The sequence below is a fragment of the Sphingomonas sp. BL-S-28 genome, assembly GCF_055521515.1.
The window spans coordinates 1-113650 of sequence record NZ_CM145483.1 but is presented as its reverse complement, the minus strand read 5'-3'; the positions used below and the strand labels follow the sequence as shown (position 1 = coordinate 113650).

108 protein-coding genes, 3 tRNA genes and 1 pseudogene (1 of these 112 cut by a window edge) are annotated in these 113650 nt (G+C 63.5%); 53 read left to right on the top strand and 59 right to left on the bottom strand.

All coding sequences use genetic code 11. The features are described 5' to 3' along the window. On the top strand, positions 1-806 hold the 3' portion of the coding sequence (locus tag ACZ1JC_RS00560) for a 2-hydroxyacid dehydrogenase (protein ID WP_465139850.1). 124 nt of this gene lie to the left of the window's left edge; 806 of the gene's 930 nt are visible here — the last part of the coding sequence; its start codon lies beyond the left edge, outside the window; its stop codon occupies positions 804-806. Positions 807-851: 45 nt separating this feature from the next. On the opposite strand, the gene ACZ1JC_RS00555 is transcribed toward ACZ1JC_RS00560, so the two are convergent. Further along, positions 852-3377 carry a PAS domain S-box protein gene (locus ACZ1JC_RS00555; protein WP_465139851.1) on the bottom strand — a complete coding sequence of 842 codons (2526 nt, stop codon included), beginning with the start codon at positions 3375-3377 and terminating at the stop codon, positions 852-854. A gap of 212 nt (positions 3378-3589) precedes the next feature. Here ACZ1JC_RS00555 and ACZ1JC_RS00550 point away from each other — a divergent pair, with 212 nt between their 5' ends. Further along, entirely contained in the window at positions 3590-5740 is a 2151-nt protein-coding gene (locus ACZ1JC_RS00550) for a catalase (protein WP_465139852.1), read from the top strand. Further along, positions 5737-6969, top strand: a complete 1233-nt coding sequence (locus ACZ1JC_RS00545; RefSeq protein ID WP_465169054.1) for an NAD(P)/FAD-dependent oxidoreductase — start codon at positions 5737-5739, stop codon at positions 6967-6969. The genes ACZ1JC_RS00550 and ACZ1JC_RS00545 overlap by 4 nt, the downstream gene beginning before the upstream one ends. A gap of 131 nt (positions 6970-7100) precedes the next feature. Here ACZ1JC_RS00545 and ACZ1JC_RS00540 read toward each other — a convergent pair whose 3' ends face one another. Both ACZ1JC_RS00540 and ACZ1JC_RS00535 read right to left on the bottom strand, forming a co-directional pair. Further along, positions 7101-7280, bottom strand: coding sequence for a hypothetical protein (locus ACZ1JC_RS00540; RefSeq protein WP_465139853.1), 180 nt, complete (start codon positions 7278-7280; stop codon positions 7101-7103). 205 nt (positions 7281-7485) lie between these two features. Next, complete coding sequence (locus ACZ1JC_RS00535) at positions 7486-7695, bottom strand: hypothetical protein (protein WP_465139854.1); 210 nt, start codon at positions 7693-7695, stop codon at positions 7486-7488. A gap of 280 nt (positions 7696-7975) precedes the next feature. Here ACZ1JC_RS00535 and ACZ1JC_RS00530 point away from each other — a divergent pair, with 280 nt between their 5' ends. Then, positions 7976-8812, top strand: coding sequence for an alpha/beta fold hydrolase (locus ACZ1JC_RS00530; RefSeq protein ID WP_465139855.1), 837 nt, complete (start codon positions 7976-7978; stop codon positions 8810-8812). A 97-nt stretch (positions 8813-8909) separates the two neighbouring features. Here ACZ1JC_RS00530 and ACZ1JC_RS00525 read toward each other — a convergent pair whose 3' ends face one another. From ACZ1JC_RS00525 to ACZ1JC_RS00495, 7 genes are all read right to left on the bottom strand, one after another. After that, positions 8910-9185 carry a hypothetical protein gene (locus ACZ1JC_RS00525; RefSeq protein ID WP_465139856.1) on the bottom strand — a complete coding sequence of 92 codons (276 nt, stop codon included), beginning with the start codon at positions 9183-9185 and terminating at the stop codon, positions 8910-8912. Between the two features lie 80 nt (positions 9186-9265). Beyond that, the gene (locus ACZ1JC_RS00520; protein ID WP_465139857.1) at positions 9266-9817 is read right to left on the bottom strand and encodes a hypothetical protein; all 552 of its coding nucleotides are present in this window, start codon (positions 9815-9817) and stop codon (positions 9266-9268) included. 226 nt (positions 9818-10043) lie between these two features. After that, positions 10044-11291, bottom strand: coding sequence for a hypothetical protein (locus tag ACZ1JC_RS00515; protein ID WP_465139858.1), 1248 nt, complete (start codon positions 11289-11291; stop codon positions 10044-10046). Positions 11292-11482: 191 nt separating this feature from the next. Further along, positions 11483-12454 carry a copper resistance protein B gene (locus ACZ1JC_RS00510; RefSeq protein ID WP_465139859.1) on the bottom strand — a complete coding sequence of 324 codons (972 nt, stop codon included), beginning with the start codon at positions 12452-12454 and terminating at the stop codon, positions 11483-11485. Then, positions 12454-14226: a copper resistance system multicopper oxidase gene (locus ACZ1JC_RS00505; protein ID WP_465139860.1), complete on the bottom strand. Its 1773-nt coding sequence runs from the start codon at positions 14224-14226 to the stop codon at positions 12454-12456. The genes ACZ1JC_RS00510 and ACZ1JC_RS00505 overlap by 1 nt, the downstream gene beginning before the upstream one ends. Before the next feature lie 156 nt (positions 14227-14382). Beyond that, entirely contained in the window at positions 14383-15594 is a 1212-nt protein-coding gene (locus ACZ1JC_RS00500) for a glycosyl transferase (RefSeq protein WP_465139861.1), read from the bottom strand. Between the two features lie 304 nt (positions 15595-15898). Continuing rightward, the gene (locus ACZ1JC_RS00495) at positions 15899-16585 is read right to left on the bottom strand and encodes a substrate binding domain-containing protein (protein WP_465139862.1); all 687 of its coding nucleotides are present in this window, start codon (positions 16583-16585) and stop codon (positions 15899-15901) included. Positions 16586-16990: 405 nt separating this feature from the next. Here ACZ1JC_RS00495 and ACZ1JC_RS00490 point away from each other — a divergent pair, with 405 nt between their 5' ends. The 5 genes from ACZ1JC_RS00490 (at position 16991) to ACZ1JC_RS00470 (ending at position 23438) form a co-directional block, all read left to right on the top strand. After that, a complete protein-coding gene (locus ACZ1JC_RS00490; RefSeq protein WP_465139863.1) occupies positions 16991-17737 on the top strand; it encodes an SDR family oxidoreductase in 747 nt (248 codons plus the stop codon). A gap of 60 nt (positions 17738-17797) precedes the next feature. Next, positions 17798-18259 carry a carboxymuconolactone decarboxylase family protein gene (locus tag ACZ1JC_RS00485; RefSeq protein ID WP_465139864.1) on the top strand — a complete coding sequence of 154 codons (462 nt, stop codon included), beginning with the start codon at positions 17798-17800 and terminating at the stop codon, positions 18257-18259. A 172-nt stretch (positions 18260-18431) separates the two neighbouring features. Next, the gene (gene dxs, locus ACZ1JC_RS00480; RefSeq protein ID WP_465139865.1) at positions 18432-20360 is read left to right on the top strand and encodes a 1-deoxy-D-xylulose-5-phosphate synthase; all 1929 of its coding nucleotides are present in this window, start codon (positions 18432-18434) and stop codon (positions 20358-20360) included. Positions 20361-20421: 61 nt separating this feature from the next. Continuing rightward, complete coding sequence (locus ACZ1JC_RS00475; RefSeq protein ID WP_465139866.1) at positions 20422-20844, top strand: DUF2141 domain-containing protein; 423 nt, start codon at positions 20422-20424, stop codon at positions 20842-20844. Next, complete coding sequence (locus ACZ1JC_RS00470; RefSeq protein WP_465139867.1) at positions 20841-23438, top strand: MMPL family transporter; 2598 nt, start codon at positions 20841-20843, stop codon at positions 23436-23438. The genes ACZ1JC_RS00475 and ACZ1JC_RS00470 overlap by 4 nt, the downstream gene beginning before the upstream one ends. Here ACZ1JC_RS00470 and ACZ1JC_RS00465 read toward each other — a convergent pair. Together ACZ1JC_RS00465 and ACZ1JC_RS00460 are read right to left on the bottom strand one after the other, a co-directional pair. Next, entirely contained in the window at positions 23435-24454 is a 1020-nt protein-coding gene (locus tag ACZ1JC_RS00465; protein WP_465139868.1) for an MlaA family lipoprotein, read from the bottom strand. The two genes, ACZ1JC_RS00470 and ACZ1JC_RS00465, sit on opposite strands and share 4 nt — an antisense overlap. Then, the gene (locus ACZ1JC_RS00460; protein WP_465139869.1) at positions 24451-25050 is read right to left on the bottom strand and encodes an ABC transporter substrate-binding protein; all 600 of its coding nucleotides are present in this window, start codon (positions 25048-25050) and stop codon (positions 24451-24453) included. Before ACZ1JC_RS00460 ends, ACZ1JC_RS00465 begins: the two co-directional genes overlap by 4 nt. Before the next feature lie 231 nt (positions 25051-25281). Here ACZ1JC_RS00460 and ispH point away from each other — a divergent pair, with 231 nt between their 5' ends. Both ispH and hpnH read left to right on the top strand, forming a co-directional pair. Continuing rightward, positions 25282-26235 (top strand): 4-hydroxy-3-methylbut-2-enyl diphosphate reductase, encoded by a 954-nt coding sequence (ispH, locus tag ACZ1JC_RS00455; protein ID WP_465139870.1) that lies wholly within the window; start codon positions 25282-25284, stop codon positions 26233-26235. Between the two features lie 10 nt (positions 26236-26245). After that, positions 26246-27391 carry an adenosyl-hopene transferase HpnH gene (hpnH, locus tag ACZ1JC_RS00450; RefSeq protein ID WP_465139871.1) on the top strand — a complete coding sequence of 382 codons (1146 nt, stop codon included), beginning with the start codon at positions 26246-26248 and terminating at the stop codon, positions 27389-27391. 5 nt (positions 27392-27396) lie between these two features. Here hpnH and ACZ1JC_RS00445 read toward each other — a convergent pair whose 3' ends face one another. From ACZ1JC_RS00445 to hpnA, 7 genes are read right to left on the bottom strand one after another with little or no spacing between them, the layout of a single operon-like run. After that, the gene (locus tag ACZ1JC_RS00445) at positions 27397-28053 is read right to left on the bottom strand and encodes a phosphorylase family protein (RefSeq protein WP_465139872.1); all 657 of its coding nucleotides are present in this window, start codon (positions 28051-28053) and stop codon (positions 27397-27399) included. Then, positions 28050-29993, bottom strand: coding sequence for a squalene--hopene cyclase (gene shc / locus ACZ1JC_RS00440; protein WP_465139873.1), 1944 nt, complete (start codon positions 29991-29993; stop codon positions 28050-28052). The genes ACZ1JC_RS00445 and shc overlap by 4 nt, the downstream gene beginning before the upstream one ends. Continuing rightward, positions 29990-31264, bottom strand: coding sequence for a hydroxysqualene dehydroxylase HpnE (gene hpnE, locus ACZ1JC_RS00435; protein WP_465139874.1), 1275 nt, complete (start codon positions 31262-31264; stop codon positions 29990-29992). Before hpnE ends, shc begins: the two co-directional genes overlap by 4 nt. Continuing rightward, positions 31261-32088, bottom strand: a complete 828-nt coding sequence (gene hpnD / locus ACZ1JC_RS00430) for a presqualene diphosphate synthase HpnD (protein WP_465139875.1) — start codon at positions 32086-32088, stop codon at positions 31261-31263. Before hpnD ends, hpnE begins: the two co-directional genes overlap by 4 nt. Next, positions 32085-32906 (bottom strand): squalene synthase HpnC, encoded by an 822-nt coding sequence (gene hpnC / locus ACZ1JC_RS00425; RefSeq protein WP_465139876.1) that lies wholly within the window; start codon positions 32904-32906, stop codon positions 32085-32087. Before hpnC ends, hpnD begins: the two co-directional genes overlap by 4 nt. Beyond that, positions 32906-34036 (bottom strand): glycosyltransferase, encoded by a 1131-nt coding sequence (locus ACZ1JC_RS00420; RefSeq protein WP_465139877.1) that lies wholly within the window; start codon positions 34034-34036, stop codon positions 32906-32908. Before ACZ1JC_RS00420 ends, hpnC begins: the two co-directional genes overlap by 1 nt. Next, the gene (gene hpnA, locus ACZ1JC_RS00415; protein WP_465139878.1) at positions 34033-35037 is read right to left on the bottom strand and encodes a hopanoid-associated sugar epimerase; all 1005 of its coding nucleotides are present in this window, start codon (positions 35035-35037) and stop codon (positions 34033-34035) included. Before hpnA ends, ACZ1JC_RS00420 begins: the two co-directional genes overlap by 4 nt. A gap of 133 nt (positions 35038-35170) precedes the next feature. Between hpnA and hpnI the strand changes: the two genes are divergently transcribed. From hpnI to ACZ1JC_RS00390, 5 genes are read left to right on the top strand one after another with little or no spacing between them, the layout of a single operon-like run. Next, entirely contained in the window at positions 35171-36331 is a 1161-nt protein-coding gene (hpnI, locus tag ACZ1JC_RS00410) for a bacteriohopanetetrol glucosamine biosynthesis glycosyltransferase HpnI (RefSeq protein WP_465139879.1), read from the top strand. Then, a complete protein-coding gene (hpnJ, locus tag ACZ1JC_RS00405; RefSeq protein ID WP_465139880.1) occupies positions 36328-37773 on the top strand; it encodes a hopanoid biosynthesis associated radical SAM protein HpnJ in 1446 nt (481 codons plus the stop codon). The genes hpnI and hpnJ overlap by 4 nt, the downstream gene beginning before the upstream one ends. 37 nt (positions 37774-37810) lie before the next feature. After that, positions 37811-38656 (top strand): hopanoid biosynthesis-associated protein HpnK, encoded by an 846-nt coding sequence (hpnK, locus tag ACZ1JC_RS00400; RefSeq protein ID WP_465139881.1) that lies wholly within the window; start codon positions 37811-37813, stop codon positions 38654-38656. Continuing rightward, positions 38653-39561, top strand: a complete 909-nt coding sequence (locus tag ACZ1JC_RS00395) for a ferritin-like domain-containing protein (protein WP_465139882.1) — start codon at positions 38653-38655, stop codon at positions 39559-39561. Before hpnK ends, ACZ1JC_RS00395 begins: the two co-directional genes overlap by 4 nt. 23 nt (positions 39562-39584) lie before the next feature. Beyond that, positions 39585-40556: a lysylphosphatidylglycerol synthase domain-containing protein gene (locus ACZ1JC_RS00390; RefSeq protein ID WP_465139883.1), complete on the top strand. Its 972-nt coding sequence runs from the start codon at positions 39585-39587 to the stop codon at positions 40554-40556. A gap of 2 nt (positions 40557-40558) precedes the next feature. On the opposite strand, the gene ACZ1JC_RS00385 is transcribed toward ACZ1JC_RS00390, so the two are convergent. Beyond that, positions 40559-41479 carry a LysR family transcriptional regulator gene (locus ACZ1JC_RS00385; RefSeq protein ID WP_465139884.1) on the bottom strand — a complete coding sequence of 307 codons (921 nt, stop codon included), beginning with the start codon at positions 41477-41479 and terminating at the stop codon, positions 40559-40561. A 115-nt stretch (positions 41480-41594) separates the two neighbouring features. Here ACZ1JC_RS00385 and ACZ1JC_RS00380 point away from each other — a divergent pair, with 115 nt between their 5' ends. The 3 genes from ACZ1JC_RS00380 to ACZ1JC_RS00370 all read left to right on the top strand — a co-directional run bounded on the left by ACZ1JC_RS00380 (position 41595) and on the right by ACZ1JC_RS00370 (position 43782). Continuing rightward, a complete protein-coding gene (locus ACZ1JC_RS00380) occupies positions 41595-42386 on the top strand; it encodes a type 1 glutamine amidotransferase domain-containing protein (protein ID WP_465139885.1) in 792 nt (263 codons plus the stop codon). Positions 42387-42464: 78 nt separating this feature from the next. After that, the gene (locus tag ACZ1JC_RS00375) at positions 42465-42758 is read left to right on the top strand and encodes a putative quinol monooxygenase (RefSeq protein ID WP_465139886.1); all 294 of its coding nucleotides are present in this window, start codon (positions 42465-42467) and stop codon (positions 42756-42758) included. A 16-nt stretch (positions 42759-42774) separates the two neighbouring features. After that, positions 42775-43782, top strand: coding sequence for an aldo/keto reductase (locus ACZ1JC_RS00370; RefSeq protein WP_465139887.1), 1008 nt, complete (start codon positions 42775-42777; stop codon positions 43780-43782). Between the two features lie 108 nt (positions 43783-43890). Here ACZ1JC_RS00370 and ACZ1JC_RS00365 read toward each other — a convergent pair whose 3' ends face one another. The 3 genes from ACZ1JC_RS00365 to grxC are packed head-to-tail and all read right to left on the bottom strand — an operon-like array spanning position 43891 to position 45528. Continuing rightward, positions 43891-44400 (bottom strand): DUF1178 family protein, encoded by a 510-nt coding sequence (locus tag ACZ1JC_RS00365; RefSeq protein WP_465139888.1) that lies wholly within the window; start codon positions 44398-44400, stop codon positions 43891-43893. 38 nt (positions 44401-44438) lie between these two features. Next, positions 44439-45260, bottom strand: a complete 822-nt coding sequence (locus tag ACZ1JC_RS00360) for a carbon-nitrogen hydrolase family protein (protein WP_465139889.1) — start codon at positions 45258-45260, stop codon at positions 44439-44441. A 4-nt stretch (positions 45261-45264) separates the two neighbouring features. Further along, positions 45265-45528, bottom strand: a complete 264-nt coding sequence (gene grxC, locus ACZ1JC_RS00355; RefSeq protein WP_465139890.1) for a glutaredoxin 3 — start codon at positions 45526-45528, stop codon at positions 45265-45267. A gap of 160 nt (positions 45529-45688) precedes the next feature. On the opposite strand from grxC, the gene ACZ1JC_RS00350 reads away from it, so the two are divergent. After that, complete coding sequence (locus ACZ1JC_RS00350; protein ID WP_465139891.1) at positions 45689-46156, top strand: Hsp20 family protein; 468 nt, start codon at positions 45689-45691, stop codon at positions 46154-46156. A 158-nt stretch (positions 46157-46314) separates the two neighbouring features. Beyond that, a complete protein-coding gene (locus ACZ1JC_RS00345) occupies positions 46315-47250 on the top strand; it encodes an AEC family transporter (RefSeq protein ID WP_465139892.1) in 936 nt (311 codons plus the stop codon). Between the two features lie 70 nt (positions 47251-47320). Here the strand turns inward: ACZ1JC_RS00345 and ACZ1JC_RS00340 are convergent, their stop codons facing one another. The 3 genes from ACZ1JC_RS00340 to tpiA form a co-directional block, all read right to left on the bottom strand. Beyond that, positions 47321-48949 carry a CTP synthase gene (locus tag ACZ1JC_RS00340; protein ID WP_465139893.1) on the bottom strand — a complete coding sequence of 543 codons (1629 nt, stop codon included), beginning with the start codon at positions 48947-48949 and terminating at the stop codon, positions 47321-47323. A gap of 142 nt (positions 48950-49091) precedes the next feature. Further along, on the bottom strand, positions 49092-49523 hold the full coding sequence (gene secG, locus ACZ1JC_RS00335; RefSeq protein ID WP_395395740.1) for a preprotein translocase subunit SecG: 432 nt from the start codon (positions 49521-49523) through the stop codon (positions 49092-49094). A 154-nt stretch (positions 49524-49677) separates the two neighbouring features. Beyond that, the gene (tpiA, locus tag ACZ1JC_RS00330) at positions 49678-50436 is read right to left on the bottom strand and encodes a triose-phosphate isomerase (protein ID WP_465139894.1); all 759 of its coding nucleotides are present in this window, start codon (positions 50434-50436) and stop codon (positions 49678-49680) included. A 337-nt stretch (positions 50437-50773) separates the two neighbouring features. On the opposite strand from tpiA, the gene ACZ1JC_RS00325 reads away from it, so the two are divergent. The 6 genes from ACZ1JC_RS00325 to trpC are packed head-to-tail and all read left to right on the top strand — an operon-like array spanning position 50774 to position 57507. Further along, positions 50774-52747, top strand: coding sequence for a peptidylprolyl isomerase (locus ACZ1JC_RS00325; RefSeq protein ID WP_465148484.1), 1974 nt, complete (start codon positions 50774-50776; stop codon positions 52745-52747). A 34-nt stretch (positions 52748-52781) separates the two neighbouring features. Next, the gene (locus ACZ1JC_RS00320; protein WP_465139896.1) at positions 52782-54293 is read left to right on the top strand and encodes an anthranilate synthase component I family protein; all 1512 of its coding nucleotides are present in this window, start codon (positions 52782-52784) and stop codon (positions 54291-54293) included. Beyond that, positions 54290-55090, top strand: coding sequence for a phosphodiester glycosidase family protein (locus ACZ1JC_RS00315; RefSeq protein ID WP_465139897.1), 801 nt, complete (start codon positions 54290-54292; stop codon positions 55088-55090). Before ACZ1JC_RS00320 ends, ACZ1JC_RS00315 begins: the two co-directional genes overlap by 4 nt. Further along, on the top strand, positions 55087-55698 hold the full coding sequence (locus tag ACZ1JC_RS00310; protein WP_465139898.1) for an anthranilate synthase component II: 612 nt from the start codon (positions 55087-55089) through the stop codon (positions 55696-55698). The genes ACZ1JC_RS00315 and ACZ1JC_RS00310 overlap by 4 nt, the downstream gene beginning before the upstream one ends. Positions 55699-55703: 5 nt before the next feature. Then, complete coding sequence (gene trpD, locus ACZ1JC_RS00305) at positions 55704-56696, top strand: anthranilate phosphoribosyltransferase (RefSeq protein ID WP_465140256.1); 993 nt, start codon at positions 55704-55706, stop codon at positions 56694-56696. A gap of 19 nt (positions 56697-56715) precedes the next feature. Continuing rightward, positions 56716-57507: an indole-3-glycerol phosphate synthase TrpC gene (gene trpC / locus ACZ1JC_RS00300; protein ID WP_465139899.1), complete on the top strand. Its 792-nt coding sequence runs from the start codon at positions 56716-56718 to the stop codon at positions 57505-57507. A gap of 3 nt (positions 57508-57510) precedes the next feature. On the opposite strand, the gene ACZ1JC_RS00295 is transcribed toward trpC, so the two are convergent. After that, positions 57511-58353, bottom strand: a complete 843-nt coding sequence (locus ACZ1JC_RS00295; RefSeq protein ID WP_465139900.1) for an AraC family transcriptional regulator — start codon at positions 58351-58353, stop codon at positions 57511-57513. A 52-nt stretch (positions 58354-58405) separates the two neighbouring features. On the opposite strand from ACZ1JC_RS00295, the gene ACZ1JC_RS00290 reads away from it, so the two are divergent. The 4 genes from ACZ1JC_RS00290 (at position 58406) to lexA (ending at position 61155) form a co-directional block, all read left to right on the top strand. Then, the gene (locus ACZ1JC_RS00290) at positions 58406-58645 is read left to right on the top strand and encodes a hypothetical protein (protein WP_465139901.1); all 240 of its coding nucleotides are present in this window, start codon (positions 58406-58408) and stop codon (positions 58643-58645) included. Beyond that, positions 58642-59124 carry a cyclic pyranopterin monophosphate synthase MoaC gene (gene moaC / locus ACZ1JC_RS00285; RefSeq protein ID WP_465139902.1) on the top strand — a complete coding sequence of 161 codons (483 nt, stop codon included), beginning with the start codon at positions 58642-58644 and terminating at the stop codon, positions 59122-59124. Before ACZ1JC_RS00290 ends, moaC begins: the two co-directional genes overlap by 4 nt. Further along, a complete protein-coding gene (locus ACZ1JC_RS00280) occupies positions 59124-60344 on the top strand; it encodes a molybdopterin molybdotransferase MoeA (RefSeq protein WP_465139903.1) in 1221 nt (406 codons plus the stop codon). The genes moaC and ACZ1JC_RS00280 overlap by 1 nt, the downstream gene beginning before the upstream one ends. A 112-nt stretch (positions 60345-60456) precedes the next feature. Continuing rightward, the gene (lexA, locus tag ACZ1JC_RS00275; protein WP_465139904.1) at positions 60457-61155 is read left to right on the top strand and encodes a transcriptional repressor LexA; all 699 of its coding nucleotides are present in this window, start codon (positions 60457-60459) and stop codon (positions 61153-61155) included. A gap of 163 nt (positions 61156-61318) precedes the next feature. Here the strand turns inward: lexA and ACZ1JC_RS00270 are convergent, their stop codons facing one another. Then, positions 61319-63478, bottom strand: coding sequence for a ComEC/Rec2 family competence protein (locus tag ACZ1JC_RS00270; protein ID WP_465139905.1), 2160 nt, complete (start codon positions 63476-63478; stop codon positions 61319-61321). A gap of 47 nt (positions 63479-63525) precedes the next feature. Here ACZ1JC_RS00270 and gltX point away from each other — a divergent pair, with 47 nt between their 5' ends. The 3 genes from gltX (at position 63526) to ACZ1JC_RS00255 (ending at position 66675) form a co-directional block, all read left to right on the top strand. Beyond that, complete coding sequence (gene gltX, locus ACZ1JC_RS00265; protein WP_465139906.1) at positions 63526-64980, top strand: glutamate--tRNA ligase; 1455 nt, start codon at positions 63526-63528, stop codon at positions 64978-64980. A 13-nt stretch (positions 64981-64993) separates the two neighbouring features. Next, the gene (locus ACZ1JC_RS00260; RefSeq protein WP_465139907.1) at positions 64994-66277 is read left to right on the top strand and encodes a citrate synthase; all 1284 of its coding nucleotides are present in this window, start codon (positions 64994-64996) and stop codon (positions 66275-66277) included. A gap of 173 nt (positions 66278-66450) precedes the next feature. Beyond that, entirely contained in the window at positions 66451-66675 is a 225-nt protein-coding gene (locus ACZ1JC_RS00255) for a hypothetical protein (protein WP_465139908.1), read from the top strand. Between the two features lie 72 nt (positions 66676-66747). Here ACZ1JC_RS00255 and ACZ1JC_RS00250 read toward each other — a convergent pair whose 3' ends face one another. From ACZ1JC_RS00250 to ACZ1JC_RS00235, 4 genes are all read right to left on the bottom strand, one after another. After that, entirely contained in the window at positions 66748-68139 is a 1392-nt protein-coding gene (locus ACZ1JC_RS00250; protein WP_465139909.1) for a sensor histidine kinase, read from the bottom strand. Next, positions 68139-69089, bottom strand: coding sequence for a hypothetical protein (locus ACZ1JC_RS00245; protein WP_465139910.1), 951 nt, complete (start codon positions 69087-69089; stop codon positions 68139-68141). Before ACZ1JC_RS00245 ends, ACZ1JC_RS00250 begins: the two co-directional genes overlap by 1 nt. 35 nt (positions 69090-69124) lie before the next feature. Next, positions 69125-70306, bottom strand: coding sequence for a hypothetical protein (locus tag ACZ1JC_RS00240; protein ID WP_465139911.1), 1182 nt, complete (start codon positions 70304-70306; stop codon positions 69125-69127). 90 nt (positions 70307-70396) lie between these two features. Beyond that, a complete protein-coding gene (locus ACZ1JC_RS00235; RefSeq protein ID WP_465139912.1) occupies positions 70397-70699 on the bottom strand; it encodes an Hpt domain-containing protein in 303 nt (100 codons plus the stop codon). Between the two features lie 69 nt (positions 70700-70768). Between ACZ1JC_RS00235 and ACZ1JC_RS00230 the strand changes: the two genes are divergently transcribed. Next, positions 70769-73399 carry a coiled-coil domain-containing protein gene (locus tag ACZ1JC_RS00230; RefSeq protein WP_465139913.1) on the top strand — a complete coding sequence of 877 codons (2631 nt, stop codon included), beginning with the start codon at positions 70769-70771 and terminating at the stop codon, positions 73397-73399. Between the two features lie 59 nt (positions 73400-73458). On the opposite strand, the gene ACZ1JC_RS00225 is transcribed toward ACZ1JC_RS00230, so the two are convergent. From ACZ1JC_RS00225 to ACZ1JC_RS00130, 20 genes and pseudogenes are all read right to left on the bottom strand, one after another. Continuing rightward, positions 73459-73749 carry a DUF1467 family protein gene (locus ACZ1JC_RS00225; protein WP_465140257.1) on the bottom strand — a complete coding sequence of 97 codons (291 nt, stop codon included), beginning with the start codon at positions 73747-73749 and terminating at the stop codon, positions 73459-73461. Between the two features lie 9 nt (positions 73750-73758). Then, positions 73759-75384, bottom strand: a complete 1626-nt coding sequence (locus ACZ1JC_RS00220; protein ID WP_465139914.1) for a ribonuclease J — start codon at positions 75382-75384, stop codon at positions 73759-73761. After that, positions 75381-76160, bottom strand: a complete 780-nt coding sequence (locus ACZ1JC_RS00215; RefSeq protein WP_465139915.1) for a type III pantothenate kinase — start codon at positions 76158-76160, stop codon at positions 75381-75383. The genes ACZ1JC_RS00220 and ACZ1JC_RS00215 overlap by 4 nt, the downstream gene beginning before the upstream one ends. A 10-nt stretch (positions 76161-76170) precedes the next feature. Next, entirely contained in the window at positions 76171-76884 is a 714-nt protein-coding gene (locus ACZ1JC_RS00210; protein WP_465139916.1) for a biotin--[acetyl-CoA-carboxylase] ligase, read from the bottom strand. Next, the gene (gene nuoN, locus ACZ1JC_RS00205) at positions 76881-78344 is read right to left on the bottom strand and encodes an NADH-quinone oxidoreductase subunit NuoN (RefSeq protein WP_465139917.1); all 1464 of its coding nucleotides are present in this window, start codon (positions 78342-78344) and stop codon (positions 76881-76883) included. The genes ACZ1JC_RS00210 and nuoN overlap by 4 nt, the downstream gene beginning before the upstream one ends. Then, on the bottom strand, positions 78344-79879 hold the full coding sequence (locus ACZ1JC_RS00200; RefSeq protein ID WP_465140258.1) for an NADH-quinone oxidoreductase subunit M: 1536 nt from the start codon (positions 79877-79879) through the stop codon (positions 78344-78346). Before ACZ1JC_RS00200 ends, nuoN begins: the two co-directional genes overlap by 1 nt. Positions 79880-79883: 4 nt before the next feature. Continuing rightward, positions 79884-81986, bottom strand: a complete 2103-nt coding sequence (nuoL, locus tag ACZ1JC_RS00195) for an NADH-quinone oxidoreductase subunit L (RefSeq protein WP_465139918.1) — start codon at positions 81984-81986, stop codon at positions 79884-79886. 4 nt (positions 81987-81990) lie between these two features. After that, positions 81991-82296 (bottom strand): NADH-quinone oxidoreductase subunit NuoK, encoded by a 306-nt coding sequence (nuoK, locus tag ACZ1JC_RS00190; protein ID WP_465139919.1) that lies wholly within the window; start codon positions 82294-82296, stop codon positions 81991-81993. Further along, complete coding sequence (locus tag ACZ1JC_RS00185) at positions 82293-82910, bottom strand: NADH-quinone oxidoreductase subunit J (protein WP_465139920.1); 618 nt, start codon at positions 82908-82910, stop codon at positions 82293-82295. The genes nuoK and ACZ1JC_RS00185 overlap by 4 nt, the downstream gene beginning before the upstream one ends. A 12-nt stretch (positions 82911-82922) precedes the next feature. Further along, the gene (nuoI, locus tag ACZ1JC_RS00180; RefSeq protein WP_142633994.1) at positions 82923-83408 is read right to left on the bottom strand and encodes an NADH-quinone oxidoreductase subunit NuoI; all 486 of its coding nucleotides are present in this window, start codon (positions 83406-83408) and stop codon (positions 82923-82925) included. Then, on the bottom strand, positions 83405-84448 hold the full coding sequence (nuoH, locus tag ACZ1JC_RS00175; RefSeq protein WP_465139921.1) for an NADH-quinone oxidoreductase subunit NuoH: 1044 nt from the start codon (positions 84446-84448) through the stop codon (positions 83405-83407). Before nuoH ends, nuoI begins: the two co-directional genes overlap by 4 nt. Beyond that, on the bottom strand, positions 84445-86463 hold the full coding sequence (gene nuoG, locus ACZ1JC_RS00170) for an NADH-quinone oxidoreductase subunit NuoG (RefSeq protein ID WP_465139922.1): 2019 nt from the start codon (positions 86461-86463) through the stop codon (positions 84445-84447). Before nuoG ends, nuoH begins: the two co-directional genes overlap by 4 nt. Beyond that, positions 86463-87764 (bottom strand): NADH-quinone oxidoreductase subunit NuoF, encoded by a 1302-nt coding sequence (nuoF, locus tag ACZ1JC_RS00165; RefSeq protein ID WP_465139923.1) that lies wholly within the window; start codon positions 87762-87764, stop codon positions 86463-86465. Before nuoF ends, nuoG begins: the two co-directional genes overlap by 1 nt. Beyond that, positions 87764-88432, bottom strand: coding sequence for a complex I 24 kDa subunit family protein (locus tag ACZ1JC_RS00160; protein WP_465139924.1), 669 nt, complete (start codon positions 88430-88432; stop codon positions 87764-87766). The genes nuoF and ACZ1JC_RS00160 overlap by 1 nt, the downstream gene beginning before the upstream one ends. Further along, positions 88425-88625: a hypothetical protein gene (locus tag ACZ1JC_RS00155; protein WP_465139925.1), complete on the bottom strand. Its 201-nt coding sequence runs from the start codon at positions 88623-88625 to the stop codon at positions 88425-88427. Before ACZ1JC_RS00155 ends, ACZ1JC_RS00160 begins: the two co-directional genes overlap by 8 nt. A 13-nt stretch (positions 88626-88638) precedes the next feature. Beyond that, positions 88639-88989, bottom strand: coding sequence for a nuclear transport factor 2 family protein (locus tag ACZ1JC_RS00150; RefSeq protein WP_465139926.1), 351 nt, complete (start codon positions 88987-88989; stop codon positions 88639-88641). Continuing rightward, positions 88986-90191 (bottom strand): NADH-quinone oxidoreductase subunit D, encoded by a 1206-nt coding sequence (locus tag ACZ1JC_RS00145; RefSeq protein WP_395334057.1) that lies wholly within the window; start codon positions 90189-90191, stop codon positions 88986-88988. Before ACZ1JC_RS00145 ends, ACZ1JC_RS00150 begins: the two co-directional genes overlap by 4 nt. Positions 90192-90211: 20 nt before the next feature. Further along, a pseudogene (locus ACZ1JC_RS00140) lies at positions 90212-90823 on the bottom strand (NADH-quinone oxidoreductase subunit C); the annotation flags it as partial. Between the two features lie 8 nt (positions 90824-90831). Continuing rightward, entirely contained in the window at positions 90832-91401 is a 570-nt protein-coding gene (locus ACZ1JC_RS00135) for a NuoB/complex I 20 kDa subunit family protein (RefSeq protein WP_395332955.1), read from the bottom strand. Next, positions 91398-91772 carry an NADH-quinone oxidoreductase subunit A gene (locus tag ACZ1JC_RS00130; RefSeq protein WP_142634012.1) on the bottom strand — a complete coding sequence of 125 codons (375 nt, stop codon included), beginning with the start codon at positions 91770-91772 and terminating at the stop codon, positions 91398-91400. Before ACZ1JC_RS00130 ends, ACZ1JC_RS00135 begins: the two co-directional genes overlap by 4 nt. Positions 91773-92208: 436 nt before the next feature. On the opposite strand from ACZ1JC_RS00130, the gene ACZ1JC_RS00125 reads away from it, so the two are divergent. After that, on the top strand, positions 92209-93402 hold the full coding sequence (locus ACZ1JC_RS00125) for an acetyl-CoA C-acyltransferase (RefSeq protein ID WP_465139927.1): 1194 nt from the start codon (positions 92209-92211) through the stop codon (positions 93400-93402). 85 nt (positions 93403-93487) lie between these two features. Here the strand turns inward: ACZ1JC_RS00125 and ACZ1JC_RS00120 are convergent, their stop codons facing one another. After that, positions 93488-94102, bottom strand: coding sequence for an SH3 domain-containing protein (locus tag ACZ1JC_RS00120; protein WP_465148485.1), 615 nt, complete (start codon positions 94100-94102; stop codon positions 93488-93490). On the opposite strand from ACZ1JC_RS00120, the gene ACZ1JC_RS00115 reads away from it, so the two are divergent. The 3 genes from ACZ1JC_RS00115 to ACZ1JC_RS00105 all read left to right on the top strand — a co-directional run bounded on the left by ACZ1JC_RS00115 (position 94070) and on the right by ACZ1JC_RS00105 (position 97004). Continuing rightward, entirely contained in the window at positions 94070-95089 is a 1020-nt protein-coding gene (locus tag ACZ1JC_RS00115) for a 2-hydroxyacid dehydrogenase (RefSeq protein ID WP_465139929.1), read from the top strand. The two genes, ACZ1JC_RS00120 and ACZ1JC_RS00115, sit on opposite strands and share 33 nt — an antisense overlap. A gap of 104 nt (positions 95090-95193) precedes the next feature. Then, entirely contained in the window at positions 95194-96495 is a 1302-nt protein-coding gene (locus tag ACZ1JC_RS00110; RefSeq protein WP_465139930.1) for an ammonium transporter, read from the top strand. Next, positions 96492-97004, top strand: a complete 513-nt coding sequence (locus ACZ1JC_RS00105) for a DUF805 domain-containing protein (RefSeq protein ID WP_465139931.1) — start codon at positions 96492-96494, stop codon at positions 97002-97004. Before ACZ1JC_RS00110 ends, ACZ1JC_RS00105 begins: the two co-directional genes overlap by 4 nt. 4 nt (positions 97005-97008) lie before the next feature. On the opposite strand, the gene ACZ1JC_RS00100 is transcribed toward ACZ1JC_RS00105, so the two are convergent. After that, complete coding sequence (locus ACZ1JC_RS00100; protein ID WP_465139932.1) at positions 97009-98184, bottom strand: FAS1-like dehydratase domain-containing protein; 1176 nt, start codon at positions 98182-98184, stop codon at positions 97009-97011. A 197-nt stretch (positions 98185-98381) separates the two neighbouring features. Here ACZ1JC_RS00100 and ACZ1JC_RS00095 point away from each other — a divergent pair, with 197 nt between their 5' ends. Next, the gene (locus ACZ1JC_RS00095) at positions 98382-99332 is read left to right on the top strand and encodes an NAD(P)H-dependent flavin oxidoreductase (protein ID WP_465139933.1); all 951 of its coding nucleotides are present in this window, start codon (positions 98382-98384) and stop codon (positions 99330-99332) included. Here the strand turns inward: ACZ1JC_RS00095 and ACZ1JC_RS00090 are convergent. The 3 genes from ACZ1JC_RS00090 to ACZ1JC_RS00080 form a co-directional block, all read right to left on the bottom strand. Next, on the bottom strand, positions 99287-99835 hold the full coding sequence (locus ACZ1JC_RS00090; protein ID WP_465140259.1) for an AHH domain-containing protein: 549 nt from the start codon (positions 99833-99835) through the stop codon (positions 99287-99289). The two genes, ACZ1JC_RS00095 and ACZ1JC_RS00090, sit on opposite strands and share 46 nt — an antisense overlap. Before the next feature lie 43 nt (positions 99836-99878). Then, positions 99879-100658: a hypothetical protein gene (locus tag ACZ1JC_RS00085; protein WP_465140260.1), complete on the bottom strand. Its 780-nt coding sequence runs from the start codon at positions 100656-100658 to the stop codon at positions 99879-99881. Between the two features lie 94 nt (positions 100659-100752). Continuing rightward, positions 100753-101226, bottom strand: a complete 474-nt coding sequence (locus ACZ1JC_RS00080) for a flavodoxin family protein (RefSeq protein ID WP_465139934.1) — start codon at positions 101224-101226, stop codon at positions 100753-100755. A gap of 193 nt (positions 101227-101419) precedes the next feature. Between ACZ1JC_RS00080 and recJ the strand changes: the two genes are divergently transcribed. The 7 genes from recJ to ACZ1JC_RS00045 all read left to right on the top strand — a co-directional run bounded on the left by recJ (position 101420) and on the right by ACZ1JC_RS00045 (position 107523). Next, on the top strand, positions 101420-103219 hold the full coding sequence (gene recJ, locus ACZ1JC_RS00075; protein ID WP_465139935.1) for a single-stranded-DNA-specific exonuclease RecJ: 1800 nt from the start codon (positions 101420-101422) through the stop codon (positions 103217-103219). A gap of 104 nt (positions 103220-103323) precedes the next feature. Continuing rightward, positions 103324-103398: transfer RNA gene (locus ACZ1JC_RS00070), tRNA-Glu, on the top strand. A gap of 36 nt (positions 103399-103434) precedes the next feature. After that, a tRNA-Glu gene (locus tag ACZ1JC_RS00065) sits at positions 103435-103509 on the top strand. A gap of 37 nt (positions 103510-103546) precedes the next feature. After that, a tRNA-Glu gene (locus ACZ1JC_RS00060) sits at positions 103547-103621 on the top strand. Between the two features lie 600 nt (positions 103622-104221). Then, complete coding sequence (locus ACZ1JC_RS00055) at positions 104222-105424, top strand: IS256 family transposase (protein WP_465135341.1); 1203 nt, start codon at positions 104222-104224, stop codon at positions 105422-105424. A 258-nt stretch (positions 105425-105682) separates the two neighbouring features. Next, positions 105683-106786, top strand: coding sequence for a DUF3182 family protein (locus tag ACZ1JC_RS00050; RefSeq protein WP_465139936.1), 1104 nt, complete (start codon positions 105683-105685; stop codon positions 106784-106786). After that, positions 106783-107523: an alpha/beta hydrolase family protein gene (locus ACZ1JC_RS00045; RefSeq protein WP_465139937.1), complete on the top strand. Its 741-nt coding sequence runs from the start codon at positions 106783-106785 to the stop codon at positions 107521-107523. Before ACZ1JC_RS00050 ends, ACZ1JC_RS00045 begins: the two co-directional genes overlap by 4 nt. A gap of 27 nt (positions 107524-107550) precedes the next feature. Here ACZ1JC_RS00045 and ACZ1JC_RS00040 read toward each other — a convergent pair whose 3' ends face one another. Further along, positions 107551-108210, bottom strand: a complete 660-nt coding sequence (locus ACZ1JC_RS00040) for a UdgX family uracil-DNA binding protein (RefSeq protein ID WP_465138070.1) — start codon at positions 108208-108210, stop codon at positions 107551-107553. Positions 108211-108488: 278 nt separating this feature from the next. After that, entirely contained in the window at positions 108489-108785 is a 297-nt protein-coding gene (locus ACZ1JC_RS00035; RefSeq protein ID WP_465138069.1) for a plasmid stabilization protein, read from the bottom strand. Positions 108786-108927: 142 nt separating this feature from the next. On the opposite strand from ACZ1JC_RS00035, the gene ACZ1JC_RS00030 reads away from it, so the two are divergent. The 6 genes from ACZ1JC_RS00030 (at position 108928) to ACZ1JC_RS00005 (ending at position 113636) form a co-directional block, all read left to right on the top strand. Beyond that, on the top strand, positions 108928-109728 hold the full coding sequence (locus ACZ1JC_RS00030; protein WP_443478419.1) for a nucleotidyltransferase family protein: 801 nt from the start codon (positions 108928-108930) through the stop codon (positions 109726-109728). Then, entirely contained in the window at positions 109712-110449 is a 738-nt protein-coding gene (locus ACZ1JC_RS00025) for a metallophosphoesterase family protein (RefSeq protein WP_465138068.1), read from the top strand. Before ACZ1JC_RS00030 ends, ACZ1JC_RS00025 begins: the two co-directional genes overlap by 17 nt. 346 nt (positions 110450-110795) lie before the next feature. Continuing rightward, entirely contained in the window at positions 110796-111338 is a 543-nt protein-coding gene (locus ACZ1JC_RS00020) for an MgtC/SapB family protein (protein WP_465138067.1), read from the top strand. 381 nt (positions 111339-111719) lie between these two features. Further along, complete coding sequence (locus ACZ1JC_RS00015) at positions 111720-112547, top strand: PPK2 family polyphosphate kinase (protein WP_465138066.1); 828 nt, start codon at positions 111720-111722, stop codon at positions 112545-112547. Between the two features lie 589 nt (positions 112548-113136). After that, the gene (locus tag ACZ1JC_RS00010; RefSeq protein WP_465138065.1) at positions 113137-113319 is read left to right on the top strand and encodes a hypothetical protein; all 183 of its coding nucleotides are present in this window, start codon (positions 113137-113139) and stop codon (positions 113317-113319) included. 59 nt (positions 113320-113378) lie between these two features. Then, positions 113379-113636 (top strand): hypothetical protein, encoded by a 258-nt coding sequence (locus ACZ1JC_RS00005; RefSeq protein ID WP_465138064.1) that lies wholly within the window; start codon positions 113379-113381, stop codon positions 113634-113636. Positions 113637-113650: the final 14 nt, after the last annotated feature.

Here is a 113650-nt window from a genome sequence, read left to right as displayed (position 1 = left end):
GCTATCTTGTAGCATGGCAACTGACCGACGATCTGATCGCCGCCCTGCCCGCTTTGGAAATTCTGTTCAGCATTGGCGCAGGCGTAGACCAGTTGGACCTTTCACGTGTCCCCGACCATGTGCGCATCGTGCGCATGATCGAACCGGGCATCACCACGACCATGGCGCAATATATCGCCACCGCCGCCCTCGCCCTTCACCGGGACCTGCCGTTCTATCGCCAGGCGCAATTGCATGGCGAATGGACCCAATTGCCAACGATGCTCTGCGAAGAACGCCGGGTGGGCGTCATGGGCCTGGGCGAACTTGGCAAGGCATCGCTGCGTATGCTGGCTCCGCTAGGCTTTCGCCTGCGCGGCTGGAACCGCAGTGCGCGCACGATCGAGGGTGTCGAGTGCTTCGCGGGAGAAGAAGCACTCGATGCCTTCCTGGCAGATACCGATATTCTCGTCTGCCTGCTGCCGCTGACCCCCGAAACACGCGGCATTCTTTCGGCCGACCTTTTCGCCAAGCTGCCGCGCGGGGCGCGCCTTATCAACGCGGCGCGGGGCGGGCATCTGGTCGAACAGGACCTTCTCACCGCACTGGAATCCGGCCAGATCGGCGCCGCCATGCTCGACGTCGCAGAGGTCGAACCGCTGCCGGGCGATCATCCCTTTCGCAGCGATCCGCGCATAATCGTCACCCCCCATGTCGCCGGCGTCACCCGGATCGAGACGGCCGTGCATTCATTGATCGAAAACTTGCGCGGGCATCTCGCCGGAAAGGGGCTTTCCGGCGAGATCGACCGTGCCCGGGGTTATTGAACCCGGTCCACCGGCCCCTCGATCTTTCCAGCGCGGGCGCGAAAGTCAGACTTTGGCGTTTATCGCCAGGTCCACCGCTTGCTTGAGATCAAGCTGGCCAAAGGGTTTGCCCAGCTTGATCATGCGCGGCGGCGCTCCCGCCGGCAGTTCCCCATAACCGCTGGCAAGAATGATCGGCAGATCGGGCTTCAGGTCGATTGCTCGGTCGGCGAGCTGTGTGCCGGTCATGTTCGGCATGGCCTGATCGGTGATCAGAAGGTCGACATCCGGATTCTTTTCCAAAAATTCAATGGCCCGCTGGCCCGAATGCGCCTCGAACACCTCATGCCCCAGATCCTCGAGCATGGCGGCGGTATTCATCAGGATCAGACCGTCGTCGTCGACTGCAAGAATTTTCAACTTTCGCATCTCTATTGGGCCGGTCTTACGCGGAATGATGGGCGCGGAGGCGTTCGCGATCGGAGCGGCTACCGGCACCCAGAGCGTGGCAACCGTCCCCAGGCCGGGTGAACTCTCGATAACGAAGCCGCCGCCAAGCTGCTTGGCAAATCCGTGGATCATCGAAAGGCCAAGGCCGGTCCCCTTGCCCACGCCCTTGGTCGTAAAGAACGGCTCGGTCGCCCGGGCAAGTGTCTTGGCGTCCATGCCATGCCCGGTGTCGGCAACGGCAAGGGTAACGAATGCTCCGCCCGCTATCTCGTCCTGCTCTCCCTCGGCCACCTGTTCATGTTTGGCCTCAATCCTCACCATTCCGCCCGCCGGCATTGCATCTCGGGCGTTCACCACAAGATTGAGCAGCGCCATTTCAAGCTGGTTCGTATCGACCAGAACCGGCGGCAAATCTTCAGGGATCGCCAGTTCGAGCGGCCACGAAGGGCCAAGCGTCCGTTCGATCAGATCGCGGAAGCCCGTTACGAGCTTGTGGACATCCACATGTTCGGTGACGAGATCCTGCCGGCGGGCGAATGCCAGCATCCGCTGGGTCAGCGCAGCCCCTCTGCGAGCGCCCTGTTCGGCATTGTCGATCAGTCGAACGGCATTTTCATCGAGCGAGGCCCGCCGTCGCAGCAGTTCCAGGCTGCTGGTAATCGCCATCAGAAGATTATTGAAATCATGGGCGATGCCGCCGGTCAGTTGGCCGATGGCCTCCATCTTGTGGGCCTGACGAAGCGCGTCTTCTGCCGCGGCGAGCGATTTCATGTCGGCTTTGTGTGCCGTGATATCGCGGCCATAGGCATAGACCATGCCATCTTCCATCGAGGTATTCCAGGAAAACCAGCGATAGCTGCCGTCCTTGGATCTGAAGCGGTTCTCATATCCCGTCAGCTCCGTCTCACCCAGAGCCGCCGACAGGGCGGCGTTGCTGGGCGCCAGATCGTCGGGGGAAATGAAATCCGCAAAAGGCCGCCCAACGATTTCCTCAATGTCATGCCCCAGAATACGCGTCCAGGCTGGGCTGACCGATCGGAAAATGCCGTCCGCGTCGACGACCACCATGATATCCCGGCCGTGCGCCCATATTCTGTCCGCCCTGCGACGCTCCGCATCGAGCCTGGCGATATTGGCGAGCGCGCCGCTGATCTGCCCGGCCAGCAGCGCTGCGAAATCGGAAATCTCGTCATCCAGGGGCCTGTAGGGATTGAGCCCGAGGACGAGATTGCCCGCAGGCCGCTCCCCTGCCGTTCCGGGAATGGGCACGATCAGCGCTTCTTCCGGCGCCCTCTCCCAAGCGCCGCGGGGCCAGGGAAGTTGGGGATCCAGATTGACCCTGCGCGATTCCGTGATCAGGCCGTCAACGCCGGCAAGTCGGCGATCCAGAACGCTTTCGGCGTCCGGGGTGCAGGAAAACGAGTGGGTGTCGTCATCGGATGCCAGCGTCATGATCGCGAATGGGAAATCGTGGCGATGCTCACCGAACACTTTGCACACCGCGCGGCCCACCGCCGCTTCGTCGCTGGCGCCGACAAGGTTGATGCCCAGTTGCCGAAGCATCTCCAGCTGGCGTTCGCCAACGATGCGGTCGGTCTCCTCGGTGACGATGCAAAGCATCCCGGAAACCTCCCCGCCATCGCCGTAAAGCGGGCTGTAGGAAAAGCTGTGATAGGTCTCTTCGGGAAAGCCGCTTCGCTCCAGCAGCAGCAAGAGCGCCTTGTTCCAGGTCGACTGGCCGGCCTTCACGGTTTCCACCTGATCCGCGACCTCTGCATAGACTTCGGCCCAGACCTCACGAAACGGCTTCGCCAGCATCACGGGATGCTTGATGCCCAGCGTGGGGATATAGGCGTCGTTATAGAAGAAGTTGAGATCTTCCCCCCAACCCAGCCACATTTCGAACCGCGAAGTAAGCAGCATCCTCAGCGGGATTTTGAGACCTTCGGGCCAGTTGCGGGGTTCTCCCAGGGCGGTTGAAGCCCAATCATGTGCGCGCATGAGCCGCGCCATCTCGGAGGACCCGGGAAATATGTTCTCCAGACTTTGATCCTGCATCTCTCTCTCTGCCAGCCCCGCAGCCGATTTGACACGACAACACCCGAAGCGGCGATTTGATGCGCGCTTAGCCGGCAAGGTCAAACAAATATCGGGGGCCGCGCGATTTCCGCGATCGATGCGTCGATAAACGGGGAAAGATGTGCGCTTTTGCCTCACCCGCGGCCACGGCAGGCAGCGCGCAGGGCACGACGAGGCGAAATCGCTGGGGGGAACGCCGATGCGTTCAGGGCACTTTCATTGTCACATTGACCGGCCGTTCCGGCCCCACGCCCCAATTCGCAGGAGACGTCCCAATGCCCTCCCCCAAGGACAACCGTAGCCCCGCCGTCAAGAATGCGCTCGGCACGATTGCCGCCGGTTCCGGCCGCAACGACATCCAGACCAAACCGGGCGATGGCGGCGAACTGCACCAGGAAGTTTCCGGGGCGATCAGCGACCACGCGGCATTCCTGACCGACAATTTCGGCCATCGCATTTCCGACAACCAGAACAGTCTACGCGCCGGTGCAAGGGGTCCCTCGCTGCTGGAAGACTTCGTGCTGCGCGAAAAGATATTCCATTTCGACCATGAGCGTATTCCCGAACGCATCGTCCATGCCCGTGGAACCGGCGCCCACGGAACCTTCGAATGCACCCGCGCCATCCCGGAACTGACGAAAGCCTCGATTTTCCAGAAAAAGGGCGCGACCTGCCCCGTCTTCGTGCGCTTCTCGACTGTCGCGGGAGGGGCCGGCTCGGTCGACACGCCGCGCGATGTGCGGGGTTTCGCGGTCAAGTTCTACACCGAAACGGGTAATTGGGATTTGGTCGGCAACAACATCCCGGTCTTCTTCATCCAGGATGCCATCAAGTTCCCCGACCTCATCCATTCGGTGAAGATGGAGGCGGACCGCGGCTATCCGCAGGCCGCTTCCGCGCACGACACTTTCTGGGATTTCGTCTCGCTGATGCCGGAATCCCTGCACATGATCATGTGGGCAATGTCGGACCGCGCCATTCCCCGCTCCTATCGGATGATGGAAGGGTTCGGCGTCCACACCTTCCGCTTCGTCAATGAAAGCGGCGAGGGCAAATTCGTGAAATTCCATTGGCGGCCCGTGCTCGGCATGGAATCGCTGGTCTGGGACGAGGCGGTGAAGATCGCCGGCGCCGATCCGGATTTCCACCGGCGCGACCTCTTCGAGGCGATTGCGGACGGCGGGTTTCCCGCCTGGGATCTGGGCGTGCAGGTCTTCGACGAGGCTTGGGCCGCCAAGCAGCCTTACGACGTGCTCGATGCGACCAAGCTGATCCCGGAAGAGGAGATCCCGCTGGAGATTGTCGGGCGCCTCACCCTCGATCGGAATGTCGACAATTTCTTCGCGGAGACCGAGCAGGTCGCCTTCCTGCCCAGCAACGTGATCCCGGGGATCGACTTCACCAATGACCCGCTGCTGCAAGGCCGCCTGTTCTCGTATCTGGACACGCAAAAGTCGCGGCTCGGCACGACCAATTTCCACCAGATTCCGATCAACGCGCCCAAGTGCCCGTTCCACAACTTCCAGCGCGACGGCATGATGCAGACGCAAGTGCCGACCGGAAGGGCGAACTACGAACCGAATAGCCTGGCAGAGGCCGGCGAGGATGCCGGCCCACGCGCCTCGCCGGAAACCGGCTTTACCACCTTTTCCCAAAACGCTGAACGCAACGAACCGGAAGCGAAGCTGCGCGTCCGATCCGAACTCTTTGCCGATCACTACAGCCAGGCGGCGCTGTTCTATCATTCGCAGACCGAGAACGAGCAGGCGCACATCGCATCGGCCATTGTCTTCGAACTTTCAAAGGTTGCCATTCCCCACATTCGCGAGCGCGTGGTCGCGCGGCTGCGCAATGTCGACGAGCAGCTCGCCAAGCGCGTGGCGGACGGCCTCGCCATCGATCTGCCGGGGAAGGCCAAGGCCGCGCGCGCGCCGGTGGAGATGAAGCCGTCGGATGCGCTTTCCATCCAGAAGAAGGCGGTCGATACGCTGGAAGGGCGCAAGGTCGCCATCCTATTCGCCGAAGGATCTGACAAGACCGCGATCGAAACGCTCAAGTCCGCGATCGAGAAAGCAGGCGGCACGCCCTTTCTCGTGGCGCCCAAGGTCGGCGGGATTGCCGTCAAAGGCGGTACACTGGAAGCCGATGGCCAGCTTGCAGGCTCTCCCTCGGTGCTTTTCGACGCCGTCGCTTCTATCCTGATGCCGCAAGCCGCCGAGAAGCTGGCCATGCAGGGTGCTGCGGTCCAATGGTTCATGGATGCTTATGGGCATTGCAAGACGATCGCCCACTGCCCGGGCTCGCAGGTAATCCTCGACAAGGCTGGGATCGACAAGGACGAGGGTGTCGTGCCCGTGGAGGAATTCACGAAAGTGGGCGCGAAGCGGCACTGGGCGCGCGAGGCGAAAGTGCGCGATCTCGCGTGAGCGCTTCCATACCGCTTACCGAGGCAAGGGATCTGCGGACCGGCAGAGTGCCGTGGCGTGAACTGGACTGGCACCCTCCCGGCTCCGCTTCCTTGCCCACATCGCCAGTCGATGTCGCCATTCTTGGCGGCGGGATCATGGGTGCCGTTCTGGCAGAGAGACTCGCCCGCGGCGGACGAAGCGTGGCAATCTGCGATCGGCGTCCGCCGGGCAGCGGAAGCACGGCGGCGTCCACGGCCCAGATCATGTGGGCCATGGACACACCTTTGCTTTTTCTGGCCCGGGAACTGGGCGAAGCGGAAGCCGTCCGGCGATGGCGACGCGTGTTTGAAGCCGTGGAGCGCTTCGGCAAGCACCTCGACCATCTGGACGCTTCGTTGAAGCGCGATAGCCCGACGCTTTATCTGGCCGGAAGTCTGTTGGATCCGGAGGGGCTTGAAGCCGAGGGACGCCTTCACCGGCGGCACGGGCTTCCAAGCCACTATCTTCCCGCAGAAGCGGTCGCCAAGCGGTTCGGAATAGCACCAAGAGCCGGACTGGTTTCCACCGGCACTTATGCCATCGACCCGGTGCGAACCTGCCATGCCCTTCTGGCTCGTGCCGGATCGCGGGGGTGCACGCTGAGCTATCCCGTGGACGTCGTCGCGCTTCACCCGTCCAGCCATGGCGTTGAGCTGGAAACGGCAGCGGGCGGAACGTTCATGGCAAAGGACGTGATCCTGGCCACCGGATATGAACGGGCCCGCCTCTTCCTGCCGCCCCAGTTCTCCTTGCTGTCGACATACGTCATCGCAACAAGGCCCGGTACCGCGCCGTTGTGGCAGGAAGATGCGATGATCTGGGAAGCGAACGATCCCTACCTTTACGTCCGTTCGTGCAGCGAAGGGCGGATCATTGCCGGCGGCGAGGATGTCGAACTGTCGCAGGCCGAAGCACGCGATGGTCTGCTGGAAGCCAAGGCCGGCAGGATCGCCGCCCGCCTTGCCGCCATGCTGGGCCAAGACAAGATCGACTGGGATTGCGCCTGGACAGCCACCTTCGGCAGCTCCCCGGACAGCTTGCCGGCGATAGGTCCCGCGCAATCGATGGAGCATGTCTGGATCGCCGCTGGGTTCGGGGGCAACGGGATCGCTTTTGCAGCGCTGGCGGCTGAGTTACTGGAAGCTGCCATCGATGGGGCGCCGGGGCCGGATGCGAACCTGTTCGATCCCTATCGTTTTCAACGGTGAAGTTTTCGCCCCGAAACCATCGTGCCGCAAACGCCGACGACGAAAAAACACCGCCCCAATCCGGAGAGATCGGGGCGGCGGGTGGGACCGGCTAGCCTGCAATCACGCTTGCCGGAATAGGATTGTAAGGGTCAAGGCTTGCCGTTGCCGGGCGTGCCCGACTTCGGAGCCTTGCCATCTTCGACCCGGCCTTCGTTGCGAAGATCACGCCCTTCCTGAGCCTTTTCCTGGCTCTTGGCGGACTTGCCGTGTTCGTAGGCTTCTTCCTTCACGTAGCCGGCGGCTTCCTTGATTTCGCCCTTGATGCTCATCAAACTCTCCTGTGTTCTCGCCATGCTTGGCTCACGGGAATGAAGCGCGCGAAAACTGAATAAGGTCCCGATCCCGCCACCGATCGATGCCCTGTCGAGGCAGAGTGTGGCCCACACGCGGTGTGACCCCCGGCCATACCCTGTAAGCGAGTTTGCGCCCGCGATAGCGCCAGACGCCCCGTTGCTCGGCGGGCACGTGAAGGCATCAGGATGCGCCCTTGCGATCCTCGACCTCGTGAATGTTTCCCGGCGGCGGCGGACCGTCCTTGCCCCGGCCAGTCGCCTTGTCGCTACCGTGCGGATCGGTTGCTGCCCGCGGTGCCTTCCCCTTGGCGGCGGGCGGCTTGATCATCTCGTTTTCGACTTCGTGGTTCTTTGGACGATCCCCGGGCTGGCGGGACTGGCTATCGCTCATGTTCCATCTCCTCGAAAAAGTGCCGAACTGCGGCGCCTCTTCCTGTCCCTAACCGGCACGAAGCCTGAGACGTTCCCGCGCCCCCGGTCGCGGCAACTGCATCCTCAAGCCCGATCCCGGTCAAAGCGACAGATCAAATGTTCCAATTTATCGAAATATAACAAAGATTTTATGCGACTTTTCAGAAATCCTGATCTTCGCCAGAAGGCTTGTCAGCGGCTGACACCAAGGCCCCGCTCCAGGGCTCTGCCCCACCACACATCTTTGAAGGAATTTCCCCATGGCATACGTAACCACCCAAGACGGCGTCGAAATCTTCTTCAAGGATTGGGGCCCCAAGAATGCCCAGCCGATCGTCTTCCACCACGGCTGGCCGCTCTCCTCGGACGATTGGGATGCGCAGATGCTGTTCTTCCTCTCCAAGGGCTATCGCGTCGTCGCCCATGACCGCCGCGGCCATGGCCGCTCGGAACAAGTGAGCGAGGGTCATGACATGGACCACTACGCTGCCGATGCCGCCGCAGTGATGGAGCACCTCGACCTGCGCAACGCCATCCACATCGGCCATTCGACGGGCGGCGGTGAAGTCGCGGCCTATGTCGCCCGCTACGGCATCCCGCAGGGGCGCGTCGCCAAGGCCGTGCTGGTCAGCGCCGTACCGCCGATCATGCTCAAGACCGAGCGCTATCCGGGCGGCTTGCCGATCGAAGTGTTCGACGGTCTGCGCGCCGGGCTTGCCGCCAACCGCTCGCAGTTCTTCCGCGACGTTGCCGCCGGCCCGTTCTATGGCTTCAACCGCGACGGCGCCGATGTGAAGCCCGCCGTGATCGACAACTGGTGGCGCCAGGGCATGATGGGCAGCGCCAAGGCGCACTATGACGGCATCAAGGCCTTCTCGGAAACCGACCAGACCGACGATCTGAAGGCGATCACGGTGCCCACGCTGGTGCTCCACGGCGATGACGATCAGGTCGTGCCCTACATGAATGCCGGCGTGCTTCAGGCAGAGATCCTGCCGGATGCGACACTCAAGATCTACGAGGGCTTCTCGCACGGCATGCTCACCGTCAACGCCGACACCATCAATCCCGACCTGCTCGCCTTCGTGCAGGCCTGAACGATAGAATGGCCTCCGGGACGCTGATCGCTATCCCGGGGGCTTATCTAACGAGACGCATACGCCCTTAGCGGCAGCGCGACGCGCCGCTTATGTTTCAACGCCTCCTCCGGCTTGCCCAGCGGCCCGCACAAAGTACAATCGCCACATTCAGGATTATGCCGGCGACTATCACAGCAATTGCCCCGACCATCCCCGGATCGCCGAGATGCGGGAGGAGTAGCGTCCACGGGAGAGCCAGCAGCAGCACGAAGACCCCGCTAAGCGGATCGTCCGAAACCCCGAACCAACCATGGGAACTCGCCGGGATCAGCAGGAACGCCGAAGCGCAAAGCAGCACGTAAAACACCGAAATGCCGATGGCCCATTTCATCGTTTGCCCTCGCATCTGCCAACTGGAATGGGTTCTGGGCCGGGTCGCGGCACTGCGTGCTACGATCCGGCTCTTCTCCGTCACTTCTTTCCGATTTCGTCCCATTGCTCCACCCGGCCTTCAGCGCGCCCGGTGCACGAGACCTTGCGGCCGTAATTGTCTGAGAGGATCACTTCCCAGAAACCGGGCCGCAGCGCGCTTACCGTGCCCATTTTGCCATTGGGGCCAAATGCATCCTGGCAGGCCTTGATGGCGGCAGCGCGGCCGCCGGACTGTCCGCTGCCACTGGCGCCGGGCTGGCAGCGATAACGATCTGCCTCTGAAACATCGGGCGCGTTGCAGTCGAACCCTTGCGATGCGCTTGCGTTACCGCTTTTCCCGCATTGCTGCGGCGTCGCGGTGTCGATCCGCGCGACCCGGCCGTTGCCGATCGAGACCGCTGCACAGGTGCGGCTCGAACCATTCCACCAGAATTGCGTGCCTTGCGCGCGGGCCAGTTCAAAGCCGCGATTGGACATCTCGTTGTCAAGCGAACTGCCGCGCATACCCACCAGATCGGCTAGAGCGGCGGGCGGCTTCGCCTGGGCCAGCCCCACGGCGCCGACCGCCAGCGCCAACCCGCCCATCACCATGTATCTGCTCTTACCCATCGGAATTCTCCTGCTGGAAACAAGGCAAGTAGTCTTCTTGTGCAAATATCGGCGATATTGGCCACGCGGCGGTCATGGTCGCGATAGTGGGTCTGGCCGGCGTCGCGCCCCATTTGTCGCCTTCCATAGCATCAGATTCATCACATCGCAGACCGTAAAGCTACCGCCTTGGCGTGCGAAGTAACGAAGCATCTGCGCGTCCGTCAGGTCAGTCCATACCCAAAGACCAGGCATGGCCGAACTGCAGGTAGAAGACGGCCCCGTCCGGTCCATAGGCGACATCCACCCCGGCATCGAAACCCAGCTTGCGCGCGAGGCGATAGCGAAAGCCGGCGCCGCCCGCCCAGATGCCACCCGAATCCTTGTAAATCCGTTTGCTGCCCGCATCCGTCGTCCCAAAGCCGCCGAAGGCAAGCACAGACCAGCGCGGGGTCAATTGCCATGTCGTTTCGAATTCGGAACTGACGGCGCTCATACCTTGATATCGCATGGCTGGAACGCCGCGCAGATCGACGGCAGGTGCGAAAAAGACAGGAAAATCACCGCGAATGGCCTTCAGTTCGAACTTCATCCCAAAGCGCAGATTGGATGTGAAGTGATCGAAGGAATAGGTTTCCAGGCTGTAGGTTTCATAGTTCCGGTCACTGCCGAAAGCGCTCCGGTTGAATTTTCCTTCGATATAGGCGTTGGTTCCCTTGGTGGGCGTCAGGGTATTGTCGCGGCTGTCGAAGTGAAAGCCAAAGCCCAGCGCGCCTGTGTGCAGGGTGTGGTTGAAGTTGTCCGAAAAGTCGTCGGGTAGCCCGGAAATATCCAACTTTGACTTGAGCTTCCGGAAATCGAACAGCGGTCCTGCGGAGAAGCGTTCGTCGCCGAAATGCCAGAGTGCGGATCCCAGGATGCCGTAGTCGTAGTGGTTGGTATATTCGACGCCGCCGGGTGCGAAAGCGGGATAGGAATCCAGGGTGATTTTGCCGTGGCCAATACCGAACCGATAATTGAGCCGCCCATCGATGGCATAACCCGATTGAAAATAGCCGATGCCCTTCGAACCGTTACCGGTCTTGAAGGCCCCCACGATGTGCTTGGTCACTTGTCTGGGACGGTCCGGGTGCACCGAGAGGAAGGCGGCCGCCAACCCGAACCCACCGTCCACCGCAGGCTCTGTGATGATGATCGGAACGGGTATGAAACCGCCCTTGGCAAGGAAATTGGACAAGTCCAATCCGTGATCCTGCTCATCAATGAAGCGACTGAAGAAGCCGGTTTTGTGCGGCTGCGTTGACGAGTCTTCAGGCGCAGCGGCATCCGGCGGTTGCACCTCGGAGGTGGCGGCGATTACCGGCTGCGAGGCATCCGTTTCCTGCGCACGCAAAGGCGAAGCGATACCGGCCAGGATGATACTGCCACCCAACACCGCAACCGTGCGAAATTTCCTACCAAGCAAATCGTGGCGCACCCGCATCCCCTGTCGTCAACGACAAAAGTTTTGCCGGTCGAAACGCTAAGCGGGCGCAAATACGCGCGCTATTGGGACATTCCCCGTCTTCACCGCGATTGAACCCCTAGAGCAGTTTTCGGTTGGCCGCATTTTCCGAGTCATCAGATGATTCCATCTGATTAGAAAATGCTCTATGTCGACCGCGCCGGTCAGAACATCGCGCGCACACCGAAAACCGCCGAAACGCCGGACACACCCTCACCCGCAGCCCGCGCAATTCGGGCGGTTCCGCCAAGCTTACGCTCCCAATTTACGCCCACATAAGGCGCCAGCGAGCGGTTGCGTTCATAGCGAAGCCTTGCCCCCATTTCGAGGCGCTCGAAGCCTGCGCCGACATTCAGCGCCGGTACGTCCTGAAACGCAAAATCCACCTCGGCCTCGGGCTCGACCACCAGCGACTGGGTGATGCGCTGGGTATAGCCTGCCTTGCCGCGTGCATGAACATCGCCCTTGTTCGAAACGAGCAACTGGCCTTGCAGTTCGAACCAATAAGGCGCCAGCCCCTCGATGCCGACCAGTGCATAAGTGCGCTGCGGATCGGGGCGGAAATCCTGCCTCATGCCGAGTTGCAAGTTGAACCACGGATCAAGGGCGTGACGCCAGTAGGCTCCCAGTTCGATGCGCTCGGCCCGCTCGCCGAACGTGCCCTCGCCCTCACTGGCGAGCACGATCCGGTCGATATCGCCGCCGTACCATGCCTGCCCTTCCCAGCCGAAGCCGTCTCCGCCCTTGCCGGTGCGGAATTCCAGTTGATCGACCTGAAGCGCCAAGGTGTTGAATGTCATCTCCTTCACCATCGCCGCGCGCGAGGCCGCCATGCGGTCGGGCGCAAAGAACCGCTCGGCGGGATAGTCTGTCGGCACCGGCGGCGGCGGCGCGTTGCCCGGCTCGTCGAAGGCAGTGCTTGCGGGCACGGCGTGGGCGGAATGATCCATGCCCTTCATGTCCGGCGCGCTCATGTCCATGCCAGACATGTCCATCTGTGAATGGTCCATGCTGCCATGATCCATTCCGGCATGTTCGTCGGCCTGCGTCGGTGTGGAGCCGGGCTCTTGTGCCTGCACGGCCAAAGGGGAGGTCGCCAGCAGCAGCGAGGTGAGGACCGGGAAGAGGCGTCCCATCAGGCTTCTCGCTCCTGGCGCACCGTCACCACGCGCATCATTCCAGCGTGCATGTGCAGAAGCATGTGACAGTGGAAGGCCCAGTCGCCCTCGGCATCGGTGGTGAGATCGAACGAAGCCTTGCCGCCCGGCAAAACGTTGACAGTGTGCTTGCGCGCCCGGTTCCCAGGTTCTCCGCTGACCAGTTCGAAGAAGTGGCCATGGAGGTGGATCGGGTGCGGCATCATCGTGTCGTTGATGAGATTGACGCGCACGCGCTCGCCCAGCCGGAAGGGGATCGGCGCCGGATTCTCCGACATCGCCTCGCCGTCCATGGACCACATGTAGCGTTCCATATTCGCGGTCAGATGCACGTCGATCTGGCGGCTCGGCACGCGCGGATCGGGATTGGGATCGCGCGAGCGCAAGTCCGCATACGTCAGCACGCGGTGATCGACGCTTTCCAGTCCAGTCGGGCGGTCGGCAAGCCGGTCTACTGGCATTGGAGAGAGCGTGGCGACGCCCGGCCCCATCTTCACGCCCGGCGCGACCGAGGGATCGCGCATCGACATCGAATGGCCGCTCATGGAACTGTTGGCAGGCTTGCTGAGGTCGATCTCGCCGCCCTCGCCCATGTCCATGCCGCTCATGTCCATACCCATGTCGCGCATGGTGAGCACAGGCCGTTCGCGCAATTTCGGTGTCTCGCCAACAAGGCCCGCCCGCTGCGCCAGTGTTGCGCGGACGAGGCCGGAGCGGTCGATGGCCTCTGCAATCACTCCGTAGCTTTCCGCCGAGCCGGGTTCGACGATGAAGTCATAAGTCTCGGCAATCGCGATCTGCACTTCGTCGGTCTCGATCGGCTGCACGGGATTGCCGTCCGCTGCCACCACGGTCAGCGGCAGCCCGGGAATACGGAAGTTGAAGTTCGTCATCGACGAGGCATTGATGACGCGCAGGCGCACTTTCTCGCCCGGCGCGAACAGGCCGGTCCAGTTCTCGGCATTGCCGTGGCCGTTGACGAGGAAGCTGTAAGTCGATCCGGTCACGTCCGAGATATCGGTCGCGTCCATGCGCATCTTCGCCCAGCCAAGACGGTCGGCCAGCGACTGGTCCTTGCCGGCCAGCAGCCCGGAAAGCGTCTGGCGCTGGCGGTTGAAGTAGCCACCCATCATCTTCAGACGGCGCATCTGCTCATGCGGATGGATCGAGCTCCAGTCCGACAGGACCAGCACATGCTCGCGGTCCCAGGCGATCGGATCGGGGCCGGCGGGATCGATCACGATCGGGCCGAACAGCCCTTCCGCCTCCTGCATCCCGGAGTGTGAGTGGTACCAGAATGTGCCTGAATGGGTCAGGGGGAACTCGTAGACGAAGGTCTCGCCCGGATCGATGCCGGGGAAGCTGACACCCGGCACACCGTCCATCTGGAACGGCACCAGCAGCCCGTGCCAGTGGATCGAGCTCTGCTCCTTCAGATTGTTGGTGACGGCGATGCGCACCGTCTCGCCTTCGCGCAGGCGCAGCAGCGGCGCGGGCAGCGTGCCGTTGACGGTTACCGCATGGCCCGAACGCCCGCCGGTCGCAAAATGGCTCTCGCCGATCTGCAGCGCGATGGAGTTGCCGGTAAGAGCGCCGGAAACAGTGCGTGCATGGACGATGCCCGACGTCCCGCTCTTCGCCCAGGCCGGGAACAGCCCGGCTACTCCAAGACTTCCGGCAAATGCGCCGCCAAGGGCAAGCACACGTCTACGCTGGAACAGGGGGCGACCGGAGATATCATGCGACGTCATGCAGGGGATACGGTTGCGCCGCGCCCATCCCTCGGCAAGGCACGATAAAATCGGTCATCATGATATTCGGCGTCGGTCCCGCCCCTCGCACACTTGGGGCCTTCGCCGTGCGGCAGGCGCGGTCTTCAGTTCACCTGTCGGCGATGCGCCGACCGCTCATCTGAACGACAGATCGCGCTTCTTCCACCGCGTGGCGATCGCGGCGCGCGCCGGCCTTGCGTAGCCGGCTTTCGTGCTCTGTTCGATGAGTTCTGCCGCTCTCGCAATCGGATCCCCGGCTGCCAGTTTCACGTCGCCGTTCTCGTCCCAGTCCAGGCCATCCAGCGCCTGCTGCGCACGCGCCCTTTGCGCCGTTTTGTACCGGTCGTGGCGGTGGAAAGCCCGATCTATCCCGCCAAGAATATCGCAATCGGGCGAAATCACATCGCCGAATTGCCACATGGCATAATCGGGATTCCCCTCCCATCGGGCGTCATGCGCATTGACGAACAGACATGGGCGCGGCTGGACGAGAAATTCGTAGACCTGGCTGCTGACGTCCCCCAGATAGAGATCGGCGCCAAAGGTATAGGTCATGTCGATGGAACGTCGCGATCCCAGATCGACGATCACGCGGCCCGGCACGGCCAGCGCCTTCAGCGCCTCAAGCCGGGCATCATCCCACTGTTCCGCCAGCCTGACATGGGGCGCGACGACCAGATTGTACCGGCCATCGGCGAGAACCGCCTCGACAAGGCGGGCAGTGAAATCGCCTGCCGAGGACAACTTGCAGTTGAAGTGGGGATTGTAGAGAATGATCGGGCGACTGTCGTCGAACAGGCGCGGCCGCTGCGCTTGCATGCGAAGGCTTGCGGCAATTTTCACGGGGCCGGCGGCTGCGCAGTTCTGTTCGCTGACCAGTCCTTCGCGCAGCAACCTGTCGCGATCCTTCCGACCGGCAACCACCACGTAGTCGAAAAAGCGGAACCGCTTTTCGAAGCCGACGGCGCGATCCCCGGCGCCATGCGGAATGTGGATCAACTTGCCGCAGCGTCCCGGCAGACGCTTCAGGAGAGTGGAAGTCCGTTCCGCACAGAGAATCGCGTCGGCAGCGCGAATGCGATTGGCCCAAAACAGAAGGCGGGAAAGCTTGTCGAGCCTTTGGGGCATGTGGCTGCCAAGCCAGGAAGGCAGATCCATGGCCACGACCTTCGGCAAAGGGTATCCCACGCCGTCCGCAATGGCCTTGACCTCGCAGATATCGTCGGCATGGGGCACGAAGACCGTCACGTCGAAGGAACCCCGGCGTTGCAGCTCGAAAGCGACAGGCAAAAAGTGCGCGAATTGATGCCGCCCGCCGATGGCGGGGACGTGCAAGCGACGCTTCATGGGATCAGCCTTGCATATCGAGGCGCCGATACGGGAATTGCCCGTAACCAACAGCGCATTCGTGACTCACGCCGAAAGCGATCAGCAAATCACCGGGGCACAGCCCCTTAAGTCCAAGATCGGGCCCACCGGCCACACACAACTCCACAATTCTAGCGACCTGTTTGTTCGTTAATTAAAGCAGCGAGGGCGCAACTGTCCAGAGCGAGCCCATCCGCTTTGGCTCAACATGGCCTATCAGGCGCACATTGCGCGGATATTTCTGGCGCGTGACAATTCCCCCGTCCCCGCGTCGCACGGCCTATTAGGAAGCCATTGGAGCGGGCCTTTCGGACAGGGCCTGGGCATCGCTTTCCCAAGGCGGGATGCCCCGGAACGCGTCGGCAAGGAAATCTACCATAAGCCGCACTTTGGCAGAAAGATGCCGCCGGCTGGCGTAGAGGGCGAGGATGTCGATATCCGGAAGGTTCCAGCCGGGGAGCAACGGCAGCAGGGCACCGTCACGCAGATCCTCACCGATCAGGAAACTTGGCTGCCAGGTGATCGCCTCGCCCGCCAGCGCCACGGCGCGCGCGGTATCGCCGCTATTCGTGCGCAGCCGCGTTCCCACGCGCAGCCGCGTTCCCACGCGCACCCGCGTTTCAACGCCGGCATCGTCGAGGAAGGTCCAGATATCGGGTTCCGGCGCATATCCATAGATTACACAGGCATGGTCGGCGAGTGCAGCAGGATCCCGAGGTGTGCCGTGCTTCGCAAGATAAGCCGGAGAAGCGCAGAGGACATTGCGCGACGTTGCCAGTTTGCGGGATACATAGCTTTGCGATCCGCCACGCGAAATGCGGATGCCGAGGTCGAAACCTTCCTCGACAATGTCCACAACGCGGTCGGTCAGCGCGATGTCGAGTTCGACTTGCGGATGCAAAGCCATGAAGCGCGGCCACAGCGGGGCCAGATGGCGCATGCCGAAGACGAGCGGCGCGTTGATCCGCAAGCGACCGCGCGCCCCGGCGGCGCTGGCGGTCGCGGCGGCCTCCGCCTCTTCGACATCGTCAAGAATGGCGCGGGCGCGCTCGTAAAGCGCCTCGCCTGCCTCGGTCAGCGAGACGCGGCGCGACGTACGGTTGAGCAGGCGCGTGCCGAGATGCCCCTCCAGTTCCGAGACATAACGGGTAACATTGGCCGGAGAGGTATCAAGCGCATCGGCGGCGCGCGCGAAGCCGCCACGCGAACCACGGCGGCAAACACTTCATAGGCACGCAAACGGTCCATAAGCCAATCCTTCAGCTTTCCTGAATGAATGCCCCATCTTCTGCCCATCGATCAAGGATCGATTGAAGCATAGATGGATACCTGTCGCCGACGCGATGGACGCCGGCCCCATACAAGGAGCTTTGAAATGAACCGTCTTTCCAACAAGTTCGCACTCGTAACCGGAGCAACCAGCGGAATCGGCCTCGCCACGGCCCGCCGCTTCATCGAAGAAGGCGCCACCGTCGCCATCACCGGCACCAGCGAGGAAAAGCTGGCCGCCGCCAAGGCCGAACTGGGCGACGTGCTCACCATCCGCGCCGATGCCGGCGACGTTGCCGGACAGGCGGCGATCGCGGAGGCAATCCGCGCAGCGTTCGGCCAGTTGGACGTCCTTTTCGTCAACGCCGGCGTGGCCGACTTCCGCCCGCTCGAAAACTGGGATGAAGCCGGCTTCGACCGCACATTCGCGGTCAATGTGAAGGGCCCGCTGTTCCTGGTACAGGCGCTGCTGCCGCTGTTCGGCAATCCGGCCTCGATCGTTCTCAACGGATCGATCAACGCCCGTCTCGGCAAGCCCAACTCGATCGTCTATGCCGCCTCCAAGGCTGCGCTGATCTCGCTTGCCCGCACGCTTTCCGGCGAACTGATCGGACGCGGCATCCGGGCCAACGTCGTCAGCCCCGGGCCGGTCACCACGCCGATCTATGGCAAGCTGGGCCTGTCCGATGCGGATCTCAGCGGCATGAAGGACTATCTGATCGGCGCCATCCCGGCGGGCCGCTTCGGCGAACCCAATGAAATTGCCGAGGCCGTGGTCCACCTTGCCTCGGACGAGAGCCGCTACACCGTCGGCAGCGAATTGATCATCGACGGCGGCATGAGCAATATCTGAAGGAAAACCGGCGGCGCTCCATCGGGGCGCCGCCCCTTCTCTCTTTCAAGGAGACGAACGATGCGCATGGATTACAACCGGGCAGCAGCGAACGGCATGAAGGCGCTGGGCGGCCTCTATGGCTACATCATGACCAGCGGCTTGCCCAAGACGCTGGTGGACCTTGTCTACCTGCGTGTCAGCCAGATCAACGGCTGCGCCTATTGCATCGACATGCACAGCCGCGATCTGATCAAGGACGGCATGGCGCTGGAAAAGCTGGTGCTGGTGCCGGCCTGGGCCGAAAGCGACCCACTGTTCGATGCGCAGGAACGCGCGGCACTGGCCTGGGCGGAAACGGTCACCCGCGTTGCCGAAACGCACGTGCCCGATGCGGCCTATGAGGCAGCGGCGCAGGTCTTCGACGAGAAGCAACTGGCCGACCTCACCCTCGCGATCGGGTTGATGAACACCTACAACCGGATGGCCATCAGCTTTCGTGCGGAACCGCAGGCGGCCGCAAATGCTCGGGGCCAGTCCTGAACAGCCTGCCGCCTCCCATCACGATGCCATGGTCCCGTAGCCCCCGAACCGGGAATGCGACGGGATCATGGCATTGAACGGCATGATTTATATGGCATCCGGCACCCAGTTGATTTAACCCATGGGCCAATCGTGCGCTGTGCAGCCTGAAATATACAGGGAGCCCAAGCTTATGATGCCCAAGCGGAACCTTCTTGATCAGGTTGTCTGGCCTTCGGATTTGCGCGCGTTGCGGCCGGATCAACTGCCGCAACTGGCTGACGAACTTCGGCAGGAAGTGATTTCTACGGTCGGAGTGACCGGGGGACATCTGGGATCGGGCCTCGGCGTGGTGGAACTGACCACCGCCATTCACTACGTATTCAATACGCCGGACGACAAGCTGGTGTGGGACGTCGGGCATCAATGCTATCCCCACAAGATCCTGACCGGGCGGCGCGATCGCATCCGCACCTTGCGCCAGGGCGGCGGCCTCAGCGGGTTCACCAAGCGGGACGAGAGTCCCTACGACCCCTTCGGCGCGGCCCATAGCTCCACCTCGATCAGCGCCGCGCTGGGGTTCGCCGTCGCCAGAAAGCTGAGCGGTCAGCCGGGCAAGGCCATCGCCGTCATCGGCGACGGATCGATGTCCGCCGGCATGGCCTACGAAGCGATGAACAACGCGCGGGAGGCGGGCAATCGGCTGATCGTCATCCTCAACGACAACGACATGTCGATCGCGCCGCCCGTCGGCGGGCTGTCCGGCTATCTGGCGCGGCTGGTGTCCAGCCGCGAATTCCTTGGCCTGCGGGATATCGCCAAGCGGCTGGCCCGCAAGCTGCCCCGCCCGCTGATGATCGCCGCGCGCAAGACCGATTCCTACGCGCGGGGCATGGCGATGGGCGGAACCCTGTTCGACGAATTGGGCTTCTATTACGTGGGCCCGATCGACGGGCATGACCTCGACCAGTTGATCCCGATCCTTGAAAACGTCCGCGACGCGGCGGAAGGCCCCTGCCTCGTCCACGTCGTGACGAAGAAGGGCAAGGGCTACGCCCCGGCCGAAGCCGCAGCCGACAAGTACCACGGGGTGCAGAAGTTCGACGTCATCACCGGCGCGCAGGCCAAGGCACCGGCCGGGCCGCCCAGCTATACCGGTGTCTTCGCGCAGGCCCTGATCGCCGAAGCCCAGCGCGACGGGACTGTCTGCGCGATTACCGCCGCCATGCCGGCCGGCACCGGATTGGACAAGTTCGCCAAGGCCTTCCCCGATCGCACGTTCGACGTCGGCATCGCCGAGCAGCATGCGGTGACGTTCGCGGCGGGTCTGGCCGCGCAGGGCATGCGCCCGTTCTGCGCGATCTATTCCACCTTCCTGCAGCGCGCCTACGACCAGGTGGTGCACGACGTGGCGCTCCAGAAGCTGCCGGTGCGCTTCGCCATAGACCGTGCCGGTCTGGTCGGCGCCGATGGGTCGACCCATGCGGGCAGCTTCGATGTCACCTATCTTGCCACCCTGCCCAATATGGTCGTCATGGCGGCGGCCGACGAGGCGGAGCTGGTGCACATGGTGCATACCGCCGCGCTGCACGATACGGGGCCGATCGCCTTCCGCTATCCGCGTGGGAACGGCACTGGCGTTCCCCTGCCGGAAACGGCGGAGCGGCTGGAGATCGGCAAGGGCCGCGTGATGCGCGAAGGGCGCCATGTCGCCATCCTGTCGCTGGGGACCAGACTGGAAGAGGCGCTGAAAGCGGCCGAAACGCTGGACGCGAAGGGCCTTTCCACCACCGTGGCCGACCTGCGCTTCGCCAAGCCGCTGGACGAAGCGCTGATCCGCAAGCTGCTGCTGACGCACGACGTGGCCGTGACGGTCGAGGAAGGCGCGATTGGCGGTCTGGGCGGCCATGTGCTGACCTTGGCCAGCGATCTGGGACTGGTCGATGCCGGACTGAGGATCCGCACCATGCGGCTGCCGGATGTGTTTCAGGGGCAGGACAAGCCCGAAAAGCAATATGCCGAAGCCCGGTTGGACGCGGCCGCGATCGTGGAAACGGTGCTCGCAGCCTTGGGGCATGAAATCCCCGGCTATGGACGGACGCGTGGCTCCGTCAATCCGTAAGCCGCCCTCACTTTTGATGCTCCGGCCAGCAGTGCCCCGAACGGCATTGCTTCTTTGCCTGATGCCCGGATTGCTGGCGGCCTCGGCGCCGGCCGGGGCTGTACTGACCATCGATGTCGGCAATGTCCGCGTCTCCAATGGGCGCGTCCATGTCGATATCTGTCCGGAGAGCCGCTTCCTGAAGGACGATTGCCCCTATTCGGCCGAAGCACCGGCACAGGCCGGCGTTACGCGGGTCATCGCCCGTTCCGTTCCGGCCGGGCGCTATGCCGTGCAGGCGTTTCTGGACGAGAACGGCAATGGCAAAGTGGACCGCGCTCTGCTGGGCATTCCCAAGGAAGGCGTCGGCTTCTCAAACGACGCGAAGATCACGCTCGGCCCGCCCAAATTCGCCGATGCGGCCTTCACCTATGACGGCGGCGCGCAAACGATCCGCTTCAGCCTGCGCTATTTCATGGGCGCCAGGGGCCCCGGCGGGCATTGAGGCACCTTTCGCCATCCGCGCTCGTCTTCGCAAGCATCCGCACACCGTGGGTGACGCTGCTGCTGGGCCTGATCCTCACCGGACTGGCACTGTTCATCGTGACCGATCGCATCGCGATGACCACCGACACGGCGGCGCTGATCTCTCCCAAGGTCGATTGGCGGCAGCAGGAACAGCGGATGGAAACCGCGTTTCCGCAATTGCGCGACAACATGCTCATCATCCTCGATGGCGAAACGCCGGAACTGGCGGAAGACGCAGCCGCCCGGCTTTCCGCCAGCCTGAGCGGCGACAAGGCGCATTTCCGTCTGGTCACGCGGCCTGACGGGGGCGATTTCTTCGCCCGCGAAGGCCTGCTGTTCGGATCGGTGGAAGACGTGCGCAGTGCCACCCAGTCGATGATCGACGCGCAGCCGATGCTCGGGCCCCTCGCCGCGGACCCAAGCCTGCGCGGCGTTACGGTTTCGCTTTCCACCATGCTGGACGGCGTTGCCTCCGGAGAAATCCCCCTCAGCCGGATCGACAGACCGCTTCACGCTCTCAGCACCGCAATCGACGGTTCGCTCGATGGCAGGAACCCTCACTTTTCATGGCAAAGACTGTTCGCCGGCGAAGGCAAGGGATTGAGCCCGCCGACCCGGCGCCTGATCCTGACCCAGCCGGTGCTCGATCACGGAGCCTTGATGCCCGGCGAGGCGGCAAGCGCTGCCGTGACCAAGGCCGCCAAAGCGCTTGCCCTCGATCAGGCGCATGGCTTGCGCATCAGCCTTACCGGTGAAGTTCCTCTGGCCGACGAAGAGTTTGCGACGCTTCAGGAAAATATCGGTCTGGTCGCAATCGTCATGATGGCGGCGATGTTGCTCACCCTCTGGCTCGCGACCCGGTCGGTGCGTCTGGTCGCGGCGATCATGATCACCATCCTGTCCGGCCTGATCGTCACCAGCGCCGTCGGCCTGCTGGCGATCGGACGGTTCAACCTGATCTCAGTCGCTTTCATTCCCCTTTTCGTCGGCCTGGGTGTCGATTTCGGCATCCAGATCTGCGTGCGCTTCAATGCCGAGAGGGTTGCCGGCGCCGCTCCGGACGCGGCCTTGCGGCAGGCCGCCGTGGCACTGGGCGCACCGCTGCTGCTGGCGGCGGGGGCCATCTTCCTGGGCTTCGGCGCGTTCCTGCCCACTGCTTACGTCGGCATTGCCGAACTGGGCGTGATCGCCGGCCTTGGCATGATCGTGGCCCTGCTGTTCAGCCTGACGGTGCTGCCCGCGCTGATCCTGCTGCTGCGCCCCGGCACGCCCCGCGGTGACGTGGGCTTCAAGGCGCTTGCCCCGGTCGATCGCTTGCTGGAGCGCAAGCGCAGCGCGGTATTGTGGGCTTTCGGCCTGGCCATGGCCGCCGGCATCGCTCTGCTGCCCTGGGCCGTATTCGACTTCAATCCGCTGGACCTGCGCGATCCCGATGCCCCCGCGATGCGCGCCTTGAAGGATCTGACCCGCGATCCCGATCGAACCCCCAACGTGATCGACGTGCTGGCAGCCAATCCGGCCGAGGGCCAACAGTTGGCCCAGCGCCTGTCGCGCCTGCCCGAAGTCGCGCAAGTCGTCTCGCTGGACAGCTTCGTGCCGGAACAACAGGATGCCAAGCTGGCACTGATCCAGGATGCATCGCTGCTGCTGGACCTGACGATCAATCCCTTCGATACCGCCCCACCGCCAAGCGATGCCGACTTGCGCAATGCCATCGGCGGTATGGAGACAAAGCTGCGCGAAGCCGCCGCCGCGCATCCCGGCGCCGATGGAAACGAGGCCCGCCGGATTGCAGCGTCCTTTCACCGGCTGGGCGTGGCATCGGCAAGCGAGCGCGCGGAGGTCAACACCATGCTTTCGCAACCGCTGGGCGTGATGCTCGATCAGATCAGACTGGCATTGCAGGCCGCACCCGTGACCCGCGAAACGCTTCCGCCGGATCTGGTCCGCGACTGGGTGGCGCCGAACGGGCTGGTCCGCCTGCAGGTGTTCCCCAGCGGGAATGCCAACGACAATGCGGTGATCCGCCAGCTCCGCAACGCCGTTGCGCAAGTCACGCCCGCGATTTCCGGCCTGCCGGTGGCGACCCAAGCCGCGGCGGGCACGGTCGCCGGCGCTTTCATTCAGGCGGGCATATTGGCCTTCCTGCTGGTCAGCGTGCTGCTGTTCCTGGTGCTGCGCGATGTGACGGAAGTGGCCTTCACCCTTGCCCCGGTGATCCTGTCCATCTTCCTGACGCTCGGCAGTTGCGTGCTGATCGGACAGCCCATCAACTTTGCGAATATCATTGCCTTCCCCCTGCTCTTCGGAGTGGGCGTGGCGTTTCACATCTATTTCGTCATGGCCTGGCGCAGCGGCGCGACCGGATTGTTGCAATCCAGCCTGGCCCGCGCGGTCATGTTCAGCGCATTCGCTACCGGAACGGCATTCGGAAGCTTGTGGCTATCCCGTCACCCGGGGACCGCCAGCATGGGGAAAATCCTGATGATTTCGCTGATCTGGACGCTGATCTGCGCATTGATCTTCGAGCCGGCTCTGCTGGGCCCTCCGCGCAAGCAGTCTGACCGCTAGTTCCCTGCAGGATCCTTCATCGGATCCCGCAACTCCGGCGCCTCGGATTGCTGGGCGGGCGCAGCCTGGCCCGCCGGATCGTTCAGCGGATCGCCCAGTTTCGATGGAGTATCACCCTTGTTCACCCGGTGATGCCCCCGGGTTTCCTCGATCTCTGCGGCGCGATTCTGCAGGTAGACCGACCGCAATGTCGCGTAAGGATCTATCGCATCGGCAAACAAGGTGCGCAGTTCCACATCCGCCTCGGCCCGCAGGTTGAAACCGTTCACCGCTCCCGTTGACAGCTGGTACTGCCAGGCCGTGAAGGGGCGGCCGACCGCTAGCGGCAGCAGGGCTTCATCGGCGGGCATGCTCACTGCATCGCGAAGCGTCGTCGGGCCGATGAACGGAATAAACAGGTAAGGACCGGATTTCACACCGTAAATCGCCAATGTCGTGCCGAACCCATTGGGCCGATGCGGCAAGTTGAAGTCCTTGTGTTTCGCTACGTCGATCACCCCGGCAAGGCCGAGCGTGGAATTGATCGTGAAACGCGCGAAAGTCTCTGCCGCCTTGCCCGGTTTCGCCTGCAACAGGAAGTTCACGAAAACGAAGGGTTCGGTCAGGTTGCTCAGAAAATTGCGAATGCCGGAACGGACCGGCTTCGGCACGATATGTTGGTAGCCCATGGCCACCGGGCGGTACAAAGCCTTGTCCAGCGCCTGATGGATGCCGAACATCGTGCGGTTGAAGCCTTCCAGCGGGTCTTTTTCCGCCTTGATGGCATCGGCTTCGATATCGTCGGCCGGCACGGCCGCAGCTGCGTCCGTGGTATCGTCAGAGGCAGGCCCCGTCTGGCCCTGCATGTCGATAATGACCACGGGCGGCGGCAGATCGATCTGCACCGGCCCGCCCGAATCACTCGCGAGCGGGGTAGCAAGGGCAAGTCGCCCCACCTGAACCGCGGTCTCATTTGGCGCGGGAAGATCGGCCGGCGACGCAAACAGCACTGCCGGCACGATCAGCGGGGTGATCAAAATTTCTCGCCCTTGGCTGCAATGGCATCCATGTGCGCGACCAGCGAAGCCGCCCCGCCCTTTTGCAATACCGAGGCGAAATCGGATCGCCGCGTGGCGATCTGGCTGATCGAATTGCGGTAGAAGACGTCGATGATCTTCCAGTCGCTGCCGTTTTGCCGCAGGCGATAGCTTATGGCGACAGGCGCCTGCTTGGGCACATTCAGCGTCGTGCGCACCAACCTGTCGCCGCCGCGCTGCTGAACTTGCGGATCCATGGTGAAACTTTCGCCGGACCAGGTATCAAAATTGCGGGCGTATTGAGAGATCGTCATACGGCGAAAACTGCGAACAAGCGCATCCTGATCGGCCGCCGCCAGACTTGTCCAGGTGGGACCGACGGCCAGACGGGTCATCAACGGCAGATCGAATGCCCGGTCCAACACCGGCGATAGCGCCGCCGTTCGCGCCTGCGGCGCGGCGCCGCTCTTCATCACCTTGATAAGATTGTCATTAAGTTGCTGCACTGTCGCGCGTGCCGGATCTACAGTCTGGGCCGCGGCGACAACCGGCGTCAGCGAGAAAAGCAGGCTCAGCGTTACAATCGGATGGCGCATTCAAGAACTCCGTCACTGGCGGATCGCGATCCCTCTGCGCCGACGGTGGTGCACCATCACCTGTCGCGATGGCAAGGACGAGCTGCACCCTCCTGCGACTTCCTTAGATTTATTCCGGTGTTACCGTCTCTTCGCTTTCCTCGATGCCACTAAACAAGTATCAGAGGGGCGATGCCATTCCCATGAGGGGAGATATCGGTGGTAACTCCGAATTCCGACCCAGGCGAACCGTTGCAGATTGTACTCGCCAACCCGCGCGGTTTTTGCGCTGGTGTTACTCGAGCTATTGAAATTGTCGAACGTGCGCTCGAACAGTTCGGCGCACCCGTCTACGTTCGGCATGAAATCGTCCACAACAAGCATGTTGTCGACCAGCTGCGTGGAAAAGGCGCGGTCTTCGTTGACGAACTTTCCGAAATCCCCCCCGGCGCGATGACCATATTCAGCGCGCACGGTGTCGCCCGCTCCGTGGAGGAGGAGGCGCGCGAACGCAGCCTGCCCACGATCGACGCCACATGCCCGCTGGTCACCAAGGTCCACTTCCAGGGCCGTCATTATGTGAAAGCGGGGCGCGCGGTGGTGCTGATCGGCCATCCCGGCCATGCCGAGGTCATCGGCACGATCGGCCAGATCGATGCGCCGATCCATCTGGTCTCGACATCCGAAGACGTCATGGCGCTGCCGTTCGATATCGATACGGCCATCGCCTATATCACCCAGACCACGCTCAGCATCGACGACACCCGCAGCGTGATCGCCGCGCTGCACGAACGTTTCAGCAACGTCGTCGGCCCCGAGGTCAACGACATCTGCTACGCCACGCAGAACCGCCAGACTGCCGTGCGCGAACTGGCGTCGGTAAGCGATCTGGTTCTGGTAGTGGGCGCCCACAACAGTTCCAATTCCATGCGACTGTGTGAAATCGGCACGGAAATGGGTGTCGAAAGCCATCTGATCGACGATGGCAGCGCGATCGATCCGCAATGGTTGGACAACGTACGCACGGTAGGCATCACCGCCGGCGCATCCGCACCCGACGAACTGGTGGACAGCGTGATCGCCGCGCTCAAGAAACTGCGCCCGGCAACGGTCTCCGAACTCGACGGAGTGAAGGAAACCATCCAGTTCCGCCTGCCGGCCGCCCTGCGCCGCGCCGCCGCCACGCAGGTGCGCGCCGCCGAATAGGAAGCATCCGATGACCCTGCCCCTGTCTCAGATTGCGCGGATCGGCGCCTATACTCTCAGCCGGCATATCAAGGGCGGGAAATATCCGCTGGTGCTGATGCTGGAACCCCTGTTCCGTTGCAATCTGGCCTGTCCGGGCTGCGGCAAGATCGATTATCCCGATTCGATCCTCAATCAACGCCTCAGCTACGACCAGTGCATGGCCGCGATCGAGGAATGCGGCGCCCCCGCCGTCTCCATCGCCGGGGGTGAGCCCCTGCTGCACAGGGACATGCCACGCATCGTGCAGGGCTTCATCGAGCGCAAGAAGCTGGTGATCCTCTGCACCAATGCCCTTCTGCTGAAAAAGAAAATCGGCGACTACCAGCCCTCTCCCTTCTTCACATGGTCCATCCATCTCGATGGCGACCGGGGGATGCATGACGAGGCCGTGGATCAGGACGGCACCTTCGACGTGGCGGTGGAAGCCATTCATCTCGCCAAATCCAAAGGCTTTCGCGTGCAGGTGAACTGCACCGTGTTCGACGGCGCGGATCCGGCGCGGCTAGCGGCCTTTTTCGATCAGATGGAAACGCTGGGCGTGGAAATCACGGTTTCGCCCGGCTATGCCTACGAACGCGCGGCGGACCAGGAGCATTTCCTCAATCGCGAACGCACGAAGCAGTTCTTCCGCGACGTGTTCAAGCGCGGCAAGGGCGGCAAGGCGTGGACCTTCACAAACTCACCGCTGTTCCTGGATTTTCTGGCGGGCAACCAGACTTACGAATGCACGCCCTGGTCGATGCCGCTGCGCACGGTCTTCGGCTGGCAAAAGCCGTGCTACCTGCTCGGCGAAGGGTATGTCGACACTTTCGCCGAACTGATGGAAGGCACCGACTGGGATCAGTACGGCGTCGGCAAGTACGAGAAATGCGCCAATTGCATGACCCATTGCGGCTTCGAAGGCACAGCCGCAACGGACGCGATCCGTCATCCGCTCAAGATGTTTGCCGTGGGGCGCAAGGGCGTTCGCACCGAAGGGCCAATGGCGCCCGACGTCGATCTCTCGCACCAGCGGCCTGCGGAAGACGTCTACTCATCCCACGTCGAGCGCGAACTCGCGAAAATCCAGGCCGCCGATCCCTCCGCCGCCAAACATGTCGCCAGGCGGGGCTGAAGCGGTCAGGAAGCCAGATCGGTCGGATCCAGCCGATCCAACCCGGCATCGACCAGCCGGCCATACCCCTGCGACAGTGCGTGCAGCGCTTGGCTTGCCTGCCGTCCGGTATGGACGAGCGCCGGCAATTGACCGGGCCGTAACGCCAGCGAGCGCAATACAGCCCCCAGGGCAAGCCCGCCATCGGGCCTCATCCCCACCAGGGCCGCAGGCGGCAAATCGTCGGCGACGCAATCGGCAATGGCGCGGATCGCCGCGAAAGGCAGTTGCTTTCGTTCGGCCACGCGCCGGGCGACATGGCTTTCCATGTCCGCAGCAAGGGCGCCGCTGTGCGCGGCCAGATCCCGCTTTTCGGCCGCCGTCGCCACGATAGTGTCGCTCCCGACGATTTTTCCTGAAATCGCTTGCGGCAAGTGCTTCAGCAGATAGGCGACAAGCATCGCATCGCCATCGACGACAAGATCGCCGCATCGCAGTTCAGGCGCGAGGCCGCCGGCAATTCCGCACGACAGGACGATGCCCGGCCGCGTCCCGGCCAGAGCTTCGAGCGCCCGCTCCAGCCGCGCGGCATCGCCGCCGCCTGCGACGACGAAGATGTTGCCACCCGGTCGGTGAAGCAGTTGCGCCTCGCGCTTCAACCCGCAGGCGACCAGCAGGGTCACATGCCAACCGTGACGTGACGCGCATTGGAGCGCTTGAGGTTGCGGTAGCGCGCCATGGCCCAGAGCGGAAAGTACTTCGGATAACCGTGGTAGCGCAGGTAAAACACCCGCGGAAAACCGCCGCCGGTATAGTGCTCCTGCCCCCATAGCCCGTCCGGCTCTTGATGCTCCACCAGCCAGGCGGCACCGCGTTCCACCGCTTCGCAGTCCACTTCCCCCGCCGCCATCAACCCCAGCATCGCCCAGGCCGTCTGCGATGCGGTGGACGGCGCCGGAGCGTGCCCCTTGCGATCCAGAGCATAACTGTCGCAATCCTCGCCCCAGCCGCCATCCTCGTTCTGGATCGCCTTGAGCCAGGCCACCGCGCGGGCCACCGCAGGATCCGCGGCATCCACTCCCGCCGCGTTGAAGGCGCAGAGCACGGACCAGGTGCCGTAGATATAGTTCACCCCCCAGCGGCCGAACCAGCTTCCCTCCGGCTCCTGTTCCCGGCGCAAGTAGTCGATAGCGGCGCCCATGCGGGGGCTGTCCAGCCCTTCGCCGAGCTGCGCCAGCATGGATACGCACCGCGCCGTGACATCGGCCGTAGGCGGATCGAGCAATGCGCCATGATCGGCGAATGGCAGGTTGTTGAGGTAGTCGTAAGTATTGTCGGCATCGAATGCCCCCCAGCCGCCGTTTTTCGACTGAAGGCCCACGGTCCACTCCACGCCCCTTTCGATCGGGGCGCGATCCGTCACTTGCGCGCGGTCCATCGCCATGACTACCACGGCCGTGTCGTCCAGATCGGGGTAATGATCGTTGTTGTACTGGAACGCCCAGCCGCCGGGGCGGACTCCTGGGCGTTCCTCTGCCCAGTCGCCCGCCACGTCCAGGATCTGGCGCGGCTTCAGCCAATCCAGCGCCGCTTCGGCGCGTGCCGAATTCGCCGCGCCGCCCGCCTCCATCATCGCGTGGCTGGCAAGCGCCGTGTCCCACACTGGCGAGACGCAGGGCTGGCAATAAGCCTCTTCCTCCTGAATCACGAGCAGGTTTTCGACCGACTGGCGGGCGATGGCGCGATGCGGGTGGTCCTCCGGATAGCCGAGTAGGTCGAACATCATCACGCTGTTCGCCATGGCCGGATAGATGGCGCCCAGGCCGTCCGCTCCGTTCAGCCGCTCCGTCACCCACGCGACGCAGGTGTCGATGCTGCGCTGGCGCAGCCTTGCCGGCCAAAGCCCTTGCCCCAGCTTCAGCAGCCGATCGAGCATGTTGAAACCCAGCGTCCAAAGCCACTTGGGATCGGCGGCTTGGGTCCGGCGCCGGGCGCTGCGTCCTGTATAGAGTTCGGCAACCTTGATGCCCTTCGGATTGCGGGCCAGCGGCTTGCGCGCGCAGAGCACCAGCAAGGGAACCACCACGGTCCGCGCCCAGTAGGACATCTTGGACAAATGGATGGGAAACCAGCGGGGCAGCAGGATTACCTCGGGCGGCAAATCGGGCACCGCCGACCATGGGCCGGCACCGAACAGGGCAAGCTGGATGCGGGTGAATACATTCGCGGCCTCCGCCCCGCCGGCATCCAATATGGCTTCGCGCGCGCGCAACATGTGCGGCGCATCGACGGGATCGCCGATCATCTTCAGCGCGTAATAGGCCTTTATGCTGGCGCTGACATCGAAGGCCCCGGCATGGAACAGCCCCCAGCCCTGATGGTCGGCGGACTGAATTCGGCGCAGATACCGGCCGATCTTGGCTTCCAGTTCGCCGTCCACCGGCTCGCCCAGATAGTGCCGCAGCAGCACATATTCCGCCGGGATGGTGCAATCGGCCTCCAGTTCGAACACCCAGTGCCCATCCGGTCGTTGCGCTTCGGCCAGAGCGGCTGCGGCCCGATCGACGACCGTTTCGATGTCCGTCATCGCAGGCGTGGAGGCAGCGCGCCTGGCCATCGTCATGCCTTGCCCCGTCCCGCAGGCCCACACCGCCCCACGGCTAGCCTAGCGGCCGTTTCTCCGGACCGGATGGCGCCCTCTATGGTCGCAGGCAGGCCGGTCTGCGTCCAATCGCCTGCCAGAAACAAGTTGCGAAGAGGGGTTTCAGCGCCCGGCCGCCGGGCATCTTGCGCTGGCGTAGCGGCAAAGGTCGCCCGCTTTTCCTTCACGATCTGCCACGGCGGAAGCGCTGCGGAAAAGCCATAGGCCTGCTGGATCTCTTCCCAGAACCGAACGGCCAGGGTCTCCCGATCCGTCTCCACAAGGGCATCGGCCGCTGAAACGGTGACGGAAATGCGGTCGGGAAAAGCGAACAGCCATTGCGCCGTTCCGCCCAGAACACCCATCATCGCAGGAGCGCCCACCGGCGGTGCTGCCGCGAAATGGGCGTTGACGATCGCATGAAAAGCATTGGGAACCGTCAGCTCCGGCAGCAAGGCGCCCGCAACGGTGGGCGGAACGGCGAGTATGACGATGTCGTCCGCATTCAGTGCTTCCGGTCCCTGGCCCCAATCCAGCGAGCGGACCCGCCCTCCCTCGATGCCCAAACCTCTCAGCCGGCGCCCCAGCGTCATCGACGCGCCCTGCGCGGCCAGCCAGCCCAGCGCCGGTTCGATGAAGGCCGCCGCCAGACTGGGATGCGCGATGCGCGGCAAACTCGCCCTTCCGCCGCGCAAAAGCGACTCCCGTATGACTGCTGCCGTCAGGCTGGCCGATCCTTGTTCGGCCGGCGTATTGAGGATGGCGAGCAGAACGGGATCGATCAGCCGCGACCACAAGGTTCCATCGGGGGCGATGCGGTCGGCCACGGTTTCTTTCGGCTTGCCGTAGATCAGTCTGCCCAGCGCAAAGTAGTCCGTGAGCGCCGTGCCCGGCACGCGGCGATGGCGGCTGAGCACCCACCAGGGCAAACCACCGTCGTTGATGCGTACTACCCATCGCTCACCGTTGTTGAGATCGACAAAGGGAAAATCGGCGTGATCCGGCCCGGCAAGAGGTTCCCGCGCGCCGATCGTGTCGCGAAAGCGACAGACGGCGTGATTGCCGGCAAGCACCAGATGGTTGCCGTTGTCGATGGTGAGGTCGATCTGCGGATCATGGTAGGAACGGCAACGTCCACCGGCCTGTGCGGCAGCTTCCATCACCTGAACGGCCATGCCTGCCTCGGTCAGACGAACCGCGGCCGACAGGCCCGCCAGCCCTGCACCGACGACGATGGCCCGGCCTGCCCTCACCCGGTCACCAACAATCGCCCCACGGTCAGGACCAGTCGCAGCTTGTTGGTGCGCACACGTTTGCGCGGCGGCGCCCAGCCCGTCCGGATCATCTGCCGCAGCAGCCGGGCATAGGCACTTTCCATCAGGCGGGGCGCTAGCAGCAGCCCGCGCGGGCGCGAAGCAAGCAGCCTGCCCGCTTCCTCGAAATGCCGCTGCGCCCGCGCGGCCAGCCAGCGCCCGGCCGGGTCCATGCCCGAATGGGCCGCCACCTGCAGCGCGGTCGCGGGGACGATCCCCGCCGCGGCAAGGGCTTCGGCGGGAATGTAGACACGGCCGATGGCGGCATCCTCGTCTATGTCGCGCAGGATATTGGTCAGTTGCAGCGCCCGGCCAAGGTGATGGGCCAGATCGAGCCCCGGCTCGCGATCCATGCCGAAGATGCGCACCGAAAGCCGGCCCACGGCAGAAGCGACACGATCGCAATAGAGATCCAGTTCCGCTTCGCCCGGCCAGCAAATGTCGCGCTCAACATCCATGGCCATGCCGTCGATCACCGCTTCGAAGTCGCGACGCTCAAGATCGAAACGATCGACGCCGGCGCGCAGGAAATTCGCCTGCCCGGCGTCTCGCCCGGCGTAAAGCGCGTCGAGATCGCAGCGCCAGCGATCGAGTTCTGCCGCCCGCGATGCGCGATCTCCCTGCTGGTCGTCGGCAATGTCGTCGACGATGCGGCAGAAGTCGTAGACCGCGAAAATGGCGCTGCGCTCCACCTTGGGCAGCACGCGCATGCCCGCGTAGAACGAACTGCGCGAGGCGCCGCCGGCGACGACGGCCTCGCTCATGCCGCCCTCCGCAGCAGAACCGGCAGCGCAGCGCCGGCGGCAAGGAACAGCGTTTCCGTCTTGCCGTGATGGACCCGCTCGCTGAGCGGATCGCGCTGTTCAAGGCGGTAGGTCAGGCTGCGGGCAAGCCGGTGGATCACAGCGACTTCCGCGGCGAGCCGCCGGTCGCGAATGCCGGCGGCAAACGCTGCGGATTGATCCAGCAGGCCGCGCGTCCGCCGCGCCAGATCGGCGATGATCGCACGCAGGGCCGGGCTACCCCGGTCGCCCTGCAAGTCAGCGATGGTCAAACCGGTATCGAGCGGAACGTAGACGCGATCGAGCATCCGATAGTCCTTCCCGCAGTCCTGAAGGTGATTGACGATCTGCAAGGCCGCACACAGCGCATCATTCGCAGGCCAAAGCGCCCGATCCTCACCATGCACGTCAAGAACGAAGCGCCCCACCGGCATCGCCGAATAGCGGCAATAGCCCATCAGGTCGTCCCAATCGGTATAACGCGTTACGGTGACGTCGCGGACGAAGGCGTCCAGCAGGTCATGCGCGTGGATCGGATCGATCCGCCGTGCCGCCATCGCATCGCGCAGCGCCATGGCTTCTTCCGTGCCCTCTCCATCCAGACCGCTGCCCATCCGCGCCAGCAGGGCGAACTTTTGCTCCGCCGTGGCGGCGGGATTATCCGCGATATCGTCCGCCGCGCGCGCAAAGCGATAGAATGCCATGATCGGCGGGCGGCAGTCCGGCCGGATCAGCAGGCTGGCGACGGGAAAGTTCTCGTCCCGGTGGCCCTTGCCCGATGCCAGATCAGTCGCTTCCATCAGCTTTCGGCTCCCGCCTGGGCCCGGCCCTTCCACATGCCGCCACGCCCGCGCGCATGTTGCCATGCCGACAGCACCGTGCAGCCCGCGTAGAAGGCCGCGATGGCCGGCAATGCCAGTCCCCAGAGCGGGCTAAGCCGATAGAAACGTAGCGTGGGCTGGAAAATCGCCGCCATCGCCAACCATGCGATCAAGCCTGACAAGCGCATCACCCCGTGCCCGAACAGGGCAAGCATGGGCGGCGCACCATAGACGATCAGCATTCCCGCCAATGTCGCCATCAGAATCCACGGAGAATAGCGCAGCTGGGCATAGGCAGAGCGTGAGATCATCGCCGCGACCGACCCGAAATCGTCATAGGGCCGAATGCTCACCGATCGATCGGTGAGCCCGAGCCAGACCGGCCCCTGTTGCTTCAGCAGGCCACCCAGCGAGCAATCGTCGATCAAAGCGCCCCGGATTGCACCTATGCCGCCCGCCCGCTCCAGCGCTGCCCGCCGCGCCAGCATGCAACCGCCCGCCGCCGCACCCAGGGTTCCCCGCCGGTTCACGCGCCCGAACGGATAGAGCATCTGGAAGAAGAACACGAAGGCAGGCACGAGCATCCGCTCGGCCAGCGTTTCGCAGCGCAGCCGCGCCATCAGGCTGACCAGCGACAGGCCGTTTGCTTCGCCCCGCGCGACCAGCGTGCGCAGCGTATTGGGTGCATGGGCGATATCGGCATCGGTCAACCACAGCCATTGCGGCACGGTGCCGGCCCGTTCGATGCCCTGCTCCATGGCCCAGAGCTTGCCCGTCCATCCGTGCGGCAGGGGCTTGCCTGCCAGCACTTCGACGCGCTGAGACCCCAGCGATCGGGCAATGGCGACGGTGCCGTCGCTGCTGGAATCGTCCACCAGAACGATACGGAACCGGCCTGGATAGTCCTGCGCGATCAGGCTGCCGATGGAACGGGCGATGACATCCGCCTCGTCTCGCGCGGGCACTACCGCCGTCACGTCCGGCCATCGCGCCGGCGGAAGGGGCAGGTCGCGATCGTCTCGCTCACGCGCCATCCAGAAACCGTCGCGCCCCACGATCAGGCCCAGCCAGATGGCCAGCACGGCCAGTCCGAAGCCTTGCCCGATCACTGGATCGTTCCCCGCTGCCGGAACCAGTGAACGGCATCGCCGATCGCCTGCGGCCAGGGCCGGGCAAGATAGCCAAGCTCACGCTCCGCCTTGGCCGAGCTGAAGAACATCCGATGCCGCGCCATACGCAGCGAATCGAGTGTCAGGAACGGGTCGCTGCCACCGGATAGCCGAGTGATCCCCTCGTTGATCCAGGCAAGCGGCACAAGCGGCGCACGCGGCAGGCGGACACGCGGCGGCCGTCGGCCTGTGTGGGTGGCGATCTCACCCAGCATATCGCCCAACATCACGTCCTGCCCACCAAGGATGTAGCGCTGCCCGACCTTGCCCTTCTCCATCGCCAGAACGTGACCGGCCGCCACATCATCGACATGCGCCAGGTTGAGCCCAGAATCGACGTATGCGGGCATCCTGCCCCTGGCTGCTTCCACGATGATCCGGCCCGTCGGCGTCGGCTTCACGTCGCGCGGGCCGATCGGCGTCGATGGCTGGACGATCACGGCGGGCAGCCCCTCCTGCGCCACCATCTGCTCTACCAGCCGCTCTGCCACCACTTTGCTGCGCTTATACGCGCCCACGGCTTCGGACGGAGTGGCGGCGGCCCGCTCGTCCACCGCGCCGGTATGGGACGGCTTCAGCGTGGCGACGCTGCTGGTGTAGACGATCCGGCCCACGCCTGCTTTCAGCGCCGCCTGCATCACGCATCGGGTGCCGGACAGATTGTTGCGGACGATCTCTTCGGGATCGCGGGCCCATAGGCGATAGTCTGCCGCGACATGGAACAGCATGTCCACGCCCTGCATGGCACGGCCCATGGCGGCCGCATCGCGGAGATCGCCTTCCACCAGTTCGCCGGGAAAATCCGCCAGGTTCACAGGCGAACTGCCGGACCGAACAAGCCCGCGCAGCCTGTAGCCACGGCCGTCGAGCGCCCGGGCGACCGCCGAACCTACAAAACCCGAAACGCCGGTAATGAGGATCAATCGATTGGATTCAGGCATTTCTGACCGAACATCCGAATGGTTGCCGACAGACTGTGCTATTCCTATTCCCGTGAAAGCAACTGGCAAGTATCTTTCTTGGGTTTCACAAGTTTTCCATTCGCCGGGTTCAGCGCTCGCTTTAAGGAAAGCAATGGCCGGATTGTCCATCGTGACCTCTGCCCTGGGCTGGGCCCTGCTGCTGGCGGCGGCAGCAGGCGCGCTTTACATGGTGGCTGCAACCCTGGCGCTCAGGCGCTTCCTGCATGCGCGGGGCGAGCCCCGGCCGGGAAACGAAGCCGTCACCATTCTGAAGCCGCTGCACGGCGCCGAGCCGCGCCTTGCCGACAATCTGGCAAGTTTCGTCGAACAGGATCATGAAGGCCCTGTCCAGATCCTTTGCGGCGTACAGCGGGCAGACGATCCCGCCATTCGTGCGGTGCGGGAGGTTCAGGCCCGCTACCCCCATGCCCGGATCGAACTTGTCGTCGATCCCGCGCATCACGGCGCGAACGGCAAGATATCGAACCTTACCAACATGATGAAGCACGCGTCGCACCCCACCGTGGTCCTGAGCGACAGCGACATCGCGGTGGACCGTTCCTATCTGTCCGGCATACTCGCCGCGCTTCGCAAGCCGAAAGTCGGTGCCGTGACCTGCCTCTATCGCGGGCGGGGAGACGCCGGCTTCTGGTCCGTGCTGGCCGCTGCGGGCAGCACATATCAGTTCCTGCCGAACCTCGCTTTTGCAAAGGCCCATGCCATGGCGACGCCCTGCATGGGATCGACGATCGCTCTGCGGCGCGAGACGCTGGATACCATCGGCGGCTTCGCCCACTTTGCGGACGTATTGGCGGACGATCATGCCATCGGGCAGGCGGTAGAGCGGCTGGGCCTTGCGGTGGAAATGCCGCCCATGCTTTTGACCCACGCCTTCGCCGATTCCGATTTTCGTGAACTCTGGCGTCACGAATTGCGCTGGGCAGCCACCGTACGCGGACTGGCCCCCGCAGGATATGCCGGGTCCTTCATCGCCATGCCTTTGCCGCTGGCGCTGATGGCCCTGCCCCTCCACCCCGTGCCCGCACTCGCGGTAATCGCCGTGACCGCAGCTGTCCGGCTATACACGAAGCACGTGGCAGACAGTCATGCCAAGGACGCTTCGGCGCCTTTTTGGATGCTGCCGTTACGCGATACATTGAATTTCGCGATTTTCTTTGCCAGCTTCTTCGTCCGGTCGATTGATTGGCGCGGAAGCGCGCTTACTATGCTGAGTGACGGTCGAGTCCAAGCTTCGGAGACTGCCGGACCATGATGTCTACGCTTTTCCTTCAGGCCCCCTCCTTCGACGGGTACGACGGCGGCGCCGGCGCGCGATATCAGATGAAGCGCGAGGTGAAGTCCTTCTGGTATCCCACCTGGTTGGCCCAGCCCGCCGCCATGGTGGAGGGATCGAAACTGATCGACGCCCCCGCGCACGATCTTTCGTGGGACGATATCGCGCATGAGGTGGACGGCAGGGATCTGGTGATCCTCCATACCTCCACCCCCAGCTTCAATCAGGACGTGCACACCGCCGAACTGATAAAGGCGCGCAATCCCAAAGCCCTGATCGGCATGATCGGTGCGAAAGTCGCAGTGGAGAGCGAAAAGGCACTCACCGCCAGCGCGGCGATCGATTTCGTCTGCCGCAATGAGTTCGACTTCACGATCGTAGACGTCGCCAATGGCATTCCCCTGCGCGAAATCGACGGGATCTCATGGCGCGATGACGATGGCGCGATCATCCATAACCGGGACCGCAAGGTGCTGGAGGATATGGATTCGCTGCCGTTCGTCTCCCCGATCTACAAGCGCGACCTGACGATAGAGAAGTACTTCGGCGGCTATCTGAAGCACCCCTACGTCAGCTTCTACACCGGGCGCGGCTGTAAGAGCCGCTGCACATTCTGCCTCTGGCCGCAGACCGTGGGCGGGCACAATTACCGCACCCGCTCGATCGCGCATGTGATCGAGGAAGTGAAATACGTCATGGAGAACATCCCCCAGACCAAGGAGATCTTCTTCGACGACGACACGCTGACCGACAACGGCCCCCGCGTGGAGGAACTGGCCATCGCGCTGGGCAAGCTGGGCTTTGGCAAGCCGGGCTTCCCGATGAGCTGGAGCTGCAATGCCAAGGCCAATGTCCCCCGCAAGACGCTGGAAGTATTGAAAGCCAATGGTTTGCGCCTGCTGCTGGTCGGTTACGAAAGCGGCAACCAGCAGATCCTGCACAACATCAAGAAGGGTCTGCGCGTCGATGTTGCCCGGCAGTTCACCAAGGACTGCCACGAACTGGGCATCGTCATCCACGGCACCTTCATTCTGGGCCTTCCCGGCGAGACCGAGGAAACGATCGAGGAAACGATCAACTATGCCAAGGAGATCGATCCGCACACGATCCAGGTCTCGCTGGCGGCGCCCTATCCCGGCACCTTCCTCTACAAGCAGGCGATGGACAACGGCTGGTTCGACGGCACCGACCATCTGCTGACCGACGGCGGCAACCAGATCGCCCAGCTGAGCTACGAACATCTGCCCGCGCCGGTGATCTTCGACAAGGTGGAGGAGTTCTACAAGCGCTTCTACTTCCGGCCATCCAAGATCGGATCGATCGTCTGGGAAATGGTGCGGGACTGGGACATGATGAAGCGCCGACTGCGCGAAGGCGTGGAGTTCTTCGATTTCCTGCGCCGACGCAAGGCAACGGCGTGATGCGCTGTCCCTTCGCCAGCCGGCGCTGATCCAGGCCGTGAAGCGCCTCGTCGTCACCGCTGACGATTTCGGGGCCTCTCCCGAAGTGAACGAGGCGGTCGAGCGCGCGCACAGCGATGGCATATTGACCGCCGCCAGCCTGATGGTGAACGGCGCGGCGGCAGACGACGCGGTCGAGCGGGCCAAGCGCCTGCCCACACTCGGCGTCGGCCTTCATATCGTGCTGGTGGACGGACGGCCGGTGTTGCCGCCGGAGCGCATTCCCGCGCTGGTCGACGCGCAGGGCAATTTCCGCACCGACATGGTGCGCGCCGCCATGCGCATCTTCGCTTCGCCCGCCGCGCGCCGCCAGCTTACGGCGGAAGTGGAAGCGCAGTTCGACGCCTTTGCCGCCACCGGCCTGCCACTCGACCACGTGAATGCGCATAAGCACTTCCACTTGCACCCCACTATCGCGGCGACGCTGGTGAAAGTGGGCAAGGCGCATGGCATGCGCACGGTTCGCGCCCCGGTGGAGCCGCGCGCCGTGCTGCGCGAGGTCGAGGATGAAGGCGCGCCTTCGGGCATCGAAGGAATTTGGGCGCGACAGGTGCAACGACTTATGCGCCGCGCCAGCCTTGCCACGCCCGATCACGTATTCGGCCTTGCGTGGTCCGGCGCGATGACCCCGGCGCGCGTCTACGGATTGCTGGAACACCTGCCCAACGGGTTGAGCGAGATCTATGCCCACCCCGCCACCGGGCCTTACCCCGGATCGGCGCCGGGCTACCGCTATGCCGAAGAACTCGCGGCATTGACCGACGCGCTTGCCAAGCGGGTGATCGCGCGCAATGCCATCACTCTCGGACGCTTTGCGGACTTTATCGAAGGAGAGCGCTCATGACACTGGCTCGCTCCTGGGGCGACTATGACAAGACGGTCCCCCTGCCCACCGGCCGGCTGAAGTACGGCACCCCCGATCACCTCCTGCTGATGAGCCGGACGCTGCTGGATACGCACGATCCCTATCGACCGGCGCTGATCGACTGGCCGACGCTGGACGACAGCACCCGCAACAAGATCGTCTCCCTGCCGATCTGGGACATCGCCGTCGCCACCGAGGGCCGCGCGGGCATGAACGTGCGCACATTTTCCGAAGGGCTGGACGATCCTCTGCTGAAATCCGCCGTCGAGATGAACGCTTTCGAGGAATCGCGGCACAAGCTGGTGCTTTCCGACATGGTGCAGGCCTACGGTATCGAACTGGTTCCGGAACCCGAATACAAGCGCCCTGCCGATCCCGAATTCGCCTTCATGCGCACCGGTTATTCGGAATGCATAGACAGCTTCTTCGGCTTCGGCCTGTTCAAGGTTGCCAAGGATTCGGGCTTCTTCCCGCCCGAACTGGTGGACACGTTTGAACCCGTAATGCGCGAGGAAGGGCGGCATATCCTGTTCTTCGTGAACTGGGTGGCCTGGTGGCGGCGCAACATGCCGCTGTGGCGGCGGCCGTGGTTCGAACTCAAGGTGATTGCGGTCTGGATCTTCCTGATCTGGGAACGGCTCGACATGGCCAAGGGCATGGGCAAGGACAATACCCGCGCGCAGGAGAATAACTTCACGCTGAACGGATCGAAGGAACTGGGCGTGGAAATCACTTTCCCCGAACTGGCGCGGCTGTGCCTTGCGGAGAACGACCGGCGGCTTTCCGCCTATGACCGGCGCCTGCTGCGGCCCCGCTTCGTGCCGGGCGCGATCCGCTTCGTGCTGCGCTTCGTGAAAGGGCCGAAGGCGGGAGACGTCGCCTGAAGCATTGGACGCGCATCGGCATATTGCTGGCGACACTGGCAGGTCTGGGCATCGCCGTCTGGACGATCGGCGTGGCCGGGCTGAAGGATGTGCTCGGCATCGCCGGGCGCATGGGCGCGTCCGGGTTCCTGCTGTACTGCCTGTGGTCGCTGGGTGTCTTCTTCCTGCTGGGCGCCGCATGGTTCGCGGCGGCGCCCGACGAAAGGGGCCGATCCCTACCGCTTTCCGCCTGGCCGCTGTTCTCGTGGGCGCGGATGGTACGGGAGGCGGTATCCGACCTGCTGCCGTTTTCGCAACTGGGCGGCATCATCGTCAGCGTGCGGACGTTGACGGCCGCCGCGCTGCCTTCCAACCGCGTGCATGGCTCTCTGGTGGTCGACATGACGACGGAGATGGCCAGCCAACTCATCTACACACTGTTCGGACTGGCATTGATGGGCTCGCTGCTGATGGGCGACGGCGCGGCGGCGCAGTTGCGGCCGGCGATCCTTGGCGGCACCTTCGTCATGGTCGCGATCATCCTGCTGTTCTTCGCCATGCAGCGCACCGCGCTGGACTTCACCAGCCGCCTTGCCGCCCGCCTCGTTCCCGGATCGATCGCCATGGCCGGTATCCGTGCCGAACTGTCGCGCATCTATGCCCAGCGCGACCGCGTCGCCCTGGCCTTCGGCGCCAATCTGGCGGCTTGGATCGCCAGCGGCATAGGCGCGTGGCTGGCCTTGCGATGGATGGGAACCCATGCATCGGTCTGGGACATCCTGGCCCTGGAAAGCCTGATCTTCACGCTGCGCAGCGTGGCCTTCATCATCCCCGGCGCGCTGGGGGTGCAGGAGGCCGGCTATGCCTTCGCCGGCCCGCTGTTCGGCCTGCCCCCGGAAACTGCCCTTGCCCTGTCGCTCGCCAAGCGGGCACGCGATCTGGCCATCGGCCTGCCCACGCTGCTCGTCTGGCAGGCGAACGAGATACGCGGCGTGGCGACCGGAAACGGGAAGTAGCGCTAGACGGCCACTCCATCCCCCGCGCCGATCCCGCGGACCACATCGGCCACCAGCCCCCGCAGCCAGCGATGCGCCGGATCGTGGCGATAGCGAACATGCCAGCCCATCTCGACCGGGAACGTGCCAAGATCGACCGGCGCCGGCAGCACCTTCAACCGCGGATCGTGGCGCAACCGGCGGCAGATCAGATGCGGCAAAGTGGTGCAGTAGTCGGTAACCGCAACCATCTCCGCCACCGCGAAGAAGTTGGTGACCGAAAGCGCGACATCGCGCCGCAGATCCTGCGAGGCGAGCGCCTGATGCAGGCCGGCACGGATACGGCCCGGCGGCATCACGTTCACATGGCGCAGCCGCTCAAACTGTTCTCGCGTGATCGTTTCCCCGATCTCGGGATGGCCGGAACGGACGACGCATTCCAGCCCATCGTTCATCAGGTGCTGAACCACCAAGTTGTCGGGAGGGTCGGTTATCCGGCCCAGCACCATCGCCGTCATCCCCGATACCACGCCCGTTTCGACCAGATCGTTGCTGTACGGCGTCAGGCGAAGCTTGATGCCGGGCGCCACCTCCGCCAAGCGGGCGACGATCGCCGGTACGAGCGCGAACTCGACATAGCCGTTGGGCGCAATGGTGAACTCTCGCTGGGCGCTGGCCGGATCGAAATCCTGCTGCCCCAATATCGCATCGTCCAGCCGCGCCAGCGCGTCCGCAATGCCCGGTGCCAGTTCCAGCGCCACGGGCGTAGGCTGGATGCCATAGCGTTCGCGGATGAAAAGCTGGTCCTGCAACATGGCCCGCAATCTGGAGAGTGCGTTGGACATCGCCGGCTGCGTCATGCCCAGTCGTTCGGCAGCGCGGGTGACGTTGCGTTCTTCCATCAGGGCGACGAAGATCGGCAGGAGATTGAGGTCGTAGCGCATGAGATATACTCTCACCGATATATCTAATATCCAAGAAATAAAGTTCTGGAATGCCTGATTGAGGCGCATTCAAGCGGTGCCCGCAAGGGACCACACCAACTTGATGGAGACTCAAATGACCAAGGGTACAGTGCTCGTGATCGGCTCCAACGCCACCCGGATCGAGGTTCAGGGCGGATGGGGCGCAACCGGACAGTATCTCAACGAAACGGTCGTGCCGGCGATGGCGCTGATCGATGCCGGATACGACGTGGTCCTCGCCACGCCCGACGGCACCCAGCCGCATATCGACGAGGCATCGGATTCGGCCGATCACTTCGAAGGCGATGAGGCTGCCTACGCCCGGGCCCGGGATTTCTTCTTCCACGATCCCGCGATGACCGGCTTGCGCACCTTGCGCCAGGTGATCGACGAGGGGCTAGGCCACTACGCCGCCGTTTTCGTGCCCGGCGGTCAGGCCCCGGTGGTCGACCTGATGCAGAGCGCAGAACTCGGCGAAATCCTCCGGCATTTCCATGCGCAGGCCAAGCCGACCGCCCTCCTTTGCCATGGCCCGATCGCGCTGACGGCCGCGATGGAGCAGGCCCCGGCCTTCCGCGCCGCGCTGATCGCCGGAGACACCGCCAAGGCAACCGATCTTGCTCATGACTGGCCCTACGCCGGCTATCGCATGACCGTCTTCTCGGCATCCGAGGAAAAGGTGGTCGAGGATAACATCCTCCACGCAAAGATGTATTTCACCATGCCGCAGGCGTTGACTGCAGCGGGCGGTACGGTGGAAACGACGGCAACCGACTTCGCGCCGAACGTCGTGATCGACCGCGAACTCATCACTGGCCAGAACCCGCGTTCCGATCACCCCATCGCCGCGGCTCTGGTCGAAGCACTCGATGCGCGCCGGCACTGATCGCCCGGCGAGCCGATGCGAACGCGCATGACCGGCGGGGCGCTTCGGCGCCCCGCTCTCCGGAATAAGGGACATCCGATGACGAACGTGAAGATCATGGCCATTCTCACCGCCCGCCCGGGGAAGGAGGCCGAATTGCGCGAATTGCTGGACACGATGGTCACACAAAGTCGCGCGGAAGCCGGTAATCTACGCTACGATCTATGGACCGACAGCACCAACCCGGCCAATCTCGTACTTGATGAGCTCTACGTCGACAGCGAGGCCGTCACCGCTCATCGCGCCTCAGCCCATTTCCAGACCTATCTCGCAACCATCAACGACCTTGCCGAACGCACGGCACTGACACTCGACCCGCTGGTGGTCGCCTGACGAAAGGATGCAGACGATGGCACTCAAGGATATCCTCCCCAGCAAGCTGGGCTTCGGCGCCGCGCCGCTTGGCAACATGTTCCGCGCGATCCCGGAAGAGGAAGCGCTGGCCACGGTAGAGGCCGCCTGGAACGACGGCATCCGCTATTACGACAACGCCCCCTTCTACGGCGCCGGCCTTGCCGAGATCCGCATGGGAGAGGCGCTGAAGGGCAAGCCGCGCGACGAATATGTGATCAGCACGAAGGTCGGCCGCATCATCCTGGATGAGGTCGAGGACGTTTCGCTCCGCGATAACGGCGAAAAGGGCGATGTCTTTGCCAACGGCCGCCCGAACAAGGTGGTGAACGACTACAGCTACGACGCCACGTTGAAGTCGATCGAGGACAGCCTGAAACGCCTCCACACCGATCATGTCGAGATCGTCTTCGTCCACGATCTCGCCCAGGACTTCTGGGGCGACGAATGGATCGCCCGGTTCGAAGAAGCCCGCGTCGGCGCATTCAAGGCGCTGGATCGGCTGCGCGACGAAGGCGTGATCAAGGCATGGGGCCTTGGCGTCAACAAGGTGGAGCCGATCGAGATCCTGCTGGACCTTCAGGAACCGCGTCCGGACGCCTTCCTGCTGGCTGGCCGCTACACGCTGCTGGATCACGGGCGCGCGCTTCAGCGGGTGATGCCCAAGGTGGCCGAACTGGGGCTGGGTGTCGTCGTCGGCGGGCCCTACAGTTCGGGCGCGCTCGTCGGCGGGCCGAATTTCGAATATGCGCCAGCGACGCCGAAAATCCTCGCAAGGGTTGCTGCGATCAAGGCGATTGCCGACCGCCACGGCGTTTCGATGAAGGCGGCGGGCATCCAGTTCTCGCTCGCGAATCCGGCTGTGGCGGCCGTCATCCCGGGCGCGAGCCGTCCGGAACGCATTGCCGAGGACAGCGCCGCCTATGCCGAGATCATTCCGGCCGCGTTCTGGGAGGAAATCCGCAAGGCAGGGCTGGTCGATCCCGCCGCGCCGCTGCCGGCCTGAAACGCTGATCTGAACCCTTCCGAATGCAGAAACGCCGCCCGTCTCACGGGCGGCGTTTCGCATGGTCCAATGATTTCAGGCCTGGCCGAAACCGGGCGCGCCAAAAGATCAGTTGGCGCGTTCCGGCGGAACCACGGCGAACGGCAGAGCGGCAACGGCAATGCCTTCCTCCAGCAATTCCTTCGCCTGCTCCACGCTCGCCTCGCCGTGGATGGTTTCCTGCTCACGCTCGCCATAGTGCATGGCGCGGGCGTCGTCGGCAAAGCTCTTGCCCACGTAGCGGCTGTCCTTCAGCGCTTCGGTCTGCATCTTCGCCAACGCCTTGATCATCTCGACCGCCTGCGGTGGCAACGGAGCGGCCGACACCGGCACCGGAGGCGCGGATTGATCGCGCGGCGGCGACACCGGCTGCGCGGCGCGCGTGGGAACCACCTCGCTCCGCTGGTTGCCCTTGCGCGTCAGTCGCGGTGCCTGCAGCGCCTTGTCGACCTCCGCCGTGCCGCACTGCGGGCAACTCAGCAGCCCCCGCTCCTGCTGGCGCGAAAAATCGTCCGAGGACTTGAACCAGCCCTCGAAACGATGGCGCTCGGCACGACATTCGAGATCATAGACAATCATTGAGGCACTTCTTACGCGAACCCGTTAGCTTCCATGGGCTATTTGGCGATTGCACGGCGATTGGCAAGGCTCGGCAACTGGGCGCGAACTTCGGCAATGCGCGCGGGATCGAGATCGACGAAGCCCAGCCCCGCTTTCTCTCCGCCCATGTCCAGCAGGATATCACCCCAGGGATCGATCGCCAGACTGTGCCCGTAGGTATCGCGCCCGTCCTCATGATGGCCCACTTGCGCCGCGCTGAGCACGAAGGCGCTGGCCTCCACCGCGCGGGCCCGCTGCATCAGATGCCAATGCGCCTTGCCGGTCGGCACGGTGAAAGCGGCAGGGGTCGCGATCACATCGCACTTTTCGCGGCCCAGTGCTTCGAACAGGGCGGGAAACCGCACATCGTAGCAGATCGCCAGTCCCAGACGGCCAAGCGGGGTTTCCACCGTCACCACCTTGTCGCCGGGCGCGTAGGCGTTGGATTCGCGCCACGATTCGCCCGTCGACAGATCCACGTCGAACATGTGCATCTTGTCGTAACGAGCGCGGATTTCGCCCTTGTCGTCGATCACGAAGGCGCGGTTGGCATAGCGCCCGTCGCCACCTTCGGGCCGCACCGCCAGAGAGCCGATGTGCACCCACATGCCTTCGCGCGCCGCCGCCTCGCGCACCGATGCCAACACGCGATCGTCGCCCTCGGCAACGATGCTGGCGGCAGCGCGATCTCGCTTGCGGTCCAGCAGGCCCGACATTTCCGGCGTGAACAGCATCGCCGCACCGCCTGCGCGGGCTTCTGCCACGGCGGCAACGATCGCTTCGGCATTGGCCGCGGGATCGATGCCCGTGGTCATCTGGAACAGTGCGGCGCGCGTCATCGGATCAGAGCCCCAGCACGGGATCGAGTTCGCCCGCACGGTCGAGCGCGTTGATATCGTCGAACCCGCCATAGGGCTTTCCGTCCACCAGCACTTGCGGCACGGTGCGGGCGCCGGGCACGCGTTCTTCCATTTCGGCGCGCTTCTCGCCGCCCATGGTCACGTCGTATTCCTCATAGACCACGCCTTTGCCGTCCAGCAGCGACTTCGCCATGACGCAATAGGGGCAGCCCCACTTGGTGTAGATTTCGACCTTCGGCTGGCTCATCGAACGGGATCCTCCAAAAGGGGTAGCGTCCCCTTGAAAGCCGGGGGCGCTATCATATCTAGGGATGCGAGTCATGGCCCGCCATGGGGATGGCTCGAACATGCGGCGCCGGCGATCCGGGCCGCTTGCAACGAAGATTGCTCATAAGAGGATTTTTGTCATGAACCGTATCGACTTTACCCCCTATCGCCGCACCATGGTCGGGTTCGACCGCCTGTTCGACATGATCGAAAACCAGGCCCGCGCGAATGCAGGCGACAAGTATCCGCCCTTCAACATCGAACGCCGCGGCGCCGATGCCTATCGCATCACGCTGGCGCTGGCGGGCTTCAAGCCGGCGGATATCGACATCACCGCACAGGCCAACCTCCTTGTCGTCAAGGGCCACAAGCCCGAGGAAACGCCCGAAGGCGAGATGCTGCACGTCGGCATCGCTCAGCGCGGTTTTGAACGTCGCTTCGAACTGGCCGATTACGTCCGCGTCGACAGCGCAGACCTGGCCGACGGCCTGCTGGTGATCGATCTCGTGCGCGAAGTGCCCGAAGCGATGAAGCCCAAGAAGATCGCGATCGGCGGCAATACGCTGACCGTGGTCGAAGGCGGCTCGGACGAGACTGCAGCGGCCTGATCCCGCTTCAAGACACTGACATGATTGGGGGCGGTCCGGTTATCCGGGCCGCCCTTTTTGCGTGCACCGCACTCTTGAGAGCCTTTTCCGCGCTGGCGTCGGTGGCAGGCTGGCGATAAGTCCCGCGCTTTCTGCACAATGCGGGCCGCTGTCTTCCCATGCTTTCGATCCTTTCGGTCGTCCTGCCGATCTTCGCACTGACTTTTGTCGGCTGGCTTGCCCGCCGCGTCGGCATCTTCGGCCCACAATCGACCACCGAACTGAACCGCTTCGTCGTCTATCTGGCCCTGCCCGCGCTGCTGTTCGACATCGTCGCCAAGGCGAACCTCGACCAACTCTGGCAGCCGGGCTTCGTTGCCGTCTTCGCGCTCAGCACCTTCTTGTTCTTCGTCCTGACAGTTGCGGTCAGCCGCTGGCTGGGGCGGGAGATCGGCAATGCCGCGATCCTCGGGCTCAACTCCAGCTATTCGAACACGGCCTTCCTGGGCTTTCCGCTGCTGCTGGCAACGCTGGGACCAGCCTCGCAGACGCTTACGCTGATCGCCACGATCAATACCGTCTGCGTGCTGTTCGCGCTTGCCATCGTGCTGATCGAGTTCGGCAACCAGAAAGGCGGCAATCCGGCGGTGATCGCCTTGCGCGTGGGGCAGGCGCTGTTCCGCAATCCGCTGGTGCTGGCACCGCTTGCCGGTGCCGCCGTGATGGCCAGCGGCCTTGGCGTGGCCGCGCCGCTGGACGCGTTCCTGAAGCTGCTGGGCTCTGCCGCAAGCCCCTGCGCGCTCGTCTGCCTGGGCATGTTCCTGGCCGAACCGCGTGACAAGGGCGAGGGCTCGCTGGCGGAGACGGCAACCCTCGTTGCCCTCAAGCTGTTCGTCTATCCGGCGCTCACGCTGGTGCTGGCGCTTTGGGTCTTCCCCCTGCCCGCTGCGCTGCGCAATGCGGCGGTGCTTCTGGCCGCGCTCCCTACCGGCACCGGGCCTTTCATGCTGGCGGAATTCCACCGCCGCGAAGGCGCGCTGACTGCCAAGGTGATCCTTGCCTCCACCGTCCTCTCGGTCGGCACGGTGACCTTGCTGCTCTCCTTGCTGCGCTGAAAGCGGGCAACGAAAAAGGGCCGGTTCCGCTGGGGAACCGGCCCTTTTCGATTTCAATCCGTCCGAAGGATCAGACCAGACGCGCCTGACGCAGTGCGGCGGCGATGAAGCCCTTGAACAGCGGGTGCGGTTCGAAGGGGCGCGACTTGAGTTCGGGGTGGAACTGCACGCCCACGAAGAACGGATGTTCCGGACGCTCCACGATCTCGGGCAGCAGGCCGTCGGGCGACATGCCCGAGAAGATCAGGCCGTTGCCTTCCAGCGCATCGCGGTATTTGGCGTTCACCTCGTAACGGTGACGGTGGCGCTCCGAAATCTCGGTCGAATCGTAGATCGAGGCGACGTGGCTGTTGGCCGAAAGCATCGCCGGGTAAGCGCCAAGACGCATCGTGCCGCCCAGATCGCCGCCTTCGGCGCGGGTCTGCAGTCCGTCCTCGGTCATCCACTCGGTGATGATGCCGACCACCGGCTCCTCGGTCGGGCCGAACTCGGTGGAACTGGCCTTCTGGATGCCGGCCGCGCGGGCGCCTTCGATGCAAGCCATCTGCATGCCGAGGCAAATACCGAAGAACGGCACTTCACGTTCACGCGCGAAGCGGACGGAGGCGATCTTGCCTTCCGAACCGCGCTCACCGAAGCCGCCGGGCACCAGAATGCCGTGCATCGGCTCCAGAGCGGCGGCGATTTCCGAATCTTCCTTCTCGAAGATTTCGGCATCGATCCACTGGACGTTGACCTTCACGCGGTTGGCCATGCCGCCGTGGACCAGCGCCTCGTTCAGCGACTTGTAGGCATCGGGCAGGCCGACGTACTTGCCGACCACGCCGATGGTCACTTCGCCTTCGGGGTGTTCGAAACGGTCGGTGATGTCGTTCCAGCGCGTCAGTTCCGGGCCGGGGGCAGTCATGCCGAAGTGGTGCAGCACTTCCGCGTCCAGACCTTCCATGTGGTACTGCAGCGGAACGGCGTAGATGTTCGGCGCGTCGAGCGCGGGGATCACGGCCTGCGGACGCACGTTGCAGAACAGCGCGATCTTGCGGCGCTCGCTCTCCGGCAGTTCGCGGTCGCAGCGGCACAGCAGGATGTCGGGCTGGATGCCAAGGCCGGTCAGTTCGCGCACGGAGTGCTGCGTCGGCTTGGTCTTCAGTTCACCCGCCGCCGCGATGTAGGGCACCAGCGTAACGTGGACGAAGCAGGTCTGCTCACGGCCGAGTTCGTTGCGCATCTGGCGCAGTGCCTCGACGAAGGGCAGGCCCTCGATATCGCCGACGGTACCGCCGATTTCGCAGAGCACGAAGTCAAGATCGTCGGTATCGGCCAGCGCGAAATCCTTGATCGCGTCGGTCACGTGCGGGATCACCTGCACGGTGGCGCCCAGGTAGTCACCACGGCGCTCCTTGGCGATGATGTCGCGATAGATGCGGCCAGAGGTGATGTTGTCGCCCTGGTGGGCCGAAACGCCGGTGAAGCGTTCATAGTGGCCAAGGTCGAGGTCGGTCTCTGCACCGTCGTCGGTAACGAAGACCTCACCGTGCTGATACGGGCTCATCGTGCCCGGATCGACGTTCAGATAAGGGTCGAACTTGCGAATGCGGACGCGGTAACCGCGTGCCTGAAGCAGAGCCGCGAGGCTCGCCGCCATGAGACCTTTGCCGAGCGAGGAGACCACGCCGCCGGTGATAAAAATATGCCGCGCCATGGGAGTCGGCCCTTAAATTGCATGGGGGCACGAGGGCAAGAGCCCTGTGCCGCAATCCACAAAACAAAACAGATCAAATGCCGCCTGACAACGCCAGACGGCATTCGCGTTACAATGATACGCCGGAAGTTACCGGGTCAAATCAATGACCGGCAGCACCCGAAAGCGGATCGTTGGCCGGGGCCTGCTGACCTGCCGCCGGGCTGGCAGCAGGGCTTGCAGGAGCACCACCGGCCGGAGCCGCGGCCGGATTGGCCGCGCCGGCGAGCGGATCGGACTGCGCAGGCGCGGCAGGCGCCGGTGCAGCGGGGATCGCGTCACGCTGAAGCGAGGTATCGACGTCGTCGCCGGTCTTGCCGACGGCCAGCGCCGCAAGGACGATCGAGAGAATCACGAAGACCGCGGCAAGGCCGCCGGTTGCACGCGTCAGAAAGTTTGCCGCGCCGCGTGCCGAAAGCATGCCCGAGGGGCTGCCGCCGACACCAAGACCGCCACCTTCCGACTTCTGCACCAGAATCACGAGCACCAGCAGAAGAGCGACGATCGCCTGGACAACGGTCAGGAAAGTGAACAGCATCGTGTAAATCTCAATCTTTCGAAGGGGGCGAATTATCGCCCCGCGATTCAAGCCGCGCAGATAAGCGCTGCGGCGCTTCTGCGCAAGCCATCAGCCGGATTTGGGCGACAATCGCAGCCCGCCCCAATCCGGCGAAACCCAAAAAACGGCTTCAGTCGGCGGTCAGCAGCGCTGCCGCGCCAATGATTGCCGTGAAGCTTTCGGCGCTCAGGCTGGCACCGCCGACCAGCGCCCCGCCCACTTCAGGCACGGAGAGCAGTTCGGCCGCGTTCTCAGCCTTTACCGAGCCGCCGTAGAGAATGCGCACATCCGCGCCGCCTTCGCCATAAAGCGCGACAAGCTTTGCGCGGATCGCCGCGTGCATTTCGGCCACGTCCTCGATCGAAGGCACGCGGCCGGTGCCGATCGCCCAGACCGGTTCATAGGCGATGGAAAGCTTCTCGGGTGCCCCGTCCACACGCGGGCACGAACCTTCAAGCTGGCCGGAAACGATCGCAACGGCATCGCCGGCATCGCGCTGCGCTTCCGTCTCACCCACGCAGAGAATCACTGCAAGGCCCGCGCCCAGCGCGGCCTGCGCCTTGGCATTCACATCGGCGTCGCTCTCACCGTGGAGCGTCCGGCGCTCCGAATGGCCGAGAATGGTGAAGTCCGCGCCGGCATCCTTGAGCATGGGGGCGGAGATGTCGCCGGTGAAGGCACCGCTTTCCTCGGCACGGCAATCCTGACCGCCAACACCGATCAGTTCCACGGTATCGCGCATGCGGAAGATCAGCGTGGCCGGCGGCGCCAGCGCAACCTGCACCCTGGGAAAGCGCGCGGCAGTCCGGTCGATCGCCCGTGCCTCGGTCAGCATCGCGCGCGTGCCGTGCATTTTCCAGTTACCGACGATGTAAGGCAGTGCGGCCATTTTCAACTAAAACCCTGATTCATTTATCTGCATCCGGATGCCCATCTACCGCTTCGCCTACCGCGAAAGCGGGAATCGACCGAACGCTTGCGAGGCGCTGCTAGGCAGGCGGGCCCGAATTGTCAAAATCCCCGGCCGCCCAACTCAGCAAAACCGCCTGCACGGGATGCAACTTGTCTCATTGCGGGCAGGAAGACGGCAACGCGAAACGGGAAGCTGCCACGGGCGGCGACGTCAGCCATTGCAGGATTGCATTGCGCCCCCTAAAGCCTGCGCCCGCATCGGTTATGCCTTTGCGCTTGTCCGCACATTCGTTTCACGCTGATCGGCCCGGTCCATGCTCTCATTCTTCCGTACCTTCCTGAAGTCCAAGATCGGTGCCGGCGTCGCGCTGGCAGTGCTCGTGCTCATCACGCTTGCCTTCGCGGGCGGCGATATCAACGGCCTGCGCAACTCCGCCGGCCTTGGCAGCGCCACGGCGATTGCGACGGTGGGCGGCAAGAACATCGAGGCGAGTGAGCTGTCGACCGCGGCCAATTCGCAGCTGGAACAGATCAAGCAGCAGAACCCGACCGCGACGATGAAGATGCTCGTTGCCGAGGGCGGCCTTGAGCGCATTCTTGACGAGTTGATCGCACGCACCGCCATCGGCGTGTTCGGCAAGGACGTGGGCGTCGTTGCCAGCAAGCGCCTGGTGGACAGCGAAATCACCCGCATCCCCGCGTTCCAGGGTGTGGACGGCAAGTTCAGCCAGGATGCGTTCCGACAGGCGCTCGCCCAGAAGAACATCCCCGAACAGGCACTGCGCGACGATTTCTCGCAGGGCCTGATCGCCCAGCAGGTCATGGTGCCCGCACAGTTCGGTGCGACCATGCCGCTGTCGCTGGCCCAGCGCTATGCCGCCCTGCTGGAGGAAAACCGCAAGGGCCAGGTCGTTACCCTGCCCTCGATCGCCTTCGCGCCCACCCAGGCCCCCACGCAGGCAGAGCTGGAAGGGTTCTACAAGACCCATTCCAACATGTTCGTCCGCCCTGAGCGCCGCGTGATCCGTTACGCCACCTTCGGTGAGGACACGCTGAAGAACGTGGCCGCCCCCACCGATGCCGAAATCGCCAAGCGCTACGAAGCCGACAAGCCGGCACTCTATGCCGCGCGCGATGCCCGCAAGATCACCCAGTTGATCGTGCCGACCGAAGCTGCCGCCAAGGCCGTCGCCGCCGAAGTCGCTGCCGGCAAGTCGCTGGAACTGGCCGCCACCGAAAAGGGCCTGTCGGCCGCCAAGCTTGAATTCTTCAGCCACGATGAACTGGCCGGCCAGTTCTCGCCGGCCCTGGCCGATGCCGTGTTCGCCACGCCGGTCGGCAAGCTCGCCGCGCCGCAGAAGAGCGCGCTGGGCTGGCACCTGATCCGCGTGGAGCAGGAGCAGAAGACCGCCGAACGTCCGCTTGCCGCCGTCCGCGAGGAAATCGCCGCCAAGCTGACCACGGAAAAGCGCAAAGCCGCCTTCACCGATCTGCTCTCGCGCATCGATGAGGAGTTCACCAGCGGCGCCAGCCTCGTCGAAGTCGCCAAGGCGATCGGCGCCACGGTTTCCTCCACCCAGCCCGTCACCGCCACCGGCGCCGTCTATGGCAAGCCGGGCGAGACGATCCCGGCCGAACTGCAGCCGATCCTTTCGACCGCGTTCTCCATGGATCAGGAAAAGCCGCAGCTGGGCCAGCTCACCCCCGGTTCGACCGCCACGCCGACCACGGCCGGTTACGTCGTCTATGACGTGACCGATATCACCCCTTCGGCGCCCGCACCGTTCAAGGAAATCGTCGCCGACGTGACCGAGGCCTGGAAGCTGGACAAGGGCTCCGCCGATGCCAAGGCCGCAGCGCTGAAGGTCATGGCTGCCGTGCGCGGCGGGAAGCCGCTGAACCAGGCGGTCGCCGGTCTCGGCAAGACGCTGCCCCCGGTGCAGGATGTGGCGATGAGCCGCCCGATGCTGACCGAAGCCATGCGCCAGGGCCGCCAGGTTCCGCCGCCCGTCTCGCTGCTGTTCCACATGGCCAAGGGCACCGTTAAGGTGCAGTCGGCCGGTGCCGGTCGCGGTTGGTTCGTGGTCGCCCTGAACGACGTGGAAACGCCCAAGGCGCAGAACGACGTCGTGGTGAAGGGCACCCAGCGCGAACTCGGCAGCCAGCTTGGTTCGGCTTATACCGATGCACTTGCCAACGCGATCAAGAAGCAGGTCGGCTTCCAGAAGCACGACGCCGCGATCAAGACCGTGCGCGACCAGCTTGGCGGCGCCCCCGCCGCCAACTGATCCCAAATACGCCAAGTAAAGGACACCCACCCAGATGAAGCGCGAATCGGATCGCGAAGAGGCACTGTCACGGCTGCGCGAGGGTAAGCCCGCGCTGCTCTGGCGCAGCCTCGTCGCCGATACCGAAACGCCTGTCGCCGCCGCTCTGAAGCTCTTCACCGAAGGGCGCGGCGACTTCCTGCTCGAATCGGTGGAAGGCGGCGCCGTGCGCGGCCGCTACAGCCTGCTGGGCCTCGATCCGGACCTCGTGTTCCGCGCCGAGGGCCATGCCTGCGCGATCAACCGCAAGTGGCAGCACGACCGCGAGGCGTTCGAGCCGCTGTCCGGCGACGCGCTGGTGGAACTGCGTCGCCTCGTCGAATCGTGCCGGTTCGACGTTCCGGCGGAACTGCCCAAGGCGCTCGCCTGCCTCGTCGGCTATTTCGGCTACGAGACGATCGGCCTTGTCGAAAAGCTGCCGCGCGCGCCGCAAAGCGCGCTCGAACTGCCCGACATGCTGTTCGTCCGCCCCTCGCTGATCCTCGTGTTCGACCGGTTGGGCGACGAACTGTTCTGCGTTGCCCCGCTCTGGCCGGAAAACGGCGCGCCGGAGAGCCTTGTCGAAACCGCTGCCGAGCGGATCGACGAAGCCCTGCGCAAGCTGGCCGAGCCCTTCCCCGCCTCGCCCGCCATCGCGGACCTGCCGGAGCCGGTGCGCACGCCGGTGATGGCGGCCAATGACTACAAGGCGATGGTCACCCGCGCGAAGGACTACATAGAGGCGGGCGACATCTTCCAGATCGTGCTGGCGCAGCGCTTCACTTGCGAATTCCCGCTGCCGCCGGTCGCGCTTTACCGCGCGCTCCGCCGCATCAATCCCTCACCGTTCCTCTATTTCCTCGACCTGCCCGGCTTCGCGCTGATCGGTTCGAGCCCGGAAATCCTGGTCCGCGTGCGCGAAGGCGAAGTCACGATCCGTCCGATCGCCGGCACCCGCCCGCGCGGCAAGACGGTGGCCGAGGACAAGGCCAACGAGATCAGCCTGTTGGCCGATCCCAAGGAACGCGCCGAGCACCTGATGCTGCTCGACCTCGGCCGCAACGATGTCGGCCGCGTCTCCGCCGCCGGCACCGTGGAAGTGACCGACAGCTACACGATCGAGCGTTACAGCCACGTAATGCACATCGTCTCGAACGTGATCGGCCGGCTCGATACGAACAAGCACGACGCCATCGATGCGGTCTTCGCAGGCTTCCCGGCCGGCACCGTCTCGGGCGCACCGAAGGTCCGCGCCTGCGAGATCATCGCCAGCCTCGAACCCGAAACGCGCGGCGCCTATGCCGGCGGCGTCGGCTACTTCGGGCCGGATGGATCGGTCGATTCGTGCATCGTCCTGCGCACCGGCGTGCTCAAGGACGGCGTGCTCCACGTGCAGGCCGGTGCCGGCATCGTCGCCGACAGCGATCCCGACTACGAGCACCGCGAGTGCGAGGCCAAGTCCGGCGCCCTGTTCGCCGCCGCGCGCGAAGCGATCCGCGTCGCCGGAGAACCGGGTTTCGGCCAGTGAAGCGCGCCGCTCTGGCGGCTGCGTTCACACTCGTTGCCTGTTCGTCCGGCGCCCAGCAGCCGCAAAAGCAGGCGGAAGCCCCGCCTCCGCCGCCCTGCGAGGGCGCTTCATTCGAAGGCGCGAGTTTCACGCACTGCACCGCCACGCCCGGTCGCCATACGATCCACCTCGTGCTGGGGCCGAAGAATGGCGCGCCCTATCGCAGCCTCTCGCAGCTTGCGGTGAGCCGCCCTTCGGGCAGCCCCGCGGTCGCCTTCGCGATGAACGGCGGCATGTTCGATGCCGATGGCAAGCCCATCGGCTATGCCGTGATCGAGGGCCAGCGCGTCCATGCGATCAACACCAACAAGGGCTGGGGCAATTTCCACCTCCTGCCAAACGGGGTGTTCTTCGGCGACGCTGCCGGCCACTGGCAGATCCGCACGAGCGAGGACTTCGCCGCCCATGTCGACAATCGCCCGGATTTCGGCACCCAGTCGGGCCCGATGCTGGTGATCGATGGCAAGCTGCACCCGAAGATCGACGCCGATGGCCAGTCGCTCAAACTGCGCAATGCCGTCGGCGTCGACCGGCAGGGCCGTGCCCACTTCGTGATTTCGGACGAGCCCGTCTCGTTCGGCAAACTGGCGCGGCTATTCCGCGACAAGCTCGATTGCCCCAACGCGCTGTTCCTCGACGGCAGCGTGTCCTCTCTATGGGACCCCGAACATGGGCGCGTGGACGGCGGACCGCCGCTCGGCCCCTTGATCGTCGTCGAGAAAAGCGCAAAGGGCTCTAACGGAAAGGACAGGCCATGATCCTCGTCATCGACAACTATGACAGCTTCACCTGGAACCTGGTCCATTACGTGATGGAACTGGGCGCCGAAGTCGAAGTGGTGCGCAACGATGCACTCTCCGCCGGACAGGCGATTTCGAGCGGCGCGCAGGGTTTCCTGATCTCGCCCGGTCCCTGCACCCCCAACGAGGCCGGCATCAGCCTGGACCTCGTGGGCGCGGCGGCCGATGCTGGAAAGCCACTGCTTGGTGTTTGCCTCGGCCATCAGTCGATCGGCCAGTACTTCGGCGGCAAAGTCGTGCGCGGCGGGCTGATGCATGGCAAGACCAGCCCCGTCACCCATGACGGTACCGGCGTCTTCGCCGGCCTGCCCTCACCCTTCACGGCCACGCGCTATCACTCGCTGATCGTCGAGGACATTCCCGAGACGCTGGTGGTCAACGCGCGTTCCGACGACAACCATGTGATGGGCTTCCGCCATGCGACGCTGCCGATCCACGGCGTGCAGTTCCACCCGGAAAGCATCGCCACGCAGCACGGCCACGAAATGCTGGCGAACTTCCTGCGGACTTGCGGTATCGAGCCGAAGCTCCCGGTTCGCCTCGATACCGGCCTGAAAGTAGCATGACGACGATGATCCTGCCCGATCCTCTCCACCCCATTGAGGAAGCTGAGGCCGAAGAGGCCTTTAGCGCCATTCTCGACGGCCGCGTGGGTGACGACGCGGTAGTCCGCTTCCTCCTCGCCCTCACCGAACGCGGCGAGACGGCAAGCGAGATCGCCGGCGCTGCCCGCGCCATGCGCAGCCGCATGATCCCCATCGACGCCCCTGCCAACGCCATCGACGTGTGCGGCACCGGCGGCGACGGGCACCACACGCTCAACGTATCGACAGCGGTATCGCTGGTCGTCGCCGCCTGCGGCGTGCCGGTCGCCAAGCACGGCAACCGCGCCGCCAGTTCCAAGGCCGGCGCGGCGGACACTCTGGAAGCGCTCGGTCTCAACCTCGACCGCGCGGCCGAAACGGCGGAAGAGACGCTGGGCGATCTTGGCATCTGCTTCCTGTTCGCCGCCCGTCACCACCCCTCGATGGGTCGCATCATGCCGATCCGCAAGGCGATCGGCCGCCGCACTATCTTCAACCTGATGGGCCCGCTCGCGAACCCCGCGAACGTGCGCCGCCAGCTCGTCGGCATCGCCCGCCCGGCCTATGTGCCGATCTATGCCGAGGCGCTGATGAGCCTTGGCAGCGAGCACTCCTTCGTGATTTCCGGCGATGAAGGGCTTGACGAACTGAGCCTTGCCGGCGGCAACGAAGTGGCCGAGATCCGCAGCGGCGAACTCTCGATGCGCCGCGTCGGGCCGGAAGACGTGGGCCTCCCGCTCTCGCCGGTCGGCGCGATCCGGGGCGGTGATGCCGCCTTCAACGCCGACGCCCTGCGCCGCCTGCTGCTGGGCGAACACGGCCCCTATCGCGATGCCGTGCTGCTCAATGCCGCCGGCGCGCTGATCGTGGCGGGTGAGGTCGAAACCTGGCGCGAAGGCGTGGAGGAAGCGGCCGAAGCCATCGACAAGGGCCTCGCCAACGCCTTGCTCAACTGCTGGATTTCCGCGCTCAAAGCCTGAGCCGCGCGAGAGGGTTACAATGTCCGACAAGCTTACCGAGATCTGTGACACCAAGCGCGAGGAAGTTGCCGAGCGCAAGGCCGTGGCCACCATGGCCGACCTCGACGCCCATGCCGCCTATCAGACCGCACCTCGCGGTTTCGAGGCGGCCTTGCGTGCCAAGGCCGAATCCGGCTTCGCACTGATCGCCGAAATCAAGAAAGCTTCGCCCTCGAAAGGGCTGATTCGGCCTGATTTCCGTCCGGCCGAACATGCAGCGGCCTACGAACGCGGCGGCGCGGCCTGTCTCTCGGTGCTGACCGACGCGCCGTACTTCCAGGGCCATGAGGACTTCCTGATGGACGCCCGCGCGGCGTGCGCGCTGCCGGTGATCCGCAAGGACTTCATGGTCGATCCCTGGCAGGTGGCCGAAGCCCGCTCGATCGGCGCCGATGCGATCCTCATCATCGTCGCCGCGCTGGACGACGTGCTGATGGCCGAGATCGAGGCTGCCGCCCACGAACGCGGCATGGACTGCCTTGTCGAAGTTCACAACGAATCCGAGATGGAGCGCGCAAGCCGCCTGAAATCGCGGCTGATCGGCGTGAACAACCGCGATCTCAAGCGCTTCGTCACCGATATCGGCACCACCGAGCGCCTCGCTCCGCTGGCCCCCGAAAGCACCCTGCTGGTGGCCGAGAGCGGCATCAACACCCATGCCGACCTCGAAAGACTCGCAGGTTGCGGCGCGCGGACTTTCCTCGTCGGCGAAAGCCTGATGCGTGAGGCTGACGTCGAAGCGGCGACCCGTGCGCTGCTGACCGGCGCCTGACCTTCAGGCCAGCGGCAACATCAATTCGGTTAGCGCCTCTGCCGCAGACACCTGCGGATAGAGGCGCACCCGCTCGCAAAAGAGCGGAAAGTCGCGCAGGGCCTCGCCGCTGCCGGGCAGCCAATCGCGATAGAGATGCAGCGCGGGTCCTTCCAGATCCATCGCCGGGCCTGTCACGGCCAGAACCGCGCAGCGCCCGCCGGGGATTTCCTCGATCCTGACCTTATCGTCGCCAACAAACCATGGCGGCACGGATGCGCACAGCCATACTCGGTGATCGTCTTCAGGTGATGTGCGTGGATCGGTTGGGAATACATTGAACGTGCGGCTTTTCTCCGGCGTGAATCCGGCATCTCGCCGCCAATCGATAAAGCGGCGAATGCTATCCCCGATCAGCGCAGGATCGCCGCGATGCTCCATCACCGCTACCCGAATGGGTGCGAATTCCCGGATTTCGACTTGTGCCGTCATGACGTCATTCACCGCTCTGCTCCTTGCTGCCTGAAGTGACGCACTCACCGTTTCCCATGCCGACCAGTCCGGCGCGGACCGAAACGCCGATGGCGTTTGGCCAAGCCGCGCACGGAATGCCCGCGCGAAGGCTTCGGGCGTCTCGTACCCGGCATCCAGCGCCGCATCGATCACTCGCGTGCCGGGCTTGAAGGCAAGTTGCATTCCGGCCCGGTGTAGCCGCGAAAGCTGCACGAAGCGCTGAAGCGGCATCCCGCACACCGCCCGAAACTGTCGATGGAAGTGGAACGGCGAAAACCCCGCCCAGGCCGCGATCGTTTCGAGGTCGAGCGCGGCGTCCGGCTCAGCCTCGATCCGCTCCACCACCTGCGCCATCCGTTCCAGATAGCGCCGCTGGAATAGTCCAGGTGATTTCGGGGTTTGCGTCATGGCCACCGTATTGGCACGAAGGAATCCGGCCTGCCTGACCGATCTTGCGGAATTCGCCTTGCGGTTCCTGTCCTACTGTGACGAAATCTGCCATCGCAACGCCATGACCAGTCGCCCGTTTTTCGTTGAAAGCGCAAAAATTCGCCAGTTCGGTGCCTTCCGCTATTTCACTTCAGAACCGTGTCAACTGTGTCAACCGACCTGTCACCTTGCAACGCACATGAGCCGCCCGAAATGACCAAGAGCCTCACCCACATCGATTCGGATGGCACCGCCCGCATGGTGGATGTCAGCGCCAAGCCGGATACCCAACGCCTCGCCATCGCATCCGGACTCATCACCATGACGCGGGAGGCGCTCGACGCGATCCGCGCCGGCAATGCGCCCAAGGGCGATGTGCTGGGAACGGCCCGGATTGCGGGGATCATGGCGGCAAAGAAGACCTCCGACCTGATTCCGATGTGCCATCCGCTGCCGCTCGACGCGGTCAACGTCGACTTCCGTTTCGAGGAAGACGGCATCCGCGCGATCGCCACGGCCTCGCTCACAGGCAAGACCGGCGTCGAAATGGAGGCAATGACGGCAGCTTCCATTGCCCTCCTGACGATCTACGACATGGCCAAGGCACTCGACAAAGGCATGGTGATCGGCGCGATACGGCTGATCGAAAAGCGCGGCGGCAAGTCCGGCGTGTGGATCGCGGCAGGCGCGATCTGATGGCCCGGCAGCCCATGCTCTCGCTGGAAGATGCCCAGGACCGCCTGCTGCAGCTTGTCGAGCCCACGCCGGTCGAGCGCGTCGATGTGCCCAGCGCCCTCGGCCGCTATCTGGCCGAACCCTTGGTTGCCCGGAGGACTCAGCCCGCGCGCGACATTTCGGCAATGGATGGCTACGCGGTTGCGGAAGGCGATACCGCCGGGCCCTGGCATGTCGTGGGCGAAAGTGCCGCGGGGCATCCTTACGAAGCCGCCGTCACGCCGGGGCAGGCCATTCGCATTTCGACCGGCGCCCTGATCCCTGCCGGCGCAGGAGGAGTCATCCTTCAAGAAGATGTCACGCGCGATCAGCATCGCGTCACCTTGACCGGCGAAGGCCCCACCCCGCCGCACAAACATATTCGCCGGCAGGGTATGGACTTCCCCGAGGGGCGGGAAATCCTGCCATCCGGAACCCGTATCGGCGCAGCCCAGGCCGCACTCGCAATCGCGGCGGGGCACAAGCACTTGCCGGTTCGAAGGATACCGCGCCTTGTCGTGATAGACAGCGGGGACGAACTGGCCGTGGATCCGGAATGCTGCGAACCGCATCAGATACCCGCCAGCAACGGTGCCATGCTCGCCGCGATGGGGCAGAGCCTTCCGGTCTCGGTCGACAGAATCGGCCCGGTGGGCGACGATCTCGATGCCCTGATCCACGCCTTCGAATCGGCCGGCGACGCGGATGTCATCGTTACCAGCGGCGGCGTTTCCGTTGGCGATCATGATCTCGTCCGTCCCGCACTCGAAGCATGGGGTGCCGATCTGGATTTCTGGCGCGTGGCAATCCGGCCCGGCAAGCCATTGCTGGTGACGCGAAAAGCGCGTGGCCAGCGCGCGCAGATCGTGATCGGATTGCCGGGGAATCCGGTCTCCAGCCTCGTAACCGCATACCACTTCATGTTGCCGGCTCTTCGCGCGTTGCTCGGCGCCCGCAGGCCTGCACCGATGCCGTTGCTGGCCCGTTTGGCCGACGCCTTGCCGCCCAGCGGCGATCGACGCGAATTCGTGCGCGGCCTTTGGGATGGCGAAGCCGTCAGCGCCCATAGCGTGCAGGACAGCAGCGCCTTGGTCTCTCTGGCCACAAGCAATGTTCTTATCGATCGCCCCGCCAACGCCCCCGCTGCCAATCGCGGGGATACGGTTTGGGTGTACTTGCTCCAGAATGGCGGTATTGCTTGACGTTACCGGATTCGTTGCTTAATTGTTCCCTCATTGTTCGCGAACGAACCTCCATGTGTTCTTCGTGAAGGGAACAGACCGCCAATCTCGGCGAAGCAGGTGAGGCAGCCAGATGTTGACGCGCAAGCAGCACGAATTGCTCCGGTTCATTCAGGTGCGCCTTGAAGAGAGCGGGGTCTCGCCCAGCTTCGAAGAAATGAAGGATGCGCTGGACCTCAAATCGAAGTCGGGCGTTCACCGGCTGATTTCGGCGCTGGAGGAACGCGGCTTTATCCGTCGTCTCCCCAATCGGGCCCGCGCCCTTGAAGTGCTTCGCCAGCCTGACGATGTGACCAATAAGGGCCCTGCTGCCGCCACTACGCCTGCGACACCGCGAGAAGCGCCCGCTGCTCTGCGCACGGCTCCACGGGCTCCGGAACCGGCCAACGACGTAATCGAGATACCGCTACACGGCCGCATCGCCGCCGGCGTTCCGATCGAGGCAATCGAAGGTCAGGCGATGCTGCCGGTGCCGGCAGCCCTACTGGGTTCGGGGGATCACTATGCGCTTGAGGTTTCTGGTGATTCGATGATCGAGGCCGGTATTCTCGATGGCGACCTGGCGCTTGTTAAGCGCACCGATACGGCGCGCGATGGGGAAATCGTGGTGGCCCTCATCCGCGGTGAGGAAGCCACCCTCAAGTATCTCCGCCGCGAAGGGCCAAAGGTTCGGCTCGATCCGGCGAACGCCGCATACGAGCCCCAGATTTACGGCGCCGGGGAAGTGCAGGTTCAGGGCAAGCTCGCAGGCATTTTGCGCCGCTATCACTGACAAGGGGTACGGACCCGATCGCCGGACTGGCATCGCCGCACAGGCTCGCGGCATTCTTGGGGTGTTTTCCAATCGGGTGAAAACACCGGATGGTTCGGAAAACGGGACATACGGGAGTTGGAGGGGTTGATCCGAGGCAGTTGGATCAACCCCTCCAAATATCTCACCAGCCATGGCTGCCATGGCTTTGGGCCACCGTTCGCAGCGCCTGACCTTTCAAATCTATGACGATCCCGCCCGTTTGCTTCAGCATGGGACGATCGATTTTCAGCCATCGCGGCTTGCAGCTTTGCGGCAGCGAGCGATCTGCGATGACGATATCCACGCGGCCACAGGCGCGTGCCAGCGAAGGGATCGGCACATAAGCATCGCTGCGTGCGATCAGAACATGCCACATCCTCTCGCCTCGCCAGAAGGCGGTCGCGCAAAAGTCGTCATTGCATCGGACCTCATGCTGTCCGGGCAGCGCGAGCGGCAGTTCGCGCTGCCCGGCAACTTCCAACATATTGTCCAGCGCATAGCCGCTCCTGCTCTCGCGCAGGATAGCCGGTCGCCCATCCCCCACCGCCATGCCGATATAATGGCCGTCACCACTCACCAGAATGTCGGGAGGAACGATCAGCGCCAATCCGGCGACACCCGCAAACGCCGGAACGAGACCGAGAAAGCGCACCTTCCCCGACCACAAGGCCAGCCACAAACCGCCTATGACGAAAAGGAGAAAATGCCCCGCTCCCATCACCGGAAGGAGGCGAACCGCGCCGGGAAGATCCGCAACGACATGGGCAAGTTCGAGAAGGAGCGCAATGGCGTGGCCCGCAAGCCACCATACCGGCGCTCCAAGACCGACGACGTCGAGAAGGAGCGCAATGGCCACAAGGGGCATGACGGCGAAAGTCGTCAGCGGAATGGCCACGAGATTGGCCAGCGCGCCAAAAACGCCTGCACGGTGGAAATGATAAAGGGCAATCGGCATCAGAACCAGGTCGATCGCGACACCGGTCACCAGCATCAGCGCTGCCGACCTCAGGACTCGCATCGGCACGCTTTCATCGCGTGGCGCCATCCAACGACGCACCGGCGCTGCCTTCGCCACCGCGATCAATGTAAGCACCGCCGCAAAACTCATCTGAAAACTGGGACCGACAATGGCCTCAGGCCATAACACCATGACGAGAAACGCCCCGGTCGCCAGCATTCGGACCGACAACGCTTCACGCCCCAGCAACATCGCGCCCAGCACCAGCAGGGCGCCCGCGCAAGAGCGGACGGTGGGCACCTGCGATCCCGTCAACAGGGTATAGCCGATCCCCGCCAGACCACCCAAGGCCGCGGCCACCACCGGCAGGCGCCATCGCAGTGCGATCGTGGGGGAAAGCGCCAGCAAGCGAATGGCAAGAAAATAGACTGCGCCGATCACGGCGCTGACGTGAAGCCCGCTGATGGAAAGCAGGTGCGCCAATCCCGCGTCGCGCATCGCCTGCGCGTCATCCGCGGCGATTGCGCCCATATCTCCCGTTGCGAAGGCTATGGCAATCCCGGCCTTGCTGCCCTCAAGCTGAGACCGGATATGTCCGGAGAGATCGGCCCGCCATGCCGCGAAGACATCGGTGCCGTTCCCCGCCTCCAGGATTTCAACGGGTGCCAGCGCCCGTCCGGACGCTGAAAGCCCTGCAAACCAGGCAGCGCGCGCAAAATCATAGCTTCCCGGCAGCATCGGCGCCGCCGGAGGGACCAGCCTTCCCCGAAACCGGATCAGGGCGCCCGTCTCGGGTGCCTGACCCGCGCCCATCACGCCCAAATCATGGGGCAGGCTCAGCCGCACCTTGATCGCCCGGCCCGTACCAGGCTCCCGCATTGCCAGCAGCAGACGGTTCTGACCGAACGCCGGCATTTCCTCGATCGCGAGCACGCGACCTTCGAACGTACCGGTCAAGCGCCGGGGAATCGGGGGCGTCCCGATCACCGTCGATCTCCCCCAGGCGGCCAGACAACCAAGCGCCAGGACGATCATGAACGACATTCCGGCGAGACGTAGCAGCGGAAAATTGTCCCGACCGTGCCGCCAGACGCCGAGTCCGATTGCGCCGCTCGCACAAATTGCGCAAAACGCAATCCACCAGTAGGCGTCTGGCATGGTAAACCACGCCGAAATTCCGGCCCCGAACCCCACTGCAAGCCATGGTCCGCGGTCGAAAGTGCAGTTCGAAAGAAAACACTCGACACCAGCCAAACTGCTCGACATGTGGCTCTGGCTGATCCATGGGCGATGCTGCAATGCAGCGGCTCCGGCGAGGGCCGGAACATCGGGATCATCGATCATGGCGGCCTGACTGCCCATGATCGACATAAGGACGGAAGGTAAGGACAATGGCAAGCGGCAGCGCATCGAGCGGACAGACGGGCGGAAAGACCGTCGTCACGCGCTTTGCCCCCTCGCCCACGGGTTTTCTCCATATTGGCGGCGCGCGCACGGCGCTGTTCAACTGGCTCTACGCCCGCCACTTCGGCGGCAAGTACCTCCTCCGCATCGAGGACACCGACCGCGCCCGCTCGACCGAGCCCGCTATCGAGGCTATCTTCGACGGTCTGAACTGGCTGGGCCTTGGCGGTGACGAACCGGCAGTGTTCCAGTTCGCACGCTCGGACCGCCACGCCGAAGTCGCCGCCGAACTGATCGCCAACGGCCACGCCTATCGCTGCTATCTCACGCCCGAGGAACTGGCCGAGCGCCGCCAGAAGGCGCAGGAAGAACGCCGCCCGTTCCGCATCGACAGCGAATGGCGCGATGCCGATCCCTCCACCTGGCCTGCGGACCGTTCTTACGTTGTTCGCGTGAAAGCCCCGCGTGAGGGCGAGACCACCATTCAGGATCTGGTCCAGGGCGAGGTCACCGTGAAGAACGAGGAGATCGACGATTTCGTCATCCTGCGTTCGGACGGCACCCCCACGTACATGCTGGCCGTCGTGGTCGACGATAACGACATGGGCGTCACCCACGTCCTGCGCGGCGACGATCATCTCAACAATGCCTTCCGCCAGCTGGTGATCATCCACGGCATGGGTTGGGACGTGCCGGTCTACGGCCACGTGCCGCTGATCCACGGCTCGGACGGCGCCAAGCTGTCCAAGCGCCACGGCGCGCTCGGCGTCGATTCGTATCGCGACGAGATGGGCATCCTGCCCGAAGCGCTGTTCAATTATCTGCTGCGCCTCGGCTGGGGCCACGGCGACGAGGAATTCATCAGCCGCGACCAGGCCGTCGAATGGTTCGACATGGCCGATGTCGGCAAGTCCCCCTCGCGCTTCGACATCGCCAAGCTGCAGAACCTCAACGGCCACTATCTGCGCGAAGCGGACGACACCCGGCTTGCCGGCCTCGTTCAGCCGCGCCTTGAAGCGGCCGGATTCACCGATCCCGACATGACCCTGCTGACGCGGGCCATGCCTGTCCTGAAGGTCCGCGCAAAGGACCTCAACGAACTTGCCGAAGGCGCCGCCTTCCTGTTCGCCCAGCGCCCCCTCGCCATGAGCGAGAAGGCGCAGGCACTCCTGACCGACGAAGGGCGTTCGCGCCTTGCGGCGATCCATGAGCGCCTTTCCGGAGAGCCCGAATGGGCCCTGGAGGCACTGGAAGCGCAACTGAAGGCAATGGCCGAGGAGCTGGGATTGGGCCTCGGCAAGCTCGCGCAGCCGCTGCGCGCCGCCCTGACTGGTCAGACGACCTCTCCGGGTATTTTCGACGTATTGGTTCTGCTCGGCCGGGACGAAAGCCTCGCACGCATTGGCGCGCAGGCGGACGCCACGACCGGGTCGCACATATAAGGAGTAAGAACTGGTGGGTGATCAGGTCAAACTGAATGCTGGTGGCACGGAATTCGATTATCCCGTGCTCAAGGGCAGTGTCGGCCCGGATGTGATCGATATCCGGAAGCTCTACGCCCAGACGGGCAAGTTCACGTACGACCCCGGCTTCACGTCGACGGCCAGCTGCGAGAGCGCGCTCACCTATATCGACGGTGACGAGGGCGTCCTTCTGCACCGCGGCTATCCGATCGGCCAGCTGGCCGAGCACTCCTCGTTCATGGAAGTGTGCCATCTCCTGCTGAACGGCGAACTGCCGAACGCGGAGGAACTGGACACCTTCACCAACACCATCACGCGCCACACCATGCTCCACGAGCAGCTGGCGACGTTCTACCGCGGCTTCCGCCGTGACGCCCACCCGATGGCGATCATGTGCGGCGTGGTCGGCGCCCTTTCGGCGTTCTACCACGACTCGACCGACATCTCGGATCCCGAGCACCGCAAGATCAGCTCGCACCGTCTGATCGCCAAGATGCCGACGATCGCCGCTGCGGCGTACAAGTACTCGGTTGGCCAGCCCTTCCTCTACCCGGACAACAAGCTGAGCTACACCGGCAACTTCCTGCGCATGACCTTCGGCGTGCCGGCGGAAGAATATGAAGTGATCCCCGCCGTCGAAAAGGCGATGGACCGCATCTTCATCCTCCACGCCGACCACGAGCAGAACGCTTCGACCTCGACCGTGCGCCTTGCCGGTTCGTCGGGTGCCAATCCGTTCGCGTGCATCGCCGCCGGCATCGCCTGCCTCTGGGGCCCTGCCCACGGCGGCGCGAACGAAGCCGCGCTCAACATGCTCAAGGAAATCGGCACGCCGGACAAGATCCAGCACTACATCGACCGCGCGAAGGACAAGAACGATCCGTTCCGCCTGATGGGCTTCGGCCACCGCGTCTACAAGAACTACGATCCGCGCGCCACGGTCATGCAGAAGACCGTCCGCGAAGTATTCGACGCGCTGAAGGTCGACGATCCGCTGTTCGAGACCGCTCTGCGCCTCGAGGAAATCGCGCTCAGCGATCCGTACTTCGCCGAGAAGAAGCTGTTCCCGAACGTCGACTTCTATTCGGGTATCATCCTCTCGGCCATCGGCTTCCCGACCACGATGTTCACCGCGCTCTTCGCTCTTGCCCGCACCGTGGGCTGGGTGGCGCAATGGAACGAAATGATCTCGGATCCCGGCCAGAAGATCGGTCGTCCGCGTCAGCTCTACACCGGCCCGACGCAGCGCGACTACGTGCCGATGGCACAGCGCTGATCCCAGCATTTACGGTATTGCCTGCGCTTCGGCGCGGCAACGCTCTCAAAGGCCCTCGCGAAAGCGGGGGCCTTTTTGCATTTTCACGGATAATTGCGGATAAGGTTGCGCAAGCCACAAATTGGCCGCAAGTTGTCATTATCCTGCCACTGGGCCGAAACAGGGGCATTAAGATGCTGTTCTTGCGAATTCTTGCCTTCGTCATCGGATTGCTAGCCATCGCGCTCGGCGCGCTGTGGGTTGGCCAGGGAACCGGCCTGGTACTCTGGCCGGCAAACAGTTTCATGATCGACGATCGCGGATGGGCCGTTCGCGGTGCCGTTATGGCCTGCGTCGGCGTTATCCTGTTATGGCTGGCCTGTCGGAACAATAACGGGCGCAGCGGCAATCATCTCTAGGCGCGCTCCGGCCGGCATCCACCGCACATCAAGAACATAGGCCGAATTGTCGGCGAATGACCTGAAAAGCGGTCAGGTCTCGTAGTCGCTCGGCAATTGGAGCAGGAACCGGGCGCCTTGCCCCGGCGCGCTCTCGACAGAAATGTCGCCGCCCATCGCCCGGGCAAGCTGACGCGAGATGTAGAGCCCCAGGCCGGAGCCCCCGTCGCCGCTACGGCCGAGGCGTTCGAACTTCTCGAACACCCGGTCCTGATCCGCAAGCGCTATGCCGGCGCCCTGATCCGCGACGGTTACAAAGGCACGTCCGCCCGCGGACTCCAGCCTCACCCAGATCTGCGAGCCTTCAGGCGAATAGCGAATCGCATTGCCGATCAGGTTGAGCAGGATCTGCAGCACGCGCCGGAATTCCGCGACTGCGGGAAGTGTCTCCGCTGGGTGCGGGACTTCGATACTGATGCCTTTTTCACGCGCCCGGACGTTGAGGATGCCGGCCGCCTGCCGGGCGACGTCGGAAAGGTCCAGATGGTCGGAGACGGTGCTGAAATTGTCCGATTCGACGACTTCGAGGTCGGCAAGGTCTTCCAGCAAGGCCAGCAACAGCTTTCCCGCGCCGGCAATTTCGCCGGCATATTCGGCATAGGCATCGGGAAGCGGGCCGGCCAGGCGTGTGCGAATCGTTTCGGCGTTGGCGATAATCCGGGCAATCGGCTGGCGCAGCACCGGCGCCAGATCCTGCCCCACCAGTCCGGGCTGCGTAAGCGGTTCCGCACTGGGCCGGGTTGCCGACATCGCCGCCGGCGCATCCGAAACCAGGAGAAGTTCGAAACCGGTCGGATCAAAGCCGGGCTGGAATTGCGGCACCAGCGCCACCCGCCAGGGCCGTTGCGATCCGGCGACACACACGGATACCCCGTCCAGGAGGCGCCAATGGAGCGGTTGCTTGTGCGTGACATTGTCGGGGGGCAGGAATTCCGTCCATGGGCGGCCGCGTCCGGCTGCCATCGCCGCTGCCACCTCAGCCAGCTCCGAACTCTCACTCTCGACCGAAAGCACCCGCTGGGCACCGTCAAGCCGTGCCGTCAGTTCTGCGAGATGCCGATCGATCATCGTTCGGCGCAAATCGGTAGAGGCGGTGTCTTCTACCGGAACCGGCGTTGCCTGCCAGTTGCGGACCACAATCTCGCAACACCCCGCCTCGCCGTCGGCTTCCTCGCCGTAAAGCGGCTGCACTTCCACCCACGCGGTAACGAATTCGGCCCCGTCGAAAGCGGTGATCGCACGCGCCAGGCGGAAGCCGTACCCACGCGCCTTGCGGATCAGATCGAGCAAATCCGGAATGGCAACCGCACCGGGAACGGTGCCGCCGCAACGCTCCTGCAAGCCGGCAAGCGGCTCATCGGCACGCGACAGGCAATCCTGCCCGTCGCATTCGGCCCGCGCCACGATGTTGCCGACCGCCAGCATCAGCCGCCCAGCCCCCCGGTCGCCAGGATGGACGCTGCTGCGTCCGCGCCAATCTGCTCGAACGATTCGGGAAGAGCATGTGCCGGGTGGAAGACCACCATCTGCCGCTTCACTTCATCAGGCGCCAGGCCCGCTGCTCGCAAGGCGAGCGCCAGGCGAGTCGCCTGAGCCTGATGTGTGGACAGCGCCAGATCGTCACGTCCCACGCCGGACCGCTGCGCCAGAGCGGAGAGGAACAGCGCCAACCCGCCATAGCCGACCATCAGGGCGGTACCTCCGCTGGTGCCGAGCGCCATGACCAGTCGGGCGGCAAGTCCAAGGCGGCTTGTCGCTTCTTCGTAGCGCGCCCGCACGGCTGCTTCCGCCGCGGCGATTCGCACAGCAGCGCCCGGCGTGCCGGAAAGGGCTGCCCGCATCGCCTGAAGCGCGCCGTAGAGCAGTTCACCCGGCAATTCGGTAAAGGGCAGCCCCATGCGGCGCTGCATCTGGCACCACCGCGCCTGCGATGCCAGCCAGGTCATCGCCAGCGATTGCGTCGCCTCGTGCTCGGACGAGACGAGCGACTGCACCAACGGAGAAACGACCGGATCCAGCGCAAGACGCCCCTGCAACCGGTCGGTCCAATGCCATTCCAATGCCAGTGCATGGACATGGGCCAGCAGCGACCGATGATCCATCAACGCGCGAACAAGCGCGTCGCACTCCTCGCCGCACGGCACCGGTTCCGCTTGATCGGCAGCGGTTTCCAGCAGGCCGCGCGCAAGATCGCCGAGCATCCCGCGCACGCGGGCGAGCACCTCGTCACTGAACAAGGCGCCATCCTGCGCAGCCAGCAGATGCCGCAATACCGGCTGCACGCTCGCGGCGAGGGCATCACCCCGCGCGAGTTCTGCGCGCAACAGGGCCTCCACGGTCTGAGCGTCGGCCGGATGGACAGCATTGTCGATCATCCGTCCCATCTACCTCGTACTTGGTTAAGCCTCGGTTATCCTTTGCGGCGCAGCGGAAGAGCCATGCCGAGGACGACCAAGGCGATCGCCAGGACTTCCACCACAGGCTCTACCTGCCCGAAACCGGCGGCCAGCGCCAGTACCACGCCGAGCACGGCACGATCACCCATCAACCGCGTCGCCGCCCCCGCCACCACGCGCGGCACCAGCGCCAGCAACATCATCAGCATCGCCGGCGGGAACATCCACGAGAGCAGGGTTTCGCCGAAGAGCCGGGTCACTCCAGCAAGGATCAGCAGACCGAATGTCGTATCGATCAGCCAACCCAGCACATTTGCGCGGGGAATGGCCGGTGGCAGCTGCCCCAACGCCTGCCGCTCCGCCGATCGGATAAGGCGGCTGGCCTCGATCAGCACGGCGCCCAGCGCGGTGAACAGGAAGGCGACGGAAAGCACCCCGAACCACGCGAAACCCCCGGCAATCGCCAGCACGACGAGCACCGCCGCACTCAATGCGTTGCTGGCATTCCCTGCATGGAGCAGCGATGATCCGAACATTATCACGCCCTGCCGCGCCAGCGCCCGGCCGGGCGACATCGGTTCGCCCGCGCCGAAACGGGTGCGTAGCCATTCGGTCTCTACCGCATAGGCCTCCGAATCGGAGCGGATCAGCCGCCAGTTCGCGCCGGTGCGCAGATCCGCCGGAATTTCGCGCATCTGCACGCCGGACTGCAGAGCGATCCGCATGAGCGCCGAGGGCACATCGCAATCGGCTGGAAGCTCGTGCAATTGCTCGATCAGGCGCCCGGGGATCTGCATCAGCCCGGTACCCGCACGATTGAGATCGATACGCTCGAACCCTTCGGCCAGCGCGTTCTCGACCGGCTGCACCAGCACTGCCGGCGCGACCCCGTCGAACAACGCCGGCGCCCGAGCGGGATCGACGAAAAGCCCCTCGCTGACGACGACGAGTTCGTCGTTCGCCGTCACCAGCCCGGAAAGCGGGCGGGATCCGGTGGAAATGTAGAATTGCAACCCGGCATCCTCAGCCGCGTGCTGCAAGGCGATGAGTTCGGGCGACGCTCCTCGCGCGATACAGATGACCCGTTGGCAGTCCATCGCCAGCGCCAGGCCCAGTTGATGGCGGGCAAGCGTTGCCCCACCCACGCGCAGAAACGCGCGCGGAACCGCCTGCCCCGCTGCGGCGGGCTCCGTCATGGCGAGCAATGCGATACGCAGCTTGTAAACCCTCCAGCGCCCCCGACCATGTAGACATGGCATGGGCAGGTGCCAAGCGCGGGCCTGCAATCAGCTGTCGGAAAATTCTGCCAGATAGGATTTCAGACGGCGGACGATCGATGGATCGCCCGGCGCCGCGTCCAGCGCCTCTTCGGCCAGAGTCAGCAGGGGTGCGCTGTGGAAGCTGGCCGCGATGCCCTTCAGCCGCATGGCGGCCATGTGCCAATTCCCGTCGCACCGCGATCGCGACAGCAGATCTGCCTGCCTCGCTATGCTTTCGATATAGGATGCCCGCAGCTCGGCGAAGAGTTCCGCGTCTCCTCCGGCCGCAGCGGCCAGGGTCGCTTCCAGTGCGCCTGCTTCATATGCCATTTCCCCAGCTTAATCCGAGAAGGGTTAAAGCGGGGTTTATTGGCGCGGCGCACATGGTATCCTGCCGCCATGGCTGGGGAAAACAGGATCATCGCGTTCGGCGCGAACCATGACGAAAATGGCGCGGAATCGCAGCCGGTCATGACGGAGATCGGGAACGGCATCATGGCGCCGTCGCAGGAAGAATGGCAGCAGGCATTCACGCCTGTCGAAATCCAGGAAACGCCCCGCGCCGCCGGTTGGATCGCCCCCGCCCTTGCCGGGGCCATGGCATTCGGATGGACCGGTTTCTTCATCTGGTCGCAATGGCCGCTGCTGGCGGCCCTGCCGCTCGGCGCCGTGCCTGCCGTGTTGACGACATGGGCGGTGCCCCTCCTGCTGATCGGCCTCGCCTGGCTGCTGGCCATGCGTCACAGCGCGCGCGAGTCCAGACGTTTCGGGAGCATTGCGCAGACCCTTTCACGGGAATCCGCCAATCTTGAGGCGCGCTTGGTCACGGTCAATCGCGAGTTGAGCCTGGCGCGTGAATTCGTCGCCGCGCAGTCCCGCGATCTGGAATCGCTCGGCCGGATCGCCACGGAGCGCCTTTCTCAAAATGCCGAACGCCTTCAGGATCTTATCCGTGACAATGGCGGCCGGATCGATTCCATCAGCAATGTCAGCGTGGCCGCGCTGGACAACATGGAGAAACTGCGCAGCCAGCTTCCCGTGATCGCCAGTTCCGCGAAGGACGTTACGAACAATATCGGCAATGCCGGGCGCGCCGCGCATGTCCAGCTTGAGGACATGATCAACGGTTTCAACCGCCTCAACGAATTCGGTTCGGCCAGCGAACGGCAGGTCTCGCGCCTGCGGGAAGCCGTGGGCACGGCCTTGGATGAATTCACGAACCGGTGCGATCAGATGGGTAGCCTCGCCGACGAACGCTTTGCAGCGCTGGCGGAGCGTGGTGAGGCATTCCGGACGGATCTGGACCGCCATGAAGTGGAGGCCCTCGCCGGCATTCGCACCCGCGCCGCCGCCCTCGAAAGCGAAATAGCCGACACCCGCGCACAGCTTGACCGGCATGAGGAGGAAAGCCTGACCTCCCTGCGCGCCCGCCTGGTCTCACTGCGTGAGGAAAGCGACGTGGTATCGCGCGCCCTGCGTGACAGCGAAGGACGCGCTGCCGAGGCCTGGCGCAAGGCGCTGGAAGAACTCGAGGACGAACAGCGCGAAGTCGCGCGCGGCATCGCCCGCACGCAAGATGTCGCCATCGGCGCCTTGCGCGCCTGCTTGGAAGCGATTGCGGCCGACGCGGAGCAGATGGACGGCACTATCGCCGCTCGCCGCGAACATTTCGCCTCCGAAATGGAGGAACGACAGTCGCGCCAGTCCGAGTACGAACGATCTGCCGCTGCGCGGATCGAACTCATGCTCGGCGATCTCGACAGCGGCATTGCGGAAAGGCTGGAACGCCATCGCCTGCAAGCCGCGACGCTGGGCGAACGCGCCGGCGCCATCACTGCGGAGCTGGACCGTTACCAGGCGCGTCTCGACGGCATCGTTTCCAGCAGCGAGAGCGTCGAAGCACGGCTCGCTGCCAGCCTGACCTCGCTGACCGATCGCCTCACCGCGGCCCGGGCCACGCTGACCGCCACCGATGGTGAGGTGGACCGCCTGACCGAATCCAGCGTGCGCCTGCTTGAACTGATTCAGGGCAGCGCACGCTACGCCAATCACGATCTGCCCGAGTCGCTGGCCGTGTCGGAAGACCGCCTCAACCGCCTGCAAACTGCCATTTCCACGCTGCTGGACGCCCTGCACGCCTCGAACGGCAACAGTGCGGAACTTGCCGGCACCGTGGAAAGCACGGGCAGCAGCCTCAAGGCGTTGACCAGCGAACTGATCGAAGCCCAGGCAGATCTGGCCCAAAGCGGGCAGGCGCACGCCAGGCTGCTGGACGAATTGCGCCAATCCGTATCGGCGATCGAGATCGCCACGAGCGACGCCGCCGGAAAGGCGCAAGGCGAGTTGCGCGACGCCGTGGCGGCGCTTCAAGGCACACTTGCCGGTGCCGTCGATGCCATCGAGACGGACAGTGTCGAACGCATCGGCCGCGTGGCCGAATCGCTCGGTTCGGAAAGCGCCCAGGCAATCGACAAGGCGATGCGCCAGCGGGTAGCCGAAGTAACCGGTCAGCTCGATCAGGCCGTGGCCCACGCATCCGGCGCCACCCGTGAAGCGACGATCCAGTTGCGCGACCAGTTGGGCAAAGTCGACGAACTGGTGGGCAATCTGGAAAATCGCGTCGCCCACGCCCGCGAACGTGCTGAGGAGCAGGTCGACAACGATTTCGCCCGGCGCGTGGCACTTATCACCGAATCGCTCAATTCGAACGCGATCGACATTGCGAACTCGTTGTCGACCGACGTTTCCGACACGTCCTGGGCCGCCTATCTGCGCGGCGATCGTGGCATCTTCACCCGGCGGGCCGTGGCGCTGCTTGACGCCGGCGAGGTGAAATCAATCCAGCAACTGTTCGAGCGCGACGACGCGTTTCGCGAGCATGTCAGCCGCTACATCCACGATTTCGAAGCCATCCTGCGCCAGATACTCTCCACGCGAGACGGCAATGCCTTGGGCGTCACGCTGCTCTCGTCGGATATGGGCAAGCTCTACGTGGCGCTCGCGCAAGGCATTGAACGCCTGCGCAGCTGACCGGAAAACGAAAAGAGGCGAGGGATCCGGAATCCCTCGCCTCTTTAACCCTCGGCGGCTTAGTATCCCAGATCTTGCACCGGCGGCTTTCCGAAGAAATTCAGATCGTCCACCGTGATCCACTGCTCGGCATAGTTCACGTAATAGAGGCAAAACAGCACGGCACCGAGGATCGTCGCGCGCTTTGCAATCAGCTTGGGGCGAAAGTTCACAGGCGCGCTGGTCGCATGTCCCTTCTCCACCTGATAGCCGTCCACTTCATCTGGCGTACGCAAACCGAACGGCATTACGAGGAACGCGCTCAGGACCCAGAACAGGCCATAGATCGCCACCATCGAAGTCCATTGCATGGCCATCGCTCAATCCTCCAGCAGCAGTACCTGCACTTGCGGCTTCTTGCCGGACCACCGCGTTGCCGCGCGCCGCGCGGCCAACCGGGCTGCCTCGACGCGAACCTCACGGCCGGACTTCTTCGCCCGCCCGAGCGCATCGGCCACGTCGCGCTGTGCTTCCTCGACAAACTTGGCGTAGTCCTCATCCAGCGGGAGGCCGATGGCAGCGACTTGCACGTGACCCTTGCGGTCGGCTGCTACCGATACCACGCCGTTGAACGAAATCCGGCGGCGCATGACCATGGCATCGCCATCCGCGGGCGCAATGATATCGCCGTCGAGGATCAGGCGCCCCGCACGCACTTCGCCGAACTTGCCCGGGTGACTGGGCGCCAGACGGACGAGATCGCCGTTCTTCTGGAAGATCGCCTTGGGAATGCCGCACTCCAGCCCGAGCCGGGCCTGCTCGCGCATATGGCGAACTTCGCCATGCACCGGCACCAGAATTTCGGGCCGTATCCAACCATAGAGCGCTTCCAGCTCGGGCCGTCCGGGATGGCCGGAAACATGGATCAGGCTCTGGCGGTCCGTAACGATCACGATGCCCGCGTCCGAAAGGCGGTTCTGGATGCGGCCGATGGGGATTTCGTTGCCGGGGATCTGGCGGCTGGAAAACAGCACCACGTCACCGGATTCGAGCTTGATTGGATGGTTGCCCTCCGAAATCCGGGAAAGTGCTGCGCGCGGCTCCCCCTGCCCGCCCGTCGCGACGATCAGAACTTCTCCGCGCGGCAGGTCCATCGCGGTATCGATGTCCACCAGGTCCGGCAGCTTTCCAAGATAGCCGCTGGCCTGCGCCGTCTCGATGATGCGGTCCAGCGAACGTCCGGCAACGCAAAGCTTGCGGTTGGTCTTGCGCGCCACGTCGCCCAGCGTCTGCAGACGTGCCACGTTGGAGGCGAACGTCGTGACCAGCACGCGCTTGCCGCGGTGCTTCTTCACTTCCTCCAGCAGCCCGCGATAGACTTCGCCTTCCGAACCTGAGGCCTGCGGATTGAACACATTGGTCGAATCGCAGACGAGCGCGAGCACGCCCTCGTCTCCGATCGCAGTCAGTTCTTGCGAGGTGGCCGGGGTACCGACCTGCGGCTCATCGTCCAACTTCCAGTCGCCGGTGTGGAAAATCTTGCCATAAGGCGTATCGATCAGCAGCGCGTTGCCTTCGGCGATGGAATGCGCGAGCGGAACGTAGCGCATTCCGAAAGGCCCAAGCTCAAACCGTTCGAGATCGTCGACGACGATCAGTTCCACGTCTTCCAGAATGCCCGCTTCCTCCAGCTTCGCAGCGACGAGGCGCGCGGTGAAGGGCGTGGCATAAATGGGTACGCCGAGTTCCTCGGCGAAATAGGGAACAGCGCCGATATGATCTTCATGCGCATGGGTCAGCACGATGCCGAGCAGGTTCTCCCGCTCACCCTCGATGAATTCAAGGTCGGCAAATACCAGATCGACCCCCGGGTACTCATTCATGCCGAAGGTCATGCCAAGATCGACCATCAGCCACTTGCCCTGGCAGCCATAGAGATTGACGTTCATGCCAATCTCGCCGGACCCACCCAGCGCGCAAAACAGCAGTTCGTTACCCGGAATCACTTCTTGGCAGCCCTTTCGGCTAGAATCACAAGGCCTTCCAACGTCAGGTCGGCGTCTACGGCATCAAAAATATCGGTCGCCTTGTCGAACAACACAGCAAGGCCGCCGGTGGCGATCACTTTGGCGGGACGGCCGATCTCTGCACGCATGCGGGCGATCAGGCCTTCCATCATCGCCACATAGCCCCAGAAGACGCCAATCAGCATCTGGTCTTCTGTGTTCCGGCCGATCACCGACTTGGTTTCGGGTACCGCAATGGCGATGCGCGGCAGCTTTGCGGTGTTCCCCACCAGTGCATCAAGCGAGAGATTGATGCCCGGCGCGATGATACCGCCTTTGTAGGCGCCGTGATAGTCCACCACGTCGAACGTCGTCGCGGTCCCGAAATCGACCACGATCAGGTCGCCGCCATGCCGTTCGTGCGCGGCAATGGCGTTGACCGCACGATCCGCTCCCAGCGAACTGGGTTGATCGACATCGATATCAATCCCGTATTCAGCCGTCCCCCGACCCGCGATAAGCGGTTCGACTTCGAAATAGTGGCGGCAGAGGATTTCGAGATTGTGCAGCGCGCGGGGCACCACGGTGGAGATGATGACCGTTTCCACCGCCTTGGGGTCCACCCCGCGGATCGACAGCAATTGCATCAGCCAGACCGCGTATTCGTCACCGGTACGACGCGGATCGGTGGCGATGCGCCAGCGCCCGCGTAACGTGCGTCCTTCGAAAAGCGCGAAAACGACATTGGTATTGCCGGCATCGATCGCGAGCAGCATGGAATTTCCTTCAGACCAGCGAGACGTCGCCCGCATGGATGACACGTAGGCTCGCGTCCGCAAGACGCAAGCGCAGAGCACCGTCCGGGTCAAGCCCCGCAAAGGTGCCGGTCACTTCCCCCTCCCCATCCAGCATCACTTTCAGCGCCGTTCCCTGGGGATAGGCGCCTTGTTGCCACGTTGCCAAAGTGGCGGAAAGTCCATCGCGGCGCCATTGGACAAGACGCTCAGAAAACGCGCTTGCGAGCAGTTCCAGCACGCCCTGAGCGTCGATATCGCGCCCTTTTGCAGCATGGATGGAGGTGGCCGCGCGATCCGACAGTTCCGGCGCGGAGACGACATTGACGCCGATCCCGACGATCACATCATCGCCGCGGCGCTCAAGCAGGATGCCGCTGATCTTGGCCCCTTCGACGAGAACATCGTTCGGCCATTTGAGCTGGATCGTGGTTTCGGCAGGCAGCAGCGAAACGATCAGGTCGCGAACCGCAATCGCCGCGACGAAGGCCAGCGTGTGGACCGGCGGGTCGCCAGCGTGAAGCGCGACCACGGTGCTGCCGTATAGATTGCCGGCGGGCGAGGACCATGCCTTGCCCCGGCGACCGCGCCCGGCGCTCTGTCGCACCGCGCGCAGCCAGTAGCCTTCGCCAATGCCCTCGCCGGCGCCGAGGCGCCGGACGAGATCGGCATTGGTCGAAGCGGTTTCTTCGACGACCTCTATCAAAGGCCGGCGAAGAGGGCCGCAGCGGCCGTATCGGCCAGATGGCCCAGCCACTTGGTAAGGAAGAAGCCGAGCGGCGAGATCACCACGCACGAACCGAACAGGATCAGCTTGTGCCAGATGTCGCTCTCACCCTTCACGACGTCGGCCGGTTCGTCGAAGTACATGATCTTGACGACCTTGAGGTAGTAGAACGCGCCGATCACCGAGGCTGCGAAGCCCAGCGCGGCAAGCGCGATCATGCCACCGTCGACGGCTGCCTTGAAGACCAGGAACTTGCCCCAGAAGCCGAACATCGGCGGAATACCGGCAAGGCTGAACATGATCATGGCAAGGCCCAGCGCCAGCCCCGGACGGGTGCGCGAGAGACCGGCCATCTTGCCCAGATCCTCAACCTGATTGCCGTTTTCGTCGGTCAGCATAAGGATCATCGCGAAACCGCCGATCGACATCGCGACGTAGATCGCGAGGTAGAACAGCATGGCCGAGATGCCTTCAGGCGTGGCAACCGCAAGGCCAACCAGCATGAAGCCGACGTTGTTGATCGACGAATAGGCCATCAGTCGCTTGATGTTCGACTGACGGATGGCGCCGAGGGCACCGACGACGATCGAGGCGAGCGCGGCGAAGACGATGATCTGCTGCCAGGCATGAGCCTGGTTGCCGAAAGCCTCCATGGCGACGCGCATGGTGAGCGCGAGCGCCGCGACCTTCGGGGCGGTGGCGAACAGCGTGGTCACCGGAGTCGGCGCGCCTTCGTAAACGTCGGGCGTCCACATGTGGAACGGCACGGCGCTGATCTTGAAGGCAAGACCGGCAAAGACGAAGACCAGACCGAACAGCGCGCCGTTCGAGAGGCCCTGCGCCATCGATGCGCTGATGCCGTCGAACGAGGTGGTGCCGGCGAAACCATACGTCAGGCTCATGCCGTAAAGCAGGATGCCCGAAGCCAGCGCGCCCAGCACGAAGTACTTGAGGCCCGCTTCCGCCGAACGGCCGTCGGTACGCAGGAATGCTGCCAGCACATAGGCGGCAAGCGAGTTCATTTCGAGGCCGATGTAGAGCGTGATGAGGTTCGTTGCCGAAACCATCATGCTCATGCCGATCGTCGCCAGCAGGATGAGCACCGGATATTCGGCGCGCATCGCGTTGAAACGATCGAAGAACTTCGGCGCAACCACCAGGGCGACAGCGGCCGAAATGTAGATCAGCACCTTGGCGTAGGACGCGAAGGCGTCGGCCTTGAACTGGCCGAAGAAGGCGTAAGTTTCGGCCCCCATGGCGCCGCCGCAAAGCGCGGGGGCAACCAGGAAGCCGGCGGCGACAAGCGCCGCCACGGCGAGAACGGAGATCAGCTTGGCTGCCTTGTCGCCACCCCAGGCGGCGACGAGGAGCAAGACGAGGCTTGCGATGCTAAGCGTTTCTTCCGGCGCGATCAGGCGCAGCGACTGTGACCAGTCCATCAGTGTGCCCCCTCATGCGCGGCTGCTTCTTCATGCGCAGGCTTTTCCTTGCCCATGGCCAACTTGGCGTCTCCTTCCGGCTTTGCGCGAGCGAGCCGGGCGTCGAGCGCGGCAATGTCTGCGCGCATCGGAGCAATGAAGCTCTCAGGGTAGACGCCCATCCACAGCACCGCGAGGCCGAGCGGAACCACCATCAGGATTTCGCGCAGATCGAGGTCGGCCATGGCGGCGGCATCGGCATTCTTCTGGTCGCCAAAGGCAACCCGGCGATAGAGGTAGAGCATGTAGGCAGCGCCCAGGATGATGCCGGTGGTGCAGATCAGCGCCGTCCAGCTCGATGCCTGGTAGATACCGCCAAGGCTCAGGAATTCGCCGACGAAACCGCTGGTGCCCGGAAGGCCGATCGAGGCCATCGTGAAGAGCAGGAAGAACAGCGCGTAACGCGGCATGTTGATGGCAAGGCCGCCGTAACGGGCGATCTCACGGGTGTGCAGGCGATCGTAGATGATGCCGACGCAGAGGAACAGCGCGCCCGAAACGAGACCGTGGCTGAGCATGACCAGCATCGAGCCTTCGAGGCCCTGCGGATTGAAGGCAAAGAGACCGATGGTGACGATCGCCATGTGGGCGACCGACGAATAGGCGATCAGTTTCTTCATGTCGTCCTGCACCAGCGCGATGAGCGAGGTGATGACGACAGCGGCCATCGACAGGCCCCACACCAGCGGCGCGAAATAGGCCGAAGCTTCGGGGAACATCGGCAGCGAGAAGCGGATGAAGCCGTAGCCACCCATCTTCAGCAGCACGCCGGCCAGGATCACCGAGCCCGCGGTCGGTGCCTGAACGTGCGCCGCCGGAAGCCAGGTGTGGACCGGCCACATCGGCATCTTCACCGCGAAGCTGGCGAAGAAGGCGAGCCAGAGCCAGGTCTGGACCTTCGGGTCGAAGTCGTAGTTCATCAGCGCGGGGACCGAGGTCGTGCCGGCGGTGTGGACCATCCACAGCATCGCCACGAGCATCAGCACCGAGCCGAGCAGGGTATAGAGGAAGAACTTGTACGAGGCGTAGATACGATCCGCGCCGCCCCAGATACCGATGATCAGATACATCGGGATCAGGCCCGCTTCGAAGAACATGTAGAACAGGAAGATATCCTGAGCCACGAACACGCCGATCATCAGCGTTTCGACGAGCAGGAAGGCGGCCATGTATTCGCCGACGCGCTTCTCGATCGAGTTCCAGCTCGCGCCGATGCAGATCGGCATGAGGAACACGGAAAGCATGATCAGAAGCAAGGCGATGCCGTCGATGCCGAGGGCGTAGGAGAAGCCCGAGAACAGCTCATGCCGTTCCTGGAACTGCCACTGCGCACCGCCGATGTCGAAGTTCATCCAGAGGACAATGCCAAGAGCAAGGTCCACGAGGGTGGCGAGAAGCGCCACCACTCGGGCCGATTTGGCATCAAGGTAGAGACAAGCCAGTGCCGCCGCGAGCGGCACCAGCAACATCAGACTGAGGATCGGAAAACCACTCATCATCTTATCCCGCGATCACCCAGCTGATGGCGGCAACGACGCCGATCAGCATGACAAGTGCGTAGCTGTACAGATAGCCCGACTGGACCTTCTGCGCGTAAGTCGAACCCCTGGCGACGACCCAGGCCGCACCGTCGGGACCGAACTTGTCGATCACGCCGATATCCAGGACCTTCCAGAACACATTGCCGAACCAGAAAGCGGGACGGACGAAAATGGTGTTGTAGAGCTCGTCGAACATCCACTTGCGGAACACGAAAGTGTAAACCGGCCCGAGCTGTTCGGCGACTGCCTTGGGGAACGAGAGGTTCTTCATGTAGCCGTACCATGCGGTCAGCAGGCCCAGCGCCATCACCGTGAACGGTGCCCACTTCACCCAGGTCGGAACGCCATGCATCGCGTGGATCAGGTGTTCGTGGAAGACCAGAGCGCCCTTCCAGAACTCGCCCTCTCCTTCGGATACGAAGGCGTGCTGGAAGATGTAGCCGGCGGCAACGGCGCCGATCGAAAGGATGATCAACGGCAGCAGCATCACCAGCGGGCTTTCGTGCGGGTGATAACCACCCGTACCGTCGCCGTGCTGCGAGTAGTCCGGACCGCGCGAGCCGAGTTCTTCGCTGGCGTGCGAATCTTCGTCCTCAGCATGATCGTCATGGGCATGTGCGTCATGAGCATGATCGTCGTGACCGTGGCCGTGCGCGTCATGAACGGCGTGCTGAATGTGCTCCGACTGGATCCAGCGCGGCTTGCCGAAGAAGGTCAGGAAGACCAGGCGCCACGAATAGAAGCTCGTCATGAGCGCGGCAGCGATACCCATCCAGAAGGCGAAACCGCCAACCTGCGTGCCCGAACCGAAGGCCGCTTCGAGGATCGCATCCTTCGAGTGGAAGCCTGCGAAGCCTGCAAAACCTGCGATACCGACGCCGGTGATGGCCAGCGTACCCGCCGTCATCGCCCAGAAGGTGACCGGGATGTGCTTACGCAGACCGCCGTAGAAGCGCATGTCCTGCTCGTGGTGCATCGAGTGGATGACCGAGCCGGCACCGAGGAACAGCAGCGCCTTGAAGAAAGCGTGTGTGAACAGGTGGAACATGGCCGCGCCATAAGCGCCGACGCCGGCAGCAAAGAACATGTAACCGAGCTGCGAGCAGGTCGAGTACGCGATCACGCGCTTGATGTCCCACTGGGTGCAACCCACGGTGGCAGCGAAGAAGCAGGTGCAGGCGCCAACGAAAGCGACGATATGCATCGCGGTCTCGCTGGTTTCGAACATCGGCGAGAGACGGCAGACCATGAAGACGCCGGCGGTGACCATGGTGGCTGCGTGGATCAGCGCCGACACCGGGGTCGGGCCTTCCATCGCATCCGGAAGCCAGGTGTGCAGGCCAAGCTGCGCCGACTTACCCATCGCGCCGATGAACAGCAGGATGCAGAGCACCGTCATGGTGTCGAAACGGGCACCGAGGAAGCCGATGGTCGAACCGGCCATGCCGGGCGCGGCATGCAGGATCTCGGGGATCGAGACGGTGCCGAACACCAGGTAGGTGCCGAAGATACCGAGCATGAAGCCAAGGTCACCCACGCGGTTGACCACGAAGGCCTTGATCGCGGCAGCGCCGGCCGAAGGCTTGCGGAACCAGAAACCGATCAGAAGGTACGAGGCAAGGCCCACGCCTTCCCAACCGAAGAACATCTGCACCAGGTTGTCCGCGGTCACCAGCATGAGCATGGCGAAGGTGAACAGCGACAGGTACGCGAAGAAGCGCGGCTGATCCGGCTCCTCGCTCATGTAGCCCCACGAATAGAGGTGCACGAGCGCGGAAACCGACGTGATGACCACCAGCATGACGGCGGTCAGCGTATCGACACGCAGCGCCCAGTCGAAGGTCATGGCACCGGACTGGACCCACTTGAGGACCGGAACGACGCTGGCTTCGGCGTGACCGCCGAGGAACTGAAGGAAGATCGGCCACGACAGGGCGCACGACACGAAGAGTGTGCCCGTCGTGAGAGACTTCGCGGTGACGTTGCCGAGCTGTTTGTTACCCAGCCCGGCGATGATCGCTGCCAATAATGGCAGGAAGACGATGATCAGGATCGACTGCAAGGCCTTATCCCTTCATCCGGTTGACGTCGTCGACGGCGATGGTGCCGCGGCCACGGAAGTAGATCACGAGGATTGCAAGCCCCACTGCAGCCTCGCCGGCGGCGACCGTAAGCACGAACATCGCGAAGATCTGACCCGTGAGGTCGTGCAGGGCCGCGCTGAACGCGACGAGGTTAAGGTTGACCGCAAGCAGGATCAGTTCGATCGCCATGAGCAGAACGATGACGTTCTTGCGGTTGAGGAAGATGCCGAGGACGCCGAGCACGAAAAGGATCGAGCTCACGACCACGTAATGTTCGATGCCGATCACAGCTGGACCCCCTTGCCGACTTCCGGCTTGACGTTCACGGTCGCTTCGTCGGGACGACGGGCGATCTGCTTGCTGATCTTCTGGCCGCGCGTGTCGCCACGCTGGCGATGGGTCAGCACGATGGCGCCGATCATCGCGACGAGCAGGATCAGGCCCGCGGCTTCGAACAGGAACAAGTAACGGCTGTACATCAGCGCGCCGATTGCTTCGATGTTCGTAGTGCCGGCCGGAGCGGCGTTGGTGCCGTCAGGCGTGCCGAGAATGAGGCTGCCCGACTTGTAAGCGCCGATGCCAAGCACCAATTCGGCAAGCAGGACGACCGCGACGAGAATGCCGAGCGGGAAGTTCTTGACGAACCCGGCCCGCAGCTCGGCAAAATCGATGTCGAGCATCATGACGACGAACAGGAACAGCACCGCGACCGCACCGACGTAGACGATGATGAGCAGCATGGCGATGAATTCGGCACCGGTAAGTACCATGAGCCCGGCGGCGTTGAAGAACGCCAGGATCAGGAACAGCACCGAATGAACCGGGTTGCGCGAGAGGATCGTCGCAGCGGCCGACGCGATGGTCAGCGCAGCGAAGAGATAGAAGGCGATGGTCTGGATCATGTCCGCGGGCCCCTATCGATACGGCGCATCGGCTTCAAGGTTCGCGGCGATCGCACGCTCCCACTTGTCCCCGTTCGCCAGTAGCTTGGCCTTGTCATAGAGCAGTTCTTCGCGCGTTTCGGTCGCGTATTCGAAGTTCGGCCCCTCGACGATGGCGTCCACCGGGCAGGCTTCCTGGCAGAAGCCGCAGTAGATGCACTTCGTCATGTCGATGTCGTAGCGCGTGGTACGGCGCGAACCGTCTTCACGCGGTGCGGCTTCGATCGTGATCGCCTGCGCCGGGCAGATCGCTTCGCACAGCTTGCAGGCGATGCAGCGTTCCTCGCCGTTGGGATAACGGCGCAGGGCGTGCTCACCACGGAAGCGCGGCGAAAGCGGGTTCTTCTCGAAGGGGTAGTTGATCGTCGCCTTGGGCTTGAAGAAATACTTCAAGGTCAGCCAGTGCGCCTTCACGAACTCCCAGAGCGTGAAGCTCTTTATGAGTTGTCCGACGGTCATTGGAAGTGTCCGGTAGCCATGAGGTAGCCGCTGACGAGAACAACGAACAGCAGCGATACGGGCAGGAAGACCTTCCAGCCCAGGCGCATCAACTGGTCATAGCGGTACCGGGGAACGGTGGCCTTGATCCAGCTGAACACGAAGAAGAAGAAGAAGACCTTGAGCAGGAACCAGATGAAGCCCGGCACGAGGTACAGAACGGGGATGTCGAGCGGCGGCAGCCAGCCACCCCAGAACAGCGTCGCGTTGAGCGCGCACATCAGGAGCACGTTGGCATATTCGCCCAGCCAGTAGGCAGCGAAGGCCATCGACGAGTATTCGGTCTGATAACCGGCGACGAGTTCCGATTCCGCTTCGGCAAGGTCGAAGGGGGCGCGCTGCGTTTCCGCAAGGCTGGAAATCAGGAACATCACCCACATCGGGAACAGCAGCGGATTTACAGCGAAAGCATTGAAAATCCAGAAGTGACCCTTCTGCGCCCAGACGATGTCGTTCATGTTGAACGTGCCCGCCCAGAGGACGACGGTAATCAGAATGAAGCCGATCGAGACTTCATACGAGATCATCTGCGCCGAAGCGCGCATCGCGGAGAAGAACGGGTACTTCGAGTTCGAAGCCCAGCCCGCCATGATCGTGCCGTAAACACCCAGCGAGCTGATCGCGAGGATGTAGAGCAGGCCGATGTTGATGTTGGAAACGAAAGCGCCCGAATTGAACGGGATCACCGCCCAGGACAGCAGCGCCAGCGTGAAGGTCACCACCGGGGCGATCAGGAACAGGCCCTTGTTCGCCGCCGAAGGAATGATCGTTTCCTGAAGGAAGACCTTCAGACCGTCCGCAAAGGACTGGAGCAGACCGAACGGGCCGACCACGTTGGGACCACGACGAAGCGCCATGGCGGCCCAGATCTTGCGGTCGACATAGATGATCATCGCCACGGCCAACATCAGCGGCAGCGCGATGAGCAGGACGCCGCAGACGGTGGACACGAACCATGCCCACTCGTAGCTCATCCCGAGAGTTTGGAAGAAAGCGGTCATTCCGCAGCCTCCGCCAGCTCTTCACCGTGCAGCAGTTCAGCCGAACAACGCTGCATGACGGCGCTCGCACGGGCGATCGGGTTGGTCATGTAGAAGTCCTTGATCGGATAAGCGATCTGACCGGCAACGGAACCGCCGCCGAGGGGCAGAACGCTCCCGTAGTCGGCAAGACCTTCGCTGCCAAGTGCAGGAACTTCCTCGATCATTGCGTTTCGCAGTTGATCGAAGGTGTCGAATCCGACGGTCACGCCGAAGGCATCGGCGAGCGCACGCAGGATCGTCCAGTCCTCACGGGCATCGCCCGGTGCGAACACGGCCTTGTCGGCCCACTGCACGCGGCCTTCGGTGTTGACGTAAGTGCCGGCCTTTTCGGTGTAGGCCGAAGCCGGCAGGATCACGTCCGCAGCGTGAGCGCCCTTGTCGCCGTGGTGACCGATGTAGACGATCATCGAACCGGCGAACTGGGTGAAGTCCACTTCGTCGGCACCGAGCGCGAGCAGAACCTTGGGCTTGGCGGCGACGAGGTCGGCGATGCCGCCCTTCTGCGCGTAGCCGAGCATCAGGCCGCCCATGCGGGCCGCCGCCATGTGGAGGACGTTGAAGCCGTTCCACTGGGTGCCGTCTTCAAGATCGCGAACGAGGTTGAACTGGGCGGCGAGCGCGAGGCCCGCTTCCAGACCGCCACGGCCGAGCGCCGCACCGCCGAGGATGACCGCCGGACGCTTGGCGTTCGACAGCGCATCGGCGACGTTCTGCGGAAGATTGCCGAGAACCGAGAGGTCTTCGCCCAGGAATTCGCCGCCGAAGGTGGTTTCCCATTCGGGACCGACGAGGAACACCTTGGCGCCGCGCTTCACCGCCTTGCGCAGGCGAACGTTTAGCAGCGGTGCTTCCCAGCGCACCTGGCTGCCCGCGATCAGGATCGCGTCAGCCGTCTCGATACCCGAGAACGTGGTGTTGAAGTTGACGGCAGCCAGGTTGTCGGCCGCGTAGTCCATCCCGGTCTGGCGACCTTCGATGAGCTTCGAACCGAGCGCGCCGACCAGCTTCTTGGCGGCGAACATCGTTTCGCAATCGACCATGTCGCCAGCGACGGCGGCGATCGAGTTGCCCGGGTTCAGCGTGGCGATGGCAGCGAACGCCTCGTTCCAGCTGACCGCGACGAGCTTGCCGTCACGGCGCAGGAACGGCTTGTCGAGACGGCGCTTGGTAAGCCCGTCGACCATGTAGCGCGCCTTGTCGCTGATCCATTCCTCGTTCACGTCATCGTTGTTACGAGGAAGCACGCGCAGCACTTCGCGGCCACGTGCATCGATACGGATGTTGGCGCCGGTGGCGTCAGACACGTCGATGCCCAGCGTCTTCTTGAGTTCCCAGGGACGGGCCTCGAAAGCGTAGGGACGCGAGGTGAGCGCGCCGACCGGGCACAGGTCGATCACGTTGGCCGACATCTCGTGCTTGGCAGCATGTTCGAGATAGGTCGTGATCTGCATGCTCTCGCCGCGATAGAGCGCGCCGATCTCGTCCACGCCGGCGATCTCTTCCGAGAAGCGCACGCAGCGGGTGCAGTGGATGCAGCGCGTCATCGTGGTCTTGATGAGCGGGCCCATGTACTTTTCAGTGACCGCGCGCTTGTTCTCGTCATAGCGCGAAGCGCCGCGACCGTAAGCGACGGACTGGTCCTGAAGGTCGCACTCGCCGCCCTGATCGCAGATCGGGCAGTCGAGCGGGTGGTTGATGAGGAGGAACTCCATCACCCCTTCCCGCGCCTTCTTGACCATTTCGGAATCCGTGCGGATTTCCTGGCCTTCGGCGGCCGGAAGCGCGCACGAAGCCTGGGGCTTCGGCGGTCCGGGCTTCACTTCGACCAGGCACATGCGGCAGTTGCCGGCGATGCTCAGGCGTTCGTGGTAGCAGAAGCGCGGGATTTCCTTGCCGGCAAGCTCACAGGCCTGCAGCACGGTTGCGCCGGTGGGGACGTCGATCTCGACGCCGTCGACTTTGACCTTGGGCATTACTCGGCAGCCTCGCGGACGTTTTCGGCGATCCGGCGCTCAAGCTCCGGACGGAAATGACGGATCAGGCCCTGGATCGGCCACGCCGCAGCGTCGCCCAGAGCGCAGATGGTGTGGCCTTCGACCTGCTTGGTCACCTGCTGCAGCATGTCGATTTCCTCGACTTCCGCGTCGCCTGTGCGCAGGCGCTCCATCACGCGCCACATCCAGCCCGTGCCTTCGCGGCAGGGGGTGCATTGGCCGCAGGACTCGTGCTTGTAGAAGTACGAGATGCGGCTGATGGCGCGGACGATGTCGGTGGACTTGTCCATGACGATGACGGCAGCGGTACCGAGGCCCGAACCGACGGCGCGCAGGCCGTCGAAGTCCATCGGCGCATCCCAGATCTCCGCAGCCGGAACCAGCGGAACCGACGAACCGCCGGGGATTACCGCCAGCAGGTTGTCCTTACCGCCGCGAATACCGCCGCAGTGACGCTCGATCAGTTCGCTGAACGGGATCGACATCTCTTCCTCGACCACGCAGGGACGGTTCACGTGCCCGCTGATCTGGAAGAGCTTGGTGCCCTTGTTGTTCTCACGGCCGAAGCTGGAGAACCACGCGGCGCCGCGACGCAGAATCGTCGGCGCAACGGCGATCGATTCGACGTTGTTCACCGTGGTCGGACAGCCGTAGAGGCCTGCGCCGGCCGGGAACGGCGGCTTCAGGCGGGGCTGGCCCTTCTTGCCTTCGAGGCTTTCGATCATCGCGGTTTCTTCGCCGCAGATGTAAGCGCCGGCGCCGCGGTGGACGAAGACGTCGAAGTCGTAACCCGAACCGCAGGCGTTCTTGCCCAGCAGGCCGGCTGCGTAAGCCTCTTCACGCGCCGCAAACAGCGTCTCTGCCTCGCGGATGTATTCGCCGCGAATGTAGATGTAGGCCGCGCGCGCACCCATTGCGAAGCCCGCGACCAGCGCGCCTTCGAACAGGAGATGCGGGTCATGGCGCATGATCTCGCGATCCTTGCACGAACCGGGTTCGGATTCGTCCGCATTGATCACGAGGAAGCTGGGCTTGGGATTGCCGTGCTGGTCGAGCGGCGGCTGCTTGGGCATGAAGGACCACTTCATGCCGGTCGGGAAGCCCGCACCGCCGCGGCCGCGCAGACCCGAAGCCTTCATCTCGTCGATGATGGCGTCACGGCCGCGCTCGATCAGCGCCTTGGTGTTGTCCCAGGCGCCGCGCGCCTGCGCTTCCTTCAGGTTCCACGGTTGATAGCCGTAGAGGTTGGTGAAGATGCGGTCTTTATCGAGGAGAGCCATTACCACTCACTCCGATAGTCATGGTTTTCGGTGATCATGGCCGCCAGGTTGGTCGGCTCGCCCACCGGTTCGACGGTGTGACGGGCAGGATCCTGGGTGCCGGCCTTGGGCGTTTCACCACGAGCCAGCGCGTCCAGCACCGCATTGAGGCGCTCGGAGGTGAGGTCTTCGTAGTTGTCGTCGTTGATCTGGACCATCGGGGCCGAGGCGCAGTTGCCCATGCACTCGACCTCGGTGAACGACCAGAGGCCGTCTTCCGAGATGTGGCCCTTCTTCATGCCGCGCGACTTGCAGGTCGCCAGCAGATCGTCCGATCCGCGCAGCATGCACGGCGTAGTGCCGCAGACCTGCACGTGGAAACGGCCGATCGGCGCGATGTTGTACATCGTGTAGAAGGTCGCGACCTCAACCACGCGGATGATCGGCATGTCGAGATAAGCGGCGATGTATTCCATCACCGGAATCGGCAGCCAGCCCTGCGTGTTCAGCTCGGCGCCAACCTGGCGCTGGGCGAGATCGAGCAGCGGCATCACGGCCGAGCGCTGGCGCCCTTCCGGATACCGCGCGACGACTTCCTTCGCCTTTTCGGCGTTTTCCGGAGTCCAGGCAAAATTGCCCCAACGCGCCCGCAGTTCGGGCGTATCGGGTTCGATATAGCGGTCAGCCATGCTTACCTCTGCGCTTCAGCCACTGGTCCTGGCCGAAAAGAAACAATTCGAAGCCGCCAATCGCAGTCACCATCATCGGCAGCACGGCCGAAGGCTGGAATGCGAGGTAGACGGCGGCAAAATACCAGACCGCGAGCGCCACACCGGTGACAGCGGCCCAGATGCGGGTCAGTTCGAGAGTGTTGAACTTCACCGGATGATCTCCCTCACCGGATGAACTCGACGCGTGAGCACTTGTCGCCCTCGAAGCTGTAGACGGCGAGAACGTCGAACGGCTCGACGAGATCGGAACCGTCCGTCGCCGGGCCACGCGTCACGTGCTCACGGAAGACGACATAATTGTCGGTCTCTTCGCGCGAGACGATCACGGCCTTGTTCTCGGGCCACTTGGCGAAAGCCGCCTTGAGGCCTGAGCGCGTGCCTTCCTTGCCCTCACGAACCACAGCGCCGCGATAGTTCGCTTCGCTGGCTTCGTCGGTCATAAAGGTCACGTACAGATCGGCGTCCTGCGCGTTGTAGGCGGCGATCATGGCTTCGGCGACAGCAAGCTTGCTCAACGGTCGCACTCCCCGAACACCACGTCGATGGCGCCCAGAATGGCGGTCGCGTCGGGGAGCATGTGCCCCTTCGACATGAAGTCCATCGCCTGGAGGTGCGAGAAGGCGGTCGGGCGGATCTTGCAGCGATACGGCTTGTTCGAGCCGTCCGACACCAGATAGACGCCAAATTCGCCCTTCGGGCTTTCCGTGGCGACATAGACTTCACCGGCCGGCACGTGGAAGCCTTCGGTGTAGAGCTTGAAGTGATGGATCAGCGATTCCATCGACTGCTTCATCTCACCGCGCTTGGGCGGAACCACCTTGCGGTCGGAAGAAGCAACCGGGCCTTCGGGCATCTGCGCCAGGCACTGCTTCATGATCTTGGCCGACTGGCGCACTTCCTCGACGCGGACCATGAAACGGTCGTAGCAGTCAGAGTTGGTGCCGACGGGGATCTCGAAGTCCATGCGGTCATAGACGTCGTAAGGCTGCGACTTGCGGATATCCCAGGGGATGCCCGCGCCGCGGATCATCGGGCCCGAGAAGCCCCATGCCAGCGCGTCTTCCTTGCTCACCAGCGCGATATCGACATTGCGCTGCTTGAAGATGCGGTTGTCGACTACGAGGCTCATCGCGTCCTCGAACAGCTCCGGCAGGCGCGTATCGAGCCAGTCGGCGATGTCGGTCAGCAGCTTCAGCGGCACGTCCTGATGGACGCCGCCGGGGCGGAACCAGGCCGAGTGCATGCGTGCGCCCGATGCGCGTTCGAAGAAGTTGAGGCAGTCCTCGCGGATTTCGAACAGCCACAGGTTCGGGGTCATCGCGCCCACGTCCATGACGTGCGAGCCGATGTTGAGCATGTGGTTGCAGATGCGGGTCAGCTCGGCGAACAGCACGCGCAGATACTGCGCGCGGATCGGCACTTCGAGGTTGAGCAGCTTCTCGACCGCGAGGACGTAGGAATGCTCCATGCCCAGCGGCGAGCAGTAGTCCAGACGATCGAAATACGGCAGCGCCTGAAGATACGTCTTGTGCTCGATCAGCTTTTCGGTGCCGCGGTGAAGCAGGCCGACGTGCGGGTCGATGCGCTCGATGATCTCGCCATCGAGTTCCATGACCATGCGCAGAACGCCGTGGGCCGCCGGGTGCTGCGGGCCGAAGTTGATCGTGTAGTTGGTGATGACTTCGTCGCCGGTGGTCGGCGACTGCTCAAGCAACATGCTCACGCTTTGTCTCCTTCGGCCTTTTCATCGCCCGGAAGCACGTATTCGGCGCCTTCCCACGGACTCATGAAGTCGAACTGGCGCAGATCCTGCGCAAGCTTGACCGGCTCGTAGACCACGCGCTGTTCCTCTTCCGAGTAACGCAGTTCGACATGGCCGGTGAGCGGGAAGTCCTTGCGGAACGGGTGCCCTTCGAAGCCATAGTCGGTGAGGATGCGGCGCAGGTCCGGGTTGCCGGCGAAGATCACGCCGTACATGTCGAACACTTCGCGCTCCAGCCAGCCCGCGTTGGGCCACAGCGTGGTCACGGTCGGCACCGGGGTGCTTTCGGCGGCGTTCACCTTCACCATCAGGCGATGGTTCTTCGTCACCGAGAGCAGCATGTAGACGACTTCGAAACGCTCAGGCCGCGATGGATAATCGACGCCGGCCATTTCCATCAACTGCTGGTATTCGTGATGGTCACGCAGCAGCCGAAGGGCGTTTTCGATCTGGTCACGCGCGACGGTGAGCACGACTTCGCCATGCTCTTCCTTGCTCGCCTCGACCATGGTGCCCAGCGCGGCCGAGAGCGTCTCGATCACACCTTCATTCGAAGCGAACTTCGGGGCGGAATGCAGAACGGTCATCGTCGTCCTTACCTGGCAAGCGCGCCGACGCGGCGGATCTTACGCTGCAACTGCATCACGCCATAGAGCAGCGCTTCGGCAGTCGGCGGGCAGCCCGGCACGTAGATGTCGACCGGAACGATCCGGTCGCAACCGCGCACGACGCTGTAGCTGTAGTGATAGTAGCCGCCGCCGTTGGCGCACGAGCCCATCGAGATGACGTACTTCGGGTCCGACATCTGATCGTAGACCTTGCGGAGCGCCGGGGCCATCTTGTTGCAGAGCGTACCGGCCACGATCATCACGTCCGACTGCCGCGGGGACGCGCGCGGCGCGGCGCCGAAGCGCTCCATGTCGTAACGCGGCATGTTCACGTGGATCATCTCGACCGCGCAGCAGGCGAGGCCGAACGTCATCCACCACAGCGAACCGGTGCGGGCCCACTGGAACAGTTCCTCGGTCGAGGTGACGAGGAAGCCCTTGTCGGACACTTCCTGGTTGAGGTCCTTGAAAAAGGACTGATCGGGCGGCGTGATCGCGCCGCCCTGGCTTGCAGCCGGCGCCAGAGGCTGGCCGGCGGAGTTAACGAGCGTGCTCATTCCCAGTCCAGAGCTCCCTTCTTCCATGCATAGGCGAGGCCGATGGCCAGTTCACCGAGGAACACCATCATCGTCAGCCAACCGGCCCAACCGGTCAGCTTGAGCGAAACGGCCCAGGGGAACAGGAACGCGGCTTCAAGGTCGAAGACGATGAAAAGGATCGCCACGAGATAGAAGCGCACATCGAACTGGCTGCGCGGGTCTTCAAACGCGGGAAACCCGCACTCGTACTCGCTGTTCTTGTCGGCACTCGGATTGTGCGTGCCGGTCAGGCGCGAAACGGCCAGCGGCAGGAGCACGATCACCGACGAGAGCGCAAGCGCGATCACGAGGAAGATCAGAATCGGCAGGTATTGTGACAGATCAGTCAATGGTTCTGGCCTCATACCGGATTACGGCAGCCGGACTCATGCCATAAGGCAACGCCCGGTCGTTGCGGGCGTCCTTAGGCCAGCCCTCCCCCTATCGCAAGGTGTCCGATGGGAATATTCGGCCCGATTTCGCCGCGTTGCAACACGTTCGCAATAAGGCAGCATCCAGACATGCAACGCTACCATCCGACATCATCCGGAAACCCGCAGAACCCTGCGGGATAGGCCGCATACTACACGCAAACGCCCTTTCGCCTCACAGATGCAAGATTTCGCAGCCAGGTTGCGAAAAACGACGCTGTCGGGAACTGCCCAACGCCACGGGGATGGAGCATCTTCCCGTCCGTTATCGCCAGAGTCGCCAATTGCAATTGATGCAGCGCAACACTAGTTCACCTGCCAAGGATACCTGTTTTCCAGCGTGAAAGGCATAATAATGGCCCAGATCTCGGTTTCGGACCCGATTGTCATTCTTTCTTATGCGCGTACCCCGATGGGCGGCCTGCAGGGCTCGCTCGCGGAAGTTTCGGCCACCGACCTCGGCGCAACTGCGGTAAAGGCCGCTCTCGAGCGTGCCGGTGTTGCCGGTGACGATATCGAACGCATCTATATGGGATGCGTATTGCCGGCCGGTCTCGGCCAGGCCCCGGCCCGTCAGGCGGCGATCAAGGCCGGCCTGCCGAAGTCGGTGCAGGCCACCACGGTCAACAAGGTCTGCGGATCGGGCATGCAAACGGTGATCATGGGCGCCGAGGCTCTCGCTTCCGGCTCGCTGGACGTGATCATCGCCGGCGGCATGGAATCGATGACCAATGCGCCGTACCTGTCGAAGAAGCACCGCTCGGGCGCGCGCGCCGGGCATGACACCCTGTACGATCACATGTTCCTCGACGGCCTTGAAGACGCCTACGAAGGGGGCTCGATGGGTTCCTTCGCGCAAGTGACGGCCGACGAATACCAGCTGACCCGCGAAAACCAGGATGACTACTCGATCGAGTCGCTGCGCCGCGCGCAAGAAGCGATCGCCAACGGATCGTTCAAGGAAGAAGTCGTCCCCGTCACCGTGAAGACCCGCAAGGGCGATCTGGTGATCGACACCGACGAGCAGCCGCCGAAGGGCAATCCGGACAAGATCCGCACGCTGAAGGCCGCCTTCGCCAAGGACGGCACGATCACCGCCGCCACCTCCAGCTCGATCTCGGACGGTGCCGCTGCCGTGGTGATGACCCGCAAGAGCGTGGCGGATGCCAAGGGCCTTGCCCCGGTCGCCACCGTGGTGGGGGTTGCCGCCCATGCACAGGAACCGGCGAAGTTCACCACAGCGCCGGTCGGCGCGATCACCAAGCTGATGGACAAGGTGGGCTGGCAGCTTTCGGACGTGGATCTGTTCGAAGTGAACGAAGCTTTCGCCTGCGTGGCCATGTTCGCGATGCACGATCTTGGCATCCCGCATGACAAGGTGAACGTCCACGGCGGCGCGACCGCCCTCGGCCACCCGATCGGTGCTTCGGGCACGCGCATCATCGTCACCCTCATCAACGCCCTGAAGGAAAAGGGCCTGAAGAAGGGTGTCGCCTCGCTCTGCATCGGCGGCGGCGAAGCCACGGCGGTGGCAATCGAACTCGCCTGATCAGGCTCACACGGCTCTCAAGAAGAAACCCCCGCCGGCGACGGCGGGGGTTTTTCTTTTACGTCGAACGCTTGGTCCGGAAGTCTCAGAGCGAGCCGGCGCCCCATAGCTGATCCTGTTCGACGAACCCCTTGTGCCCGGCAACGTCGAAGGGGCACCAGCCTTCCTTGCATTCGCCGAGCATTCCCACCACGCCGGGCTCGACGCGCCAGAGCATGGCGGACGATGCTTTCGGCTCGGCATGCATCTCGATCACGCCTTTAGAACGGACGATGGCCGAGCGCGAGCGGGACAGCAGCAGATCGCGCATCCAGCCTTGCGCGCCGTCGGGATCCTCGACCAAGCGCCACGGACCTTCGCGCCGGATCACTTTCACCGGCAAATGCTGCCGGCGATACACCCAGTCGATCCGGTAGGATTCTCCCGGCCCAACGCGAAGATTGGCGATATCGGCATCGATCGAGGCCCAATAGGGCACCTTGCCATCATCGGCGGCCGCGGCAGGGCTCGCCACGACAAAGGCCAGGCCGGCGGCAATCGCGGCATAGGCGGCCGCACGCAGCGGGAAGGTTTTTCCTCGAGACATGGCAGGTTCATACATTGCCGCATCGCCTTGCTTCAAGGCCGCTTGACCCGCCGCCTGTGGAAGGCCTAGCCCGTTTCCGACATGACCCTGGTTACCGAGACCGAATTGGCCCATCGCCCCGGTGGACGCCCTCGCGTCGTCGTCACGCGGCGCCTGCTTCCTGCGGTCGAGGCCCGGATGGCAGAATTGTTCGACGTGACGCTGAACCGCACCGATACGCCGATGTCGCGCGATGCGCTGGCCAAGGCGATGCAAGAGTGCGACGTCCTGGTCCCCACGGTAACCGATCGCATCGATTCGGATCTGATCGCCCAAGCCGGAGAAGGCTTCGGAATGATCGCCAATTTTGGGGCGGGCACCGAACATATCGACGTGGAAGCGGCACGCGCGCGCGGGATCGTCGTCACCAATACCCCCGGCGTCTTCACGGACGACACCGCCGACCTCACACTGGCGCTGATTCTCTTCACGATGCGTCGTTTCGGCGAAAATCAGGCATTGCTCCATGCGGGGCAATGGAGTGGATGGGGCCCTTCGGCGATGCTGGGCCACGGGCTTTCGGGCAAGCGACTCGGTATCGTCGGCATGGGGCGGATCGGCCAAGCCGTTGCCCATCGCGCGCGCGCTTTCGGGCTGGAAGTGACGTATCACAACCGCCGGCGGCTGCCTTCCGCGCTGGAAACCATGTTCGGCGCCCGTTTTGAAGCCGATCTGGACCGACTTGTCGCCGAAAGCGATATCCTGACGCTCCATTGCCCGGCCCTGCCCGATGGCGTGCCGCTGATCGACGCCGAACGCCTTGCCCGCATGAAATCCACGGCCTGCCTCATCAATACCGGCCGCGGCCGACTGGTGGATGAAGAGGCGCTGATCGCCGCGCTTTCCGAAGGCCGCATCGGCGGGGCGGGGCTGGACGTCTTCGCCAATGAGCCCGATATCGATCCCCGGCTGCTGGCCCTTCCCCGCCTTGTGGCGCTCCCCCACCTCGGCAGCGCCACGTTCGAGGGGCGCGGCGCTGCGGGTGAGCGGATCATCGCCAACATCCGCTTCTGGGTCGACGGCCATCGCCCGCCGGACCAGGTGCTTCCCGAATTGCCCTGATGCGCCCGGCGCCAGCCCCGCAGCGCCGCTTGCCCCCGCACGATTTCCTGCTCTAAGTCTTTCCCCGTGTTCGGCCGCTGCCCGAACCGTTCGGGGGGAATACCATGACCAAGCGCTACACGGTTGCCGTGGGGCTGCTTCTTGCAGGATTTGTGAATGCGGCGCCCTGTGCGGCACAACCGGCTGCCGGCCCGGCGCTCGTTGCAGACAGCGGCGATACGGCATGGCTTCTGGCTGCGACAGCATTGGTCTTGCTGGCGGCGCTGCCCGGCATAGCGCTTATCCATTCGGCCCGATTGCGGGAAGGTAACGCCCTGTCGGTGATATTTCAGGCGCTCGCCATCGTCGCTGTCGCCACCCTGAGTTGGGTGGTCGTCGGCTATACGCTGGCCTTTGGAGACGTAAGCGGAGGCTGGATCGGGGCGGGCAACGCCTGGATGCTGATCCGGCTTGGCGTACTGCGGGTTGGCACCGCCGTACCCGAGAGCGCCTTCGTGCTTTTCCAGCTGGCTGTCGCCACGCTCGCCCCCGCGTTGATGACCGGCGCCTGGGCAGAGCGGGCCCGGTTCGGCTGGGTGCTGCTGTTTTGCGGATTATGGTCCCTGATGATCGGCGCGCCGGTCGCGCACTGGATCTGGGGCGGGGGATGGCTGGCCAGTTCGGTCGGCACGCTCGATTGGGCGGGCGGACTGGTGGTGTTCGTTGCGGCCGGCGTCTCCTCGCTGGTCGTTGCCATGATGATGGGCCGCCGGCTTGCGCCGCCCAGCGTCGGGAACCGGTCGGCCATGCCGCTCGTGGGCAGTGCGCTGCTGTGGATAGGCGGACTTGGACTTTGCGCAGGCTGGGCGCTGGCGGCCAACGATACTGCCGCGGCCGCTGCCATCAATGCCCACGTCGCGATGGCAGCCGCGCTGCTGACCGGCTTGGCGGCCGCGCGCCTTGCCGTCGATCGCGCCCGGACGATTGCCGGCCCTGGCACCTACATTCTGGCCGGCCTTGCCGCCGTGGCGCCCAGTGCGGGTTACGTATCCCCCGGCGCGGCGCTGGTGCTTGGCGCGGTTGGCGCGCTGATCGCATTGCCGGGCCTTGCCTTGCTCGGCCGCATGCGAATCGACGATGCACTCGGCATCTTTGCCTCGGCCGGGTTGGCCGGCGCGGCCGGGACTCTTCTGATAGGCGTTTTTCAAAACCCTCAGTTGGGCGGAACCGGATATGCCGCCGGCTACACGATGGTTTCACAAACCTTTGCCCAGGCAGTAGGGCTAGGTGTAGTTTGCCTGTGGTCTGCCGTGGTAAGCGCCATTGCCGCCCTGATGGCCTCGATCCTGTTTCCAATGCGCATGTCGGAAAGTGCCGAGCGCGCCGGACTGGATGCCAGCACCCACGGAATCGAAGCGATTTCATGAACGATACGCTTAAACTCTGGCTGACGCTCGCTACTCAGTCCGTACGTCGAACTTTCGTGGTATCGGGCCGAGCCACGCGCAGCGAATTGATCTCGTGGGCCGCCCTGGTCCTGCTGGTGGACACCGTTGCCGGCGCGGTCTCTTCGCTCACGGTTTCCGGCGCCACGCTGGAATGGACGCGGTTCGCCATTACCGTCCTTGCCATGATCCCCGGCTTTGCGCTGTTTGCGCGGCGTATGCATGACATCGGCTATCGTGGATGGTGGACCCTGCCGATGCCGCTCGTGGCCATCCAGAATCTGGCGCTCGAACTGGTTACACGCACCGCCGGGTGGCAAGCGCGCGGCAGCATGGAAGCCGTCACGGGCTATCTGGATTGGATCCTGTTTCCTGCGTTCGGCTTCGTCTATCTGATTTTGCTGCTGGCGCCCGGCACAAAAGGCGCGAACGGATACGGCCCCGATCCCAGGGCCGCACCCGATTTGCCGGTCACGACCATGCCCGCCTGACGACTCAGCCCGGCTTCTTCGGCAGCGCAATCTCTGCCAGACCGGCACACATCAGCGTGCCCTTCTGGTTCGCCATCTTGTGCTTGACCTGGACAAGGTGGCGGCCGTCTTCGTCCACCATCTTGTCCACCACTTCGGCCGTCTGGATCGTGACATCGCCCGAAAGCGCCGGACCGCGATAGTTCGCGGTGGAGTGGACCACCATGCCCCATTCACCGGCCCATCCGGCCAGATAATCGGTCACCCAGGCCCCCATCGAGGCGCCATAGCCATAAGCGCGCGGCATACCGATCTTGCGTGCATACTTGGGGAACAGGTGCCCGCGCGAGGGGCCGAAATAGGCCCCGTCGGTCAGTTCGGGGTTGATCCGCTCCATATGCGGATCGTTCTCGTGACCAGCCATTTCCGGCGTGAAGCCCAAGGCGGCAAGATCAAGCTCGCGGCGATCCAGCGTGCCCCAGGTCGTGAAGAGATAGGAACGCCATTCAGTCGTGAAGCTGGCAACGGTGTGCGGCCCGAAAACGCGTTCGGGAAGCTGGTCGCCGATATTCACATCATCCCACCAGCGTTCCTTGTGGCCCAGATCGTGAATCATCTGGATCCACGCGAACTTGCGCTCTTCCAGCTTCTCCAGTTCCTCGTCCGTCCATTCGGGTTCGTCGAACTCCGCCGTGTTGACGGTATCGCCGCCGGCATGGGCAAGATAGCGGATCGCCGTAGAGCGCTGCTTGGCAATCAGTTCGCCATGCTGATTGCGATAGAAGTTGTCGCCGCGCTGGAAGCAGGTGGGGCCAAAGCCCGTGTTCTTCAGCACGTAGTCGAACGGAATGCGCTCATTGGTAACGGTGTCGCCGCCGAACACGCGGGGGCCATAGTGCCAGAACTCGTCGCCGCCGAAGAGCAGGTGAGAATTGGGGATGCAGCCGACGCAAGACGGCGCGGTGCCGTGGCCGTCGTCCATGACGATCGGAAAGCTCTGCGGCGCGACGAGACGGCCATACCGGCTTGCCGCGGCATAGGCAGGATCGAAGTGGAGCAGGTTTGCATAGTGCATCGCCTGAACCCATCGGCGGATGTCGTTGTTGCCCAGCGGTTCGCGGATCGGCGAGGAATCGATGACTTTGCCGAGGTACTGATCGATGTCCGAACAATCCAGCGTGGCGGTTGCCGCTTCGGCCATGGCGAAATCCTCTCCTGATCCGGGCCATTGCTTGGCCCATTAATGGTCGACAGTGCTGTCTATTACACCTCGCCATGCGAAGGTCACGCCTCAAGCGGTCCTTCCGATGCGGTAACGCCGTGGCGCTATGCCGCTCTCGACAGGGTGACGGTAGCCGATTATGCCGCAGTTTAATCGATCACTTAAACGGACCGGACATGACCCTGCCTGCGCTCTTCTCCCACCTGCGCCTTCCCGTGATTGCCGCCCCGATGTTCATCGTTTCCAATCCCGATCTGGTGATTGCCCAGCTTCGCGCGGGGATCGTCGGCAGCTTTCCGGCGCTCAATGCGCGGCCGGCCAGCCAATTGGACGAATGGCTTCACAGAATTTCCGAAGAAACGTCGGGCTGCGGCGCGCCTCTTGCGGTCAATCTGATCGTCCACAAAAGCAACAACCGGCTTGAAGAAGACCTGAAGGTTCTGGAAAAGCACAAGGTGCCGCTGGTGATCACGTCGCTTGGGGCGATACCCGAGGTGAACGCCGCAGTGCATGGCTGGGGCGGATTGGTCATGCATGACGTCATCGACGATCGTTTCGCCCGAAAGGCAGTCGAAAAGGGTGCCGACGGACTTATCGCAGTTGCCGCTGGAGCCGGCGGCCATGCCGGAACGCAATCGCCGTTTGCGCTGATGCAGGAAATTCGCGCGTGGTTCGACGGCCCTCTGGCGCTTTCCGGCGCCATCGCTTGCGGCCGCTCGATCCTGTCGGCGCAGGCCATGGGCGCCGATTTCGCCTATGTCGGCAGCCCCTGGATCGCCACAACCGAGGCTAACGCGGCGGAAAGCTACAAGCAGGCCATCGTCGACAGCCATGCTGCAGACATCGTCTATTCCAGTCTCTTCACCGGGGTGCACGGAAACTACCTGCGTTCCTCGATCCTGGCGGCTGGCCTCGATCCGGCCCATCTGCCCGAGGGTGACAAGAACCAGATGGATTTCGGCTCCGGCGGCAACACTGCGGCAAAGGCGTGGAAGGACATCTGGGGCGCGGGACAAGGCGTTGGCGCGGTGGAGCGGATCGAATCGGTTGCCGATCGTGTCGCCGCACTGGAAGCACAGTATCAGGCCGCGAAGATCGAGCTGAGCGGACGAACCGGCATTTGCTGAGGCACGGGGACGGGGTGCGTGACGTCTCTCGTCCCTGTTCCAAGCCAGAGCATATCCGCTGCGGCATCCAGATCGGAAAAATCGAGGTCCGCACCGAACGGATCATGCCGGTTCAGCAGCGGACGGACAGCCCGGCGAGAAAGCAAAAGCCGCCGCAGCGCACGGCGCAGAAAGGTAAGGCGCATCTCCGCTTCGGTCGCTGCGCCGCGCGGGTTCCGCGCCTTGCCCAGCAGCCATTGCGCCTCGATCTGCGAAACGCGTTCCATGACGAGTTCGGTGTAGCGGTTGTGCGGCCCCCTGTGCAGCGGCAGCCCCATACGCAGCACCGCACGCTCGTTGCATGGCAGTAGCAAGCCGTTCTCGCGAAAATTGTCGAAATGGGCCCGCTCGTTGCCAACGGCTGCGAACATGCGTGCGAAGGCATGTCTCCCCAGCAATTCTCGCGGCAGCAGATGGTGCCGCTGGAGCCCGGGATCGTAGTCTGGGTGATGCCGCAGGTTCACCGCCCGAAAAGGTAGGGGCTTTCGCAGTGGTCTGCCGCCCCTTTCAATCCTGGCGCCAGATCCAGACCAGCTTGCCGACCTGCGAAGGTTCTGCAAGCAAGCTTGTTCCCTCGATCGGTGTGGGCGACGTTACGGGTCCGCGGCGCACAAGGTAATCGGCCACACGCAGGGCAAGCTTCACGGTATCCGCCTGCGCCTCACCCTGCCGCGCTTCAAGTTGAAATTCCTGTCCGCAAAAGGCCTCCAGCCCCTGACTGGCAATGCTGCCGTCGTCCGCCTGCGCCAGCGCCGACAGACCCAAGGCCGGGAATGCGCCGCCGCTGAGCCAGTTCATCACGATCCGTGCGAAATAGCCCGGCGCCATGACCGTGCCGGCAAAATGCCACACAACCGCCGAAACGGGCAGTTGCAGGCTCAATGCGGCCGCGAGGCCCACCAGCGTGCGCACGACCGGAGGCATCGTTCCGCCCCCGGCGATATGGCCGCTCGGCATCAGATCAATCGCCTCAAGCTCGTCCAGCCTGGGTGGCGTTTCGAACCCATAGACATGACACGAAGGCATAACCGAAGCGGCTTTGGCCGGCGCAAGGCCCGATATGTCGAAAGTGAGCCCGCTTGCGAGCAATTCGAGCCATCCCTGTTCGGCAGGTGGGCGATGGCTGACCCGTGCCGTCGGCGCGCCGCCGTCACTTGCCGCCAGCACCCCTTCGATAATGGCAACCGACGGCCTGGACGGGGGGGCAAACAACAAAGAAATGCCGGTGGTCCCCGAACGCGATCGCGCGTCGTTATTACAAAGCCCCAAGCTCACGGGATCATCCATTTCCACGCGAACAATTGGCACCAATATTCAACATTCGTCGAGTCAGATTTTCACGATGAACAAGCATTAACCATGCCGTGCCAACGCAGACTCTTCAGAAGATGCCCAGCGCCAGTCCTTCGGCAAAGACCATGCCTAGTTCGCAACACGCATCGAGATCGCCATGCGAAACCGTCTTTTCGGCAAGAATTTCCTTGGGCGTCTGCGCATTCACATGCACGATCAACGGATCCGCAACACGCTTCAGCCGCCATCCCGTGACAATGCGGTCCACCTGAGCCTGTGCGCCCATGCCGTCGGTGCCGGCGGCAATGGCGGTGGCGTAGGGGCGCCCTTCAAGCCTGCCGAGCAGAGGGTAATAGCAGCGGTCGAACATCTCCTTCATCATTCCCGACATCGTGCCGAGATTCTCGGGACAGACGAAGATATATCCACTCGCGCCCAGTAGAATGGCCGGCATCGCCTCGGCGGCGGGAAGCAGGTAGGACGATTGCCCCGCCCCTTCCGCGATGGCGATGGCCATTGCGCGCGCGGCGCCGGTGCGGCTGTGCCAGATGATCGCCAGCATGGTTCAGCCTTTCCAGCCAGCAGGCGGACACTTCGCTTGTTCCGCGCGTATCGTCATGGCAGCCCTCTCCTCGGCTTTTGCCGGCACTATACGCCCGCTTGAAGCGGTTCCCTAGTGATCAATGCCGCCAGAACACCCGCCATCGGCATATCCGCGTCTTCCCGTCTGCTTCGCGCTGGTATAACCGGCCTGAATGGCTTCCCGACCCGCATCCGTCTTCGGCGTAGATCGCTCGCTCTCCGGCAAATCCTGGCGCTGGCGCGGCGGCAACATGGACCTCTCCGAACCGGGTTCCGGCGTCGGCAGCGGGTCCATCGACGATATCGTCACCCAGTTGCTGCTTTCGCGCGGTGTCCCGCGTGAGGATCTGGACCGCCACCGCAACCCCTCGCTGCGCTCTTTCTTGCCGGATCCGTCGGAATTTCGCGACATGGATGCGGCTGCGGAGCGCCTGGCGCAGGCCGTGCTGACGGGCGAATCGGTTACCGTCTACGGCGACTACGACGTGGACGGCGCGACCAGCGCCGCCCTGCTGATCCTCCTTCTGCGCGAGCTGGGGCATGAGGCACGGTACTATATTCCGGATCGCCTGCTGGAGGGGTACGGCCCGAGCGGAGAGGCATTGGTGCGAATCGCCGGCGAAGGGTCCAGCCTGATCGTCACTGTCGACTGCGGCGCCATGGCCTATGAAGCTCTGGAGATGGCCAGCAACGCCGGCGTCGACGTCGTGGTCGTGGACCATCACAAGTGCGCTGCCGTGCTTCCGCGCGCGATGGCGCTGGTCAATCCCAACCGACTGGACGAGAGCGAACTTGCCGCCGCGCATGGTCATCTCGCCGCGGTGGGCGTGGCTTTCCTGCTGGCTGTCGCCACCGTGCGCGTGCTGCGCCGCCAGGGATTCTTCGCGAGCCGGCGAGAGCCTGACTTGTTCGCGCTGCTCGACCTCGTGGCGCTGGGCACCGTCGCGGACGTTGCCGCCCTGCACGGCCTCAATCGTGCGCTCGTCGCGCAGGGCCTCAAAATCATGGCTCGGCGCGACAATATCGGCATGTCGGCTCTGATCGACGCCAGCCGCCTCAATCGCGCGCCCACTTGTTCCGATCTTGGCTTCGCGCTCGGCCCGCGCATCAATGCCGGCGGCCGCGTGGGCGAATCGACGCTTGGCGTGCGCCTGCTCACCACGACAGACCCTGACGAGGCCCGTGACATCGCCGCCCAACTCTCGCGCCTGAACGATGAGCGCCGTGCCATCGAACAGGCCGTGCAGGAAGCGGCCGAGGCGCAACTGGCCGCGCAGCACAACCGCGCGGTCGTGGTTGTCGCAGGCGCGGGTTGGCACCCCGGCGTAATCGGTATCGTGGCCGGTAGAATCAAGGAAAAGACCGGAAAGCCGACATTGGTCATCGCCCTCGATGCCGACGAGGCAGGACAGGGCAAAGGTTCGGGCCGATCGATTTCCGGCGTCGACCTTGGCGCCGCCATCATCGCCGCGCGCGAGGCTGGTTTGCTGGTCGCCGGTGGCGGGCATGCCATGGCTGCGGGCCTCACCATCGCACCGGACAAGGTGGACGCTCTGGCCGAATGGCTGGATTCGCGCCTCGGCAACGATGTCGCCCTCGCCAGCGCCCATCAATCGATGCTGCTCGATCTCGCCCTCGCCCCCGGCGGCCTTACGCCCGAACTGGTGGAAACGCTGGAAAGCGCCGGCCCCTACGGCATGGGTTGGCCCGGCCCGCGCGTGGCCGTCGGCCCGGTCCGAGTGATCAAGGCGGATACCGTTGGTGCCGACCATGTCCGCCTGATCGTAAGCGGCAATGATGGCGGGCGCTTCAAGGCCATGGCTTTTCGTGCCGCCGAATCCGAACTGGGCCAGGCACTGCTCCACGCCACGCAGGGACGTCGGCTCTGGCTGGCCGGTCGCGCGAAAATCGACGATTGGGGCAGTCGCCCGCAGGCGGAATTACACGTCGACGACGCAGCTTTCCTCGACTGATTTCAACAACCGACACCCATAGCTCATTTTTCTCGTCAGAGGGGCTTGACCCCCCGGGGGACCACCGCTAGAGGGCCGGTCCTGCCTCCGGCGCAGCTCGGAATGGCCCCTTCGTCTAGCGGTTAGGACGCGGCCCTTTCACGGCTGAAACACGGGTTCGATTCCCGTAGGGGTCACCATTTCGGTGCGCTGAGTGCAGAAAAAATGCCTTTTCTGGCCCCTTCGTCTAGCGGTTAGGACGCGGCCCTTTCACGGCTGAAACACGGGTTCGATTCCCGTAGGGGTCACCATATCGACAGTCTCCGGACAGTCGCGACTGGTCTTTACGGCCCCTTCGTCTAGCGGTCAGGACGCGGCCCTCTCACGGCTGAAACACGGGTTCGATTCCCGTAGGGGTCACCAGTCTTTTCAAGCACTTAGACCGTGCTGATAAACTTTTGCCTAATATTTGCCTAATATACAACTGCGGCCGAGTGCGGTCGTGGGCGAACAATTTTGGGCTAGGCACTGAGCATCTTATGATGTTTTTTTGCATCACTTCGCGCGGACCGATAGCGGAATTAAAACCCGATTTGCGGGCTACGGGTTCGGCCGATCCAATCACATTCAGCAGCCAACGATACGACGCCTTGAGCCGGCCGCAGCCCATTGCCAGACCGATTAGAGCATTTCCTCGAGGGCCGCTGCGAGACTAGGCCTTGCTGGGAACGAAGGTCGTTCATGCCCCAATTGGGTAGCCGCCGCGCTCGCGCGATATCTGCCAGAACCCTTCTCATCGCATCTCCGAAGAATTGCTCGCCCAGCGGAGCGCAGCACTTTAAAGACTGAAACCTTTCATTGCGAGAAGCCACAACGGTGAGCTCCGCAGCCAGCAAACGTCGCAATCATTGATCCATTTACAGATCGTGTCCCGGGAGGTGGTGTAGCTGAGGGTTGAGGTGGTCACCGTGATTTTCGGATAGGTTTGGGTTGCGAAACTCGAACCTGACGGAAGGAATCACGATGACCGATCCGATGATGCACCTGCGTTCGCTGGTAGAGAAGACCCCGGACGCGGATATTCTACGCGAGATGATCTCGTTTGCCGCCGAGCGGCTGATGGAGATGGAAGTCGGCAACCTGACTGGCGCTGGCTACGGCGAGAAGTCTCCCGACCGGCTTGTTCAGCGCAACGGGCACCGCGAGCGCGACTGGCAGACGCGGGCCGGCACTGTCGAGCTGCGGATCCCAAAGTTGCGCAAAGGCAGCTACTTTCCCGTTTTCCTCGAACCACGTCGGATGGCGGAGCGGGCGCTGACTGCGGTGATCCAGGAGGCCTACATCCAGGGCATTTCCACCCGCTCAGTGGACGATCTGGTCAAAGCGCTTGGCATGGACGGCATCTCCAAGAGCCAAGTGAGCCGCCTATGTGAGGAGCTCGACGAGCGCGTGCATACCTTCCTGGACCGCCCGATCGAAGGGGATTGGCCGTACCTTTGGATCGACGCAACCTACGTGAAGGTTCGGCAGAATGGGCGGATCGTCTCGGTGGCGGTGATCGTCGCGGTAGGCGTGAACAGCGACGGTCGCCGCGAAGTGCTGGGCATGGACATCGGCGCCTCGGAAGCCGAGCCTTTCTGGACCGCCTTCCTGCGCAAGTTGACGCGCCGAGGACTGCGCGGCGTCAAGCTGGTCATCTCCGACGCGCACGAAGGCATCAAGGCAGCCGTCTCCAAACTGCTCTGTGCCACGTGGCAGCGCTGCCGGGTTCACTTCATGCGCAATGCGCTGGCTCATGCCGGTAAAAGCGGCCGCAGGGTTGTCTCCGCCTTCATCGCCACCGCCTTCGCTCAGGAAACACCCGAGGCCGCCAGCCAGCAATGGCGTGCCGTGGCCGATCAGGTGCGACCCAAACTGCCCAAACTGGCAAACCTGATGGATGAAGCCGAACCCGATGTGCTGGCCTACATGACCTTCCCGCGCGAGCATCGCGCCAAATTACACAGCACAAACCCCATCGAGCGCCTCAACGGCGAAATCAAACGCCGCACGGATGTCGTCGGCATCTTCCCCAATGAGGCTGCCATCACCCGACTCATCGGCGCTATCCTCATGGAACAGTCAGACGAATGGGCCGTCCAGCGTGCCCGCTATATGACCCTTGAAACCATGGCGCCGGTCAGCGACAATCCAATCACCATGCTCTCAGCAGTCCCAGGAGCATGAACGGCCCAGACGGATGCCGAAATGCGCGGCGCCTCGGCTTCAGCTACACCACGCCCCGGGACACAGTCTAAGGCCCCCCTCAATCGATCGGTAATCGCTGTTCTCACGCCCACTGAACCGCACCTCCGCCAACCTCGTTGCCGTTCGGTTGTCGCTGCGCCGCCTCTTGCCCACGACCGGAAGATCGACCGCCAGGCATCCCCGTCTCGTCTCGCGCGTTACCCCCGATGGTGACTAAGCAACATATGGCGAACATCGATGGGTGCGGATTTCTCCGAGGCAAACCCGACACCGGACCAGCACGATAACCAGCATGACCGGTCGGCTCGGCATGAAGTGGCACGGCGACTGGCGGGTTTATGCCGCGGCGTTTCCTGCCAAGAGCACGACCGGATCACCTGCTTTGACAGTGAGGGTCAACCCAGACCCTATTTCATTCCCAGCGACACTCTTCTTACCACTCAAGCCGGCGAACTCGGCATTGCGTGTGAGGGCGATCTCTATGGCGGTGTGGTGCCTTTCCGTTTCATCGCGACAAAGGCCGTTGGCCATCCGCTCGTGCGGGGTGCGCGCGCAGTGCCCGAAGGTTGGAACGAGGGTTTGGGTAAAGCCTTGGGTGAAACGGTGCTTCCGGGCTTTTCCACGTTCGATCTCGTTGATGCGCTGGCAGCGGCAACCGATCTGCTGGAATCCGGCCCCGTCCGTATCAAGCCGGTGGAAGCCACCGCAGGGCGCGGACAAATGGTAGTCCGTAGCTCGGAGGAGCTGGAAACCGCACTGAGCCGCCTGGACCCCGATCAGGTTCGGCGAGAGGGGCTCGTGCTGGAACAGAACCTTTCGGATGTGAAAACCTTCAGCATCGGATCGAGCAGGGTTTTCGACCGCAGCATCGCGTATTGGGGAACTCAGGCGATCACTGTCGATCGCCGCGGACACACCGTTTACGGCGGGACACGTCTTCACGCCGTGCGCGGCGGGATGGCAGAACTTGCCGCCCGCGATTTTTCCCACGAACTGGCCGAAGCGATCGAGAAGGCCCGTCATTACGACCGGACGATCTTTGAAGGCTTTTCAGGGATGTTCGCATCGCGCCGGAATTACGATGTTGCCAGCGGACGGGACCATCTGGGTCGCAGCCGCATTGGCGTGCTGGAACAGAGCTGGCGGGTCGGCGGAGCGACACCGGCAGAGATCACCGCGTTTGAGCGCTTCGCCGCAGACCCGCAGCGCGATGAGGTGATTTGCGCCACCGTCGAAGTCCATGGAGACTGTGACGCTGCGCCGCCGGGCGCCATCGTCTACTACGCGGGGATCGATCCGGTCGCCGGCCCGATGACGAAATATGTGATGGTGATCGAATGAAGACGAAGTATCAGGTCAGGCTCGAAATCAGCGGCCAGACGTTGGACGGAACTGTCCTGACCCCGGCGAAGCTGACCCCCGGCGTACTGTTCATTCACGGCTGGGGTGGGTGCCAGGAGCAGGACCTGGAGCGGGCGGAAGAAATCGCGCAGCTGGGATGCGTGTGCTTTACCTTCGATTTGCGCGGTCACGCCCGCCATGATGAGGACCGAAGTCGCGTCACTCGTTCTGATGGTCTGGCAGACGTGACCGCAGCCTACGATTTTCTGGTCTCACAACCCGGCGTCGATCTGTCCGCCATTGCCGTGGTCGGCACCAGTTACGGGGGATATCTGGCAGCTTTGCTGACCGCCGAACGCCCTGTGGCGTGGCTTGCCTTGCGCGTTCCAGCACTTTACCCGGATTCCGAATGGGATGTGCCCAAGGCTCTTCTCGATCGCACCGAAATCGATCGGTATCGCAGCCACTTCCGCAGCGGTCATCAGGACCGCGCGCTTGCGGCATGCGAAAAGTTTGCCGGTGATGTCCTGATCGTGGAATCCGAACACGACGATTACGTTCCGCACGCCGCGATCAGTTCGTACATGGCTTCGTTCCGCCGCAGCCTTTCGCTGAATTACCGCATATTGAAAGGGGCCGATCACGCGCTTCAAGACGAGAAGCAGCGTAAAACCTACAATACGCTGCTGATTAACTGGGTGGAAGAACGGGTGCGCGAAAGCCGGCGTCCATCCTGACTGGCTCGCACTCCATTGTCGTCCGCTCTATCCGAGACGCGCCGCGCGGTGCAGATCGTAGACCAGTCTCGCGTGTTCGGCCGCCCTGTCATTCGCGCCGCGAATGCGCAGCACGAAACTGGGGTGCACGGTAGCGATCAGACGGTGTCCTTCCCACTCCCCTACTTCGCCCCGAACCGAAGCGAGCGTCTGCCGCCGACCGGTGACGGCCTGTAGCGCTACGGCGCCGAGCGTGACGATCGTGGGGGAGTCGACCAGCCGGATTTCCTCCGCCAGCCACCATCGATAATGGGCAATCTCGTCGGTCTTGGGCCGCTGATGCAAGCGGTGCTTACCCCGCTGCACGAACTTAAAGCGCTTGACAGCGTTTGTGACGAAGACCTCGTCCCGGGGCAAGCCGGCTTCCCGCAGGCATTCGTCCAGCAATCGGCCTGCCGGGCCTACGAAGGGGCGGCAGGCGCGATCCTCCTGATCTCCAGGTTGCTCCCCCACCAGCATCACGCGGGCATGGGGCGGCCCTTCCCCAGGTACGACATGATCGGAAAACTCGGCGGAAGGGGCTACGTCTTCCCGCTCCAACGCGCGATAAAGGCTTTGCAGGACACGGAAATGACGCTCAACCGGGCGTTCCTTCGAGCGGATGAGCGCTGCCTTTTCCGGCGTCGCCGGCTCTTGCCCGGAAGCCATCAGGATTTTCCTTCCGCACTTCGTGAATGTTGCGCGGCGGTGCCGCACCCTCCTTGCTGTCCCCTATCCCCTCGCTATTGCCATGCGGGTCGGTCGCGGACCTCGGTCGCTTGCCCTTTGCGACCGGCGCGCGGATCATCTCGTTTTCCACTTCCCGGTACTTCGGCCGCGTCTTGGCTGCATCACCGGGCCGGCCTGATTGTCGCTCATGTTCCATCTCCTAGGGAAGGGCGCCAAGCGGCGACCTCCCCGCAATTGTGCGGGCTCTGGTAAAAGTGTCAGCCGCCGGCACGCTTTCGGCGTGTTTCCCAACCCTTCTTCGCGGCGGCGGACCGGTCAGCGTGGCTTTGCGAAGAACCCCCAATACGGCCGCCCTTGCGCGAAGACGCGTGACTTTCCTTCTTGCCGCGGCCGGAGCCGGACTTTTTTCCGCCACCGGATTCCTTGTTCACGGTCGCCCAGGCACGGCGTTCCGCTTCCTTTTCGCTGACGCCGCGATCCTCGTAGCCTTCCTCGATATGTTCGGCTTTGCGCTTTTGCTTGTCGGTGTAACTCGACTTGTCGCCTCTCGGCATGATGTCTCTCCCAATGGGTTTGCAGGGAGAAAGCATGTCCTGCCCGCCAGGATTCAATCTCGATCAAGCTCGCAGGTTCCCACCGATCATCGCGAGGGAACCCGCGGGCCCGGTCTCGGTTGATCACGCGAGAGGATGCGCCGTGGCTACAGTCTCCGTCCCAGACGACCCGCACCGTGAAGAGCATAGCTTCGACCCGCCGTCGAACGCGGTCGAGTTCTATGCGCACAGCCTGCAATTGCTGGCGGGCTGGGACATTCCATACTTACTTTCAGGCACTTACGCGCTGACTTGCCACACAGGCCTGGTTCGCCCCACCAAGGATATCGACATCTTCTGCAAGCCCGGCGATGCGCCGCGCCTGCTCGCGCGCTTCAAGGCAGAGGGCTACCGCGTCACAGTGGAGGACGAACGGTGGATTGCGAAAGTCTGGTCTGGTGAAGCGTTCTTCGACGTGATCTTCAACATGTCTTCCGCGTCGATCCCGATCACGGATTCCTGGTTTGGCGAGATTTTCACCGCGCAAGTCTACGGCACGCAGATACGTATAACCCCTCCCACCGAATTCATTGTTTCCAAGGCCTTCATCCAGGACCGCTACCGGTACGACGGCGCCGATGTCGCCCATACAATTCTTCGCCGGCATGAAGATATCGACTGGCACCGCCTGCTGTCACTGATGGAGCTCCACTGGGAAGTGCTGCTGCTTCATGTGCTCAATTTCCGCTTCATCTATCCGACCGAACGCGATCTGATCCCGCGCTGGCTGTTCGATACGCTGATCGAGCGCATTCGCGCGCAGGCGGAACTGCCCCCCGCGGAAGTGCGCATCTGCCGTGGCAGGCTGTTCTCTCCGCGAGACTATCTCACCGACATCAGCGAATGGGGATTTGCCGATCTTGTCGGGAAAGGATTGGACGAGAAGCATGAACGCCACCACTGAACCTGCGCCCCCGCTGCGTCTGGCCGCCATCGGCGACCTTCATGTCACCGACGACGACACCCGACGGTACCGCGACCTGTTCCAGGAAATTTCCCGCAATGCCGATGTCCTGGCGCTTTGCGGCGACCTGACCAACTTCGGCAAGGCGAGCGAGGCGGAGCGGTTGGCAGAGGACCTGCGAGGATGCTCGATCCCGATGGTTGGCGTGTTGGGAAACCACGATTACGAATGCGGCAGCCCCGAAACGGTAGCGCAAATCCTGCGCCAGGCAGGGGTCAGGATCCTAGACGATCAGGCGGTTGAGATCGAGGGCGTGGGATTTGCCGGGGTCAAGGGTTTCGTTGGCGGCTTCGGACGCGGCGAACTTGGCGCATTCGGAGAAACGGCAATCAAGACTTTCGTGGATGAGGCCATCGGCGAAGCGCGAAAGCTGGAGAACGGCCTACGATCTCTGCGCACCGATCGCGCTGTTGCCGTCCTGCACTATGCACCGGTGGTGGAAACCGTCGCAGGAGAACCGCCCGAGATATTTCCGTTTCTGGGCTCATCACGCTTGGCCGATGCGGTGGACCGGTTCGAGAATGTCAAAGCCGTCGTCCATGGCCATGCCCATCGCGGCACTTACGAAGGGCATACGATGCGCGGCGTTCCGGTCTACAACTGCGCGCAGTTCGTGGTCTCCGAACGGTTCGGCAGGCCCTATGCGATATTGGAAATCTGACGATGCCAGCGGCTGAGTCGCGATTTTCCTGCCTTGTACCGACCCGAGTCCGAGTTGCAGCGCTGTTACGGCCCGGCAATGCTCTCTGGCCAGCATAACGCTTTTGCTTTGTTCGACGCACGGGCAGTGACGTCGCTCGGTCCCGTGCCTCATCGCGCCATGCGCGAAACTTGTCCGCTTAGCGTTTGACGCGAACAAATGGCCAGGCGACGCTTAAAGTTGAACGAATAGGCCAGCCCGGCGTTTCCGCTTTAGTGACAACCATCGCAGATTTACCGCGAACGCCGATAGGTATTCGCTCCACCATTACATACGAGCGATGGTCATGACATGGATGAGCACCAAAATGCTTGAAGATGACCTGGTGACCACACTCATGCGGCTCGGCCTCGCGACCGTGTTGGGCCTCGCGCTTGGCTTTGAGCGGGAGCGACGAGGTCATGATGCAGGCCTGCGAACACACGGTTTGGTGGCGCTCAGTTCGGGCATGCTTACCCTTTCCGCGCTGGAACTGGTTGAAACGCATGGCGAGGGCGATCCCGTCAGAGTGATTCAGGGGCTCGCCCAAGCCATCGGATTTATTGCCGGCGGCCTTATTTTCGTGCGCGGGGGAGACGTGCGCAATATGACGACTGCAGCCAGTCTCTGGATGGCAGCTGCCATTGGAATAACCGCCGGTGCCGGCCAATATGTTCTGGTTCTGGCCGGCACCGTATTGGCGCTGACGTTACTCGCGGCCGTGACCGTAGTGGAACGGTTTTTCCCGCATCGCAACAGCGACTCCAATTGCTCGGAAGAAATACAGATGCCGAACCGCCGCGGCTCCTCTTCGCATTCAGCCCAGTCTGGCGATCAGGAGCACAGGCCATCGGCGCGCGACGAACGATAGCGCGGGTGCGGATCAGGCTATGATCCAATCGGAGCAAGAAGCGTCAAGTGCACGAGAGATGCATCCGCTGCCGGGATCTGCCGAAGCGGTCATTCTCGATCTCGGCTAGCAACCACGTCTGATCCCTCGCGTTTAGTATGCCATGCGAGGTTAGGAGCTGCGGCGCCGCTAATGAAACCTCCGGCGAAGAAAATCATGAAATGCGCAGCCGCAGAGGAGCTAGACGCGGCTTTCGAACTCGCAGGCGAAGGTTCTGAGATCATGCGTTATCGAGAAAAATGCTCGACTTCGGACAGATCGCGTCAACGAGGTGATACCCTCGGCCGGGCGGGAAAAGTCGATGGCTTTTCAACTCGTCTGATTGCGGTTTAGGGCAGCCTCATGGGGTTCGCCGGCAAATTCCGTGTACATCCGCACGACGCAGTGTACCTTGACGCGCTTGAGACCCGAGCTTGCCGCAGCACGGAGCGAATTCCAACAAAGGCAAAAACCAAGCGGCTGGTCGAGAGTATCGGCGATTCCCAATACCTTCTCTATGCTGGCGCCGATCGGTCACTACTGATTGTGCTGCAAGGTCCGGACGCATCGGGAAAAGACGGTCTGATCCGGCATGTATTTTCTGGCGTGAACCCGCAGGGCGTAAAAGTCACCCCTTTCGGCGAACCAAGCGAGGCGGAGGCACGGCACGATTTCCTGTGGCGGGTGCACCGGAGGACACCCGCAAAAGGCGAGATCTCGATATTCAACCGCTCGCATTATGAGGCCGTACTCGCGGAGCGGGTGCGCAAGTTGGTTCCGCGGGAAATCTGGGCCGAACGCTATGCGCTGATCAATTCGTTCGAATCGCTTCTCGCCGAAAATGGCACTGAAATCTGCAAATTCTATTTGCATATCTCGGCCGAGGAACAGCTCAAGCGTTTCCGCCGCCGGCTGGAAGATAAGTCACGCCAATGGAAGATCGACGAGGCTGATTACGACGACCGAAAGCTCTGGCGGGAATATCAGGCGGCGGCCGAAGAGATGCTGCGGCGCACGAGTACGAAGATCGCACCCTGGTACGTGATCCCCTCCGATCATAAATGGTTTCGTAATTACGCCGTCTCACGGATCATACTCCGATCGCTGCGACGGATGCGGCTTCGCATTCCCCCGGTCCAAGCGGACATTGCGGAGATTAAGCGCAAATTTCACGATACGGCAGGCGAATGACGAAAGGTCAGAAGCTTTACCAATTTGGCGCTGCGGTTATCGAACTCGAGCCTGCCAAATTGCTCCCGCAAGGACGCGACCCCAACGGGCTCGGTGCCATAAATGCGCAAAAGCCGGGCGCTCAGCCCGCTCGCGCGCAGCAAAGAGCGCGTTCGCTCCACAGGCGGGGCGCCCAACCATTTCTGCCTGCTATTCCGGGCCTACCCAAGCGACTGAAAACTATCCCCTCCGACGACTGCCGCACATCGGCTCGGCTGCAGACCCGACTTTAGATCGCAGCCTTTCCGCTGGAGGCATTGCACGTCAGCACACCGCGCCCCAATTGCCCCCCGGCCCCCGTTCCCGTCGGACTCTCCCCTCTACCCTCTGCCCATTTGCACTGCCCGGTACCGCTGCCCTCTCCCTTTTGCCTTGCTGTCGGCTCACCGTTCGCACAATTCAAAAAAGTTCCCGAGATACTCAATAATACTTCCCGTACTGTGAATACATCGCAGCCTAATGGTCACTTTTGTTCACAGGAGCCAAATCGCTTCTCGTGCAATTAGTATTCACCACGCACAAGCGCGGAAGTCCAATTTTGGAGAGAGCCATGAGTATCGAAGGCAAGGCCAAGGAAGCAGCCGGCTACGTCAAGGAAGAGCTGAACGAACACGGCAAGTCGCCCGAGGCGCAGAAGAAGGCCCAAGAAGGGCGTGATCTGCGCAACGAGGGCCGCGTCGAGGACGGCAAGGCGCCCAAGACCTCGAAGCCGGGCACCGAGAAGAGCGAATAAGCCAGGACGGGCCGGCGTGCCAGCCGCGCCGGCCCGGTCCCTACCCGAGAGACGCCCGCATGTTTACGCAGCTCAATCCTACTGTTCCCCTTCACGTTGTCGGCAAAGGCGACGGCTACGCGATCGGGATCATCGACTACGGGCAGGAACACAACCTGATCTGGGTCACCGCGCTCGACAGTTCGGGTGAGATATGGTGCGCGCCCAATGCGACCGTGCGACTGGGCAAAAACTGGACCATGGGCCGGCAGGAAAATCCCCTCATTACCCAGCACAAGCTCGCCGAAACGCCAGGTGAGCAGCGTTCGGCCTGCTGATGGTCCTGTCGGCC

Coding starts and splice junctions, on each gene's coding strand:
- ACZ1JC_RS00200 (WP_465140258.1), bottom strand. CDS start 79,879: ATGAGTGGTTTTCCGATCCTCAGTCTGATGTTGCTGGTGCCGCTCGCG.
- tpiA (WP_465139894.1), bottom strand. CDS start 50,436: ATGGCCGCACTGCCTTACATCGTCGGTAACTGGAAAATGCACGGCACG.
- ACZ1JC_RS00255 (WP_465139908.1), top strand. CDS start 66,451: ATGCTGTTCTTGCGAATTCTTGCCTTCGTCATCGGATTGCTAGCCATC.
- shc (WP_465139873.1), bottom strand. CDS start 29,993: ATGACGATGGCCAGGCGCGCTGCCTCCACGCCTGCGATGACGGACATC.
- ACZ1JC_RS00025 (WP_465138068.1), top strand. CDS start 109,712: ATGAACGCCACCACTGAACCTGCGCCCCCGCTGCGTCTGGCCGCCATC.
- nuoI (WP_142633994.1), bottom strand. CDS start 83,408: ATGACCGTCGGACAACTCATAAAGAGCTTCACGCTCTGGGAGTTCGTG.
- ACZ1JC_RS00540 (WP_465139853.1), bottom strand. CDS start 7,280: ATGAGCATCAAGGGCGAAATCAAGGAAGCCGCCGGCTACGTGAAGGAA.
- ACZ1JC_RS00320 (WP_465139896.1), top strand. CDS start 52,782: ATGAAGCGCGAATCGGATCGCGAAGAGGCACTGTCACGGCTGCGCGAG.
- ACZ1JC_RS00380 (WP_465139885.1), top strand. CDS start 41,595: ATGACCAAGGGTACAGTGCTCGTGATCGGCTCCAACGCCACCCGGATC.
- ACZ1JC_RS00110 (WP_465139930.1), top strand. CDS start 95,194: ATGACCAAGCGCTACACGGTTGCCGTGGGGCTGCTTCTTGCAGGATTT.
- ACZ1JC_RS00295 (WP_465139900.1), bottom strand. CDS start 58,353: ATGGCGCAGGTGGTGGAGCGGATCGAGGCTGAGCCGGACGCCGCGCTC.
- nuoF (WP_465139923.1), bottom strand. CDS start 87,764: ATGGCTCTCCTCGATAAAGACCGCATCTTCACCAACCTCTACGGCTAT.
- ACZ1JC_RS00100 (WP_465139932.1), bottom strand. CDS start 98,184: ATGGCCGAAGCGGCAACCGCCACGCTGGATTGTTCGGACATCGATCAG.
- ACZ1JC_RS00370 (WP_465139887.1), top strand. CDS start 42,775: ATGGCACTCAAGGATATCCTCCCCAGCAAGCTGGGCTTCGGCGCCGCG.
- ACZ1JC_RS00050 (WP_465139936.1), top strand. CDS start 105,683: ATGGGTGCGGATTTCTCCGAGGCAAACCCGACACCGGACCAGCACGAT.
- dxs (WP_465139865.1), top strand. CDS start 18,432: ATGATGCCCAAGCGGAACCTTCTTGATCAGGTTGTCTGGCCTTCGGAT.
- lexA (WP_465139904.1), top strand. CDS start 60,457: ATGTTGACGCGCAAGCAGCACGAATTGCTCCGGTTCATTCAGGTGCGC.
- ACZ1JC_RS00270 (WP_465139905.1), bottom strand. CDS start 63,478: ATGATCGATGATCCCGATGTTCCGGCCCTCGCCGGAGCCGCTGCATTG.
- nuoG (WP_465139922.1), bottom strand. CDS start 86,463: ATGCCCAAGGTCAAAGTCGACGGCGTCGAGATCGACGTCCCCACCGGC.
- ACZ1JC_RS00035 (WP_465138069.1), bottom strand. CDS start 108,785: ATGCCGAGAGGCGACAAGTCGAGTTACACCGACAAGCAAAAGCGCAAA.
- recJ (WP_465139935.1), top strand. CDS start 101,420: ATGGCTTCCCGACCCGCATCCGTCTTCGGCGTAGATCGCTCGCTCTCC.
- ACZ1JC_RS00040 (WP_465138070.1), bottom strand. CDS start 108,210: ATGGCTTCCGGGCAAGAGCCGGCGACGCCGGAAAAGGCAGCGCTCATC.
- ACZ1JC_RS00510 (WP_465139859.1), bottom strand. CDS start 12,454: ATGGGACGCCTCTTCCCGGTCCTCACCTCGCTGCTGCTGGCGACCTCC.
- ACZ1JC_RS00015 (WP_465138066.1), top strand. CDS start 111,720: ATGGGGTTCGCCGGCAAATTCCGTGTACATCCGCACGACGCAGTGTAC.
- ACZ1JC_RS00235 (WP_465139912.1), bottom strand. CDS start 70,699: ATGGCATATGAAGCAGGCGCACTGGAAGCGACCCTGGCCGCTGCGGCC.
- grxC (WP_465139890.1), bottom strand. CDS start 45,528: ATGAGCCAGCCGAAGGTCGAAATCTACACCAAGTGGGGCTGCCCCTAT.
- ACZ1JC_RS00240 (WP_465139911.1), bottom strand. CDS start 70,306: ATGACGGAGCCCGCCGCAGCGGGGCAGGCGGTTCCGCGCGCGTTTCTG.
- ACZ1JC_RS00520 (WP_465139857.1), bottom strand. CDS start 9,817: ATGGTGATGGGCGGGTTGGCGCTGGCGGTCGGCGCCGTGGGGCTGGCC.
- moaC (WP_465139902.1), top strand. CDS start 58,642: ATGACCAAGAGCCTCACCCACATCGATTCGGATGGCACCGCCCGCATG.
- ACZ1JC_RS00125 (WP_465139927.1), top strand. CDS start 92,209: ATGGCCCAGATCTCGGTTTCGGACCCGATTGTCATTCTTTCTTATGCG.
- hpnJ (WP_465139880.1), top strand. CDS start 36,328: ATGATGTCTACGCTTTTCCTTCAGGCCCCCTCCTTCGACGGGTACGAC.
- hpnH (WP_465139871.1), top strand. CDS start 26,246: ATGACCCTGCCCCTGTCTCAGATTGCGCGGATCGGCGCCTATACTCTC.
- ACZ1JC_RS00145 (WP_395334057.1), bottom strand. CDS start 90,191: ATGTTGCTTGAGCAGTCGCCGACCACCGGCGACGAAGTCATCACCAAC.
- ACZ1JC_RS00340 (WP_465139893.1), bottom strand. CDS start 48,949: ATGGCGCGGCATATTTTTATCACCGGCGGCGTGGTCTCCTCGCTCGGC.
- ACZ1JC_RS00095 (WP_465139933.1), top strand. CDS start 98,382: ATGACCCTGCCTGCGCTCTTCTCCCACCTGCGCCTTCCCGTGATTGCC.
- ACZ1JC_RS00310 (WP_465139898.1), top strand. CDS start 55,087: ATGATCCTCGTCATCGACAACTATGACAGCTTCACCTGGAACCTGGTC.
- ACZ1JC_RS00525 (WP_465139856.1), bottom strand. CDS start 9,185: ATGAAATGGGCCATCGGCATTTCGGTGTTTTACGTGCTGCTTTGCGCT.
- ACZ1JC_RS00550 (WP_465139852.1), top strand. CDS start 3,590: ATGCCCTCCCCCAAGGACAACCGTAGCCCCGCCGTCAAGAATGCGCTC.
- hpnD (WP_465139875.1), bottom strand. CDS start 32,088: ATGAGCGAGGCCGTCGTCGCCGGCGGCGCCTCGCGCAGTTCGTTCTAC.
- trpC (WP_465139899.1), top strand. CDS start 56,716: ATGTCCGACAAGCTTACCGAGATCTGTGACACCAAGCGCGAGGAAGTT.
- trpD (WP_465140256.1), top strand. CDS start 55,704: ATGATCCTGCCCGATCCTCTCCACCCCATTGAGGAAGCTGAGGCCGAA.
- nuoH (WP_465139921.1), bottom strand. CDS start 84,448: ATGACCGCTTTCTTCCAAACTCTCGGGATGAGCTACGAGTGGGCATGG.
- ACZ1JC_RS00475 (WP_465139866.1), top strand. CDS start 20,422: ATGCCCGGATTGCTGGCGGCCTCGGCGCCGGCCGGGGCTGTACTGACC.
- ACZ1JC_RS00395 (WP_465139882.1), top strand. CDS start 38,653: ATGACACTGGCTCGCTCCTGGGGCGACTATGACAAGACGGTCCCCCTG.
- ACZ1JC_RS00225 (WP_465140257.1), bottom strand. CDS start 73,749: ATGCAATGGACTTCGATGGTGGCGATCTATGGCCTGTTCTGGGTCCTG.
- gltX (WP_465139906.1), top strand. CDS start 63,526: ATGGCAAGCGGCAGCGCATCGAGCGGACAGACGGGCGGAAAGACCGTC.
- ACZ1JC_RS00325 (WP_465148484.1), top strand. CDS start 50,774: ATGCTCTCATTCTTCCGTACCTTCCTGAAGTCCAAGATCGGTGCCGGC.
- ACZ1JC_RS00505 (WP_465139860.1), bottom strand. CDS start 14,226: ATGACGTCGCATGATATCTCCGGTCGCCCCCTGTTCCAGCGTAGACGT.
- hpnA (WP_465139878.1), bottom strand. CDS start 35,037: ATGCCTGAATCCAATCGATTGATCCTCATTACCGGCGTTTCGGGTTTT.
- hpnC (WP_465139876.1), bottom strand. CDS start 32,906: ATGGAAGCGACTGATCTGGCATCGGGCAAGGGCCACCGGGACGAGAAC.
- ACZ1JC_RS00485 (WP_465139864.1), top strand. CDS start 17,798: ATGCGCATGGATTACAACCGGGCAGCAGCGAACGGCATGAAGGCGCTG.
- ACZ1JC_RS00055 (WP_465135341.1), top strand. CDS start 104,222: ATGACCGATCCGATGATGCACCTGCGTTCGCTGGTAGAGAAGACCCCG.
- ACZ1JC_RS00290 (WP_465139901.1), top strand. CDS start 58,406: ATGGCCACCGTATTGGCACGAAGGAATCCGGCCTGCCTGACCGATCTT.
- ACZ1JC_RS00360 (WP_465139889.1), bottom strand. CDS start 45,260: ATGACGCGCGCCGCACTGTTCCAGATGACCACGGGCATCGATCCCGCG.
- ACZ1JC_RS00010 (WP_465138065.1), top strand. CDS start 113,137: ATGAGTATCGAAGGCAAGGCCAAGGAAGCAGCCGGCTACGTCAAGGAA.
- ACZ1JC_RS00120 (WP_465148485.1), bottom strand. CDS start 94,102: ATGGGCCAATTCGGTCTCGGTAACCAGGGTCATGTCGGAAACGGGCTA.
- ACZ1JC_RS00365 (WP_465139888.1), bottom strand. CDS start 44,400: ATGATTGTCTATGATCTCGAATGTCGTGCCGAGCGCCATCGTTTCGAG.
- ACZ1JC_RS00230 (WP_465139913.1), top strand. CDS start 70,769: ATGGCTGGGGAAAACAGGATCATCGCGTTCGGCGCGAACCATGACGAA.
- ACZ1JC_RS00185 (WP_465139920.1), bottom strand. CDS start 82,910: ATGATCCAGACCATCGCCTTCTATCTCTTCGCTGCGCTGACCATCGCG.
- ACZ1JC_RS00350 (WP_465139891.1), top strand. CDS start 45,689: ATGAACCGTATCGACTTTACCCCCTATCGCCGCACCATGGTCGGGTTC.
- hpnI (WP_465139879.1), top strand. CDS start 35,171: ATGGCCGGATTGTCCATCGTGACCTCTGCCCTGGGCTGGGCCCTGCTG.
- ACZ1JC_RS00080 (WP_465139934.1), bottom strand. CDS start 101,226: ATGCTGGCGATCATCTGGCACAGCCGCACCGGCGCCGCGCGCGCAATG.
- ACZ1JC_RS00250 (WP_465139909.1), bottom strand. CDS start 68,139: ATGCTGGCGGTCGGCAACATCGTGGCGCGGGCCGAATGCGACGGGCAG.
- ACZ1JC_RS00215 (WP_465139915.1), bottom strand. CDS start 76,160: ATGCTGCTCGCGATCGATGCCGGCAATACCAATGTCGTTTTCGCGCTT.
- ACZ1JC_RS00105 (WP_465139931.1), top strand. CDS start 96,492: ATGAACGATACGCTTAAACTCTGGCTGACGCTCGCTACTCAGTCCGTA.
- ACZ1JC_RS00045 (WP_465139937.1), top strand. CDS start 106,783: ATGAAGACGAAGTATCAGGTCAGGCTCGAAATCAGCGGCCAGACGTTG.
- ACZ1JC_RS00020 (WP_465138067.1), top strand. CDS start 110,796: ATGCTTGAAGATGACCTGGTGACCACACTCATGCGGCTCGGCCTCGCG.
- nuoN (WP_465139917.1), bottom strand. CDS start 78,344: ATGGACTGGTCACAGTCGCTGCGCCTGATCGCGCCGGAAGAAACGCTT.
- ACZ1JC_RS00385 (WP_465139884.1), bottom strand. CDS start 41,479: ATGCGCTACGACCTCAATCTCCTGCCGATCTTCGTCGCCCTGATGGAA.
- ACZ1JC_RS00375 (WP_465139886.1), top strand. CDS start 42,465: ATGACGAACGTGAAGATCATGGCCATTCTCACCGCCCGCCCGGGGAAG.
- ACZ1JC_RS00135 (WP_395332955.1), bottom strand. CDS start 91,401: ATGAGCACGCTCGTTAACTCCGCCGGCCAGCCTCTGGCGCCGGCTGCA.
- ACZ1JC_RS00115 (WP_465139929.1), top strand. CDS start 94,070: ATGACCCTGGTTACCGAGACCGAATTGGCCCATCGCCCCGGTGGACGC.
- ACZ1JC_RS00345 (WP_465139892.1), top strand. CDS start 46,315: ATGCTTTCGATCCTTTCGGTCGTCCTGCCGATCTTCGCACTGACTTTT.
- ACZ1JC_RS00490 (WP_465139863.1), top strand. CDS start 16,991: ATGAACCGTCTTTCCAACAAGTTCGCACTCGTAACCGGAGCAACCAGC.
- ACZ1JC_RS00500 (WP_465139861.1), bottom strand. CDS start 15,594: ATGAAGCGTCGCTTGCACGTCCCCGCCATCGGCGGGCGGCATCAATTC.
- ACZ1JC_RS00005 (WP_465138064.1), top strand. CDS start 113,379: ATGTTTACGCAGCTCAATCCTACTGTTCCCCTTCACGTTGTCGGCAAA.
- ACZ1JC_RS00245 (WP_465139910.1), bottom strand. CDS start 69,089: ATGATCGACAATGCTGTCCATCCGGCCGACGCTCAGACCGTGGAGGCC.
- ACZ1JC_RS00160 (WP_465139924.1), bottom strand. CDS start 88,432: ATGGCTGACCGCTATATCGAACCCGATACGCCCGAACTGCGGGCGCGT.
- ACZ1JC_RS00530 (WP_465139855.1), top strand. CDS start 7,976: ATGGCATACGTAACCACCCAAGACGGCGTCGAAATCTTCTTCAAGGAT.
- ACZ1JC_RS00460 (WP_465139869.1), bottom strand. CDS start 25,050: ATGCGCCATCCGATTGTAACGCTGAGCCTGCTTTTCTCGCTGACGCCG.
- ACZ1JC_RS00280 (WP_465139903.1), top strand. CDS start 59,124: ATGGCCCGGCAGCCCATGCTCTCGCTGGAAGATGCCCAGGACCGCCTG.
- ACZ1JC_RS00085 (WP_465140260.1), bottom strand. CDS start 100,658: ATGGATGATCCCGTGAGCTTGGGGCTTTGTAATAACGACGCGCGATCG.
- ACZ1JC_RS00535 (WP_465139854.1), bottom strand. CDS start 7,695: ATGAGCGATAGCCAGTCCCGCCAGCCCGGGGATCGTCCAAAGAACCAC.